This is a genomic window from Mesorhizobium sp. LNHC232B00 (assembly GCF_000502435.1).
GTDB classification, from domain to species: domain Bacteria; phylum Pseudomonadota; class Alphaproteobacteria; order Rhizobiales; family Rhizobiaceae; genus Mesorhizobium; species Mesorhizobium opportunistum.
Window position 1 is genome coordinate 320001 of the sequence record NZ_AYWP01000002.1, and the last position, 114108, is coordinate 434108.

The following is a 114108-nucleotide window of genomic DNA, read 5'->3' on the forward strand; positions in this document are numbered from 1 at the left end:
ATAGGGATAAAGTGGCGAACGCGGGGAACTGAAACATCTAAGTACCCGTAGGAAAGGACATCAACCGAGACTCCGGAAGTAGTGGCGAGCGAACCCGGACCAGGCCAGTGGCGATTGAGAGACAAGCGGAACCTTCTGGAAAGTAGGGCCATAGTGGGTGACAGCCCCGTACGCGTAATGCAATCAATCGTCCTCGAGTAAGGCGGGACACGTGAAATCCTGTCTGAAATTGGGGGGACCACCCTCCAAGCCTAAGTACTCGTGCATGACCGATAGCGAACTAGTACCGTGAGGGAAAGGTGAAAAGCACCCCGACAAGGGGAGTGAAAGAGTACCTGAAACCGATTGCCTACAAACAGTGGAAGCCCAAGGTTCGTCCTGGGTGACCACGTACCTTTTGTATAATGGGTCAGCGACTTAGTGTGACGAGCAAGCTTAAACCGCTAGGTGTAGGCGCAGCGAAAGCGAGTCTGAACAGGGCGTTCAGTTCGTCGCATTAGACCCGAAACCGAGTGATCTAGCCATGAGCAGGTTGAAGGTAAGGTAACACTTACTGGAGGACCGAACCCATAACTGTTGCAATAGTTCGGGATGACTTGTGGCTAGGGGTGAAAGGCCAATCAAACTCGGAAATAGCTGGTTCTCCGCGAAATCTATTTAGGTAGAGCGTCGACCGAATACCCCAGGGGGTAGAGCACTGGATGGGCTAGGGGTCCTCACCGGATTACCAAACCTAACCAAACTCCGAATACCTGGGAGTACTAGTCGGCAGACACACGGCGGGTGCTAACGTCCGTCGTGAAAAGGGAAACAACCCTGACCTACAGCTAAGGTCCCCAAGTTATGGCTAAGTGGGAAAGGATGTGAGGATCCCAAAACAACCAGGATGTTGGCTTAGAAGCAGCCATCATTTAAAGAAAGCGTAACAGCTCACTGGTCTAAATAAGGGTCTTTGCGCCGAAAATGTAACGGGGCTAAAGCCATACACCGAAGCTTAGGGTTTGGTCCGCAAGGGCCAAGCGGTAGCGGAGCGTTCTGTAAGCTGATGAAGCCATACCCGTGAGGGGTGGTGGAGGTATCAGAAGTGCGAATGCTGACATGAGTAACGTAAGGGGAGTGAGAGACTCCCCCGCCGAAAGACCAAGGGTTCCTGCTTAAAGCTAATCTGAGCAGGGTTAGCCGGCCCCTAAGACGAGGCGGAAACGCGTAGTCGATGGGAACCACGTTAATATTCGTGGGCTTGGAGGTAGTGACGGATCATTGAGGTAGTCCAATCTTATCGGATTGAACGGGCTGCTGCGTGGTTCCAGGAAATAGCTCCTCCTTATAAACCGTACCCGAAACCGACACTGGTGGTCTGGTAGAGTATACCAAGGCGCTTGAGAGAACTATGCTGAAGGAACTCGGCAAATTGCACGCGTAACTTCGGAAGAAGCGTGACCCTTTTCCACGCAAGTGGAGGAGGGTGGCACAGACCAGGGGGTAGCGACTGTTTATCAAAAACACAGGGCTCTGCGAAGTCGCAAGACGACGTATAGGGTCTGACGCCTGCCCGGTGCTGGAAGGTTAAGAGGAGGGGTGCAAGCTCTGAATCGAAGCCCCAGTAAACGGCGGCCGTAACTATAACGGTCCTAAGGTAGCGAAATTCCTTGTCGGGTAAGTTCCGACCTGCACGAATGGCGTAACGACTTCCCCGCTGTCTCCAGCATAGACTCAGTGAAATTGAATTCCCCGTGAAGATGCGGGGTTCCTGCGGTTAGACGGAAAGACCCCGTGCACCTTTACTATAGCTTTACATTGGCATTCGTAGTGGCATGTGTAGGATAGGTGGTAGGCTTTGAAACCTGGGCGCCAGCTCAGGTGGAGCCACCCTTGAAATACCACCCTTATTACTATGGATGTCTAACCGCGGCCCGTTATCCGGGTCCGGGACAATGTATGGTGGGTAGTTTGACTGGGGCGGTCGCCTCCTAAAGAGTAACGGAGGCGCGCGATGGTGGGCTCAGAACGGTCGGAAATCGTTCGCTGAGTGCAATGGCATAAGCCTGCCTGACTGCGAGACTGACAAGTCGAGCAGAGACGAAAGTCGGTCATAGTGATCCGGTGGTCCCGCGTGGAAGGGCCATCGCTCAACGGATAAAAGGTACGCCGGGGATAACAGGCTGATGACCCCCAAGAGTCCATATCGACGGGGTTGTTTGGCACCTCGATGTCGACTCATCGCATCCTGGGGCTGGAGCAGGTCCCAAGGGTATGGCTGTTCGCCATTTAAAGCGGTACGTGAGTTGGGTTCAGAACGTCGTGAGACAGTTCGGTCCCTATCTGCCGTGGGTGTAGGAATATTGAAAGGATCTGTCCCTAGTACGAGAGGACCGGGATGGACGGATCTCTGGTGGACCTGTTGTGGCGCCAGCCGCATAGCAGGGTAGCTATATCCGGACGGGATAACCGCTGAAGGCATCTAAGCGGGAAACCCACCTTAAAACGAGTATTCCCTGAGAACCGTGGAAGACGACCACGTTGATAGGCCGGGTGTGGAAGAGCGGCAACGCTTGAAGCTTACCGGTACTAATAGTTCGATCGGCTTGATCGTTCTCATTCCTTATGCTCATCGTGAACACGATGTTCTGGCCAGCGCTCACGCATGAGCGGCCCCTCTGGGGCCTGTGCTCCGCGAGGGCGCCGGAAAGCCGGCGACGCGCAGTCGCGCTTGCGGGCTTACGCCCGGGGCGCCCTGCAATGAACGTCGCCATTGGCACGGAAAGACGGGCAAACGGCACAAGCCAATAGCGAGCGGGTATCCCCTACTCACTATTCCCTGCTGCCTAATCCCTAACCCAGCTTCTCGAAAACAACGTGCGTTTTGCCGACCTGGTGGTTATGGCGGAGCGGCTGCACCCGATCCCATTCCGAACTCGGCCGTGAAACGCTCCAGCGCTGATGGTACTTCGTCTCAAGACGCGGGAGAGTAGGTCGCTGCCAGGTCTGCCAAACGCACGTTGAACTCACATCCAACCGGATGTCAGTGAAATCTTCTCTTTACGAACATGGCCCGCCAATCGGGAAACCACGGGCCGCGAAAGCGGCCCTTTCATTTGGTGAGCCAGCTATCTATTTGTAAGCCATCCTAGTCATAGGCATCGGCTTACGTCCAAAGCAGGCAAACGCTTGCTTAGATCAGCAAGCAAAACGCTTGCTGAGGGTTGACGCGGGGTGGAGCAGCCCGGTAGCTCGTCAGGCTCATAACCTGAAGGTCACAGGTTCAAATCCTGTCCCCGCAACCAAACCTAAAACGGCCCGCTCAAGCGGGCCGTTTGCATGTCTGGCGGCAAGTTCCAGACAATGAGGAGTGCCTCTCGCCGGCAATCGAACGGCACGGCTCCGCGCGCGAATGTAAGTTCTTGCTGACAATGTCGCGCGCCCGGCGGCATCATGCCGTTTCGAGGCGACGCGCGCGCTTTCTCTCGGCCGCCGCCAGCAAGTCGACGAAGGCGCGTACCTTGGCGGGCCGGAAGCGGGCGGGCGGGAAGACCGCGTGGATACCGCCGGTCGGCAAGGTCCAGCCGGCGAACACCGGCACCAGCCGTCCCTCGGCGATATCGTCATTGACACTGTAGTCCGGGAATATGCCCAGCCCGATGCCGGCAAGCACACAGGCCAGGGCGGCCGGGCTCTTGTCGCACATGATGACCGGATTGAGTTCGGTCAGCACCGTTTCCCCATCCCTGGAAAACAGCCATTGGCCGATGCCGCGCAGCTGCGCGTTGCCGACCCAGGCCAGCGATCTTGCCTGGTGCGGACCGACGTCGGATGGCAGGCTTGCGGCAAAGGCCGGGCTTGCCACCACGATCTGCCGTATCGTGCCCAGGCGCCGTGCCTGGTTGGAGGAATCGGCAAGCCAGCCGACGCGGATGCCGAGGTCGATCTGCTCGTCCACCAGATTGCTCACCGCGTCGTCGAAGATCGCCTCGACGCGCATCTGTGGATAGGTCTTCAGATAGGCGGCCATCACCGGCGCGACCACCTTAGCGCCATAGTCGAGCGGGGCAGTCAGCCTCAGCATTCCGGCGGGCTCGACCGCCCCGTGCGAGATCTCGCCATAGGCTGCCTCTGCCTCGCGCAGGATGATGATCGCGCGGTCATAGAAGAGGCGCCCCTCTTCTGTCGGCGTGACACGCCGCGTCGTACGCCGCATGAGCGTTGCGCCCAATTCTTCCTCAAGCTTGCCGATCTGGTGGCTGACCACGGCCTTGGCTACGCCCAGCCGGTCCCCCGCCACGGTGAACGAGCCGGTCTCCATGACCGTGGTGAAGTAGACGAGCCGATTGAGATTCAGAAGCTCGGCCATATGACCTGCCTTTGTCTGATTTGATCGGACAGTTTGTATTATTGGCTCTGGTTTATCGCAAGGTCGCCGTCTGCCACATATTGCCAGCACATTCCGGTGGGCCGCACCCGATGCCCACAGCAAGGACAGTATGATCGTGAGCAATCCGGACGTGACCTATCTTTTCGATCCGCTCTGCGGCTGGTGCTACGGCGCCTCCCCGATGCTTGACAGGCTGTCGGCCAGCGGCGTGCGCATCGAACTGCTGCCGACCGGCCTGTTCTCCGGCGCAGGGGCGCGGCCGATGGATGAAGCTTTCGCTGCCCACGCCTGGGCGAACGACCAGCGCATCGAGCGCCTGACCGGGCAGAAGTTCACGCAGGCCTATCGGCGCGATGTCCTCGATGTCCGTGGCACCTTGCTCGATTCCCATGCCGCCACGCTCGGCATCAGCGCTGCTGGCCTGGAACGTCCCGGCGGCCGGCTGACGGCGCTGAAGGCGATCCAGCGGGCGCGTTATGTCGATGGCAGGGATATCGTGACGATCGACGGTGTCGCAGAAGTGCTTGCCGCCGCCGGCATGGCGGATGCTGCCGGCCTGCTGCAGTCGCCGACGGAACGGCTGATGAAGGCGCACCGCGAACTCGTCGGCCAAGGCCGAACGCTGTTCGAGCGCCTTCATGCCGACGGCGTGCCTTCGCTCGCGGTCATCCGCAACGACGCGCCCCGGCTCATCGGTTCGAACGCACTGTTCGGCAGCTTCGACAATCTTGTCGCCCATATCGCGGCGGCGTGATCTCTCCCAACTAACCCCAGCAAGGAACGGAAAAAGACATGGCAAAAGTCGCTCTCATCGGTGCATCGGGCGCCGTCGGTTCGCGCATCCTCAAGGAACTCTCGGATCGTGGCCATACAGTCACCGGCATTGCGCGACACCCGGAAAAGATCGCTGCGCTGCCCGGCGTCACGGCCAGGAAGGGGGATGTCTTCGACAGCCAAGCTCTCGCCGACCTGATCCGCGGCCATGACGTGGTGATCAGCTCGGTGCATTTTCTGGACAGCGACGCCGACACGCTGATCGCGGCGGTGCGTGCTTCCGGTGTGAAGCGCTACCTCGTTGTCGGCGGCGCCGGCAGCCTCGAGGTCGCGCCAGGCAAGCGTCTGGTCGATACCCCCGAATTCCCTGCAATCTACAAGGCCGAGGCACAGAAGGGCGCCGACTTCCTCGACAAGTTGAAGACCGTCGGCGATCTCGACTGGACGTTCCTGTCGCCGTCCGCCATGTTCATCCCTGGCGAGCGCACCGGCAAATTCCGCCTCGGCAAGGACACGCTCCTCGCCTCGGACAAGGGCAGCAGCATCTCCTTCGAGGACTACGCCATCGTCATGGTCGACGAGATCGAGAAGCCTGCGCATGTCAGGCAGCGTTTTACGGTCGGCTATTGATCAAACTGACTGACGTCCTGGTTCAGCCAGGTACATCCAAGCGGGCGGCCATGACCGCTCGCAGCCATGCCGTGATGGCATCGAAGTCGATCGGTTTTGTCGTGTCGACGTCGAAGAGCGGTCCGCGCCGCAGCGGTTCGGCACGCTTGGCGAGCTCGATCAGTTCGGGGATATAGGCGGCACCGGGATGGCCAGCGGGGCGCTGGTCGAGCCGGGCGCCATAGCGCTCGGCAAGGACCTCGCCGGGCGCGTGGCACCAGATTTCGACGGTCTGTTCGACCCCAGCTTTTCGCAGATAGTCCTCAAGAACTTCACGCGGCTGAAAGCCGAACCAGGCATCGATGACAAAGGTGCTGCCTGCCGGAGCTTCGCCGACGGCCGACCAGATCGCCTGATAGCTGGCGCGGCCGAGCGTGCGGTTGAATTCGCGGTCGCCGCCGCCAAGCACTTCGAGGAACGGATTCTTGATCGTGTCGAGCGCGAGCAACGGCCATCCCATGCGGTCGGCGATGCCGCGCGAGACGGTGCTCTTGCCGCTTGCGGGAATGCCGTTGACGAGCACGGCACGCCTGGCGTGGCTGGACTGGGCCAAGCGCGGAACCGGACCTGTGCCCGGTTCCATGGCGAGTGCCTGGAGGCCAGCGCCGATCACGCCGGCGTCGTCGCCGAGCTGCGCGGGTTTCACCGGGCATTGATACCAGGGCGCCAGCGCCGGCGCTCGGCCGAGTGCTGTATGTGCTGCCCGGCCAAGGCCGCCGCCAAGCAGCACCATGTCGGGATCGAGCACGGCAACGGCCGTGTCGATGGCGGCACGCAACGGTCTCGCCCAGGCGTCGAGTATGCCGCGCGCCTGGATGTCGCCGGCCGCATCGCGGGCAAAAAGCTGATCGACAGAAATGTCGGCGCCGAGCCCGGCGCGCGCAATGTGGCGGCCGAGCGCGGTGCCTGAACTGGTGGTCTCGACGCAGCCGCGCCGGCCGCAGGCGCAAACCTCGCCGTCGACATCGACGGTGATGTGGCCAAGCTGGCCCGCCGTTGCCGAGCCACGCGTAATCAGGCGATCTTGAGCGATGGCGCCACCAATGCCGGTGCCTATGGTGAACATGACGATGTTGTCATGGCCGCGCCCGGCGCCGAGCGCCATCTCGGCGGCCAACGCCATGTTGCAGTCGTTGTCGATGATGACGGGCTTGCCTGTCATGTCTTCCAGGCGCTGCGCCAGCGCAACCGAAGCGAGGTTGACGTAGCCACCCGACAGGACGGCGCCGCGCCGCGCATCGACACGGCCGGGGACGCCGACGCCGATGGCCTTCACATCGGGCGTGTCGAGAAGGCGCACCATGTCGGCGATGCGGCCAAGCACCAGCTCCGGGTCGGGCGCGCTTTTTTCGGAAACGCGCTTGAGGATTTCACCGGTCCCGGAGACGCGGGCGGCACGCAGATTGGTGCCGCCTATATCGATCCCTATGCTGAGGGGCATGACGTCCTGCATCTGTTTTTCCGCAAATTCCGGACGCAAAACCGCTTCACACTTTTGCTGGAACAGCTCTAGTCCAAACGCAATTGTCAGGCAGCGGCTTTTTGCCGGTAGTGCCCGATCACGGCCTGGATCTCACGCAGTCGCGGCACTGCGATGGTCTTAAGCCTTTCTCGCTGGATGTCACGGTCGAGGGAGATGCAGTCTTTCCACAGCGAACGGCCGGCGATGACGCCCGAGGCGCCGTTCTGCATGGCGATCTCGACCTGGCCGAGGAATGTTGCGTGGTTGACGCCGGCCGAAAGCACCGCCCATGGCACCTCGCCGGCCATTCGGGTGATGTTGGCACAGGCTTCGGGCGTGCCGGGATAGGGAAGCTTCAGCACCTTGGCGCCGCATTCCAGCGAGATTCTGGTGCCTTCCTCGACAAGCCATGGCGTCCTGGCCGCATAGTCCTCGGGGCTTTCGCCTTCGAGCGGATAGGTCAGGAACTCGACGACCAGCAGCAGGTCCTCCTTGCCGAAATCGGCGATGCACTGGCGCAGGATGGCGATGTTGTGTTCGTTGGCTTGCGGCTTGTCGGCCCGCAGATACACCATGATTTTGCCGCCGGTGCCGCCCAGGGCGCGGACACGGCGCGCATCGATGCCTGGAACCAGGCGTGACAGCCGGTAGCCTTCGGGCGAGACGTCAAAACCGGAGGCGTCGAGGCCGATGAGCAGTGCCGTATCGCGGTTCAAGACGCCCTCGTCGACGATGCGCGGCACCGCGCAGAGCGGGTCGAGCAGCACGCAGGATGCAGCACTGGCGAGGTAGCGCGTGATGTCAGCCTTGGTGTCGCCGAGCATGTCGTTGGTGATCCTGGCCTGTTCTACCGGATCCGATGCCAGCAAGGTCCGCATGCCGCCGCGCTGGTCGCAGGCGATGGCCACCATGGCCCCGTCCTTGCCGCATATCTGCTGGTAGCCGCGCAGCTCCGCGGTGGTCATCTTCGTCATGATCTTCAGTCCGATGTTGGCGCCGTCTTACCGACGGCGCGGATCCCGTGGAAACAACAATGTTCAGTTCTGCCCGCCTTTGCCGGCGGGAGATTTTTTGCCGCGTGGTGCGCCGTCCGCTCTCGAAAACCGTGCCCGCCGGCATTGCCGCATGGAAACGGCCCCACGTTGCGAGTTGGCTGGATTTGCGCGATAACTCCCATCGGCGTATACGTGTGTAACACGTTGCTGAAAGGAATTGCAAGCTGTCTGTTCCCTCCATCCAGGATGCGACCGCGTCGCGGACATTGCTGCACACGGTCGCCAAGCTGCACTATTTGGAGGAGATGTCGCAGGTCGACATCGCGCGGCAGCTCGGTGTCTCCACCGCGACGATTTCGCGCCTGCTGCAGCGGGCGCGGACAGAAGGGATCGTGCGTATCGAGGTTCTCGATCTGGCGACGCCGGAGGACATCACCAGGCAGTTGATCGACGGGTTGAAACTGCGGGATGCCGCGGTGGTCGAGACGCCGGCGGCAGGCACGCTGGCGGCGCTGGCGGCACCGCTTGGCGGGCTGCTCAGGCAGGCGCAACTGGTGGCAGGCTCCGTGGTCGCCATCGGCTGGGGGCGCGCCGTGCGCGAAGTGATCCGGGCCGGCCTGCCGCGCATACCGGGCGTGCTCACCGTCGCCGCCACCGGCGGCATGCAGCAGCACGCGGCGCATTTTCAGGTCAATGAGTTCGTGCGGCTTGCCGCCGAGGAGTTCGGCGGCACGCCGCACTTCATCCATGCACCCTATCTGCCGTCCACGGAGTTGCGGGATGTCTTCCTGCGCGATGTCGCCATCCGCGACGCCGTCGCCTTGTGGGAGAAGACCGACATCGCGATCGTCGGTATTGGCCTGCCGCATGCCATCAATGCGCCGGAGGCAAGTGCCGCCACGCCGAGCGAGCAGGCGTTGGTCCATGCGGCCGGTGATGTGCTTCGGCATTATTTCGATGTCGAGGGGCAGCCGATCGCGTGGGAAGGGGAGAGCCGGATGATCGCCATGTCGCCGGCACAGCTTCGCGCCGTGCCGCAGGTGATCGGCCTTGCCGCATCGCCAGAGAAGGCGACGGCAATCATCGGCGCGGCTCGCGCAGGGCTGATCAACACGCTGGTCACCGATACGAAGACGGCGCAGGCCATACTCGCGGCGCTTGCGCAGCGATAGGATCGGCAGGACATTGGCGGCGGGATGGAGCCGGCTGCGAAAACAAGTTGTGTCGCCGAGAGGCGCGGGCAATAGTTTGCTGGGGCTCCACGGAGCAGTCGGATGTCGTACGGTGTGAAAAACCCGGCGCTGCAAGCTCGGAAAAACCGAGTTGCAATTTATTTCTGCAAAGTGTTACAAGTCAGGATGCCCGCCAGCAAGGCGCGGCGGGGGCATAGTTTGCCGGACCTCGCGGAGGCAGGGGAATGGGGCTGTGGCCAAGTGCGCCGGTCTGGCTGACCGGCTGACATATCGACTGGAGGGCGCTTGGGAGGAAAGCTGCCCGTGACGGCAAACAGGCGTTTAAGCCGCCTTGTCCCCTAGTGGACAGCGGCCATTCCAATGTCACTTGCAACGGCAGATCTGCCAACAATGAGGAGGATGTCATGAAGAAGATTGTTGCCGCGCTCGCGGCGCTTGCCGTCACTGCGACGGTGCTGATCGCGCCCGCGCAGGCGCAGGACAAGAAATACACCATTGCGCTCATTCCGGGCCTCACTACCGATGGTTTCTACATCACCATGCGCAAAGGCGCCCAGGCGGCTGCCGATGCGCTTGGCGTAAACCTGGTTTTCCAGGGCGCGCCGGAATTCAACCCAGTCACCCAGGTGCCGGTGCTCGATGCGGTCATCGCCAAGAAGCCTGACGCGATCCTGATCGCGCCGACCGACAAGGTTCAGCTGGTCGAGCCGCTGCGCAAGGCCAATGAAGCCGGCATTCCGGTCATCACCGTCGACACCTTCATCGGCAACGGCGCCTACCAGACCGGCGCGGGTGACGCGGATTTCCCGCTGTCCTACATCGCCTCGGACAATGTGCTCGGCGGCGAGATTGCCGCTCGCGCGCTGGCCACCGCCGTTGGCGACAAGGGCAAGGTCTATGTCTCGAACGTCAAGCCTGGCATCTCGACCACCGACCAGCGTGAAGAGGGCTTCAAGAAGGAGATGGCCAAGCATGCGGGCATCACCGTGCTGGAGACCCAGTTCAACGACGACGATGCCAACAAGGCGGCCTCGCAACTGCAGGCCGTGTTCGCGCGCAATCCGGACCTGGTCGGCGTGTTCGGCGCCAATTTGTTCTCGGCGCTGGGCGCGGCCAATGGCGTCAAGCAGGCCGGACAGACGGGAACCGTCAAGGTGGTCGCCTTCGATGCTCCGACCAGCATCGTCGACAACATCAACACCGGCCTGGTGGACGTGGCGATCGCCCAGCATCCCGCCGAGATCGGCTATTACGGAGTCGTTTCGGCCTATGCCCACCTGACCGGCCAGTCGATTCCGGTCACGATCGGCACCGGCTTCACGATCATGGACAAGTCCAACATCGCGGATCCGAACATCTCGAAGTATCTCTACTCCGAGTAGTCCAGACGAGCCCGGCTCTTCCCGGTCCGCCGGGAGGAGCCCGTGCCGGGTCCACGCCGGAGGCGGGACCTTTTTTGATGGCAGCCGCGGAGTATCCATGACCTCCACATCACCAGCCCAGCCGGCCGAGAAGCATGTCGCCCCTCAGGCCGATCACGGCGATCCGGCCAGGAACTGGATCGCACGCATAGCGGAGGCGCGCGCCTGGCTGTTCCTTGCCGGCCTGATCATCTGCTTTGAGATATGGTCGAGGACCGACTTCGGCGCGACCTTCGTGCTCAATCCGTTCAACCTGCAGTCCATCGCGATCTTCGCCGTGGCGCCGCTGCTCTTGGCGACAGGGCAGACCTTCGTCATCATCTCGGGCGGCATCGACCTGTCGCTCGGCTTCATCATGGGGCTGGCCGCCGTCATCGCCGCGCATGCCACCAACATGGCGGGCGCGGCCATTCCCTTGCCGCTGGCGATGCTGGCAGGCATCCTTGCCGCGGTCATTGTTGCCGGCGTGCCGGGCGTCATCAACGGCTTGCTGATCTCGCGCCTCAGGGTTCCGCCTTTCATCGGCACGCTTGGCATGTTCGGCGTCGCGCGCGGTGCCGCCTTCCTGCTCGCCGGGGGCACGACGGTGCCGGTGCAAAATTCGTGGTTCGCGCTGCTCGGCAACGGCAAGTTCCATGGCGTCCCCTATCTGGTGATGATCGCCGCCGTCTTCGTCGTCGTGATGCACTATCTGCTCAGCCAGACCCGGTTCGGCCAGCACAATTATGCCATCGGCGCCAACGTGCAGGCGGCGCGGCGCGCCGGCATCGACATCAGGGGCCACATCCTTCGGCTCTATGTGCTGTCGGCGATGTGCGCCGGCCTTGGCGGCGCGCTCTATGCCGCGCGGTTTACCGCGGGTGCCGCGCAAGCCGGCGAGCCTTTGCTGCTCGATAGCGTCGCGGCCGTGGTGATCGGCGGCGCCAGCCTGTTCGGCGGCTCCGGCACCATCTTCGGCACGGTCGCCGGCGCGCTGGTGATCGCGGTCATCCAGTACGGACTGGTCTTCGTCAATGTCGAGCCGTTCTGGCAATTCATCGCCGTCGGCATCGTCATCATCATTTCCGTTCTCATCGACCAGGCGCAGCGCCGGTTCAGTGGAGCCCGTCAGGATGAATAGCACCAACCAGAACGCACCCCTGCTGGAAGTCCGCAACCTGTCCAAGCACTTCGGTGCCGTGCGGGCGCTAAACGACTTCTCGATGGCCGTGCGGCCGGGTGAAGTGGTGGCGCTCGCCGGCGACAATGGCGCCGGCAAGACGACGTTGATCAAGGCGATATCGGGCGTGTTCCAGCCGACCGGCGGCGAAATCCTGCTCAGGGGTCAGCCGGTGACGTTCGCGACGCCGCAGGAGGCGCGCGAAAAGGGCATCGAGACGATCTACCAGGACCTCGCGCTTGCCGACAATCTGTCGATCGGCGCCAACATCTTCCTTGGCCGCGAACCGATGCGCAAGGCGTTCGGCTTCCTGCCGGTGCTCGACCGCAAGGCAATGGCCACGGCGGCCAAGGAGACGATGGGGCGGCTGGATTTCCACGTCAGCCGGCTAGAAGCCCCGGTCAGCAACTTCTCCGGCGGCCAACGCCAGGCCGTCGCCATCGGCCGCGCCGTCTACTGGGATGCGCAGATACTGATCATGGACGAGCCGACCGCAGCCCTTGGCGTGCCGGAGCAGCGCAAGGTGATTTCGCTCATCCACCAGCTCAAGGCGCAGGGGCGCGGGGTGATCTTCATCTCGCACAATCTGCAGGACATCTTTGCCGTCTCGGACCGCATCGTGGTGTTGCGACGCGGCATCCAGGCCGGCGAGCGCAAAATCTCCGAGACTAACCATGACGAAGTCGTCAGGCTGATGGTCGGCGGCTAGAGCATTTCACCGTTTCACGGAAACGGCGACCCGCTCTATCTCTTTGTTTTTACGCAATTCCCAAGGGAAAGCGCTACGCGCTTTTCCCGGGAAAACCATGTCACACTTTTCCTGGAATTGCTCTAGCCGGCATCGCGATTGGTCAGCGCGATGTGGCAGCAGCCTGGGCCGTGGCCCGGCGTCCAGGTGACATTGTCGAAACGCACGCCCGTCGCCTCGAACAGGCCGCGGTCGAAGGCGCCGGCGATGCGGCAGAGCGTGGCGAGCTTTTCGTCACCGACTCCGGCCTCGACCCAGGCGTCCTTGAGCGGGCAGCGCTTCACCTTGAAGGCGATGCGGTCATCGCCGCGCTCGACATCGGTCGGGTACATCAGGCCGCCATCCGGGCTGACCGCCAGGAAGGCCTCGCCGATGGCGCGCGCGTCGTTGGCGCCGAAGCTGGCGAAGGCGGCTGCAGCCACTTCCTTGCCGCGCTGCTCGATGGTTCGGATCATGACCGCCTCGGCCTTTTCGGCGCCGAGTTCTCCGGTCAGTTCGTCGAGGAACAGACGGTAGAGATCGGCGCGGTTGCGGAAGGCGGAATCGAGTTCGCGCGACAGTTTCTCGGCTCTGGCTACGGGGTCTGTCATGATGCGTCCTGTGCGGTTCTCTTGAGTTTTGGCGCGGCGGCCACCAGGGCCTTGCCGATGGCCGATTGCGGTGCGTCGATGACGGCACGGGCGTCGCCGCTCTCGGCAATTCGCCCAGCGTCGAGGAGGATGACGCGCTGAGCGATCGCGCGGACCACGCCGAGATCATGTGAAATGAAGAGAAAGGCGATCCGTTCCTGCCTTTGCAGGTCGAGCAAAAGATCAAGGATCTGCCCGCGCACGGAGACGTCGAGCGCCGACACCGCTTCGTCGAGCACGATCAGCGACGGTTTCGTGGCGATGGCGCGCGCGATGGCGACGCGCTGCCGCTGGCCGCCGGAGATTTCGTGGATGGCGCGCGCGGCAAGATCCGCTGCCAGCCCTACGCGTTCGAGCAAGGCGGCGATGCGGTAGGGCCGCTCGGCGCGCGAGGCAATGCGATGGATGCGCAAGGGATCGTCGAGCACCCGCGCCACCGTGGCGCGTGGATTGAAGGCGGCCAGCGGATCCTGGAACACCATTTGCAGGCGCGCGCGATGCGCTCGCAGCGCGGCGCCACCAAAAGCCAGGAAGTCATTGCCTTCGAATTCGATGCGGCCGGCATCCGGCTCGATCAACCGCAGCACCAGCCGCGCGATTGTCGACTTGCCGCTGCCGGAAGGGCCGGCGAGCGCCAGCGTTTCGCCCGGCTCGATGCGAAAAGAGACATCGTCCACGGCGGCAACTGTCTTGCCGCCGCGACGATAGTGTTTGGTGAGGCTGGATACCGTGAGCAGGCTCATGCGTGGCGCCCGCTTCGGTTCAACAATGGTTCGGCATCAAGTCCGATGTGGGCATCAAGGAGCGTGCGCGTATAGGCCTCGGCCCGGGCGTTGATAATCCGTGGCGTCGGGCCAAGTTCGACCAACTGGCCATGGCGGAACACGGCGATGCGCTCGGCAAGCTCCGCGGCAAGCGCGATGTCGTGGCTGATGAACAGCAGCGTCATGCCGTCCTCGGCCACCAGCCGGCGGATCAGGGCGACGATGTCGGCCTGCACGATGGTGTCGAGCGCGCTGGTCGCCTCGTCGGCGATCAGCAATTTCGGTCCCGCGGCGATGGCGGCGGCAATTGCCACGCGCTGCTTCTGGCCGCCGGAGAGCTGGTGCGGGAAGGCTCGCAGGGCCGAGTCAGGATCGGGCAGCCGGACGCGTTCGAGCAGGGTTTTTGCTTGCGTGTATGCCTGTGGCCAGGTGAGGCCGAGATGGGTGCGGGCGACTTCGGCGATTTGTTTGCCGATTGGCATAACGGGGTCGAGGCTGGCGGATGGGTCCTGGAAGACGAAGCCGATATCGCGGCCGCCGAGAGGAGGGTGACTTGATCTGGTGAAGAGCTTTTGCGGCCTGTGCTCTACGAGGCCCCCCTCTGTCCTGCCGGACATCTCCCCCTCTAGGGGGGAGATTGCGCTCTCATCTCTGCCTTCGCCAATCACCAGCGTTGCGGGAAATCTGCCGACAGCGAACCTGCCAATCTCCCCCCTTGAGGGGGAGATGTCCGGCAGGACAGAGGGGGGTGCCCTGGCGCCCAACGTCGACGGTAGGAACCAATCGATCTTTCCTTCAATCTTGGCAGACCCCGGCAACAACCCCGCAATAGCCAGCGCCAGTGTGCTCTTGCCGGATCCGCTTTCGCCGATGATGGCCAGGCGCTCGCCGGCGACGATATCGAGGCTGATGTGCTTCAACGCCGCGACCTCGCCGCCGTCGCGGCGGTAGGTGACCGTCAAGTCGCGGATCGCTGCGAGTGCGGTCACGACAGGCCTCTCCTGATTGCCGTCGTCTCGACGATGCCTTCACCGGCGAGATAGACCCCGAGTACCGTCAGCACCAGCGCTATGCCAGGAACGATGGACAGGAAGGGCGCGGTGCGCAAAACAGCGCGGCCTTCGGCGATCATGCCGCCCCAGGTGACCCGGTTGGGGTCGCCGAGGCCTAGAAACGACAAGGCTGCCTCGGTGAGGATGGCGGCGGCGACGATCACCGACGACATCGCCAGCACCGGCGGCAGGGCGTTGGGCAGCACTTCGCGAAAGGCGATTTCGAGCGGATGCATGCCGACAGCGCGGGCGCTGGCGACATAGTCGCGCTCGCGAATGGAGAGAACTTCCGCGCGGGCGATACGGGCAGGCCCGGTCCAGGTGCCGAGCGCGATGGCGATCACGACGACGCCGCGCGATGGCCCGACGACACTGACGAAGGCCAGAGCCAGCAGGAAGCCCGGCACGGTCTGGAAGGCGTCGGTGATGCGCATCAGCACCTCGTCGACGAGGCCGCCGGCAAAGCCGGCCAAAGTGCCGACCACTGCGCCGATGGCCAGTGCCGCCGTCGCCGCCGCAAGCCCGACGGCGAGCGAGGTGCGGGCGCCGTGGAAAAGCTCGGCCAGCACGTCGCGGCCGAGCCGGTCGGTGCCGAGCGGCAGCGACCAGTCCTGGAACGGCGGCAGCAGCGGCTGCCCGGCAATGGCTTNGCTTGCGGATCACCGGAAAACAGCAGCGGTGCCGACAGCGCCATGGCGATCAGCGCCGCCAGAAGGATGGCGCCGGCGACGGCCTCAGGCCTCCGCAGAAAGCGGCGAAGCGGGTTCACGCGCCGGCCTCGCTGGCGCCGACGCGCGGATCGAGGAAGGCATAGGCGATGTCGACGAGGAGGTTAATCAAGATGACCAGCACGGCGCTGACGAGGATGATGCCGAGCAGCAGGGGTGTGTCACGCGCGGCCACGGCTTCCTGCGCCAGCCGGCCGAGGCCGGGCACGGAGAAGACGCTCTCGATGACGACGCTGCCGCCGAGCATCTGCGCCGACTGCAGGCCGAGCATGGTGACCAGCGGCAGCAGCGCATTGCGGGCAATGTGGGCGAGCACGATGCGGCGGCGCGAAAGCCCCCTGGCGCGGGCGGCCAGGACAAAATCCTGCCGCCAGACTTCGGCCATGCCGGCACGCATCATGCGCAGATAGAGCGCGAGATAGATGAAGCCGAGAGCGGAAACCGGCAGGACGAGATGGACGGCGATGTCGGCGGCGCGGTCGAGGCCGGTCTTGTCCGAGGCCAGGGTTTCGATGCCGCCGATCGGCAGCCAGCGCAGGTCGACGGCAAAGACAACGATCAGCACCAGGCCGAGCCAGAAACCGGGCACGGCATAAAGTGCCAGCGAGCCGATCGACAGGAAGCGGTCGCGCAAACTCCCGGGTCTCGCGCCGGCATAGATGCCGAGCGCCGAGCCGAGCCCGAAGGAGAGCGCGGTGGCGCTGACCATCAGCAGCAGCGTGTTGGGCAGGCGCTCGAGGATGACGTCGCGGATCGGCCTGGAGAAGGTCAGCGACTGGCCGAGGTCGAGATGCAGCAACGCCCAGAGATAATTGGCCAGCCGCGTCAGCTCCGACTGGTCGAGACCCCAGCGATGACGCAGCAATTCGATCATGCCGGCGTCGCCGCCGGTCGAGACGATGTAGGCGTCGACGGCATCGCCGGGGGCGGCCTCGAGCAAAAGGAACGTGCCGATGACGACGATCAGCAGCACGAAGATGCTGCCGACGAGACGGCGGCGGAGGAGGGTAAGGGCGCGGGTCATGGGGGCGTCGATGGGTTGGCGATACGTTGGTTAGGACCGCGCCTAGGCACCCCCCTCTGTCCTGCCGGACATCTCCCCCTCAAGGGGGGAGATCGGCTGTCTCTTTTGGCTTCGCCAATCTCCAACGTTGAAGAATTCGCGGGGCAGACAAGCGGCCAATCTCCCCCCTTGAGGGGGAGATGTCCGGTAGGACAGAGGGGGGCCTCGTAGAACTCAACGTCTATGATGATTTCGCGAATTCTCATCCGCGCAAATGTGTCACGATTCCAGATACGTGTCCGCCCAGTTCGACACCGCCCAGCGCGGGTTGTTGGCGATGTTGCCAACGGTGTCGCGCGCGACGCTGATGAAACTCCATTCGGCGACGTTGATCAGCGGCAGGTCGGCGGCCACCTCCTTCTGGAACTCCTTGTAGAGGTCGGTGCGGGCCGTGGTGTCGAGCGTCTCGGATGCCTTGGCGATGAGCGCATCGAGCGCGTCGTTCTTGTAGCCGCCCTGGTTGGAGAACGGCACGCCGTCGGGAATGCCGCTCTGCACCAGGATGGTTGTCGAGATCGCCGGATCGCCGCGGAACACCGGCGGACCCACCGCAAGATCGAAGGCGTGGTCGGTGTAGACGGCCTTGATGTGCGCGGCGGAGTCGTTGTTGACGAGCTCCGCGTCGATGCCGATGGCGGCGAGCGCCTGGCGCAGGTAGTCGCCGAACTGCTTGGTCTCGTTGAAATACGGCGCGGGCAGGAGCTTGAGCGTAAAGCGCTTGCCGTCCGGGCCTTTCTTGTAGCCGGCCTCGTCGAGCAAGGCGTTGGCCTTGGCGACGTCGAAGGCATAGGTCGGCACGTCGGCGGTGTAGAACTGCGGGTCGTTCTTCGGCACCGGGCCGGTGGCGGTCGCGGCATAGCCAAGGAACACGGTCTTGACGACGAAATCCTTGTCGATGGCGTGCGCGATCGCCTGGCGCACTTTCACATCGGCCAGCTCCTTGCGGCGATGGTTGATCTCGACGACGAGCTGATAGGTCAGCCCTTCGTAACCCTTGATGATCACTTTCAGGCCCGGCACTTTGGAGATGCGGTCGAGGTCGGCCAGCGGCACGGCCGAGAAGGCGGCAAGCTGGATTTCCTCGGCTTCCAGTGCGCTTGCCGCCGACGTGCGGTCGGGCAGCACCTGGTAGATGATTTCGTCGAGGTAGGGCTCGTCCTTGCCCCAGTAATCCGTGTTCTTGATCAGCCGGTAATACTGGCCGGCCTTGTACTCGCCGAACTTGAACGGCCCAGTGCCGATGGGCGCGTTGTTGGCCGGGTTGTCCTCGATCTTGCCGACCTCGTAGACATGCTTCGGCACGACGCTGCTCAGCGCTGGCAGCGCGTTGCGGATCAGCTGGAACGGCGTCGGCTTGGCGAATTTGAAGACGGCGGTGAGATCGTCAGGTGTGTCGACGCCAGCCAGATCCTTGAACACGGTGCGCCCGAGATTTTGCAGCGGCTTCCAGATCTGCAGCGCCGAGAAGGCGACGTCGGCCGATGTGAACGGCTTGCCGTCATGCCATTTGACGCCCTCGCGCAGCTTGAACGTCACCGAGAGCCCGTCGGCGGCGCCTTCCCAGCTCAGAGCCAGGCGTGGCGCAAGCCCGTCCTTGCCGTCGAAGGAGGCTTCGGCCAGCGTTTCGACGATCTTGCTGGAGATGAAGAAGACGCCGTTTGACGCGACGATCGCCGGGTTGAGGTTGCGCGGCTCGGAATCGGCGGCGAGCACCAGCCGGCCCCCCTTCTTCGGTGTCTGCGCCCAGCCAAGTGTCGGCATGGCGGTGGAGGCGAGCAGTATCGCCGAGCCGGCAAGCATTTTGCGTCTGGAAATCGTGAAACCTGACATGATCGAACTCCGTCCTCTCCGCGACCCCACACGGCGCGCCATACCCCTCGGACGCCTGCGAGCCCGCCGGCATCCTTGCGGCGGCGATTATGAGCCTTGCCAAAGGTTTCGCCAGAGACGGAATTGGCGCATCCTTGCTTGGCTTTGAAATTTTCGTCCGCTGGACCAGTTTGCGGGAAATGGCTCAATTCAATCCATCTGGTAAGACCAGATTTGATGGATATACGGCCAATGACGACTTGGTGCCGGCGCAGTCACGATCTTCGTGCATTTCTGGCTGGACCAGTGTGGGAAAAATGGTGCAGATTTGATCGACAGCCAGCGGATCGGGACGCGAAGCGGCCAGTGATCCCAAGCAATCCAGGGAGAGAGAGATGAACATTGCGCCGGGCAAGAGTGCCGTCAGCAAGATCCCGTTCGACCAGGCTAGGGTCGATCGGCTGATGGAGGAGGCCGGCATCGATGTGCTGCTCGCGACCTCCAAGCACAACACGCAATATCTGCTTGGCGGCTACAAATTCATCTTCTTCGCCGCCATGGATGCGATCGGCCATAGCCGCTATCTGCCCATTGTCGTTTACGAGAAGGGCGGACCCGATCACGCCGCCTATATCGGCAACCGCATGGAAGGCGGCGAGCACCAGAACAACCCGTTCTGGACACCGACGCTGCACGCCGCCTGCTGGGGCACGCTCGATGCCGCGAACCTCGCCGTCGAACATCTGCAGAAGATCGGCAAGGCGGGCGCGCGCATCGGCATCGAGCCGGGTTTCCTGCCCTCGGACGCCTACACGCTGATCCGCAAGGCGCTGCCGGAGGCCAAGCTGATCGATGCGACCGACATGCTGGAGCGCATGCGTGCGATCAAGACCGATGCCGAGCTGGAGAAGCTGCGCACGGCTTCCGAACTGATCACCGATTCCATGCTGGCAACCATCCAATGGGCGCGCGAAGGCACGACCAAGGCCGAGATGATCGAGCAGTTGCGGCGCGAGGAAACCAATCGCGGGATCCATTTCGAATATTGCCTGCTGACGCTGGGCTCCAGCCACAACCGAGCCGCTTCACCGCAGGCGTGGAGGAAGGGCGAGGTGCTGTCGATCGATTCCGGCGGAAATTACCACGGCTATATCGGCGACCTCTGCCGGATGGGCATCTTGGGCGAACCGGATGCCGAGTTGGAGGATCTGCTGGCCGAGGTCGAGACGGTGCAGCAGGCTGCCTTCTCGAAGGTCAAAGCGGGCACGCTCGGCGGCGAGATGATTTCCCACGCCGAGGGCGTGCTGAAGAAATCGAAAGTCGCTGCCTATACGGATTTCTTCGCCCACGGCATGGGCCTGATCACGCATGAGGCGCCGTTCCTGATGACCAACCATCCGGTGACCTATGAAGGCACCTATGCGGCCAAGCCGCTGGAGAAGAACATGGTGCTGTCGGTCGAGACGACGATGCTCCACCCGACGCGTGGCTTCATCAAGCTTGAGGATACACTGGCGGTGACCGAGAGCGGCTATGTGATGTTCGGTGATCGGGGGCGGGGGTGGAACCGGGGCGGGACAGCCTAGCTCGGCGCGGGCCTCCTCACCCGGATTGCCAACCGAATTGCGAAGGGCAATTCGGGGCAATCCGACCTCTCCCCAAGGGGAGAGGAGTTCGCGCCGGCGCTGGCTTCTGTCTTCTCCCTCGGGGAGAAGGTGGCCGCGCGAAGCGGCCGGATGAGGGAGCCTCCCCGTAAACGCGGAAGCGCGAGGAGAGACTACTCGCCACCCGCCGGAATCAGCCTGAAATCCGGCAGTTCCCGCAAGCCCAGTTCCGGGCCAGCCGGCGAATAGACGACGAAGAGCTGCATCGGCCCGTCGCCTGTGTTCAATGTCGAATGAAAACGGCTTTCCGGCACATAGATGGTGCAGCCGGGGCCGACCTTCTCGACCACCGGATTGCCCTTTTCGTCCTCGACCATCTGCTCGCCATGGCCCGAAATGACGAAGATGATCTCTTCGGCGCCGGGATGGTTGTGGCGGGCGTGGCCCTTGCCGGAGGGCAGGTCGACCACGCCGCCGGAAAAGCGGACAGCGCCGTTCACTTCCGGAGCCACCGTCAGCGACAGCTTGCCCCAGTCGAAGCCGAAGGCGCTGACGTCCTTCGGGTAGACAAACACCTTGCTCTTGTCGATCATCTCTCATCATCCCTTCTTTTTCTTCGCGGCTTTCTCGCCGCCGAGCGCCTTGAAATCGGCAGTCTGCCTGGCGATCGCCGCTTCGGCCGGCAGCCGTTCCATCGAGCTTGCGCCATAGAAGCCGTGCAGGCCCTTGGCTCGCGAGAGAATGTAGCGCGCGTCGTCGGGCATCGAGATCGGGCCGCCATGGCAAAGCAGGATGACGTCCTTGCGAACCGAGCGGGCGGCTTCGGTGATGGCATCGATCTGGACCACGCAGTCGTCGAGCGACTTGGCCGAGGTGGCGCCGATCGAGCCGCCCGTCGTCACGCCCATATGGGCAACGACGATGTCGGCGCCGGCCTTGGTCATGGCGCGAGCTTCGTCGGGGTTGAAGACATAGGGCGTGGTCAAGAGGTCAAGCTTGTGCGCCTCGGCGATCATGTCGACCTCGAGCCCAAAGCCCATGCCGGTCTCCTCGAAGCTCTGCCGCATGGAGCCGTCGAACAGGCCGATGGTCGGAAAGTTCTGCACGCCGGAAAAGCCCATCGTCTTCAGCTCGGCCAGAAGCAGGGGCATGATGACGAAAGGATCGGTGCCGTTGACGCCGGCCAGAACCGGCGTCTTCTTCACCACCGGTAGCACCTCGTAGGCCATCTCCTTGACGATCTCGTTGGCATTGCCATAGGCGAGCAGGCCGGCGGCCGAGCCGCGCCCAGCCATGCGGTAGCGCCCGGAATTGTAGATGATGATGAGATCGATGCCGCCGGCCTCCTCGGCCTTGGCCGACAGGCCGGTGCCGGCGCCGCCGCCGACGATCGGCACGCCCTTGTCGATCATTCCCCGGAACTTCTTCAGTATGTCCTTGCGCGGTATGGCGGGCATATTTTTTTGAACCTCAGTGTCTGGCGATGTCGAGGAAGGCGGCGGTTGCCGCCTGGGCGAATTCGGGGTCGTTGATGTGCAGCGGCAGGCGGGTGATGCGGCGCATGCCGTTTGGCTGGATGGTGCGCTCGATGGCTTCGAACAGGACCGCATCGGCCTCCGGATCGAAGAAGGCGCCACCCTTGACGTCGAGCGCCGAGACACCCTTTTCAGGGAGCAGGAAATGCACCGGTCCTTCACAGCGGGCGAGCCTGGCGCCGATCCATTCGCCGATCTGGCGGCACTCGTCTGCCGTGGTGCGCATCAGCGTGACGTTCGGATTGTGCTCGTAGAACAGCCGGCCGCGATATCGTTCCGGAATGGTCGAAGGCGCCCAGAAATTGACCATGTCGAGCGCGCCGACCGAACCGACATAGGGCAGGCGGGTGCGCATGATCGCTCCGAAACGATCCTGCGTCGCCGGTAGCACGCCGCCGAGCAGAAGGTCGCAGACCTCGGTGGTGGTGATGTCGATCATGCCGGATAGCAGGCCGCTGTCGGCAAGCTTCTCCATGCTGCGGCCGCCGGTGCCGGTGGCGTGGAAAACCATGCAGTCATATCGGGAGCGAAGCTGGTCGGCGATGGCCGTCACGCACGCCGTGGTGACGCCGAACATGGTGAGGCCGATCGAAGTTTTGCCGTCGGGCAGCGGCGCAGGCCTCGCCGCCATGCCGGAGATCGCCTGGGCGGCATTGTGCAGGACGACGCGGGAGAGCCGGTTCAACCCCGCCATGTCGGTCACCGCAGGCATCATGATGATGTCGGAGACATCGACATAGGGCGCGGTGTCGCCCGATGCGAGCGTCGAGACCATGATCTTGGGCAGGCCGAGCGGCAGGGCGCGCATGCCCGAGGTGATGATCGATGTGCCGCCGCCGCCGCCAATACCGATAATCGCGGCAATGTCGTTTCGAGATTGGATGAAGCGGGCGAAGGCGAGGCCCATCGCGGCGACGGCGGCGCCGCGATCACTTCCGCCGAGCACGGCGTTGACGCCGTCGGGGTGATGGCCGGAAATTTCCTTGGCGGTGATGTCGACAGGCACGGTTGCGTTGCGCGTTCCGACATCGACACGGCAAACGGCGGCGCCGGTGACCGCATCGGCCAGGAAGGCGAGTTCCTCACCCTTGGTGTCGGCGGTGCCCACGACGTAGATGCGCTTCACGGGCCGTTCCCAGGTCATTGCAAATTTTTGAGACGCGCGTATCGTATTGATATGGATGTCTCACGTCAACAAGCCGCCGTGCAGGACGACGCCAGCGAGAGAGCCGAGCGCGGACCCCGGGCGCGCACGAAACGGCTGATGCTGGAGACGGCGACGCGGCTGATGCAGGCGGGCGTCACGCCTTCGGTCAGCGAAGTCGCGGAAGCAGCGCAGGTTTCCCGTGCCACCGCCTATCGTTATTTCCCAAGCCAGGCGGCGTTGGTGCAGGCGGTCGTCAATGAGGGGCTCGGCCCGATCCTGACCTGGCAATCGACCTCCACCGATGCCGGGCGCCGGGTCGCCGAGCTGTTCGCGACCGCCATGCCGCGTATCGAGGCCTTCGAGGCGACGTTCAAGGCGGCGCTGAAGCTGTCGCTCGACCAGTGGGCAAGGCGCCAGGCCGGCACGCTGGGCGGCGAGCCGGCCCTCACGCGCGGTCATCGCGTCGATCTTTTGAAGGAGGCGATCGCGCCGCTCAAAGGCCGCTTGCCGCCGCGCGACTTCAAACGCCTGGCGCAGGCACTGTCGCTGATCTTCGGCGTCGAGGTGCTGATCGTGCTGAAAGACATCTGGGGGCTGGATAGCCGCAAAACGATGGCGGTAGCGCAATGGGCGGCTGGAGCGCTGGTGCGTGCGGCGGTCGCGGAATCGATCGATGAAGGAGGCGGTGTCGGCTCAAGGACGGCCGTGAAATAGCACCAATCTGGTTCGACCAGATTTGCATGCCGACTATCGATATTAACTCCAGCCCGAGGTGGCAGGCAACACCTGTGCATATCACTGAGTAGGAAAATCATGCGAAAACAGGCAGATAATGTCTGAATCCGGGAGCGTCGAGGAAGTTGGGTTCCCAAGAAAGGGCTTGACGCCGACGCAGGATTGGTAATACCAGATTGGATCATAAAAGTGGGTTGAAAGTGAGGGTTGCGATCCATTTTTCCGGCAGGGCGAGGAGGCCGAAACCGGAAAGGTGCGATTACGGGAGGAACTACCAGGGTCGGCTGCGTCGCCGGCCCGCATGACAAGGTAGAACGCGCACAAGGGAGGAAATCATTATGCGCAAGTTAGTGACCAGCGTGCTTGCTGGTATCGGCTTAACGCTTGCCTGCGGAACGTCCGTCTACGCGCAGGAAAAGTCGCTCACCATCTTCTGGGCGGAATGGGATCCGGCCAACTATTTGCAGGAACTCGGCAACGAGTACGAGAAGGAAACGGGCGTCAAGATCACGGTGGAAACCACCCCGTGGTCCGACTTCCAGACCAAGGCCTTCACCGAGTTCAACGCCCATGGCGACGCCTACGACCTGGTCGTCGGCGACTCGCAGTGGCTTGGCGCCGGCTCGACCGGCGGCCACTATGTGGACCTGACCGATTTCTTCAAGAAGCATGACCTCGGCAATGTAATGGCGCCGGCGACGGTGAAATATTACTCCGAATATCCCGGCAACAGCGGCAAATACTGGGCCATCCCGCTCGAAGGCGATGCCGTCGGCTGGTCCTATCGCAAGGACTGGTTCGAGGATCCCAAGGAAAAGGAGGCCTTCAAAGCCAAGTATGGTTATGACCTCGACGTGCCGAAGGATTTCAAGGCGTTGCGCGACATCGCCGAATTCTTCTACCGGCCGGATCAGAAGAGATACGGCATCGCCATCTACACCGACAATTCCTACGACGCGATGGCGATGGGTTTCGAGAACGCGCTGTTTTCCTATGGCGGTGATCTGGGCGACTATTCGACCTACAAGGTCGACGGCCACATCAACTCCGAAAAGGCGGTGGCGGCGCTCGATGCCTACAAGGAACTCTACAAGTTCACGCCTCCGGGCTGGGCCAAGTCGTTCTTCGTCGAGGACAACCAGGCCATCACCGAAAACCTGGCCGCGATGAGCATGAACTTCTTCGCGTTCTTCCCCTCGCTGATCAACGAGGCGTCGAACCCGAATGCCAAGAACACTGGCTTCTTCGCCAACCCTCCAGGCCCGAACGGCGACCAGTTCGCCGCACTCGGCGGGCAGGGCATCTCCATCGTCTCCTACTCGCAGAAGCAGGAAGAGGCGACGAAGTTCCTGGAATGGTTCATCAAGGACGAGACCCAGAAGAAGTGGGCGGCCCTTGGCGGCTATACCTGCAGCGCGGCGGTGCTCAAGTCGCCGGAATTCCAGAACGCCACGCCCTACAACAAGGCCTTCTACGAGACCATGTTCAAGGTGAAGGATTTCTGGGCGGTGCCGGAATATGCCGAACTGCTGCAGCAGCTCAACCAGCGCGTCTATCCCTACATGATCGGCGGGGAAGGTACCGCTAAGGAAACGCTGGACGCTTTGGCGGCCGACTGGAACGCGACCTTCAAGAAGTACGGCCGCGGCCAATAACGATCATGCCTCGCGGAGGGGGCTTGAAGCCCCCTCCGTTTCTTTTCCGCAACCGGGAGCAGGGTCTTGGCGACCACGATGATCACCACGCTGGACAGGTCTTCAAGAGCGGCGGCGCGCGGCCTGAGCGACACTTCCATCCGCAATCTCTTCATCATCCCGACGGTCCTGTTCCTGATCGTCTTCAACATCTTTCCGCTGATCTATTCGCTCGGCTATTCCTTCACCGACTTTCGTGCGTCGACCAATGCGCCGGCGACTTTCGTCGGGCTGCAGAACTATCGCGACCTGCTCAACGACCCCTATGTCTGGTCCAATTTCGCCATCACCGCCAAATACGTCATCATCTCGGTCGCCGGCCAGTTGTTTGTCGGCTTCGGCGTGGCGATGCTGCTCAACCGGGATATCCCGCTCAAGGGCCTTATCACCACGCTCCTGCTGCTGCCGATGATGCTGTCGATGGCTGTTGTCGGCTTGTTTTGGAAGCTTCTCTACGATCCATCATGGGGCGTCATCAACTATGCGCTCGGGCTCGGCAATTTCGAGTGGCTGGCCGATCCCAAGATGGCGCTCTATGCGGTTGCGCTGACCGACATCTGGATGTGGTCACCCTTCGTCATGCTGTTGTCGTTGGCAGGCCTCTCGGCGGTGCCGAAACATCTCTACGAGGCCGCCGCGATCGACCGCGCCGGACCGTTCTACACCTTCTTCCGCATCACGCTGCCGCTGGTCGCGCCGATCCTGATGATCGCGGTCATCTTCCGCACCATGGAGGCGTTCAAGACCTTCGACCTCGCCTACATCCTGACCAGCCAGCCGACGGCCGAGCTGATCTCGATCCGGCTCTACAAGATGGCGTTCCAGGAGTGGCAGACCGGGCGTTCCTGCGCGATGGCCTACATCGTGCTGATCATGGTGCTGGCCATTACCAACATATATGTCAAATACCTCAACAAGGTGAAGGAGCGCTGAGATGGCCGCAGTCCGCACTTCTTCCGAGATCGGCTTCAACCGCATCGCCATCGTCGCCGTGCTGTTGGTGACGATCATCTTCCTCGCCCCGATCTACTGGATCGCCTCGACGGCGTTCAAGCCGCGCAACCTGGCCACCACCATCCCGCCGACGGTCGTCTTCCAGCCGGAAATTTCGCCTTTCGTGAAGCTGTTCACCAAGCGCTCGCAATTGCGCAGTCCGCCGACGCCCGAAGAGTACGCGGCCGCCCCGTGGTGGGAGCGCGTCGTTTTCGATGGCGGCGAGAAGATCGTGCGTGACGGTAAAGGTCAGGTGCAGTGGTCGGGCTATCCGAGCCGCTTCCTGAACTCGCTGATCATCGCCATCACCTCGACGGTGCTGGCGGTCGGCATGGGCACGTTCACCGCCTACGGCTTCTCGCGCTTCAAGGTGAAGGGGGAGGCGGATCTGCTCTTCTTCATCCTGTCCACGCGCATGCTGCCGCCGGTGGTGGTGGCGATCCCGATGTTCCTGATGTACCGAGCGGTCGGCCTCAACGACACCCATGTCGGGCTGATCATCCTCTACACCGCCTTCAACCTGTCCTTCTCGGTGTGGCTGATGAAGGGCTTCATGGACGAGATACCGAAAGAATATGAGGAGGCTGCACTCGTCGACGGCTACACGCGCATGGAAGCCTTCTTCAAGATCGTGCTGCCGGAGGCGGCCACCGGCATCGCCGCCACCGCCGTGTTCTGCTTCATCACCGCGTGGAACGAATATGCCTTCGCGCTGATCATGACCAATCGCCGTGCGCAGACGGCCCCGCCGTTCATCCCCAGCCAGGTCGGCTCCGGCCTGCCGGACTGGACGGTGATCGCCGCCGGTACCTTCCTGTTCCTGCTGCCGGTCGCCATCTTCACCTTCCTGCTGCGCAATCACCTGCTGCGTGGCATGTCCTTCGGAGCGATCCGCAAATGAGCTTTCGCGCCATCAATCAGAAATATCTGGAGCCAGGCAGCCAGGTGCTGATGGTGCTAGGCATCGTCGCGCTCTGCCAGCCGTGGAACATGCTGCTGCACACATACGGCCTGACCATCATCCTGATCGGGCTGATCGGCTTCAACGTCACCTCGAAGATCGCACCGGAAGACAAGGCCGGTACCGGGCATTCCGGGGACATGCAGGCGCGAAATCCGGGAGCACAGCATTGACCCAGATCGAGCTTCGCGGCGTCCAGAAATTTTTCGGCGCCGTCCAGGTCATCAAGGACCTCAACCTCCAGATCGCCGACAACGAGTTCATCGTTCTGCTCGGCCAGTCGGGCTGTGGCAAGACGACGACATTGCGCGCCATCGCCGGGCTGGAGACGATCGACGAAGGCGATATCCTCATCGATGGCAAACCGATCCAGCATCTGAAGGCGGCCGACCGCGACATCGCCATGGTCTTCCAGTCGTTTTCGCTCTACCCGCATATGAGCGTCTACGAGAACATCGCCTTTCCCCTGCGCGCCACGCGCAAGAGCAAGGCGGAGATCGACAGCGAGGTGCGCTCGGTCGCCAAGACGCTGCAAATAACGGACCTGCTGGCTAAAAAACCGTCTGCGCTGTCAGGCGGCGACATGCAGCGCGTCGCCATCGGCCGGGCACTGGTGCGGCGGCCGAAGGCCATGCTGATGGACGAGCCGATCGGCGCACTCGACGCCAAGCTGCGCGAAGAGATGCGGGCCGAGATCAAGCGGCTGCACATCAAGCAGGGCTCGACCACCATCTATGTCACGCACGACCAGATCGAGGCGATGAGCCTCGCCGACCGCATCGTCATCATGCATGAAGGCGTGCTGCAGCAGGTCGGTTCGCCGGACGAAGTCTATTCGCGCCCGGCCAATCTGTTCGTGGCGCAATTCGTCGGCAGTCCGGTGATGAATGTCGCCGACGCGGCGGTGGCCGAAAAAGCCTCGTCCGCATCGGTGACCGTGGGTGACGCGGCCACCGGCTTCGAGTTTCCGCGAGCTCTCCTGTCGAAGCTCAACGGCCATGCCGCGGGTGGACTGGCACTCGGCATCCGGCCGGAAGGCGTGCTCATCCGCCGTGACGCCGCCGAGGGGTTCATGGCTGTCGAAACACAGATCGTCGAACCGCTCGGCTCCTTCGACATCGTCGACCTGAAGGTCGGTTCCAAGATGCTGCGCGCGCGCACCAAGAGCGGCTTCGTCGCCGGACCGGGCGAGAAGGTGTTCGCCAGGATCGACCCGACCCAGGCGCATTTCTTCGACAAGGCAAGCGGCAAGTCGCTTGATGTGAGACTCTGATGGCGCATATCCAGCTCAAGAACATCTCCAAGACCTTCGGCAACCACACCGCCCTGGTCGGGCTCGATCTCGACATCGCCGATGGCGAGTTCTTCGTGCTGCTGGGCGAGACAGGTGCCGGCAAGACGACGACGCTGCGGCTAATCGCCGGCCTGGAAAAACCAAGCGAAGGCCAGGTCTTCATCGACGGCGTCGACGTCGCCGACTGGGGCGCGGCCGAGCGGGACGTGGCGCTGGTGCTGCAGCAATACTCGCTCTATCCACGCTACACGGTGCGCGAAAACCTCGAATTCCCGCTGAAGCCGAAGATCCGCCGGCTGCCGGACGCCGAGATCAAGGATCGCGTCGACCGCGCCGCGCGCACGCTCAGGATCAAGCATCTGCTCGACCGCAAGACCGACCGCCTGTCGGGCGGCGAGATGCAGCGCGTCTCCATCGGCCGCGCCATCGTGCGCAAGCCGCGCGTGTTCCTGATGGACGAGCCGCTGTCGGCGCTCGACGCCAAGCTGCGCGAGGCGCTGCGCACGGAACTGAAGAACCTGCAGATACAGCTCGGCGCCACCTTCCTGTTCGTCACCCATGACCAGATCGAGGCGATGTCGATGGGCGACAAGGTCGGCGTGCTCAATCATGGCCGCATCGTCCAGACCGGCACGCCGCACGAGATCTACAACAACCCGCGCGACACCTATGTGGCGAGCTTCGTTGGCTCGCCGCCGATGAACCTCATCGACGGCAAACTGGTCGACGGCCGCGCGGTGATGGTACCGCTGAATTTCGAACTGCCTTATGCGGGGGGCGCCAATACTTTGTCGGGACTAAAGGCGAGCGGCGCGACCGACGGCCGCCCGCTCGTCTTCGGCATCCGTCCGGAGGACGTCTATCTGGAAAGCGGCGCGCCGGTCGAGGCGCGCGTCCACGATGTCGAGAATCACGGCGTCGAAAAGATACTGACGCTCAGGGTCGGCGACACGACGCTGCGCGCGACGGTGCCGGCAAGGACCGATGTCGCGATCGAGCAGCCGGTGCGCTTTGCCTGGAACCCGGACAAGGTCGTGCTGTTCGACAAGGGCAGTGGCGTCAGCTTGCGGCACGCCGGATAGAGCGCCCGATCACTTTGCCATGTAGGTCTCGTAAGGTGTGTCGTTGATCAAAAGGATCACGCACTCGGTGTCGGAGAGGCAAGCGTCGTCGTGCATCTCGTTGGCCTTCTGGGTCCAGTAGGACCCGGGAGGCAGTTCGACCGTGGTTGCTTCGCCGTCGTCCATCTGCCAATGCGTCCACAGCCCCTTAATGACCACCGCCCGGTAGTCCGCGGTGTGCGCGTGAACGGGAGCACGCCAGTTGCCAGGGACCTTCAGCAACGTGCCCGCCGGGCCCTTGGCCCGCTCGCCCCACAATGGCCCGAGGCGCTGCGGCTGGTCGGGCACTTCGGCGACATAGGGAATCTTGTCCGCCCTCAAGCCGCAATCCACGCAGCATGTCGGTCAGCGGACCGCCGGATGCCGGAAGGATCCGCTCGGATGAACTGAAATCCATGCCGATTTTCTAACGCGGAATCATCAGCCAGTCACGGCCAAGCTGCGTTACCCGGCCTGGCGGATGTCGGCCTGTTCCTCGGCGCGCAGGTGGCTGGGCGCCGAACCGATGACGCGCTTGAAGGCACGGCTGAAGGCGGCGTCCGATTCATAACCGAGGCGGGCGGCAACGACCGATATCTTCATCCGGTCGCGGACCAGCCATTGCCGCGCCTGATGCATTCTGACCTGGGTGACATATTTTGCGGGCGTTTCGCCGACGATGGTGGCGAAGCGCTCGGCAAAGCCCGAGCGCGAGGCGCCCATCATCCGGGCCAGCGACTCGACCGTCCAGTCATGGTCCGGTTCGAGATGAATGGCGGCCAGCACGCGGCCGATGTCGCGGTCCCTGACCGCCGCGATCCAGCCGGAGGAGTCGCCGCAGCCACGCTCGACCCATGAGCGGATGACGGTGGCGGCAAGCACGTCGGCCAGCCGCGCCAGGATGCCGCCGGAGCCGACGCGCTCCATCGTCACTTCGCGCGCCATCGAATCCAGCAGGTGCGGAATGCCGGGTTCGTAGTCTTCGAGCTCGTGCGTGCGCATCACATCCGGCATCATCCCGAGCAGGGGATGCAGGCCATCGAGGTTGAAATACATGCTGGCGCAGAACAGCAGCGTGCCCGGCTGGCCATTCTTGTCACACATCTCCGCGTTCGACGTACAATAGACGTCCTTGCAGACCTCTTCGCGGCCGTAGCTGTGAATTGGCCAGGCCTGGGCGCCGGGTTCGCTGGCCAACACATGAGCCGCGCCCCGCGGCAGCAACACCGCATCGCCGGCATTGAGCTGCACCCACTCACCGGAAGGCTGCTTCAGCCAGCAGCCTTTGCGGCCGATGAAGTGAAACCGGGCCGCGGGCTGGGCCGGGAACTGGATCCCCCAGGGCTCTTTCATTGCGCAGCGGCCATACTCGACGCCATCGAGACGCAAGCCGCGCAATATGTCGGTCAGCGCGTCGCCAGTGACCGGAATTTTGGACGAACGGTCAAACATAATGGTGTTTCTAACATGGAAACTCCAGCCAGTCACTCCCTATGTTGCACTGCAGCCAAATGCTGCGCTGCAACTTCATCGGAGACTGACCATGGCCGAATCCGCAACGGGCGCCGTCGACGCCGCCCTATTGAACCCCACGGACCAGGAGGAGCGAACAGAGCCCGCGTGGGGTGCCGTGGTCTCGCTCGCGCTTGGGGTTTTCGGCCTCGTTACCGCTGAATTCCTGCCCGCCAGCCTGCTGACCCCGATGGCGCGCGATCTCGGCGTCACGGAGGGCGTGGCGGGACAAGCGGTGACGGCGACCGCAATCGTCGGCGCCATTGCCGCACCGACCATGGCGATCATCACAAGGCGCATGGACCGCAGGCTGGTGATGTGGATGCTGACGATGTTCCTGATCCTGTCCAATCTCCTGGCCACCTTTGCTTCATCCTTGCCCATGCTTCTGCTTGCCCGCGTCGTGCTTGGTGTCGCCCTGGGCGGCTTCTGGGCGATGTCGGCTGCCATGGCGCTGCGGCTGGTGCCGATGCGGCTGATGCCGCGCGCCATGTCGATCATCCTGACCGGCGTTTCGCTGGCCACCGTCACCGCAGCCCCCGTCGGCGCCTATGTCGGTGACATGTGGGGATGGCGCACCGCGTTCATGATCGCGACCATCGTCGGCGCGCTGGCGCTGCTGGTGCAGGTGGCGACCATCCCGAAGCTGCCGCCCCTGGGAGCGGCAAGCTTCCGCACCTTGCTCGAGGTGCTGGAGCGCCCGTCGATCAGGGTGGCGCTGCTGGTCGTGCTGCTGGTTGCATCAGGGCACTTTGCCGGTTTCACCTATGTGCGCCCTTTCCTCGAAAAGGTGCCCGTGCTTGACATCGAGACGATCTCGCTGGTGCTGCTGGCCTACGGCATAGGCGGCTTCTTCGGCAATGTCGCCGGCGGCATCCTGGCCGAGCGCAATCTCAAGGCAGCGGTCGCGCTGGCACCCCTGCTGATTGCACTGGCCGCCGCCTCGATGCTGGTTCTTGGCGCCTCGCCGACCATTGCCGCGGTTTCGGTCGCGGTCTGGGGCTTTGCCTTCGGCGCGGTGCCGGTCGGGCTGCAGAGCTGGCTGGTGCGAGCCGCGCCCGACCAGGCTGAAAGCGCCGGCGGCTTGATGGTGGCGACGTTCCAGGTGGCGATTGCATTGGGCGCCGTCTTTGGTGGTCTGCTGGTCGACCATGCCGGCGTCGCCAGCGCATTCGCCTATTGCGGCGCGGCGACATTGCTGGCGGCCATCGTGGTGTCCCTCCGCGGTCCGAAGCGCGTGGAATAGTGCCGCCGAATTCCTGATTTATGAGCGGACCGAGAACCGTCACGGTTCTCGGTCCGCTGCCATTGTGATGGCTCATGCGACGGTGTCAGGCCGAGCGCCCGTCGAAGTCGAAGATCGACAAGGTCGACGGGTCGAGACCGGCGACACAGTTGAGGTTGATGTAGGCGCTGCGCTCCCCGCCTTCGCGCACATCCTCGGCGAAAGGGTGGATGCCGCAGGTGCGGCAGAAGCGGTGCGCCATCGCGTGATTGCCGAATGTGTAGGTGCCCAAATCATCACCCCAGGCCAGCACGGCCAAGGTCGCGTGCGGAATGGCGCACAGAAGCGCGCCCTTGCGCGAGCAGATCGAACAATTGCACCGCACGGCCCCGGTCAGCTCCGCCTCGAATTCGAAGGCGACCTTGCCGCAGTGACAGCTGCCTTTGTAGAGCATCGTTTCTTCCTTGCGTCAGGCAGGGGTGCAAAACCACCTGCGCCGGGTTAAGTCTTGGCATACCATGCCACTTGCCCAAGGACGTTCGAGGCGTCCGGAGCCCGACACCGAAAATGCAATCAACCCGCGATCATCTGGAAATCATCCTGGCGCGGCTTGCCGCTCGTGCCGGTGAGGAACGCGTGTTCACCAGGCTCTACGCCGAAGTGGCGCGAGCGGCAGCCGATGCCAGTGATGCCCGCAGCCGCGCCGGCGTGACGTTGGGACCGCTCGACGGCACCATCGTCTCGGTGAAGGATCTGTTCGATGTCGCCGGCGAACCAACCACGGCCGGCTCGCTGATGCGCAAAACCGCCATGCCTGCTTCGCGCGACGCGGCCATCATCAGCCGGTTGCGGCAAGCCGGCGCGGTGATCATCGGCAAGACCAACATGACCGAATTCGCCTTCACCGCGATCGGCGACAACATGCACTACGGCACGCCAGGCAATGCCGTCGATGCCAGCCGCATTCCCGGCGGTTCGTCCTCAGGTGCCGGCGTTTCCGTCGGCGAGGCGACGAGCGAAATATCGATCGGCTCCGACACCGGCGGCTCGGTGCGCATACCAGCATCGCTCAACGGTGTCGTTGGCTTCAAGCAGACGGCGCGGCGCGTGCCGCTGACCGGTGCCTTCCCACTATCTGGCACACTGGATTCGATCGGGCCGCTCGCTCGAACGGTAGCCCAGTGTGCCGCTGCCGATGCCGTGATGGCCGGCAATGTGCCGGCCGAGCTGGCGCCGATCCCGCTTTCAGGCCTTCGCATCGGCATTCCGCGCGGCATTCTTTTTGGAGAAACGGAAAGCGGGGTGACCGCGGCGTTCGAGCATTGTCTCGGCACGATCGAACAGACCGGTGCGCGCCTGGCTGACATGTCGATAGACGATCTGCTTGGAGAAATGCGCGCGGCGACCAAACGTGGCTCGATCGCCGCGATGGAAGGGGCTGAAATCCATGCCGACTGGCTGGCGGCGGGAGCACCGGTGCCGGTCGATCCACATGTCAGCGGACCTTTGTCGCGGGCAGCCGCCATACCGACGCCGGTCTACATCAGGGCCTTGCGCCGTCGCGCCGCGCTGGCCGCCGCCATGGACGAGCGGCTGACATCGGTCGATGTGCTGGCCTTGCCGACGACGCCGGTGACGGCGCCGACCATCGTATCGATGGCCGAGAATGCCGAGCTGCGCGATCACATAGAGGGCCTGCTGCTGCGCAATACNGACCATCGTATCGATGGCCGAGAATGCCGAGCTGCGCGATCACATAGAGGGCCTGCTGCTGCGCAATACGCAGGTCGCCAACCAGTTCGACCTCTGTGCAATTTCGTTGCCGATGCCGGGCACGGCGCTACCCGCGGGGCTGATGCTGGTGGCACGCAATGGCTATGATCGCCGTCTGTTGCGGATTGCCGCTGAAATCGAATCGCTGCTCGGTGGTGGATGACTTAGTATAGTCCCCTTGATGAGCAGTGGTTGCGTTCCTTCATCGTCGCTTGCCGTTCGATAGCTTTGGCGACAATTACTTTCCGCATAGGCATGCCGTCTGTCGCTTTGTCTAGGCGGCTTTCGATCCTGCCCCGAACGACGATCGAGCCATAGAAGAGCAGATCGGAGAGGTCGGCCCGCGCCTTGTCGGCCTGCGGCAATCGGCTGGCGTCGATCGACACGCCCTTGATGATCGTGCCGGTGGCGAGGTCGAGCGCGCTGTTCGACGGGCAGGGCGCCTTGAAGCAGCGAAGCCCGTTGTCGCAATAGACGTAACTGCTTTCGCCTGCAGCAAGTACCGGCAGAGCGAAGATCGACGAAGCGACGACAGTCAGAAATACGAGGGGAAGATTGGACATGGCTCCCAGCGTCGCGGAGAATTGGGGCGAAACGGCGATGCCTTACAGGTCGAGCGGAAAGCGCCGGCGGTAGTGGTCGACCACTTCCGGATTGCGCAGGTTGACCGGCAGTTTGCCAGCCAGCACCAGCAGGGCCTCGCCCGCGGCGCCGACGCCCATGCGCATCATCGATTCCTCGGTAATGCCTGCCATATGTGGGGTGATGATGACGTTGTCGAAGCCGAAATAGGGATGATTTGACGGCAGCGGCTGCGTCGAGAAAACGTCGAGCGCGGCACCGCCGATACGGCGCTTCTGCAGGGCCTCGATCAATGCTTCGTCATCGACGACCGGGCCTCGCGACACGTTGATCAGCAGCGCATTGGATTTCATGCGGGCGATGCGCTCGCGGCTGATCAGGCCGCGCGTCTCCGGCGTTAGCGGGCAGCAGAGCACGATGATGTCGCTCTGCTCGACCAGTGCGTCGATCGACAGGAAGCCGACCTTTTCCGGCGCCGGCTGCATGCTGCGCGTCGTGGCCACCACTTTCAAGTCGAAGCCGTGCGCTGCGATATGGCCGACAGCCTGGCCGACGGCGCCAAGGCCGACGATGCCGATGGTCTTGCCGGCGAGTTCGATGTTGGTGTTGGCATGCTCGCGCCCGGCAAGCCAGCCTTTGGCGCGCAGGTCGCGGTCGACCCTGCGGAATTGCCGAAGCAGGCAAAGTGTGGTGAACATGACGTGTTCGGCAACCGAGCGCGCATTGACCGCCGGCACATTGGCCACCAGCACACCGGAGGCGGCCGCCGCCTCCATCGGGATCATGTCGAGCCCGGCGCCATGGCGGATCGCCGCCCTCAGCTTCCAGGCACCCTCGAACAGCGCCGGCGGCAGCGGGGCACGCACGATGACGATGTCGGCATCCCTGGCCTCCCTGATCAGGGTGTCGGCATCGAGCGCCGATGCAATCACAAGCTGGCCGGTGCCCGCCAGCTTGGCCGCGGCGCGCGGGTGCAGCGGATGGGTCGACAGGATCTTTGGCTGGGCCACGGTCAGGCCTTTTCGAGCGCCGGGTTCGGCGGAACAGCAGCCATGCCGCCTTCGATCAGGCCCTTCCAGTAGCTTTCAGCGCCCTGCAAATGCGCGCTCATCAGCGCCTGGGCGAGGTTGCCGTCGCGGCGCAGCAGCGCCTCGTAGATCTGCACGTGTTCGGCATGCGAGCGAACGCTGCGTTCGGGGTCGTTGAAATAGATCGGCAGGCGCTGCTCGCCCATCAGATAATAGACGCTGCAGATGTTGTGGAAGACGCTGTTCTTGGTGGCGCGCACAATCTCGAGATGGAATTCGCGGTCCTCCTTGGCAAGGCCCTCGCCGGCGGCGATGCGCTCCTCGGAAGCCCTGAGGATTTCGCGCAGCCGTTCGAAATTTTCCTCGGTGGCACGCGAACAGGCAAGTTCTGCGGCCTTGATCTCGTGGATCTTGCGCAACTCGACCGTCTCGTAAATCTGCAGCGGATCGAGCGGCAGCCCGGCACGGGCAAACAGCGCCAGCGCCTCGACGCTCGCCTGCTTGGTGTCGATGTAGATGCCGGACTTGGCACGGCGTTCGACGATCCGCATGGCTTCGAGGATGGCGAGCGCTTCGCGGATCTGGCCCCGGCTGACGCCGAAATGCTCCGCCAGCTCACGTTCCGACGGTGTCCGGCCGGTCTCCTTGTCCGAGTGGGAGAACAGATAGGCGGCGAGTTCCGCGAGGAGGTTCTTTTCTTTCATCGTCAATTGCGTTGCGCGTGCGCCTCCAGGAACCGCTCCGAAATGGTGAATCCCAGACCCGGCTTTTCGGGGATCGCTATCATACCGTCCCTTGCTTCGACAGTCTCTTCGATCAGATCGTGGATCATCGGGTTGGCGCCGAGCGAATATTCGACCGTGAAGCTCGCCGGCGACGCGGCGCAGACATGCAGCCCGGCAAAGAAGCAGGGGGCGCCGGCCCACAGATGCGGCGCAAAGCGCAGGTTGAAGGCGCTGGCGATGGTGCCGATCTTCATCGCCTCGCTGATGCCGCCGCAGAAGGCGGGATCCGGCTGGAAGATGTCGGCGGCCTTGAGCACGGCGAGGTCGCGGAAGGCATAGCGCGTCGCCTCGCTTTCGCCGGTGGCGATCGGGACGGCGCCCGAGGCGCGCACTTCAGCCATGCCCGGCTTGTCATCGGCAATGATCGGCTCTTCGAACCAGGCGAGATCGAGGTCGTTGACGAGATGGATGAAGCGCTTTGCTTCGGCGACCGTATAGGTGCCGTGGGCGTCGACCATCAGTTCGACATCGGGACCGAGCGCCTGGCGCGCGGCGCGGACACGCGCGGCGGAAATGTGCGCGGCGCCATCCATGGCGCCTACCCGCATCTTCAGCGCCTTGAAGCCGCCCCGGGCGATATAGGACTTCAATTGCTCGCCGATGGCATCGGCGGCAGCCCAACCGCCCGAGGCATAGGCCTGCATGCGGTCGGCCTTGCGGCCGCCCAGCAGCCGCCAGACCGGGACGCCCAGCGATTTGCCCAGAATATCCCAGAGCGCGATGTCGACGGCGCTGATGGCGGCGACACTCATGCCGCGCCGCGCCAGCTGCGGCATGGCATGGCCGGCGCGCATCGCGCTGTCGTGGCGCACGCCGTTGTAGAGCATTTCCCAAATGACGCCGATATCGGTCGGATCGCGGCCGATCAGTTGCGGCCCAACCTCATGGTTCAACATATGGACAAGGGCGCCGTAACTGCCGGCGCTGCCGGCGGCGTTCTTGCCTTCGCCCCAGCCGATCAGCCCATCATCGGTCTCGATGCGCAGGATGGCGGCGTCGAAGGTCGTGACCTGGCCGAAGTCGCTGCGGTGTTGCCGAGCGGCTTCGATCGGGATGCGGACCCACCAGGCATGGACGGTCTTGATGCGCATATTTTTCCCCAGCCCTGCCGCCGGCCAGGGGCGAAAGGGCAAATTTCCAAAGCAGTCGACTACTTGATCAGCGGCAGCAGCGTTTCGGCGGTGATACGCATCTGGTCGGTGTAGAATTTTTCGGTGAGCACGCTGGAGCCGTGGTCCTGGATGAACTTCAGCTGCTCAGGCGAGATATCGACCGGGTGGCGCTCGACCATTTCGGGATAGGGTGCCGCCGGCGTGCGGTCGACCGGAGCGACGAACTCGTTGGTCAGCGCGCCGTCGTAGCCGACTTCCTTCAAGGTGGCGACGATCCTGGGCCAGTCGATCTGGCCGAGGCCGGCGGCGAAACGGTTGTTGTCGGCGACGTGGAAGTCGAACAGGCGCTTTCCGACCTGGCGGATGGCGTCGTGGACGTTAAATTCCTCCATGTGGATGTGATAAGCGTCGAGGCAGACGCCGCATTCGGGGCTGACCGCGTCGGCCAGCGCCAGCGCCTGGGCGCCACGGTTGAACAGATAGGTCTCGAAGCGGTTCAGCGGCTCGACCGCGATCTTGACGCCGACCTTCTTGGCGTGGGTGAAGCATTCGCGGGTCGCGTCGACCACCCACTTCCATTCCTCTTCCTCGGTGCCGTCAGGCACCACCTTGCCGACGGTCGCGGGGACAAGCGTGATGATCTCGCCATCGAGTTCGCTGACCATGGTCAGCACGTCCTTGACATACTGCACCGAGCGCTCGCGCTGGCCCTGGTTCCTGGCGGCGAGGTTGCGTTCGCCCAGCATCAAGGTGACCGCGCCCCAGCAGCGGATGCCATGTTCCTTCAACAGCGCCCGCGTCTCCTTGGTCTTATACTGTTCGGGCTCGCCGGAAATCTCGATCGACTCGTAGCCGAATTTCTTGATGCGCTTGAGCGTCGTCTCCAGAGGTTCCGCGCGCATCCAGTTGTGCGTCGAAAGATGCATGGTCCGTCCTTCCCAAAATTCGTCCGTATGGTTTGCCTGCGACATGCATCGCCGAAAGGCGACGCAAGGGTTTCTCCCCAAGGCATCCCCAGCCTTTTCCTTGCAAACTGGTTCGACCAATTGGGCCTCAAATGAGGTCTACAGCAAATTCCCCGGAACGGCAAGAAGCGCAGCATCGCAACTTTTTGTGCGGATTACTCTATTGATTATATTGCGATATATGCCATCATTTTGAGTAACTGGAGGGCTTTGGCGGCGCATTGGGAGACTTGACCAAATTTGCTCATTTGGTAATACCAGAATGGCAGTGCCTGCAAAGCGCACGATGCGAGAAGACCAAAATGGCTGGTCCTGCTTCCAATCGGCGCTATGCTTGGTCGCGACAAATGAGGAGGATGCCGATGCCGACGACAATCAAGGGCCCTGGACTGTTTCTGGCGCAGTTCGCGGGCGATGCGGCGCCGTTCAATTCGCTGGCTTCGATTACCAAATGGGCCGCGGGTCTCGGTTACAAGGGCGTGCAGATCCCGACCTGGGACGCACGCTTGTTCGACCTCGAGAAAGCGGCGTCTTCCAAGGCCTATTGCGACGAGGTGAAGGGCATCTGCGCTGACGCCGGCGTCGAGATCACCGAACTGTCGACGCATCTGCAGGGACAGCTGGTCGCGGTTCATCCGGCCTATGACGCGCAGATGGATGGCTTTGCGCCGCCGTCGGTGCACAATAATCCCGCAGCCCGGCAGAAGTGGGCTGTCGAGCAGATGAAGTTCGGCGCCAAAGCATCGCGCAACCTAGGCCTGAATGCTTCAGTGTCGTTTACCGGCTCGCTGGCGTTCCCTTACCTCTATCCGTTCCCGCAGCGGCCGGCTGGACTCATTGAGGAAGCGTTTGGCGAGCTCGGCAAACGCTGGAAGCCGATCCTCGACGTCTACGAGGACAATGGCGTCGATGTCGGCTATGAAATTCACCCCTCTGAGGACGTGTTCGACGGCGCCACTTTCGAAATGTTCCTCGACGCGGTCGGCGGCCACAAGCGCTGCAACATCAACTACGACCCGTCGCACTTCCTGCTGCAGCAGCTCGATTATCTCGAATTCATCGACATCTATCACGAGCGCATCAAGGCCTTCCACGTCAAGGACGCCGAGTTCAACCCGACCGGCCGGCAAGGCGTCTATTCCGGCTATCAGAGCTGGACCAACCGTGCCGGCCGCTTCCGTTCGCTCGGCGACGGGCAGGTGGATTTCGGCGGCATCTTCTCCAAGCTGACGCAGTACAATTACGATTCCTGGGCCGTGCTGGAATGGGAGTGCTGCCTCAAGCATCCCGAAGACGGTGCTGCCGAAGGGGCGCCCTTCATCCAGCACCACATCATCCGGGTGACGGAGAAGGCATTCGACGATTTCGCCGCTGGCACCACCGACAAGAAGCTGTTGCGCGCCATGATGGGAATTTGACGCGGCTCCCTCCATCGAGGGAATGATATTTCAGACATGAGGGAGAAAGACATGGTCGGCGCATCGAAGTCGGAGATGGGAGGCGGCCCGATCCGCTACGGCATGGTCGGCGGCGGGCAGGGCGCCTTCATCGGCGCGGTGCACCGGATCGCGGCGCGCTTGGACAATGATTTCGTGTTGGTTGCCGGCGCGCTGTCGTCCGACCCGGCGCGCGCCAAGGCTTCGGCCGCCGAACTCGGGCTCGACCCGGACCGCAGCTATGCGTCCTATGCCGAAATGGCCAAGGCCGAGGCCAAACGTCCCGACGGCATCGAGGCGGTGGCCATCGTGACGCCGAACAATGTCCACGTGCCGGCGGCCAAGGCTTTCCTCGAGGCCGGTATCCACGTGATCTGCGACAAGCCGCTGGCGACGACGTTGGCCGAGGCGAAGAAGCTCGCGGCGATCGTCGAGAAGACCGGCAAGGTGTTCGTGCTCACCCACAATTACACCGCCTATCCGATGGTGCGGCAGGCACGCGAGATGGTGGCCAAGGGCGTGCTCGGCGACATCCGCATCGTGCAGTCCGAATATCCGCAGGACTGGCTGACCGAGGATCTCGCCGCCACCGGCCAGAAACAGGCATCATGGCGCGGCGATCCGAAGCAGGCGGGTGCGGGCGGTGCGCTGGGCGACATCGGCACGCATGCCTACAATCTCGCGCGCTTCGTCTCCGGATTGGAACTCGATTCGCTCTCGGCCGATCTCGATGCCTTCGTGCCGGGGCGGCTGCTCGACGACAATGTCAACGTCATGCTGCGCTTCAAGCCCTCCGGTAAGACGCATCCGGCCAAGGGCATGATCTGGGCAAGCCAGGTGGCGCCCGGGCATGAGAACGGCCTGAAGTTGCGCATCTATGGCTCGAAGGGCGGGCTGGAATGGGTGCAGGCCGATCCGAACTATCTCTGGTACACGCCGTTCGGGCAGCCGAAGCAATTGATCACCCGCAACGGTGCCGGCGCGCTGCCGGTGGCGGGCCGTGTCAGCCGAGTCCCATCGGGCCATCCCGAGGGCTATCTGGAAGGTTTCGCCAACATCTACCAGGAAGCCGCGCGCGCCATCCGGGCAGCGCGCAGGAAGGGCGGCAAGCCGGCAAAGGATGTCGTCTTCCCAACGATCGCCGACGGCGTCGAGGGCATGGCCTTCATCGAGGCCTGCGTGAAGTCGTCGAAGAAGAACGGGGCGTGGACCAAACTCTAAGACTGAGGGGATCTGGGGGGTCAAGGGGAGGGGCGTCGATGAAAATCGGCATGTGCATGTTCTTGTGGACGACGGCAGTGTCGAAGAAGCACGAGCCGCTGCTACGCGACATCAAGGCGACCGGCTTCGATGGCGTCGAGATACCGATCTTTTCCGGCACGCCGGACGACTACAGGAAATTGGGCGAACTGCTCGACAGCATCGGCTTGGAGCGGACCGCGGTCTCGGCAATGGGCGATCCGGCGATGAACCTGATCTCGGCCGATGCGGCCACGCGCAAGGCTGGGGTCGACTACATGAAGTGGGCTGTCGATTGCGCCGATGCGCTTGGGGCGAGGACGCTGAGCGGTCCGCTGCACTCGACGCTCGGCGCCTTTTCCGGTTCCGGGCCGACAGCCGCCGAGAAGAAACGCTCGATCGCCTCGCAACGCGCCATCGGCGACCATGCCGGCAAGCGGGGGGTCACCATCGGGCTCGAGGCGCTGAACCGCTTCGAATGCTATCTTCTCAACACGATCGCCGACCTGTCGGAGCATATCGACGCCATCGACCGGCCGCATATCAAGGCTATGTACGACACATTCCACGCCAATATCGAAGAGGCCGATCCGATCGGCGCCTACACGAAGCACCGCCGCAATATCGTGCACATCCATATTTCGGAGAATGATCGCGGCGTGCCGGGGCGCGGCAACATTCCGTGGAAAGAGACGTTCGCTGCGATCCGCAAGAGCGGCTATGACGACTGGCTGACGATCGAGGCTTTCGGGCGGTCGCTCAAGGAACTGGCGGCGGCGACCAAGGTGTGGCGCGATTTTTCGGAGAGCCCGGAAGCGGTTTATCGGGATGGGTATAAGCATATCAAGGATGGGTGGAGAGGGGCGGCTTAGGTAACAATGCCGCCGTCCAACGAACGCCGCGTTCCTTCACACCCCCCTCTGTCCTGCCGGACATCTCCCCCGCAAGGGGGGAGATCGGATGTTGTGCTGGCTTTCGCCAGTCTCCAGTGTTGCAATGGAGGCGCCACCTGTGAAACTGCCAATCTCCCTCCTTGCGGGGGAGATGGCCGGCAGGCCAGAGGGGGGTGCTGTCCCGCCGACATCTCGCCGCATTCTGGAAGATGCCTACCCCTGTTCAGCCTGGATCCTGTTGTAATCGTGGATCGTCCGGCTGAGCCTGCGGCGCAGGAAGTTGGAGATGTTGTCGAAGATGAAGACCACCACCAGCGTCAGCAGCACCATGTAGAAGACGTTGGCCCAATTGGAGTTGGTGCGCATCGCTTCCCATAATTTCAGGCCGATGCCGCCGGCGCCGACGGCGCCGATGATGGTGGCACCGCGGGTGTTGGATTCCCACTGGTAGAGCGTCTGGCTGATGAACACGGGCACCACTTCCGGTATCACGCCGTAGCGCTGCACCAGAAGGCCGTTGGCGCCGGTCGAGACGACGCCCTCGCGCGGCTTGTCGTCGATGTTCTCCAACGCCTCGGAATAGGTTTTGCCGAGCGTGCCGATCTCGGTGAAGAAGATCGCCGCGCTGCCGGCCAGTGGCCCTGGCCCGAAGGCGCGGGTGAAGAACAATGCCCAGATCAGCATGTCGACCGAGCGCATGAAGTCGAAGAAGCGCTTGAGCACTTGGCTCAGCAATCCGCTCGGCGTGATATTGCGGGCGGCGAAGAATGCCAGCGGAAAGGCGACGATGCCCCCGAGCAGCGTGCCCAGAAACGCCATGACGATGGTCTGCAGCAGCTTCGTCCAAACGTCGCCGTGCTGCCACTGGGCGTTGTTCCAGATGTTGTCGCCGGCAAGCGCGAGGTTCGAGGTGCCGGGTTTCAGCTGCGGCCCGGACACGATCAGCGAGAGCACGTCTCCCGCCGATTTGCCGAAGAAGGGCGAGCGGGTATCGAAGACGAAATTCGCCCAGCCGAGGAAGCGCTTGCGCACTTTGACGCGGTCGACGGTGACGCGCACCTCGCCGGCGAAGCCCATCTTGGCGACCACTTCGTCGTCATGCGCGGTGATCCAGTCCGGCACCGGGCCTGAGATAACCGGCTTGCCGCTGGTCAGCGTGACAGGCACGGTCTGGCCGTTGGCCATGATCGTCGCCTGCGCCTTGTCGAAAGTGACGGATTTAGCCGGCCCGTCGATCCGCACGGTGAATGTGCCGTCCGGGTTCCTGATCACCCAGTCGGGGTTCGGGTTCTCGCCAAGCGCGGAGAAGCGCGGATATTTTGGCGTGATCTCGGCTTGGTCGAGGCGAAACTCCGGCTGCAGATCGTAGCTGACCCACTGCGACAGGAACAGCGGCAGGCGCTCCCAGTGCGATTCCCGCAGCACCTGCGGCAGGCTGAAGAACCACATCGCATAGGCGAGGTAGAGCACCGTGCCCAGAAGCAGGAACAGCGGACCGAAGCGCTTGTAGGCCGGGCGCCGGAACACCTGCGGAAAGCGGTCCTCGATCGCGCTGATTTCATCCGCCGTCATGGTCGCCATGATTCGTCTTTTTGTTTGACCATGATCTCTTCCGAAAACCGGCCTCCACTTTTCGGGACCATGGTCTAAGCCCCCATCACGAAGGCCTGCTCGCCGACGAGCTTGCGGCGCAGCCAGGCTGAGAACTGGTCGACGATGAAGATGGTGGTGAAAAGGAGCAGCACCAGGGCCAGCGTCTTGGCGCCGAAGCCGCGCGAGATGGAGAGCTTGAGCTCCTCGCCAATGCCGCCGCCGCCGACCGCGCCCATGATGGTGGAGATGCGAACGTTGATCTCGATCCGCAGCAGCGTGTAGGACATGAAGTTCGGCAGAACCTGCGGCAGGCCGGCAAAGCGCACCCGCTCGAACCAGTTGGCGCCAACCGCCCGCAGGCCTTCCTCGGCCCGCATGTCGATGTTTTCATTGATCTCGTAGAAAAGCTTGCCCAGCGCGCCGATCGAATGCAGGCCGATGGCGATGATGGCGGCGACCGGGCCGATCGAGACGATGGCCGCGAACAGGCCGGCGATGACGATCTCGGGGAAGGCGCGCAGCAATTCCATGAAGCGCTTGACGACAAGCCGCAGCACAGGGTGCGGCGTCAGGTTGCGCGCGGCGATGAAGGAGAACGGCACGGCGAAGACGAAACCGATGAAGGTGGAGACCAGCGCCACGTTCACCGTGGTCAGCATCAGCTCGAAATATTCGGGGATGTAGAGGCCGCCCCAGACATAGACGCGGCCAAGCGGGAAGTTGAATTCCTGGGTGCCGGTATCATGCGGCGAGGCGATGTCGAACAAGGCCCGCCAGACGTCGTTCCAGTCCCTGGGGACCAGCCAGCTCAGGAAATCCAGGATGTGCGGCAGCCGGTCGAAGAAGTGGCCGGCATTGGCTTCGTCGGCAAACCACATGCTGGCGAGCATGGCGACAAGCAGCAGCGCGACGCCGAGGGCGGTATAGAACCGGCGCAACGACGTCTGTCGTCGCCAGGCATCGGCCATCTGATGGGTAGCGCCAGAAGAGGGGGCTGTCACGGAAAGGGTCATGATCGGAGATGCAAAAAGGGCGGCGTTTTCAGCGCCGCCCTTTCCGATTTCGCCGTTAGCCGCCGATGGCTGCCTTACGGGCTTCGACGATGACGTTGTAGAAGTCCGCCTTCACCGGAACGTAGCCGGTAAAATCGCCGCCTTCCACGCCTTCGAAGCAAGCCTTGTCCTTCTTGGGCAGGTCGGTGAAGAAGGCGGTCAGCTTGGCGGTCATGTCGTCGCCAAGCGCGGTGCGCACGACCAGCGGGCCGTTCGGAATCAGGCCCGAGCGCCAGACTTCGACGAAGTCGTTGGGGTCGACGGCGCCCTTGGCGACTTCCTTGTGGAAGGTGCCCGAAGTGTAGCCGTTCTTGAAGTCGCCGATGCCCGAGGAATCGTCCACGGCGACGTCGACCTTGCCGTCACGCACGGCCAGGACGTTGTTCTCGTGGCCGCCGTTGAACTGGGTCGAAGCGAAGAAGGTCTCGTTCGAAGCGCCGGTGTCCTTCGGGATCTGGGTCAGCGGGATCAGGTAGCCCGAGGTCGAATCCGGATCGGCGTAGCCGAGCTTCTTGCCCTTGGCCGATTTGATGTCGGTGATACCGGAGGACTTGAGTGCCAGGCCGATCGAATAATAGCCGGTGGCGCCGTCGGTCTGCTGGGTGGTGAGGATCGGGGTAACGGCCTTCGGGTCCTTCAGCGCGACGCTGGCGTAGCCGGAAGCGCCGAGTTCGGCGAAATCGAGCGTACCGCCGAGCAGGCCCTGGATGACGCCGTCATAGTCGGCGGCCGGGAACAGCGAGACCTTTTCGAAACCGAATTCGGCCTTCAAATGGTCGGCCAGGCACTGGTAGTTGCGCAGCCGGTCGGTTTCGTTCTCGCCACCGAGAATGCCGACTCGGAATTCCTTCATGTCGGCGGCGTGGGCCATGCTGGTGGCCATGGCGAGCACCGAAACGGCGCTGAGAACCATCTTCCTGAACATTGATATCTCTCCTGTAGGTTCCGGCCCCGCGCCGGCAGCGTTATTGATTTTGACAGGTGCCCTTGACGCGGGCGGACGATCCGAGCCGCTCTTTCTTGAACTCAGTAAGCTGGGAATGCAGGTTCGAGCGGTCCGGCGGATGCGGCGATCTTTCGCTTGAAGGCAACGCTGGTGGAGGTGATGGCCTCCGAAATCTCGCCACCATTGCTGTCGGCGCCGTAGACGAGACGGACGGCCTCGCGGTCAAGCTCTTCCGGCGCTCCATCGAAGACGACCTTGCCGGCGGCCATGCCGATGATGCGGTTGCAATAGGTGCGGGCGGTATCCAGGGTGTGGAGGTTGGTGACGACCGTGATGCCCTCGCGCAGATTGATGTCCTGCAGCGAATCCATCACCACCTTGGCATTGAGCGGGTCGAGCGAGGCGATCGGCTCGTCGGCGAGGATCACCCTGGGCTGCTGCATCATGGCGCGGGCGATGGCGACGCGCTGCTGCTGTCCGCCCGATAGCGTTCCGGCGGGCTGCAGTGCGGTGCGGGCCATGTCGAGCCGCTCAAGGGCGGCGACGGCCTCGGCGCATTCGGCGCGGGAGAACATGCCGAAAAGGTTCGATATCGTCGAACGGTGGTTCAGCTTGCCGAGCAGCACATTGGTCAGCACGTCGAGGCGCGGCACTAGGTTGAACTGCTGGAAGATCATGGCGCAGTCGCGCTGCCAGCGCCGCAGCGGCGAGCCGCGCAACTGGGAGACTTCGGCGCCGTCAAAAAAAATCGACCCCTGGCTGGGATCGATGAGACGGTTGATCATGCGAAGAAGGGTCGATTTGCCGGCGCCGGAACGGCCGATGACGCCGACCATCTGACCCTGCGGGATCGAGATGTTGATATCGCTGACAGCGGTGTTCTTGCCAAATCGTCGGGTGACGCCGCGGATTTCGAGCGTGGCTGAGGTTGCTGGCATGGGCAGGTTCCCGTCAGGACCATGTTGATCGTCAGGCTTCTCGCCTAACGCAGCCACATGAACCTGCCATGTCGCCTGGATGTCAGTTTTGTTACGCTCCACAGGCGCTGCGTCATGCGCCCGTTTCCGCGCGATCAGCCGAGGACCAGCAATTCCTCGAAATGCTCCATGTCGCGGAAGCTGCAGAAGGCGGGCGGCTTGATCTCGATCACCGGCGCCTGGCGCGCGAGAAGCGCCAGGCAATCGTCGAACAGCGTCTGCCACGCGGCCGCCCTGTCGTCGGCAAGACGCTGGATCTGATAGGCGAGGGTGATGTGGAAGACGTAAGCGTCGTGATCGGGGTGCCGGTACCCGAACGGCACCGCCAGCGCATCGCGCCATTGACCGCATGATGCGCACGTCGTCGTCGGTCGCGCCGGCAACGGTGAGGCCGGTCGGCACGATTTCGACCACCTTGATGTTGAACGGGCCGAAGCCCCGGAAATCCTTTAGCCGTTCCAGGTAAAGGCGGGTCATGGCCTCGATGCCGGTGTCGAGCGGGACATCCTGCGGCCAGTAGGGCAAGCGGCGGCGATTTTCGATGATGCCTTGGAACAGCGTCATGTGCAGGCTGGAGACGGGCGTGAAGGCCAGCCGATCAGCATCGGGCATCGCCCTCATCTTCTCGCGCACCGCAAGCACCACGGCCTGCGACGGCGAGCCGCCGACCAGGTGACTGACGACGGTGTTGCCGGGCTCGATCAGGAAGTTGCCCGACGTGTCGTAGCGCGTGCCAAGATGCGCCGGTGGCGTCGGGTTGGAGCCGGCAAAGAATCCAGCGAGCGAGGGGCTGATTGTGTCGGGCATGGCGATCTCCTTGGGGAGATGGCCTCGTGTCCGAGTCGTGTGTCAAGGGTATGAACGAGTTCCCATGACGACGATGTGAGGAGCTATCCCTCGTATTTCTCCAGGAAGGCTTCGGCAGACAGTTCCCGGAAATCGTCGAGTGAGGCACGCAGCCGAGCGTGATCCCAATCCCACCAGGCGAGTGCCTGATAGCGTTCGGCCGTTCGGCGGTCGAAGCGCTCGCGGATCGGTTTTGCCGGCACGCCGGCGACAATCGTGTAGGGGGCGACATCTTTCGATACGACGGCTCCAGCGCCAACCGCCGCGCCATCGCCGACCGTTATGCCGGGCAGGACGGTCGAGCCATGGCCGAGCCAGGTGTCGTGGCCGATGGTGACGCGCTTGGCGCGACGCTCCGCGAAGAATTCGCTCTCGTGCTCGGCGTCGTCCCAATAGTCCGAGGCGCGGTAGGTGAAGTGGTGCAGCGTCGGCCGCCACGTCGGGTGGTTGGTGGCATTGAGGCGCACGCTCGCGGCGATGTTGGCAAACTTGCCGATCGTAGCGCACCAGACGGCGCAATCCTGCATCATGTATGAATAGTCGCCGAGTTCGCTTTCCGAGACCCGGCTGCGGTCGGCGATCTCGGTCCAGCGGCCGAGCGTGGAATTGTGCACCTCCGCCGTCGGGTGAACCAGCGGCGTCTCCGACAATTTCCTGCTCATGCGGCGATTTTCCCGGGGGCAAACGCGGTGACGTCGATGATGCGGTCGGCAACCGCCTCGCGCACGTCGTGGTCGTGGAAGATGCCGAGCAGGGCGACGCCGTCCGCCTTCTTGGCGGCGATGAGTTCGATCACCACGTCGCGGTTCCTGGCATCGAGCGAGGCGGTCGGTTCATCGAGCAGCAGGATCGGGTGCTCGGTGATGAAGCCGCGCGCGATGTTGACACGCTGCTGCTCGCCGCCGGAGAAGGTCGCCGGCGGCAGCGCCCAGAGTTTCTCCGGCAGGTTGAGCTGCGCCAGCAGCGCGCGCGCCTTGCCTCTCGCCGCCTCGCGCTCCTCGCCACGCTCGAACAGCGGTTCGGCGACCACATCCAGCGCCGAGACGCGTGGCACGGCGCGCAAGAACTGGCTGACATAGCCGATCGTTTGCCGGCGCACGGCAAGAACGGTGCGCGGGCTGGCGTTGGCGAGATCGATCAGCGCGTCATCGTGCGTGACGATGATCTGGCCCTCGTCGACGGCATAATTGCCGTAGAGCATCTTCAGGATCGAACTCTTGCCGGCACCGGACGGGCCGCCGAGCACCGTGCATTCGCCGGCCTTGATGGAGAACGAGACTCCAGCGACGACAGGCAGCTTGATGCCATCGCGCAGGTGCATGGTGAAGCTCTTGGCGACGTCGGAAACAACGAGCGGGGTCGGCATCAGCAGGTTCTCCAGTCGTTCGTTTGCGGGCCAGCGCCCCCCTCTGGCCTGCCGGCCATCTCCCCCTCAAGGGGGGAGATCGAAAGCTTTTCGGCCTCGCACATTCTCCGACGTCGAAAATTGGCGAAAACGGAAGTGACAGCCAATCTCCCCCCTTGAGGGGGAGATGGCCGGCAGGCCAGAGGGGGGTGCCTTGGCGCCATCGTCACACCTGCAAAATCGAGGAAACAAGCAACTGGGTGTAGGGCGCGCGCGGATCGTCGAGCACGCGGTCGGTGAGGCCGCTTTCGACGACGCGGCCGTCCTTCATCACCATCATGCGCTGCGACAGGAGGCGCGCCACCGCGAGGTCGTGGGTGACGACGATGGCCGCGAGACCGAGATCGGTGACCAGCCCGCGCAGGAGGTCGAGCAGGCGTGCCTGGACCGAAACATCGAGGCCGCCGGTCGGCTCGTCCATGAACACCAGCCGTGGTCCGGTGACGAGATTGCGGGCGATCTGCAAGCGCTGGCGCATGCCGCCGGAAAAGGCGCGCGGCTCGTCGTCGATGCGGTCTTGCTCGATCTCGACGCGCGACAGCCAGTCGACGGCGGTGGCGCGGATCTTGCCATAGTGGCGGTCGCCGACCGCCATCAATCGTTCGCCGACATTGGCGCCGGCAGACACCGTCATGCGCAGGCCATCGGCGGGGTTCTGATGGACGAAGCCCCAGTCGGTGCGCATCAGGAAGCGGCGCTCGGCCTCGCTCATGCGGTAGAGCTCGCGGAACTGGCCGTCGCGCATGCGGTAGCTGGCGGTGCCGGACGAGGGCAGCAGCCGCGTCGACAGGCAGTTGAGCAGCGTCGTCTTGCCGGAGCCGGATTCGCCGACCACAGCCAGGACCTCGCCCGGCCACAGGTCGAAGGAAACATTGTCGCAGCCGACGCGCGAGCCGTAGAATTTGGAGAGCGCCGAGACGCGCAGCAGTGGTTCGTCGGTCATTGCGCTGGCTCCATTTTTTCCGAGACGGAATGGGTTTCCGGAGCAAGGTGGCCGCGATGGCCGTCGGCCCGCCGCTTCTCGCAATAATCGGTGTCGGAGCAGACGAACATGTGGCCGCCATGATCGTCGAGAATGACCTCGTCGAGATAGACATTCTCGGCCGCGCACAGCGCGCAGGGCTGGTCGAAGGTCTGGACTTCGAACGGATGATCCTCGAAGTCCAGGCTGACGACCTCGGTGAACGGCGGCACCGCGTAGATACGCTTCTCGCGGCCGGCGCCGAACAGTTGCAGGGCCGGCGAGCGGTGCATCTTGGGATTGTCGAATTTCGGCGTCGGCGACGGGTCCATCACATAACGGCCCTCGACCTTGACCGGATAGGCATAGGTGGTGGCGATGCGGCCGTGCTTGGCGATGTCCTCGTAGAGCTTCACATGCATGAGCCCGTATTCCTCCAGCGCATGCATTTTTCGCGTTTCGGTCTCACGCGGTTCCAGGAAACGCAGAGGTTCGGGGATCGGCACCTGATAGACCAGCACCTGGCCCGCCGTCAGCGGATGCTCGGGGATGCGGTGGCGGGTCTGGATGATGGTGGCGCTGGCGGTATCGGTGGTGACGGCGACATTGGCGACCTTTTTGAAGAAGGCGCGGATGGAGACCGCGTTGGTGGTGTCGTCGGCGCCCTGGTCGATGACCTTCAGGACATCGTCGGGGCCAATGATCGAGGCGGTGACCTGCACGCCGCCGGTGCCCCAGCCATAAGGCATCGGCATTTCGCGCGAGGCGAAGGGTACCTGGTAGCCGGGAATGGCGATGCCCTTGAGGATCGCCCGGCGGATCATCCTTTTGGTCTGTTCGTCGAGATAGGCGAAATTGTAGGTGGCGATGTCGGTCGATTGCGTCGTCATTCCGCCGCCTCCTTCTTCTCGTCCTTCGCCATCGGATTTTCGCGTGCCTCATACTCGGCGCGCATGCGGCGCACGAGGTCGAGTTCGGCCTGGAAGTCGACATAGTGCGGCAGCTTCAGATGCTCGACGAAGCCGGTCGCCTGGACATTGTCTGAATGCGAAATGACGAACTCCTCGTCCTGGGCGGCGGCAACGACGTCCTCGCCCAGTTCCGAGGCGCGCAGCGCGCGGTCGCAGAGCGCCATCGCCATCGCCTTGCGCTCGCTCTGGCCGAAGACCAGACCGTAGCCGCGGGTGAATTGCGGCGGCGCCTTGGCCGAGCCCTTGAACTGGTTGACCATCTGGCATTCGGTGACGCGCACGCAGCCGAGCGGCACCGCGAAGGGCAGTTCGGGCACGTCGAGCTCCAGTTCGACCTCGCCGATGCGGATTTCGCCGACAAAGGGGTGGTTGCGGGCATAGCCGCGCTGGGTGGAATAGCCGAGCGCCAGCAGGAAGCCCTCATCGCCGCGCGACAGCGCCTGCAAGCGGATGTCGCGCGCCATCGGGAATTCCAGCGGCTCGCGGGTGATGTCGCCGGGGACATGGTCCTGCGGCATCTCGCCATCCGGCTCGATCAGGCCTTCGCGGGCGAGGATCGCCGAGACGCGCGGCATCGCCTGCGCTTCCGTCTCGCGCTGCAGCGGCTCCGCGACATCGGCGCCGGCGGCAAGGTCCGGGTCGAGCAGCCGGTGGGTATAGTCGAAGGTCGGTCCGAGCAGCTGGCCGCCTGGCAGATCCTTGTAGGTCGCCGACACGCGCCGCTCGACCCGCATGGCGCCGGTGTCGATCGGCTTCGAGTAGCCGAAACGCGGCAGCGTGGTGCGATAGGCGCGCACCAGGAAGATCGCCTCGATCATGTCGCCGCGCGCCTGGACGATGGCGAGCGCGGCGAGTTCGCGGTCGTAGAGCGAACCCTCGCTCATCACCCGGTCGACGCCGAGCGCCAACTGCTCGACGATCTGGTCTAGGCGAAGCGCGGGCACCGAACGGTCGCCGCGCCGACGATCCGCAAGCAAGCTGTGGGCATTGGCAATTGCGGCCTCGCCGCCTTTTACCGCGACATACATCCTAGGCCTCCATCGTCTTGATGCGCGTCGTGCGCGGCAGGCAGGCCACGCCTTCCGATGTGGCGAGGATGAAGTCGACGCCGCGTGGAAAGCGCTGATTGTTTTGCTTCCACTGCTCGACAAAATGGCGCGGCATCTGCGCCGGTGCGATCGTCGCGCTGGTTTCGATGCCGGGGCCCTCAAGCAACAGCGGGGCGCCTGAAGCAAAATCGGCCACCTGCAGGATCAGGGTGGTCGAGCGGTCGGGATAGTCCTGCGTTCCCTGCGAAAAGCCGTCGATCGCCATCATCTCGGCGGGCGTGGCGATGAAGGCGAAATGCGCATCGGCTGGCGTGTTGGCCAGCGGTGCGCCGGTGTGGAAGCCGAGCCAGGAGCCGATCGCGGCGGAGGCGTGCAGGGCGGGGTCGAGCCAGAGCGGCGTGTCGTTGTCGCAGAGCGCCAGCGCGATGGCGCCGGCTGTTGCCGAGAGCGGTGCCGGCGGGCGGGCCAGGGCGGGCAAGGGCTGCACGCTGCCCGGCCGCGCCATGGCGTCCATGATCGCGCGGAACACCGCCTGGGCGTTGAAGACCGGATCGGCGAAACCGCCTTCGATCGATTGCGCTGCGATCTCCATCAATCTTCTCCGCGAACCATGGTGAAGAAATCCACCTTTGTTGCCGCCGTCTCGGCGCGGCGTTTCTCCTGGGCGGTGGCCAAGGCGGATTGCAGAGGCGCAATCAGCCGGGTCTCGACCTCGGCGCGGCGGGCAGGGTCCTGCCACAGCGCGTCGGCTATTGCCGCCAGCTTGGCCTTCTGCTTGTCGCGGCCAAGCGCGTAGCAATGGCCAACCTGTCCCGACGGCAGGCGGACGGTGGCGCGGGTGACCGTTGCCTCACCGACATTGAAGGGCGCGCCGCCACCGCCGATCCGGCCGCGCAACGTCACCAGCCCGGTCTCGGGGCCACGCAGCAATTCAGCCTCCGAAGGCAGCCCGGCCTCGTTCCAGAGCCGGACGATGTCATCACCGCTGGATTGCGCCAGCGTTGCCATGGCGGCTTTGCGCCCCGCCTGGTCCCGGGCTTCTTGTCCTCGCATCAGCAGCATTCCTCTTTGCTAAATTTGTCTATTGATATAGACAACTATACAAATTATACATATTACCTATCGCGAGTCCATGACGGGTGCGTGACAAGTCATGAAGGCTGGGGCGACAGAAGCTGGGTGGGGCAAGTCATGATTGGGCAGATGGCGGCTGACGGCATCGAGCGGCGCAGCGGCGTTTCGCTGTGGCGGCAGATCGCCGACAAGATCCTGCACGCGATCGCCATCGGCGATTTCGCCGAGAATACGGCTCTGCCGCCGGAGGTGGCGCTGGCCGAGCGCTATGGCGTCAACCGCCACACAGTGCGCAGCGCCATATCAGCCCTCGTCCAGGAAGGGGTTCTGCGGGCCGAGCAGGGACGCGGCACTTTCGTGCTGTCGCGCAAGCGGCTGTCCTATCCGATCGGCGCGCGCACCCGCTTCTCGACAGGCCTGCAAGGGCAGACGTCGGAGCGGCACACCGTGCTGCTGGCTTCCTCGGTCGAGCCGGCCAGCCAGCGCGTCGCCGAGGGTCTTGGCCTGGCCAGGGGTGCCGAGGTGATAAGGCTGGAGACGCGCGGCGAAGCAGATGGCCGGCCGGTGTCGCGCGCGGCCAGCTGGTTCGATGCCAGGCGCTTTGCCGGCATCGACAAGGCCATGGCGCAAACCGGCTCGATCACCGCGTCGCTGATGCGTTTCGGCATTGACGATTATCTCCGGCAATCGACCGTGCTGTCGGCGCGCCACGCCGATGCGGGCGATCTTGCCGATCTCGGCCTGCAGCCGGGCGCCATCGTGCTGGTCACGGTCGCCATCAACGTCACGCCTGACGGCCAGCCGATCCAGTTTTCCGAGACGCGTTTCTCGGCCGAGCGGGTGGAGCTGAAGCTGTCGGCGCTGTAGGGATTGCCGGCCTTGTACGAGATCGTGATTATCTGGCTCACACTGACATCAGCCCAACTCGGTCGCGGTCACTTGTCAGCGGCGGCGCATTTGAGGACCGCCTTCCCCCACTCCGTCTCGGCTTGGCCGAGCCACCTCTCCCCCCTCCGGAGGGAGAGGAAGGGAGTCCCGCTGGCAGAGGAGGGAGTCTGGTGGTTAAGGAGCTCTGGCTACAACAAGCTTGCGCCTTCCTCTACCCCGTCGATCGGGGGAGAGGTGGCTCGGCGAAGCCGAGACGGAGTGGGGGTCGACCTGCGCGGACGTGGTCAATTCGGGCCGGGCTCTGCCATGTTATGACCCCACCTCGATCACGGCCTTGATCAGGCCGGATTTCTCATGCGCCCAGCGGGCGAGATCGCGCGGCGTATCGTCGAGCGATGTGCGGTGGGTCACGAGCTTGGCCAGCGGCACCGCACCGTTGCGGATCGAGGCAGCGACATGGTCGAAGTCAGCACGCAAGGCATTGCGGCTGCCGACCAGCGTCATCTCGCGCTTGTGGAATTCCGGATCGGAAAAAGCGATGTCGTCCTTGACGACGCTGACCAGCACCAATGTGCCGCCATGGGCGACATGGGCGAAGGCCGACTGCACCGACCGGGTGTTGCCGGTGGCGTCGAAGACCACGTCGAAACCTTCGCCTGATGTCGCGTCCCTGACCAGATCGGGCGCTGCGCCGCGCGAGCCGTCGAGAGTCTTGTAGCCGAGTTCGGTTGCGGCGAAGGCAAGTCTCTCGTTGCTCATGTCGAGCAGCGTCACGTCGAGCCCGGCGATGCGGGCGAAGATGGCGGTGCCGAGCCCGATCGGGCCGGCGCCAATGACCAGCGTGCGGGCGCCGGGATCGGCGCGTGAGCGGCGCACGGCATGCGCGCCGATGGCCAGGAATTCGACGGCGGCGGCATCCGCCAGCGACAGGCCGTTCGCCGGGTAGAGATTTTGAGCCGGGACAAGAATGTTTTCGCACATGGCGCCGTCGCGATGGACGCCGAGCACCTCGATCCTGACGCAGCAATTCGGCTTGCCGTGCCGGCAGGCGATGCATTTGCCGCAGGACAGATAAGGGTTGATGACGACCGGCTCACCAAGGGCAAGCTCGACACCTTCGCCGGTCTCGACGATCGTTCCCGACACTTCGTGGCCCATGATGCGGGGATAGGCGAGGAACGGGTGCTTGCCTTCGAAGATGTGATAATCGGTGCCGCAGATGCCGACATGGCTGACCGCGACCAGCGCCCAGCCGGCAGGGGGGGCTCCTGGCGCCGGGCGATCTTCCAGGACAAGCTCGCCGGGCGAGCGGCAGACGACGGCTTTCATGCTTTCAATCCAGTCGGTCATGAAGTCGCCGGCCCATCATGCGGGCCGGCGATCGATTTAAATGGTGGTCACTTGCCCCCGCGGCGGCGCAGACCGTCGAAATAGACAATGACGATGATCAGAACGCCGGTGATGATGCGTTGCCAGAAGGCGTTGACGTTCAACAGGTTTGCGCCGTTGTTGATGGTGGCGAGTATGAAGGCGCCGAGCAGCGGGCCATGCACCGAGCCGACCGCGCCGAACAGCGAGGTGCCGCCGATCACAGAGGACGCGATCGCCTGCAGTTCCCAGCCCTCGGCCTGGGTCGGATTGCCGATGCCGATGCGCGAGGCCAAGAGCACGCCGACGAAGGCAGCGCACAGACCCGACAGCGTGTAGGCCATGTAGATGGTGCGCTGGACGTTGACGCCTGATAGGCGCGAGGCTTCGGCGTTGGAGCCGACCGAGAAGAGGTAACGTCCCCAGCGGCTGTGATGCAGGAAGACATAGGCGGGGATGCCGACCAGGATGACCATCCAGAACAGATTGGGGACACCGAGGAAGGAGTTGCGCGAGAATACCTGGAAGGCATCGTTGTTGATCGAGATCGAGTTGCCGTTGGTCATCAGAAGGCCGATGCCGCGCAAGGATGTCAGCGTAGCCAGCGTGATGATGAAGGGCGGCAGTCCCATCTTGACGATGCCAAAACCATGGAACAGGCCGATGGCGACGCCCACCAGCAGCGTGATCAGGATGGCGAGGAACACTGGTATGCCGGCATTGATCAGCATCGCCGCAATGACGGTGGCGAAGCCGACCACGGCGCCGACGGAGAGGTCGATGCCTCCGGTGATGATGACGAAGGTCTGGCCGACAGCCAGAATGGCGATCATCGAGCCCTGGCGCAGGAGGTTCGAGATGTTGTTCGCCGAGGCGAAGCTCGATGTCGATAGTGACAGGATGACCCACAGCAGCACCAGCAGCGCCAGCAGCGTCAGTCCGAATAAGGCGTTGTAGTTGCGCTTCGGTTTTTCAGCAGGAATCGCCTCGGTGCTCATATCTGTCCTCCCAGCTTTTCTTGTTTCTCGGCGAGCGCCTGAGTGAGAATTTCCTCGTGATCGGCGGTGCGGAACCCGTGTGTCGCCACCAGCTTGCCGCGGCGGAACACATGCAGCGTGTCGGCAAGCTCATAGACTTCCGGCAGATAGGAGGAGATCAGGATAATGCCGGCACCCTTCGACAAGAGCGCGCTGAACAGGCGATAGATCTCGGCCTTGGTGCCGACATCGACGCCGACCGTCGGCTCGTCGAAGATGAACAGCTTGGCGCCATGCGCCAGCCATTTGCCGATGACGATCTTCTGCTGGTTGCCGCCCGACAGGCTGGAGGCCAGTGCATTGCGCGTCGGCGTCTTGATCCTGAGATCGGCGATCTGGCGGTCGGCCTGGTTTTTTTCCTGCACGCCGGAGATCAGCAGATTGTTCGAGATGCGCTTGTAGATCGGCAGGTTGAGATTGAAGCCGACCGGCAGATTGAGACAGAGGCCCTGGTCGCGGCGGCTTTCAGGCGCTAGCGCCATGCCGAGCCTGATCGCGTCGTGCTCGGAATTGACCAGAACGTCCTTGCCTTCCCACAGGATATGGCCGCCCGATTTGCGATGGCGGCCGTAAAGGGTGGTGACGAATTCGCTGCGGCCGGCGCCGATCAGGCCGTAGAGTCCGACGATCTCGCCCGCGCGAACCGTCATCGAGATATTTTCAAACCCCTTGCCGGACAGGTTGCGTGCTTCGACGATCGCGGCACCCGGGGGGAAATGCTCCTTATGGTAGATCTGCTCGATCGAGCGGTTGATCATCAGCTTGACCAGTTCGGCGTCGTTGGTCTCGGCGATGTTCCTGGTGCCGACCAGCGTGCCGTCGCGCAGCACGGAGACGCGATCGGCGAGTTCGAACACTTCCTCCATGCGGTGGCTGATGTAGATGATGGTCACGCCTTCGGATTTCAGCCGGCGGATCAGGGTGAAAAGCTGGTCCGCCTCCTTGCGGGTCAGGTAGGCGGTCGGCTCGTCGAAGATGAGGAATTTGGTGCCGCGCACGGTGGCGCGGGCGGCGGCGATCAGTTGCTGCTGGCCGATGGTGAGGTCGCCGAGCACGACATGCGCCGGCAGATCGAAGCCGAGATCGTCGATGATCTTCTGTGCTTCCTTGACCATGGCGCGCTGCTGCAGGATGCCGAAGCGCGAATTCTCCTCGCCGAGGAACATGTTGGCGGCGACGGTCAGATGGCGGCAGAGCACGACTTCCTGGTGGACGGCATTGATGCCGAGCGCCATCGCCTCATGGGGGGTCGCGAGTGCAGCCGGTTTGCCTTCCCAGATGACCTCACCCGAGGTGCGCGGCATGACGCCGGTCAGAAGCTTGATCAGGGTGGATTTGCCGGCACCGTTCTCGCCGACGATGGCGTGAATCTCACCCGCCTTGAAAGCGAGGGTCACCGGCTTCAGCGCATGGGTGCCAGGATATTTCTTCTCCAGCCCCTGTAGTTCCAGGATCGTCCTGCCGGGCTCCAGAACGGGAGCAGGGTGCAGGTCTTGCGCCGTCGATGTCATGACAATCCTCCCAAAATGGGCCTCCCAAATGGGCCTCCGAGACTGGCTTCCCAGACCGGCCTCACGATTTGGCACGCCGCGAGGCTCTTGAACGCCCGCTGAGGCAGCCTAGCCCAGGCTGACGGATTTCCAAGCTATATGACTGTCGTTTCCGGGGCACGAGGCCCCGGAAACTGTGCGGCTGTACCGATGCTAGAGCTTCGGATTGAGCAGCGCGTCGATCTTGGGATCCTTCATGTTGGCCTTGGTGACGAGGTTGGCGCCGGTGTCGACATTGGCCTCGACCTTTTCGCCCTTCGAGGCGGCGAGCGCGGTCTTGATGCCATCATAGCCCATCCGGTACGGATCCTGGACAACGAGGCCGGAAATGACGCCGTCGTTCAAGAACTTGATCAGCTTCTCGTCGCTGTCGAAGCCGATCAGCCCGACCTTGCCGGCAAGGTTGTTCTCGGCGATCGCCTGGCCGACGCCCTGCGCCATGATCAGGTTGGACGCGAAGATGCCCTTCAGGTCTGGATTGGCGGTGATCAGGTCGGTCGCGATGTTGAGGCCGGTCGTGGCCTGGCCGTCGGCATATTTGTCGGCGACCAGTTCAAGGCCGGGATACTTCGCCTTGAGCTGTTCCTTGAAGCCCTGGGCGCGCTGCTCGAGCGAGCCGGCGCCGGGCAGTGCGGTGATCAAGGCAACCTTGCCTTCCACCTTGCCGCCATTGGCCGCGCCGATGGCCGCCGCAAGACCGTCCGCTGCGACGCGGCCGCCCTGGACGTTGTCGGTGGTCAGGAACGAGGTGAAGGCCTTGGAGTCGGCGCTGGAGTCGATGCCGATGATCTTGACCTTGCTCGCCGCCTCGTCGATCGGCTTGCCGAGCGCCTTGGCTTCGGTCGGCGCGATGACGACGGCGGCCGGGCTGCCGGCCACGGCGTTCTCGAGGATCGAGATCTGGCCGTTGACGTCGGTTTCAGCCTGGGCGCCGAGTTCCGGTACGTTGACGCCGAGATCCTTGCCGGCCTTGCGGGCGCCGGCAAGCACGATCTGCCAATAGAAGGACGTGGTGTCCTTGACGATGATCGGAATGGTCACGTCCGCCGCCGAAACCGGCGCCGAATGCATGACGCCGGCGAGCATGGACGCCGCGGCCAGCGCCATGACGGCGCGGCGGTTGAGAATGCTGGTCACGAATTTCATAGGATCCTCCCTAAGTCGCCCGGTGAACGTTACGGAAGCTCCGTTCGGATAGGCGTGGCCCAAACAGAACTTTATCAATAAAAAACATTTACGCTGTTTTGATAGTGCATCGATCCGGCTGATGCAAGCGGTGTTTCGCGCCTGGTCTCGGGCGAACATACATTCACACGCCGCTCCTCCCAAATGCAGCCTGAAGCTCCCGTTCCATTCTGGGAACACATGGAATATTAATTCCATGTGTCAGTCAATATGGAATATTCATTCTTCCTGCGAGGTCGCGGATTTGTGAAGCCGGGCCTGCCATTGACGGCATACCGAGACGGATACCGGCTTCACGTCAGATCCTGGACCACGGTGTAGGGACGATATCTGGCGTATTCCGTCCCCGGCACGTCGATGTCGAGCAGTTCGAGGTTTCGTGTCAGGTTCGCCAGCTTGGCGGTGCCGGTCAGCACGGTAGCGACCGCTGGCTCGTGCAGGGGAAACTGGAATGCGGCGGCGGCCAGCGGGTAGCCGCCTTCGCCGGCAATCTTCTCCATGGCGTCGACACGGTCGAGCATATCGCGGTTGGCGGGCCGGTAGTCGAAATGCGCGCCTTGTACGGGCCCGGTCGCCAATATGCCGGAGTTGAACACGCCGCCGATGACAAGGGATGTCTGCTGCGCCCGGCACAAGGGCAGCAGTTCGGCTTCCGCGCTGCGATCGAGCAGCGAATAGCGGCTGGCGAGCAGGATGCAGTCGAGCGGCGCCCGGCGCATCACGTCGAGGCAGATCTGGACTTCGTTGACGCCGAGCCCGTAGGCGGAAATCGTACCCGACCGCTTCAGCTCCTCGAGCGCCTTGAGGCCACCGTCCATCAACTGGCGAAAGTGCAGTTTGGTCTTCTCGACGCCGTGCGTGTAGGTGCCGATGTCATGCACATAGAGGATGTCGATCTTGTTCAGGCCAAGCCGGGCATAGCTGAAGTCGACCGACCGCATGATGCCGTCATAGGAATAGTCGTAGTCGAGCGCGAAGGGCAGCGGATCGACATAGGAATGGTCGGGAACCTGGTCCTCGGGCACCGGGCGGAACAGGCGGCCGACCTTGGTGGACAGCACGTAGGAATCGCGCGGCTTATAGCGCAGGAAATCGCCGAAGCGCCGTTCCGACAGGCCGAAACCATAGAAGGGTGCGGTGTCGAAATAGCGCAAGCCCGCCTCCCAGGCGCCTTGCAGCGTCTCCATCGCCGCCTCGCGCGAACAGGCGCGGTAAAGGCCGCCGATCGCGGCGCCGCCGAAGCTGATTTCGGTGACCTCCAGCGCTGTCTGGCCGATGCGGCGTTTTTCCATGCACAACCTCCCCGTTGCCGGCCGTTGTCCGGCCCGGCAAGTCTAGCAGATATTCAGTCGACGTTAGAGCGTCGCGCCGAGATGCCAGGGCACGAATTCGTTGTCGCCATAGCCAAAATCCTCGCTCTTGGTCTTGCGGCCCGAAGCCGTCTCGACGATCAGTTCGAAGATTTCGCGGCCCATGCCGGCGATGGTCTTTTCTCCCGAAGCGATGACGCCGCAATTGACGTCCATGTCCTCTTCCATCTGGTGATACATGGTCGAGTTGGTGGCGACCTTGATCGATGGTGTCGGCCGGCAGCCGAAGCAGGAACCGCGGCCAGTGGTAAAGACGATGACATTGGCGCCACCCGCGACCTGGCCGGTGGCCGAGACCGGGTCGTAACCAGGCGTGTCCATGAACACCAGTCCGTTGCCGGTGACTTTCTCGGCATAGCCGAAGACACCGTTGAGCGACGTCTGGCCGCCCTTGGCGACCGCGCCCAGCGACTTTTCCAGGATGGTGGTGAGGCCGCCGCGCTTGTTGCCGGGCGAGGGGTTGTTGTCGATCGAGGCGCCATGCTTGGCGACGTGGTCTTCCCACCACTTCACATAGCCGTCGAGTTTCTTGGCGATCTCGGGCGTCGCGGCGCGATAGGCGAGCAGATGCTCGGCGCCATAGATTTCCGTGGTCTCGGACAGGATGCCGATACCGCCGACGCCGGCCAATATGTCGACGGCAGCACCCAGTGCCGGATTGGCGGTGATGCCCGACATGCCGTCGGAGCCGCCGCATTGCAGGCCGACGACGATCTCGCTGACCGGGATCGGCTCACGCTTCAACTGGCCGACTTCCTCGGCGATCTCGGCCAGCACGCCCATCGCCTTCTCGACCGATTTGCGCGACCCGCCGGCATCCTGGATGTTGAAGTGGCGCTTTCCGGCGGCCGCACCCTTCTGGCCGTAGAGGGTGAGCTGGTTGACCTCGCAGCCGAGGCCGACCATCAGCACGCCGCCGAAATTGGGATGGCGAGCATAGCCGGCAAGCGTGCGGTGCAGCACCATCATGCCGTCGCCGGTGCCGCTCATGCCGCAGCCCTGGCCGTGGACGATGGGCACGAAGCCGTCGATGCCGGGATATTTCGGCAGCAAGGTGCGGTTGGCGGTGTCGGCGATGGAATGGCAGACGGTGGCCGAGCAATTGACGCTGGCGATGATGCCGATGAAGTTGCGCGTGCCGGCACGGCCGTCGGCGCGCCGATAGCCCATGAAGGTGCGGGCGCGATCGGCTTCGGTCGCGTGTTCGGCCTCGCTCGGCGGCACCACCGGCAGACGGCCGGCCTCGAATACCAGATTGTGCGAATGGACGTGCTCGCCCGGCGCGATGTCCTGCGTGGCGCGGCCGATCGCCTGGGCGTATTTGACCACCGCGGAACCGGCGGGAATGGGCTTGATCGCGACCTTGTGGCCGGGTTCGATGACGGAGCTGGCAAGCGCGCCGCCTGGCAGCACGGTGCCTGTTTCGATGCGGCCATTGGCAACCGCGACATTGTCGGCGGGGGACAGAAGAATGGTGTTTGAGGCGTTCACGAGCGTTTCCTGGGTGATCCTGGGATGCGCGGGCGGATTGACACGCGCCTGTTAAGAGTTAATGTCTTTTATCGGGAAAAAACAGTTTTGCGTCAATTGTTTTTTCGCGGCGGCTCTGCATGCCTTGGATGAGTGGTGCTGCAACCGTTGAGCGAGTCCTTGGCGAAAGCGATTCCGCTTTTCAGGGTCATGTGAACGTCATATTGCGCTTCAAGCCGGCAGCCGCAAGCGCCGGCATGATTGGGTCAGGGGATGTCGAAGAGCAATAACGTCTACAAGGATGCCTACAACAGGTGTCTCCGGCTGCTCGACGAGACGCGCAGCCTGCCGTCGGAGCCTGAGCTGGGCGCGCTGCTCGGCGTCAGCCGCACGACCGTGCGCAGCATCCTGACGCGCATGGAAGAAACCGGGCTGATCGCCTGGAACAAGCGTGCCAAGACGGTGCTGCGCGATCCGCGTCCCGATGATTTCTTCCCCGAGGAAGAGACCGACACGCTGGCCGAGATCATCGAGCGGTCCTTCATGCGGCGGCTGCTCGCCAGCGGCGCCGAGGCCGGCATGCAGATCAACGAACTCGAACTGGCGCGCGAGATCGGCGTCGGCACCACCAGCGTGCGCGAGTTCCTGATCCGCTTCTCCCGCTTCGGCCTGATCGAGAAGCGCCGCAACAGCCATTGGGTGCTGAAGGGCTTTACACGGGCCTTTGCACTTGAACTGACCGAAATCCGCGAGATGTTCGAAATGCGCTCGGCCGCCGCCTTCGCGGCGCTGCCGCAGGACAGCCCGGTCTGGGCCGATCTCGATCGACTGGACGGGGAGCATCGTCTCCTGGCAAGCGAGATCGCGACGCGCTTCAACGAGTTCTCCGAGTTGGACGAGCGCTTCCACCGGCTCATCCATCGTGCCTCGCACAACCGCTTCATCGTCGATTTCTACGACGTCATCGCCATGATCTTCCACTACCACTACCAATGGAACAAGGCGCAGGAACGCGAGCGCAATGAAGTCGCGGTCGGCGAGCATCTTGCCTATATCGAGGCGCTCAAGTCGCGCGATCTCGGCAAGGTCGACGCCGCCTGCCGCAAGCACCTGAAGTCGGCGCGCCGGACATTGCTGACCTCGATCCCCGAAAGCCGGCCGCAAAAATCCTGATCGTGCCGTGTTGCCGCAGTCTGGATTTGGCGATTTTCGACCTTCTGTGAGCGTGATAGGTATCTCTCCAGATGGTTTGAACAGGCAAGTCGTTTGAAACAGGCAAGTCGTTTGAACAAGAAGGGGAGACGGTGGAGCATGCCGGTCGCGCTTGTCGCGGCCTATCTGCTGCTGCTCCAGTCGACGCTCGGCGCATTCGCCTTCGGCATCGGGCCGAACGCCGCGCAGTTCGATGCCTTCGGCAACGTCATCTGTACCCACGATGGCGCCACGCAGCTTCCTGGCGAGGACCAGCACCCATCTCATTTGCCGGCCTGCTGCACGCTTGGCTGCAGCATGTTTTCGTCCGTTCATGCGCCGCCGCCCGACACCGGCCTGGGGTTGGCAGGCCTGGCCTTCGAAGCGGTCGCTTTCGTCTTTCCGGCAAGCATTCATCTCGACTTTGCGCGCGAGCGCTCGCCGTCGAACCCGCGCGCGCCGCCGCCGGCGGCCTGAGCTTGTTCGCCCGGTGGAACCTTTCGCGGGCGCACCCATCCAAAGATCAAACTGTTCGCGGCCGGCAACGGCGCGATCGTCAATTCATGGAGCAACCATGTCTCATTCCCTCCACATCGCGGCGGACACCATGTTCGGCCGCGTCGTCTCGCGCTTGCGGGAAAAACTCGGCATTGCCGCACTGGCCTTCGGGCTTGTGCTCCTGGGCGCCCAGGCCGTCCTGGCGCACGAGTTCAAGGTCGGCGACCTCGAGATCGGACATCCCTGGTCGCGCGCCACGCCGGCCGGCGCCAAGGTGGCCGGCGGCTATTTCACCATCACCAACAAGGGCAGCGCACCAGACCGGCTGCTGTCGATTTCCTCCGACGTCTCTGAAAAAGCCGAGTTGCATGAGATGGGCGTCAAGGATGGCATCATGACCATGCGGCCGGTTGCCGGCGGCCTGGAGATTCCGGCCGGCGGCAAGGTGGCGCTGGCGCCCGGCGGCTATCACCTGATGTTCATCGGCCTGAAGCGGCAACCCAAGCAGGGTGAAAAATTCTCCGCCACGCTGACTTTCGAGAAGGCCGGCGTCGTCAGCGTCGAGTTCGCGGTCGAGGGCATGGGCGGCGGCATGGACGACCACGCCAATTGATCCTGCCAGTTCTACGATTTGAGATCAGAGGGACCATGATGAACAAGTATCTTTTGGCGGCCGGCGCACTTCTGGTGCTGGGGACGAATGCCGCCTTCGCGCACATTACGCTCGAAACCCAGGAAGCGGCCGTCGGCTCGACCTACAAGGCAGTCCTGCGCGTACCGCATGGTTGCGAGGGCAAGGCGACGACCGCCGTGCGCGTGCAGATTCCGGAAGGGGTGATCGCGGTGAAGCCGATGCCGAAGCCCGGCTGGACGCTGCAGACCAAGAAGGGCAAATACGAAAAGTCCTACCAGCTCTACGGACAGGCGGTGACCGATGGGGTCAAGGAACTCGACTGGAGCGGCGGCAGCCTGCCGGATGAATTCTACGACGAGTTCGTCTTCCGCGCGACGCTGACGGCGGATCTGCCCGTCGGCCAGAAACTCTACTTTCCGGTGGTGCAGGAATGCGACGGCGCCGCTGTCCGCTGGATCGAGATCCCGGCAGCGGGGCAGGATGAAGACGCGCTGGAGAATCCGGCGCCCGGCATCAAGCTGTTGCCGAAGAAATGATCTCCTGGCGGCGCACTCTGTCCGCAAAGTGCGCCGCCGGTTCGATGGCGGTGGCATGAGCGCGATATTTCCACTTCAAAGGACCGCAATGACCGGCAAGCGCGTCGGCTGGACCGCCGGCGGGCTGCTCGCCGTGGTCATGGCGCTTATCGTCATGGCCTCGACAAGTCAGGCTTTTGCCCATGCAGCGCTGATCAAGACCGATCCGGCCGATGGCGCCGTGCTGGCGCAGGCTCCGGCGCGGTTCTCGCTGACCTTCAGCGAGCCGGTCTCGCCACTGGTGCTGACCTTGGTGAAGCCCGACGGCACGCCGGCTCCGTTGACCGATTTCCGCCTCAGCGACCAGACTGTCGAGATCGACAATCCGCAGGCACTCAAATCCGGCACGCATGTGCTGAGCTGGCGTGTCATTTCCGCCGATGGCCATCCGGTCGGCGGCTCACTGCTGTTTTCGATCGGCGCGCCAAGCGAGCCGCCGGTCGTGTCGGAAGCGGTCGACTGGCCGCTGCGGTCGGCGATCTGGATCGGCAAGATATTCCTCTACACGGGCCTTTCCCTCGGTGTTGGCGGAGCCTTCGCGCTTGCCTGGCTGGCCGGTGAAGCACGGGCCGGTCAGCGCTTCGTCACGGCCGCGGTCCTGTGCGGGCTGGTGGCGGCGCCGCTTTCGCTGGGCTTTCAGGGTCTCGATGCGCTCGGGGCGCCGCTCTCCCACCTGGGGCAGCCGGTCATCTGGCGAACCGGGCTTGGCACCAGCTTCGGCTGGACGGTGCTGATCGCCCTGATCGCACTGGGGCTTGGCCTGCTTTCGCTGGCCGGACCGCGCGTGGTCGCCAGGCCATTCGCCCTTGCGGGCCTCGTCGGTGTCGGCGTTGCGCTTGCCGCCAGCGGCCATGCCACTGCGGCCGAACCGCAATGGCTGACGCGGCCGCTGGTGTTCCTGCACGGCGTCGGCATTGCCTTCTGGGCCGGCGCCCTTGTGCCGCTCGGCCTGGCGCTGAAGGGGTCGTCCGCACATGCGGCGCCCTTCCTGCGCCGGTTTTCGCGCCTGATCATGCCGGTGGTGGCGGTGCTTGCCGTGGCCGGCGTCGCACTGGCGGTCATTCAGGTGCAGACGCCCGTGGCGCTGGTCGACACCGCCTATGGTCGGCTGCTGCTGGTCAAGCTCGCGCTTCTGGTCTTTCTGTTCACGCTGGCCGCCGTCAACCGTTGGAGGCTCACCGCCGCGGCCGAAGCGGGATCGACGGAGGTGCAGCGCAGGCTCACCCGTTCGATCGGCGTCGAAATTCTGATCGTGCTGGCGATCTTCGGCGTTGCTGCGGGCTGGCGCTTCACGCCGCCGCCAAGGGCGCTCGCGATCGCGGCGGCGCAGCCGGTCTCGGTTCACATCCACGCGCTGCAGGCGATGGCCGATCTCAGCATCACCCCCGGCCATGCCGGACCGGTTGCCGCCTCGATGATCATCATGAGCGGCGATTTCGGGCCGCTCGATGCCAAGGAAGTGACGCTGGTCCTGTCGAAACCCGATTCCGGCATCGAGCCGCTGAAGCGAGCGGCGACCAAGCCCGGCGACGGCAGCTGGCGTGTCGACAACCTGGTCATTCCGGTTCCCGGCCGCTGGACGGTGCGCCTCGACATCCTGGTCTCGGATTTCGACATGGTGAAGATCGAGGCGCCGGTGGATATCAGGCCGTAGGGCCGAGCACCCCGACCGGAGCTCGGCGCAACACAATTCGGCGAGGCGGTTGACGCGACCCGCAAGGCCCGTCAATCATCGTTCGCAAAACGCGGTCTCAACAAAATCCGAAGGCAGGGAAGAACGATGGAAAAAGCGGAAATCGGCCTGATCGGCCTTGGTACGATGGGCTCCAACCTGGCGCTCAACATCGCCGAGCGCGGGCACCGCATCGCCGTCTTCAATCGCACAAGGGCGCGCACCGACGCTTTCGTCGAGAATGCCGGCGCGCTCAGGGATATGGTTGTTCCCTGCTACAGCCTGGAAGAGCTCGCCGCCGCGATCCGGCCGCCGCGCCCGATCATCATCATGGTGCTGGCCGGCAAGCCGGTCGACGAACAGATCGAAGCCTTGCGCGGCGTGCTGTCGGCCAACGACATCGTCATCGACGCGGGTAACGCCAATTTCCGTGACACGATGCGGCGCTTCTCCGAGCTTTCGGGCTCGGGCCTGACCTTCATCGGCATGGGTGTGTCGGGCGGCGAGGAGGGCGCGCGCCACGGGCCGTCTATCATGGTCGGCGGCACCGAAGATAGCTGGAAGCGTGTCGAGAAGGTGCTGACGGCGATCTCCGCCAAGTTCAAGAACGAGCCGTGTGCCGCCTGGCTCGGCACCGACGGCGCCGGGCATTTCGTCAAGACCATCCACAATGGCATCGAATATGCCGACATGCAGATGATCGCCGAGATCTACGGCATCCTGCGCGACGGCCTGGGCATGGGGCCGAAGGACATCGGCACGGTGTTTGAAACCTGGAACAACGGCCGGCTCAATTCCTACCTGATCGAGATCACCGCCAAGGTGCTGGCCGCCGACGATCCGAAGACCGGCAAGCCGGTGGTCGACATAATTCTCGACCGCGCCGGCCAGAAGGGCACCGGCAAATGGTCGGTCATCGAGGCGCAGCAGCTCGGCATTCCGGCGACCGCGATCGAGGCGGCGGTGGCGGCGCGCGTTTTGTCGTCGATCAAGGACGAGCGGCAGGCGGCGCAAAAGGCCTATGGCAACATCGGCGTGACGAAGATTTCCGGGGACAAGGATGCGCTGCTGAAAGACCTCGAACTGGCGCTATTCGCCGGCAAGATATCCGCCTACGCGCAAGGCTTCGCTGTGATGAGCGGCGCCTCGAAGGAGTTCAACTGGAACCTGCCGATGCCGACCATCGCCAAGATCTGGCGGGCCGGCTGCATCATCCGCTCGCAGATGCTGGATACGATGGCCGAGGCTTTCGGCAGCGGCGGCGCTTCGACCAATCTTTTGATGGCGCCGGCCTTCATCACCATGATGCAGGAGGCGCACCCGTCGCTGCGGCGGGCCGTGGCCAGGGCTTCCGAGGCCGGCTCGCCGGTGCCGGCGCTGGCTTCGGCGCTTGCCTATTTCGACAGCTACCGCCAGGGCCGCGGCACCTCCAACCTGATCCAGGCGCAGCGTGACTTCTTCGGCGCGCACGGCTTCGAACGCATCGGCGAACAGGGCGCGTTCCACGGCCCGTGGGGCAGCGGCGCGGCGGGTTAGTCGCCCGAACGTCTGTAGGCCAGGACTTCACCCGGCACGCTGAGCGACTGCAGCGTGCCGGGCGCGGCGCCGCCGATCCAGCCGAGCACGGAGCGGGCGAGCTCGGAGCCCGCCAGCCGGAAGTTCTCGTTGACGATCAGCAGTTCCGGCCGGAACAAATGCAAAAGGTCCGACGACTGCTTGGAGACGATGTCGACGTCACGACCGAGCTTGAGGCCGGCATCCTCGATGCCGGCGACGAGCGCGAGCGTCGCGGCGGCGGCGCTGCTGACGAAGCCGTCCGGCCTAACGTCGCGGCGCATCAACTGCGCGGTCCTCGTCCTGATCTGCTCGATCGACTGATCGATCGACACGGTGCTGAACGGGATCTCGCTGGCACCGACCTCGCTCAGTGCGTCGGCAAAGCCGTTGACGGTGTGGCTGTGATAGGTCAGCCCGACCGGAGGCGCAAGCAAAGCGAGCCTGCGGCGGCCAATGCCGGCCAGGCGCCGCACGGCTTCCACCGCGAAGGCGTAGTTGTCGAAATCATGATAGGGGTGAACCAGCCCCATCTCGGTGCGTCCATGCGTGGCAAAGGGAATGCCGTGTTCCAGCATGTAGCGCGCCCTGGCGTCGTTCGGCTGGGTGCGTGAAATGATGACGCCGTCGGCGGAACCGGTCTCGACCAGATAGCGTATGGGGTCGAGCGGATCCTGCGAGCGCGAATAAGGCGTGACGATCAGGTGGTAGGGCGTGTCGGCAATGACCTCAGAGACGCCGTATATGATGTCGGAGACAAAACTCATGATCTCCTGCTCGGTGTTGAGCACGAGGCTGATGACATTGGTCTTGCCCGTGCGCAGTCGCACACCGGCGCGGTTCGGCCGGTAGCCGATCTGCTTGGCGACCAACTGGACGCGGCGCCTGGTCTCGGCGCCGATCTCCGGAGCATCCTTCAAGGCGCGCGAGACGGTGGTGACGCCGAGCCCGGTCATGAAGGCAAGCGTCTTCAACGTCGGCCGCCCTTGCGCCGACGCCTCGTCATTCTTGTCCGTACGCCGTCTGTCCATTCGTCCCGCCCGTCAGGCGCATAGCAGCCGCAGGCTGGGTCGGCAATCGCCGTCATTGCGATACGATATGCGCTCCAGCCAGAATTGGCTCAATATACTGAAACGTTACAGATTGCCAATGTCGCCTCGCCGAGCGTGTCCGAGAGGTGATGGCGCCTTTTGCGAAACCCCTTGGGATTCCAGAGGAAAATGCCTTGATCACGGATTTTTGCCGGCTTTAATGCACTGTTTGGTGTTTTTGCGTCGCAGCGATCTATGCTGCGGTGCACATCGACACGGGTTTTCGACAGAATTTGTTCATGGCTCGAAAAAATGTCGAAGCCCGTTTGCTCAAGGGGTTGCGCCATTCGCGCAATTGCCGTATCGAAAATCTGTAACGTTTCAGATTCTGGGAGGAACCGAAATGCGATACAAACTTTTGACCGCCGCGCTGGCGGCAACGGCCGCTCTGCAGTTCGCCGGCCAAGCCGCCGCGACGGACCTGGAAGTCACTCATTGGTGGACCTCCGGCGGCGAGGCGGCGGCGGTCGCGGAACTCGCCAAGGCTTTCGACGCCACCGGCAACCATTGGGTCGATGGCGCCATTGCCGGCTCCGGCGGCACGGCGCGGCCAATCATGATCAGCCGCATCACCGGCGGCGATCCGATGGGCGCCACCCAGTTCAATCACGGCCGGCAAGCGGAAGAGTTGGTGCAGGCCGGCCTGATGCGCGACCTCACCGATGTCGCCACCAAGGGCAAATGGACCGAGGTCGTGCGGCCGAAGAGCCTGCTCGACAGCTGCACCATCGACGGCAAGATCTATTGCGTGCCCGTCAACATCCACTCCTGGCAGTGGCTGTGGCTGTCGAACGCCGCGTTCGAGAAAGCCGGCGTGCCGGTGCCGAAGAACTGGAATGAATATGTCGCCGCCGCTCCGGCGCTGGAGAAGGCAGGCATCGTACCGCTCGCAGTCGGCGGGCAGGCCTGGCAGTCGTCCGGCGCCTTCGACGTGCTGCTCGCGGCGGTCGGCGGCACCGACACCTTCCTCAAGGTCTACAAGGACAAGGACGCCAAGTTCGCCGCCGGTCCCGAGGTCGCCAAGGTGTTCAAGGCGGCCGACGATGCGCGCAAGATGGCCAAGAATACCAATGTGCAGGACTGGAACCAGGCCACCAACATGGTCATCACCGGCAAGGCCGGCGGCCAGATCATGGGCGACTGGGCGCAAGGTGAATTCCAGGTGGCCGGCAAGACCGCCGGCAAGGACTATACCTGCCTTCCCGGCCTCGGCCTGAATGAGGTCATCGCCACCGGTGGCGATGCCTTCTATTTCCCGCTGCTCAAGGATGCCGACAAGTCCAAGGCGCAGGAAGTGCTGGCCGAGACATTGCTCGATCCCAAGACCCAGGTCGCCTTCAATCTCAAGAAGGGCTCCCTGCCGGTGCGTGGCGACGTCGACCTCAACGCGGCCAACGACTGCATGAAGAAGGGCCTCGCCATCCTGGCCAAGGGCGCCGTCATGCCGTGGACAGACCAGCTGCTTTCGCAGGACAGCCAGAAGCAGAAGGAGGACCTGTTCTCCGAGTTCTTCGCCAAGCCCGAGATGACGCTCGAAGAGGCACAGAAGCGCTTCGCCGACATCATCGCGACGGCGGACTGATATCGCAGGCAAATTCCCTTCCTCCCGGCTTGGTGCAAAACCAAGCCGGGAGCCCGCCGCCCTTACCCGATCCAGCATGGCTGTACCGATGAGCAAGAGCGAACGCCCCATTCGACTGTTTCGCAACTTGAATGCGAAGATCGCCTCGATCCCGATGATCCTCACCGCGCTGGTGGTGTTCGTGGGCGGCACGGCGTGGACTGTGCTCTATTCCTTCACCAATTCGAAGCTGCTGCCGCGGCTGAATTTCGTCGGCCTCGACCAATATCACCGGTTGTGGGCGACTCCGCGCTGGCTGATTTCGATCGAGAACCTTCTTATCTATGGCGTGATCTCGCTGGTGTTCTCGCTGGTGATCGGCTTCATTTTGGCCGCTCTGCTCGACCAGAAGATCCGTTTCGAGGACACGTTCCGCACGATCTTCCTCTATCCCTTCGCTCTCTCCTTCATCGTCACCGGTCTTGTATGGCAATGGCTGCTCAATCCGGATTTCGGTATCCAGGGCGTGATACGAGGCCTTGGCTGGACAAGCTTCAATTTCGATCCGCTCTACAATTCCAGCATCGTCATCTACGGCATATCCATCGCCGCGCTGTGGCAAGGCACCGGGCTGATCATGTGCCTGATGCTGGCCGGCCTGCGCGGCATCGACGAGGACATCTGGAAGGCGGCGCGGGTCGACGGGATACCGATGTGGAAGACCTATCTGTTCATCATCATCCCGATGATGCGACCGGTCTTCATCACCACCCTGGTCATCATCGCATCGGGCATCGTCAAGGTCTACGACCTGGTCGTCGCCCAGACCAGCGGCGGGCCTGGCATCGCGTCGGAAGTGCCGGCAAAGTATGTCTACGACTACATGTTCTTCGCCCAGAACCTCGGCCAGGGTTTTGCCGCCTCGACCATGATGCTGCTCTCGGTGATGATCGTCATCGTGCCTTGGGCCTATCTCGAATTCGGAGGCAGGAAGCGTGTCTGATCATGCCGTTTCCCTGTCCGCACCGCCCGGCACCATTCGAGCCGATGCCTCGGAACCCAATGGGCCGAAGCCGCGTCACATGTTCTCGCGCCGCAACATCTTCCTCTATGGCACGCTCATCCTGGTGGCGCTCTACTACCTCTTGCCGCTCTATGTGATGATCGTCACCTCGCTCAAGGGCATGCCGGAAATCCGCCTCGGCAACATCTTCTCGCCGCCGCTCGAGATCACCTTCGAGCCATGGGTCAAGGCGTGGTCGACGGCTTGCACCGGGCTCAATTGCGACGGGCTTTCGCGCGGCTTCTGGAACTCGGTTCGCATCACCGTGCCCTCGGTGATCCTGTCGATCGCGATAGCCTCCGTAAACGGCTATGCGCTGGCCAACTGGCGCTTCAAGGGCGCCGACACGTTCTTCATCATCCTCATCGTCGGTGCGTTCATTCCCTATCAGGTGATGATCTATCCGATCGTCATCATCCTGCGCGAGATCGGGCTCTATGGCAGCCTCAGCGGCCTGGTCATCGTCCATTCCATTTTCGGCATGCCGATCCTGACGCTTCTGTTCCGAAACTATTTCACCTCCATGCCGGAGGAACTGTTCCGGGCGGCGCGTGTCGATGGTGCCGGCTTCTGGGGCATCTACCTACGCATCATGGTGCCGATGTCGCTGCCGATCTTCGTCGTCGCCGTCATCCTGCAGGTGACCGGCATCTGGAACGACTTCCTGTTCGGCGTCGTCTACACCCGCCCCGACACCTATCCGATGACGGTGCAGCTCAACAATATCGTCAACTCGGTGCAAGGCGTGAAGGAATACAACGTCAATATGGCGGCTACGATCCTGACCGGGCTGGTCCCGCTCGTCATCTACTTCATTTCCGGCAGGCTTTTCGTGCGTGGCATTGCCGCCGGCGCGGTGAAAGGGTGATGATGGCAGAAATCGAAAATCCCAGCGTATCGATCCAGAACCTGTCGCTGAATTACGGCGCGGTGTCGGTTCTGCAGACGCTCAATCTCGATATCGCCGATGGCGAGTTCATCGTGCTGCTGGGCCCCTCCGGATGCGGCAAGTCGACCTTGCTCAACTGCATTGCCGGCCTGCTCGACATCTCGAAGGGCCGCATCTTCATCAAGGGCAAGAACGTCACCTGGGAAGAGCCCAAGGACCGTGGCATCGGCATGGTGTTCCAGTCCTACGCGCTCTATCCGCAAATGACGGTGGAGAAGAACCTGTCCTTCGGCCTGCGTGTCGCGGGCCTGCCCAGAGGCGAGATCGCCAAACGCATCGCGCGCGCCGCCGAGATCCTGCAGATCGAGCCGCTGCTGCAGCGCAAGCCCTCGGCGCTTTCCGGCGGCCAACGCCAGCGGGTAGCGATCGGGCGGGCGCTGGTGCGCGATGTCGACGTTTTCCTGTTCGACGAGCCGCTGTCCAACCTCGATGCCAAACTGCGCTCGGAACTGCGCGTCGAGATCAAGCTTTTGCATCGCAGGCTGCAGAACACCATGATCTACGTCACCCACGACCAGATCGAGGCAATGACCCTGGCCGACCGGATCGCGGTGATGAAGGGCGGTGTCATCCAGCAGCTCGATGCGCCGCAGACCATCTACAACCGCCCGGTCAATCGCTTCGTGGCGGGCTTCCTCGGTTCGCCGGCGATGAATTTCGTCGAGGGGCGGCTGGAGAAGCGCGGTGACGGCTGGTTCTTTGTGGCCGAAGATCTCAATATTCCACTCGGCACCTATCAGTTCGACGGGCAACCGGAAGCCGGCCCAGCGGTGTTCGGCATCAGGCCTGAGCATGTCAGTCTGAACAGCGGCACGGGCTGGCCGTTCTCGACAGCGGCCAATGTCGAGGTGGTCGAACCGATGGGCTCCGACACGCTGGTGTGGCTGAAGCTTGCCGAGCAGAAATTCAGCGTCCGGGTCACATCGGAACGCACGCCCAAGAACGACGAGGCGGTGACGGTGGGCTTCGACCCGATGCGAGCCTCGCTATTCAACGCCGAAACCGGCAGCCGCATCTAACGCCCGAATAACCATCTCCCAAGCAAAACAAGCAAAACGGACAAAGACGATGAACTGGTCATTCCAACTTTACAGCGCCCGCAATTTCCAGCCCTGGGAAGGCGTGCTCGAGACACTCGGCAAGCTCGGCTACACACAGGTCGAAGGCTTTGGCGGTGTCTATGACGATCCCAAGGCCTTCCGTGCCGAACTCGACAAGAACGGACTTGCCATGCCGACCGGGCATTTTTCCATCGATGCGCTGGAGAACGACTTCGGCGGCGTGCGCAAGATCGCCGATGCGTTCGGCATCAAGCTCTTGATCTGCCCCTATCTGATGGCCGAGGACAGGCCGTCCGACGGCGCCGGCTGGCGCGGCTTCGGCGAGCGCCTGGCCAAGGTCGGCGAGGTGGCGTCGAAGGCCGGCTACGGCTTTGCGTGGCACAACCATGATTTCGAGTTCAAGGCACTGGCCGACGGCTCGGTGCCGCAGGATCACATCCTTTCTTCCGCTCCTGATGTCGGCTGGGAGATGGACCTTGCCTGGGTGGTGCGCGGCGGCGCCGATCCGTTGCCCTGGATCGAAAAGCACGGCAAGCGCATCGTCGCCGTGCATGTGAAGGACATCGCCAAGCCGGGCGAGGGGCTGGACGAGGATGGCTGGTCGGATGTCGGCCACGGCACGATCGACTGGGCTGGCCTGATCAAGGTGCTGCGGGCCAAGAGCGCGGCAACATACTTCGTCATGGAACAGGACAATCCCAATGACGTCGAGCGCTTTGCCCGCCGCTCGATCGCAACCGTCAAGACGTACTAGGAACAATCATAATGGCAAAGAAATTGGGTATTGGCGTCATTGGCTGCGGCAACATCTCGAAGGCGTATTTTTCGCTGGCGCCGCTGTTTCGCGGCATCGAGATGCGCGCATGCGCCGACATAAACATGGATGTGGCCAAGGCGCGGGCGAAGGAGTTCAAGCTGCGCGCCGAGACCGTCGAGAACCTGCTCAAGGCCGATGACATCGACATTGTCGTCAACCTGACGATACCGGCCGTGCACTATGAGGTGTCGAAACAGGTGCTCGATGCCGGCAAGCACGTCTATTCGGAAAAGCCGTTCGTGCTGTCGCTTAAAGAGGGCCTGGACCTCAAGGCGCGGGCGGAAAAAAAGGGGCTGCGCATCGGCTCGGCACCCGACACTTTCCTCGGCGGCGCGCACCAGTTGGTGCGTGAACTGATCGACGGGGGAAAGCTTGGCAAGATCACCAGCGGCACCTGCCACGTCATGGGCCATGGCATGGAGCATTGGCACCCCAATCCGGATTTCTTCTTCCAGCCGGGTGCGGGGCCGGTGCTCGATATCGGGCCGTACTATATCACCAATCTGATCCAGTTGATCGGACCGGTGAAGCAGGTGGCGGCCTTCGCGATAACCCCGGCCAAGGAACGGACGATCAGCTCAAAGCCGCGCGCGGGCGAAAAAATCCCGGTCAATACGCCGACCACCATCCATGGCCTGCTGGAGTTCGAGAATGGCGCCGTGGTGACGCTGAACACCAGCTGGGACGTCTGGGCTCACGGCCACGCGCCGATGGAACTCTATGGCGAAGCGGGGACTGTGTTCGTACCGGATCCGAACTTTTTCGGCGGCGAGGTGCGCTTTACCGCCGAGGGCAAGCCGGTCAAGAAGCTGCCGAAGTGGAAGCATCCACTTGGCATTCCGAACGAAATGCACGGCCAGGGCCTGATGGCCAATTACCGCACCGCCGGCCTTGCCGACATGGCGTTGGCAATCGCCGAAGGGCGGCCGCATCGCTGCTCGATGGAACTGGCGCTGCATGCCGTCGATGTCATGACCGGCATGTTGCGCTCCGGCGAGACCGGCAAATTCGTCGCCATGCAGACCGCTTGTGAGCGGCCGGCCGCTCTTGGCGTCAAGGCAGCCAAGGAGTTGCTGGCGAAGACAAAGTAGGTGCAGGATTATCGATAATTTTGATTTACCCCCTCTCCCCGTTCGGCCGGGGAGAGCGTAAGGAGGGGGCGCGGGCACTGTTATCAGGCGACGATGACCGTGCTCCCTCCGTTCAAATTCGAGGATTCCCGTCATGCCCTACATCCCTGCCGAAAACCGCTATGAGAAAATGATCTACAACCGTTGCGGACGGTCCGGCCTCAAGCTGCCGGCGATCTCACTCGGGCTGTGGCACAATTTCGGCAATGACACGCCGCACAGGACCAAGCAGGCGATCGCCCGCAAGGCCTTCGATCTCGGCATCACCCATTTCGACCTCGCCAACAACTATGGCCCGCCGCCCGGCTCGGCCGAGACCGCTTTCGGCGAAATCCTGCGCACCGATTTCGCCGGTTATCGCGACGAGCTGATCATCTCGACCAAAGCCGGTTATGAAATGTGGGCCGGTCCCTACGGTGAATGGGGCGGGCGCAAATACATGCTGGCGAGCCTTGACCAGAGCCTGAAGCGGATGGGGCTCGACTATGTCGATATCTTCTATTCACATCGCTTCGATCCCGACACGCCGCTGGAAGAAACCATGGGTGCACTCGACCATGCGGTGCGTTCGGGCAAGGCGCTCTATGCCGGGATCTCGTCCTACAATTCGCAGCGCACCCGCGAAGCCGCCGACATATTGCGGCAGCTCGGCACGCCATGCGTCATCCACCAGCCGAGTTATTCGATGCTCAACCGCTGGGTCGAGGATGACGGCCTGCTCGACACGCTCGATGGGCTCGGCGTCGGCTCCATCGTGTTCTCGCCGCTGGCGCAAGGCATGCTGACCGACAAATATCTTGGCGGCATCCCCGAGGGCAGCCGCGCCTCCCAGGGCAAGTCGCTGAAGACAGCCTTCATCAACGACCGCACCATCGCCAACATCAAGGCGCTCAACGCGATCGCCGGCAAACGCGGCCAGACGTTGGCGCAGATGGCGCTCGCCTGGGTGCTGCGCAGGGGCAAGGTGACATCGGCGTTGATCGGCGCCAGCCGGCCGGAGCAGGTCGAGGACTGTGTCGGGGCGCTCAAGGTGCTCGACTTCAGCGATGCCGAATTGGCCGAGATCGATACTTACGCGCGTGAGTCCGACATCAACCTGTGGGCGGCCTCCGCCGAGCGCAAAGGACCGCCGAGGAAGTAAGCGCGCGCATGAAGCCGGCAATAAAATGGCGGGAGCCTCGCCGCCATTTTATGCGCGCTATCGCTGCGTCAGGGTGCTTTCGGCTTCTGGGCCGTGCCTAGCCCCGCCTTGGGTTTTTCCGGCGCCGGCGTCGAGGTCTTCATCTTGGCTTCGATCCAGCCGGTGTAGTTGGCCAGCCGCGTGTAGATGCCGTAGGCATCCTTATGGCCGCAGGCTGCACTTCCGTCCGCCGGGCCTTCACCCCAGCTGACGACGCCAACCTGGACCGGGCCGTCGGCGCCGACCATGAACAGCGGGCCGCCGCTGTCGCCATTGCAGGCGTCACGCACGCCGCTGGTCGTGCCGGCGCAGATCATGTTGCCAGTCAGCGGATCCGTCATGTCGGCGGCGATCGCGTTCGCGGCGGCGTCGATACCCTTTTCCGAATAGCGCATGCGATGGGACAGATCGCCAAGTGCAGCCTTCAGGTCATGCGCATAGATGGCCTTGATGCCGGTGTTGCAGGCGCTGTTGGGTTGCAAGTCGAGGTCGGCGACCATCAGCGTGGTCGGAAATGTCCCGTCCTGCATCTTGCCCCAGCCGGTGACCGTGGTCTTGCCGGCCTCGGGGGTCGCGTCATGGGTGACCTTGATGGCCGGCGCATCGGCCGGCTCGGCAAGCCGGAGCAGTCCGAGGTCGTTGTCGAGCGTCTGCTCGCTGTAGCCCTCGTTGACGATGACTTCAGCCACCTTGTGGCGCTTGCCTTCGCTGAGCTCGGTGGCGCCGGTCAGCACGGTAACGGAGCCAGGTGAGATCGGCTGGCCGTTATCGTTGAGACAGTGTGCCGCCGTCAGCACCCATTGCGGCGCGATCAGGCTGCCGCCGCAGAACTGTGCGTTGGCCTGCGAGGCCGGGTTCTCGTCCAGCCTCTCGGTGGTGAGCAACGCGACCTGGAACGGATAGGCGCCCTTCTCGGCCTGGTTGCCGCCGTAGACCCGGTCGGCGCCGTCCGGGTTCTCCGCCGCGGCCTTTGCCCTGGCATCGGTCACGCGCTTCATCGGCGAGACAGCCGCTTCGGGTCTTGCGTTGCCTTCGCCCGCCTGGCCGGTGTTGATGAATGTGACGGCAGCGGCGACGCCAAGCAGCGAAGCGGCAACGATCGACCCGAACCGATTTGTGATGTGCACCTGAACCCCTCCTAAGACAACTTCCCGCGCGGACCGGCGCCGGGCATTGTGCAAAGAGGCGGTGCCGGTTCGGACATCCGATCACTTGCCGCATTCAATCGGCGCGCGATCGGTCACAAAACCGAATCCCACTTTTGCTAACCGTGCCCGCGAGCAGAACCCGCACAAAATCCTATAGCCCCCCACGGGCTACGTGGAAGCGATTTATCATTGCCAATCTAGGATTATTTTAGGCAGTATATCGGGTAGGGTCATTTTGGCGGGGGCTTTTGATTGACCATGGCAAATAACGATCCGGCCTGCGCGCCGATAGGCTTGCTGATTTTTCGACGCCACCACGATCTCGACAATATTTCTGTATTTTGATCCAGTCCTTGCTGACTTTTGGGAGAGTCTCACCATGACAAAACTGACAAACGCTATGATTGCGTCCGTATTGCTGTCCACTGCAATATGGACGGTCCCCGCTTTCGCCGCCGACCCCGGCTCAGCCAGTGCCGGCAACGGCGAAAGCATGCGGGACGTGACTTCGGGCGATTTCACGCCTGGGCGGGCAAAGCCGATCGCACCGCCCAAGCTGACCGATGAAGACAGCCGCGCCGCGCCGCTCGCCGACGAGGCAACGGCTGTCAAATCCTATGGCATCGTCGGGCGTTCCGCCGATGGCAAGGAGATCAAGATCGAGCCAAGCGAGGCGCTGCGGGAGCTTATCATCAAGCAACTGAACGCGCCGGCGGATGGCGCGGACGGGGCCCAGCGCGAGACCGATGATCCGGACCTTGGCGAAGGCGAAGCCGGGCGGCAGGTTTTCGGCCCCGACGATCGGGTGCAGGTCAAGAACACCAAGACCTATCCGTTCTCGGCGATCGGCTATCTCGAAGCCAAGTCGAAGACCGGCTTCGGCAGCTGCTCGGCAACGCTGATCGGTCCGCGAACCGTTCTCACCGCGGCGCACTGCCTCTACAGCCATGAGGACAAGGACTGGTTGGCGGACTATCTGTTCGTGCCGGGCCTCAACGGCAGCACGGCAGACGACGCGCCGTTCGGCGCCTTCGCTTATGAAAGCGCCTATGTGCTGCAGGGCTTCATCGACAATTACCAGGGCTATTATGGTTCGGTCATCCCGTGGGATCTCGGCATCGTCACGCTGAAGCAGGATGTCGGCACCAATTTGGGCTGGCTGGGCTATGCCAATTATGACGATCTCGGCGACTTCACCGCCAACCTCGTCGGCTATCCCGGCGACAAGCCGATGGGCACGATGTGGAAGGCAAGCTGCGAAGTGCATGCCGAAAACATCGGTCCGGAATATTTCCAGTATGACTGCGATACGTTCCCGGGGTCGAGCGGCAGCTCGGTCTATGCCTATGACAACAACTCCAAGCAGCGCATCATCACCGGCGTCAACGTGGCGGAAAGTCCCGACGCGAACACCGCCGTGCGTCTGAACGCCGCCAACATCCAGTGGATCAACAGCCTGTATAAATAATCGCTGCACATTCACGACACGGGAAAAGGCGGCGGGTCGATCTCGCCGCCTTTTTCCTGGGTCGATGCGGCTTCGCTTGCACGGGGCCGGGTCGCCGACTACGCTTCGATCGGACAAGGGGTTGGGGCGTCCAGGGGGCTCAAGGGATGGCGCGGGCAAGGGCAGTGTTCGGGGTCGCGGCCGCATCGATGCTGGGCGCGCTGATGCTTTCACCGGCTTTCGCCGATCCGGCCGCCGCGCCTGCCGACGGCGCCTGGGCGGAACGGGTACAAATCCTCTATCAGGCCGATACCCGTTCGGTGTTGCGCAGGGCAGTGCGCGTTTGGGATTTCCATCCGGAGAAGAACCTCGATTTCGTCTGGGAGCCGGCTGCAGGCCAATCGCCGGATCGGACGATCGCCGAGGACGGCACCGTCAATGGCAAGGGCAGGCTGGTTTGGCGGGTGCGAGGCTCGGCGAGCTACGATCCCAAGACCATCTATTCCAGCTATCTCGGTGATGTCAGGAACGGCCGGCCCGACGGGCAAGGCCGGCTCGAACTGCGATCGGGCGAGGTTTTCGAAGGGCATTGGCTCGCCGGGAAGCTCAACGGCAAGGGCATGCATATCGACGCCGACGGCAACCGCTACGAGGGCCGGTTCGTCGACGGCATTGCGAATGGCGAGGGTCAACTGTCGTCAACGACCGGGGAGATTTTTGCTGGCTCGTTTGTCGACGGACTGAAAAACGGCAGGGGCCGGACCCGGCTCGCCGGGGGCACGGTCTACGCGTCGCAATGGGTGATGGGCAAGGAGGTCGGCGGGTCGCGCCCCGACGTTCTGGCCGACGCCAGGGTGGGCGGCCTCATTAAGGCGCAGGCCGGTGGCGGTGACGCCGACAAGGTCGAGATCGGTGTCGCGGTCGATCAGCGCATGACCCAGCAGTCCGACATGCAGTACCAGCACCTTGTACGCGACGAGGACATTGCGATCTATCCGCAGGCAGATGAGGACAATGACAGCTGGAACGGCAGCGGGCAGATCACGACCAGCAATGTCTTTGGCAGCAAGGACTGGGACGATGCGCCGGCCTTCGCCGAGGTCGACCTCAAGACGACAGGCAAATCCAAAGTCAAGCTCGACAGCCTGGAAATGAAAGTCGCGTCGAGCGATGCCTACCGCAAGCCGATGCTGTCGATATCGGAGCATTTCGGCTGTGTCGGCTTCCGGCCGGATTTCTCGATTATCAACAATGGCTGGGGCGATGCCAAGGACATGAAGATGTCGATCCAGTTCACAGCGGTGAACGAAGATGGCGACCCAACCGGCCAGCCAAGCCGCATGTTCACCAAGGACATCGGCGGTTTCGGCGAAGGTGTCGACGTGTCGGTCAAGAGTGTGCTCGCCGAGGCTGGCGTCGATACGGCGAGCCTCGAGATCGGACGCTTTCCCTGTCCTTCGGTCGACAGTCTCAATGTCTGCCGCAGCCAACTGACCAACAAGATCAAGTTCGGCGAGGTCGCCGACTATCTCGGCAACATGCAACAGGCGATGACGCTGAATGCTATCGGCAAGTTCGATTATTCCTGGGCGGATGACGAAGGTCACGTCCACCAGCAGAGCGAGCCGTTCCGCACCTCCGTGACCATGGCGGTTTTCGAGACTCCGGAATCGATGGCCGAATGTGGCGATGGCGGCGGCGGTACGCCGGAGGCGATGCGCTACCAGAATATCGAGTTTCCGATCGGCAAGCATGACTACACGATCGCCATGCCGGTGCGTGGCAACAAGAGCATCAGCGCTTACACGGCGCGGCTGAAGATGTGGTCGTCGATGTCGTCGATCCACAGCTTCAGCATCGCGGCGCATTTCGCCGATGGCAGCGTGCGCGAGAGCAAGCCGGTGACCTTCTTCTATTTCAAGCCGAAGCGGTCGCTGTTCGAGACCAAGACCGAGCCGGCGGCGTGCTATCTGCCGCGCGATATGGTCGGCTGCGGCTAAGATATGTCGATATTCAGGTGGGGCCGGCCTGACCTGAATCTCAACATAGCTTAATCGGGCAGGTGCTATTTCCTGCCCATCTCGAAATAATTCGGCAGCGGAATGAGCCTGGTGAAGATCGTGCCCTGGGCGAAGACGCGCAGTTCCAGCATCGATCCCGACGAGCGTTGCGCGCTCTGGTCGAACAGGAAGTTGCCGAGCGAATAAACCTCGGCGACATCGCCGCCGGCCAGCGGCACGATCGCCTCGCTCGACACATGCGGATGGCCGCCGACGATGGCCGACACGCCGCGCAGGCGCATCTCGTCGGCCAGCATGTCTTCGCGCGGCGACGGCTCGGTTTTGTACTCGCGGCCCCAGTGGACGAAGGCGACCACCGGCCGCTTTGCATTCTCATGCAGCAGCCGGTCGAGCAGGGCAGGGGTGAGCAGGTCGGTGTTCTTCGAGCCGTTGGTGTCGATATCGGTCAGGCCGACAAGATCGAGATCGGCGAGCGCCAGCGTTTCGCCCTGGCCGACATGAGGGATGCCGGCTTCGTCCAGGGCGCGCAGCGTCTCGGCATAGCCTGACGGGCCGAGATCGTAGGCGTGGTTGTTGGCGAGGCTGACAGCGGCGACATTGAGCCGCTTCATCATGTCGAGGGCGAGACCTCCCGGCATCGCCAGCGTCATGTCGTCGATCGCTTCCGGAACGTTGGGCAGGATGACGCCTTCGAGATTGACGATCAGCGGCCGCGATCCAGTCAGCGAAAGGACGCTGTCGACGACGCGGTCGGCGATGCCGTCACGGACCAAAATCTTCTTCATGGCGCGGCCGAAATTCACGTCGCCGGCAAGATAGTAGATCCTGTCCTTTGGCCGTGCCGGGTTGTTGAAGCCGGGGCCGAACGCGCCGAACAGCGCCACCACGTAGCTGGTGGTCCGCTCGACATAATCCGACGTGTGCTCCTGCGAATTCTCGTTGGCGATAACCAGCGGCTGGGCGCCGAACAATTCGCGCTGCAGCCTGGTCTGGATGTAGAGCGCACCGACGGAATCGGCGTGATCGGGCTGGCGCAGCGCCGCTATGCCGTCGAGCGAGCCGGCGGCCAGCATGTTCAGGGACTGCTGGTCGAAACGCCTGGAGTCGTGCTGCGGCAGGTAATGCGAAAAGTCGGTGGATTCGACGATCAGCGTGTCCTGGTCGACGATGGCTTTGAGCGCCTCCGCCAGCCGGTCCCAATCGCCACGCTTCGCCTTCACCGACATCGCTATCGGAACGATGCTCGCCTCGGGGAAATAATGGTGCAGGAAAGGCAGCATGGCCTGCACGCCATGTTCCTTGTCGAACAGGCAGGATTCCTCGACCATGTCGCTGTTTGCCTCCAGCCGGCGCACCGCCTCAGCGTCGGCTGCAACCGAGCCAAGCACGGTGTCGAAGCCGCGCACGGAGGTGGCGTAGAGCTTGTGCGTTTTGTGGAAGTGGTCCGGCGACAGGATGACGATGCGCTTGTAGCGGAAGCCGGAGGCTGCCCTGAAACCGAGCGCCACCAGATCGGCGGCGAGCAGATGATGCGGCACAGTGATGCCGGTCAGCCGCTGGTTGGATGGCTGGACATTGGCGACGTTGGCGATGGCATTTTTGAACAGTGTGGCGTCGTCATAGAAGGGCGGAAAGTTTTCGGCGCCGGGCGGGCAGACGACTGGTGCGGCGAAGGCGGGGAGGGGGAGCAGGGCTAGGAGCACGATTACGAAGATCGGCCTCATGGTTCAGCCAACACGATATTCTCCACGCCGCCGACATAATAGAACGGCTTCTGCTTCGACGCGGTCAGCCGCACCACCTCGCGCGAAATGAAATCGGCGAGGCCGAACAGCGTGACGCCGCCGTCCGACGTCCTCGCCTTGCCGCGCAGGCCCTCGAGGATCGAATAGGTGAAGACGCCATGGCCGAGTTCGGGCAGTTCGGCGGCGGTGTTGTTGGCGGCGGTGGCCGAGAACACGACGATGCGCGCATCCTGCGCGTCCTTCTCCAGGCGCGGGTTGAAGGCATTGGCAGCGTGACAGGTGTCGAGCAGCATGAAGCGCATGCCCTTGGCCCGTTCGACCGATTTCTGGATGTCGGACCAATCGACCAGCGAGGAGCGCTTCCAGCGCTCGGCATCCTGTTTGCGCCCGTCGGTCGGGATGAAATAATAGTCCTCGTCGATGTTGATGCCGTGGCCGGCAACGAAGATGATGGTGGTGTCGTGCTCGCCAGGCCTGTCGAGGAAATCGGCGAGCTGGTCGTCGATCGTGTCCGAATCGGGCTCCATGATGTTGTCGGCGCTGGCGACCGCATAGGCCTGCTTGGCTTTGTCGGGGGCTTCGTCGAGCGCTTCGCGGTTGACCAAAACCAGCGTCTCCATGGACGAGAACAGCGGCGCCGATTTCTGCGCAATGACCTTGAGGAATTCGGTGGCGTCATCGACGGGGTAGCGCAGGTCGCAGGCGTGGCCGGAGCAGGCGTCGGCCAGGAACGGATATTTGTCGACGCCGATCACCGCGACATAGAGCTTGCCCTTGGCTCCGGCCTTCTCGGTCTTCCTCGCCAGCGCCGTGACGCTGCGCTCGGTCAGATAGCCATATTCGTTGGTGCCGGTGATGCGGATAGTGTTTTTTCCGTCCTCGACCGGTATCTCGACGATGGTGCTGTTGCCGTCCACCGAGCGCGCGGTGAGGTCCCCGACATTGCGGCTGTTCGACAGGATCGAGAAGCCGGAGACATCGGTTCCGGCCTCCCTGGCGCCAGTGATCTCGACGGCGACATAGCCGTCGCGGACCTTGCTCTGGTCTTCGGCGAGGCGGATACCGAATTCCGGCGGCTTGCGCTGCAAAAGCTTTTGCAGCTCGTTATCGACGCCCGGCCGCATCTCCTCGACCGCCTGTCTGGCGCTGCGCAGGATGATGGCGCGGCGCACCATTTCGGGGCTCCAGAGGTATTTCTTCAACTGGCCGGCGCGGATGAAACGGCCTTCGTGGTCGCGGCCCTGGTTGACCTGCCAGCCGATCAGCTTGTCGCCCTCGTCGGAGGAGTAGTAATAGCCCTGCGGCATCCAGGCAATCCATTGCGAGCCGGCAAAGAACATCGACACGATCAGTTCGTGGGTCTTCAGGTTCCACAGCCTGAGCGTCTGGTCGGCGCTGCCGGTGACCAGCAGGCCGGCCTTCTGCGAAGCGACCATGGCGTTGATTTCGCCGGTGTGGCCGGTGAACTCGCCGGAGACCCTGGCGGTCGCGGCCTTGTATTCCAGCAGCGTGCCGTCATTGCCGCCGGTGATCAGGCCAAGCCCGTCATCGATCAGGGTAAAGGCGGAATGGACAAAGCCGTCGGTGGCATCGTTTTCGATCGAGCGCACAGCCTTGCCGTCATGGACGATCTCCAGCACCGCATTTTCCAGCGCGTCCTTGCCACCCGTGGCGGCACTTAGCGACCACTGGCCGTCGGCCAGCACGGCGCGGGCAAACGAGCCCGGTTCCGTCAGCGGCTGCGGAGCATCGAAAAACCGTTCGGTTGTGGGCAATATCAGCGTGTTGCTCAACGTGCCCTGCTTTTCCGGGCAGGCCACGCGATCGGGGCAGGGGTTGGCGTTGCCCCAGGCGATGACGCCGTTCACCGCATCGATGCCGACTGATGTCACCGGCTCGCCCAAGCCCTGCAGCAATGCCTTGTGTTCGCCCGTGGCCGGATCCCAGACCTGGATGGCGTTGCGCGTGCCGCCGGCGGTCGCCACCAGCGAGCCGTCTGCGTTGGCGGCGCTGGCGTAGACGGTGCCGTCATGACCGGAGTAGTCGAGCAGCTTCTGGCCGTTGTCGGTGTTCCAGACGGTGGAACGATGCTTGTCGGCGCAGCGATAGCCGCAGGAGACGACCAGCCGCGAACCCTTGGCGAAGGTCAGCGAACCGATCAGGAAATCCTGCTTCGGCATGGTGCGCGCCAGCGTGCCGTCGGCCGCGCGCCAGAGCTGGACCTGTCCGTCCTTGCTGCCGGTGGCAAACAGGCTGCCGTCCAGCGAGGCGGCCAGCGCCTGGACGCTGATGTCCCTCAATTGTTCCGCCTCGGCCGGCAAGGCGATCTCCTCGCCCTTGGCGACATCCCAGAGCCGGATGCCATTGTCGGTGGTGGCCGCCGCCAGGCGCGTTCCCTCGGCGGCGAAGGCCAGCTTGTCGATGTGCCAGGAATCGGCGTCGAGCTTCTTGTCCAGCGTCCAGCCGGTCACCGATGTATCGTCGGGCCGCCAGAGATAGACCATGCCGTCGCCACCACCGGCAGCCAGGGTCTTGCCGTCGGGGGAGAAGGCGAGATCATAGGTCGCGTAGTCGGCGGCCTTGAGCACGGCCTTCATCTTACCGGTGGCAAAGTCGAACAGCCTGACGTCGCCATAAGGCGGCTTGTCGCCGAGGCTGGCGCCGAAGTAGCCGCCGGCGGCGATCGTCTTGCCATCCGGCGAAACCGCGACCGCGAAGATCTTGCCATCGCTGCCATTGCCGAGATAGCCGCGGATGGTGCGCAGCGTCACGCCGCTGTGCCAGTCCCAGATGCGGATGGTCTTGTCGTCGGACGCCGAGACGATGTCTTCGCCGTCGGGCGTGAAGGCAAGGTCGGTGACTTGGGCGCTGTGCCCGCCAGTGTCGAGGTCAAGATGGAAGTCGGGAGCATCCTCGGCGCGGGCGACCGAGACAGAGACCAGGGCTCCAGCCACAGCCAGCCAGCGGCAGGCGCGCGTAAGGTTAGAACCCGCTTTTCCCTTCGTCATTTGGCTTCGGCAGTGGGCTGCCCATTGCGCACATAGGCTTCGATGGCCGTGGCGAAAGTCGGCGAACCCGCCTTGCGCTGCTTGTCGACATAGCCGGCAAAGTAACTCCAGAACGAGACGGCATAATCGTGGAAATAGGCATCGGTCACTTTGCGCGAACACAGGTCGCCGTCGACGCAGAAGGACAGGCGGTTGAGGAAATAGACGATGCGGTCGAAATTCTCGTTGAAATCGGCAAGCGGCATGTCACCCCCCGAAGCGCTCATCGCCTCGATGCCGATGCGCTGCCGGAACACCTGCTCCTCGGTCGGCGAGGGATTTGCACTGAGCAGATTGTCGTATTTGGCGTTGAGGGCAGCGAGACGATCCTTCAGCGCCCGCTGCGCCTGCTGGTAGTCCTTGGTTTCCCAGAGTTCGACCAGCGACATGGTCTGTTCGACGCGCTTCTGCTCCTGGTTGGCCAGGAACTGGTAGACCGAGAACGCCAAAGTGAAGATGATGGCAAAGCGCACCAGCATTCCCGACCAGGCATAAACCAGCATGCGCCAGTCGCGGTCGGTGAACGGATTGCTCTCCTTCTTGATCTCATGGCTGCTCGGCCAGGGGAAACCTTCGGTGGTTTCAGGCAGCGTCTGCGTCGCCGCCGTCGCCTTGGTGGTCGCGGCCACCTGTATCTGCTTTGTCGTGCCCCCCGGCTTTTTCATTTGCAGTTGTCCAATTCGATGGTGGCGGAGGGATCGAGCACCACGCCCGGCGCTTCAAGCTGCTTTTTCAGACATGCCAGCTGCGGGCGCGAAACCATGAACTGCACGTCGGGCTCCGCCGGCGCCTTGCTCGGCGAGGGCAACGCTTCGACCACGCCGCGCGAGGCGCAACTCGAGAGATCGACCACGACCGCGTCACTGCTGGTTTTGGCGAACTGGTCGTATTGATCGAGGAAGCAGGTTGCCAGTTCCGAATTGATGACCACCTGCTTGGCACAGAGGCCGCAAGTGTCCTGCGCCGAGGCATTGGCGATCATGAACAGGCCACCGGCAAGTCCGGCAACCGCTCCACGCCAGGAAAAAACACTGTTCCTCAAGACCGATCCTATCTGTTTCATCAGCCGCTCACCCTTTGGCTGGGGCCGGGAATGTTCTCATATCGCGCCAAGCGCGCAAGGGCCGGCGCGCAAGGGCTGGCGCAACAGGGCCGTGCGGCCCTGGCACCGGAGTTTCAGGCGCGCGGCACCGTCTCCATCGGGAAGATCATCACCGAGCCTTTCGGGCCGCTCTTGTCGGCAAGCCGCATCACCGAGCGGGTCGGCGGCGCCATGCCGATATCGGCGAGCATGTCGGAGAAGCTGGCGGCGCCCAGCCCGCGCGTCATCGACGCAACGCCGTCCTGCGCCAGGAAGCTCAGATCCTCCTTCTCGCTCTCCGGTGGCGCCTCGGTCAGCACCGCGATCATCCGCTCCATGCCGAAACTGGTGTCGGTGAAGGCCAGCAGTCCTTCCTCCAGCGTGGCCTGCGGCGCGAGGCGCTCGGCAACGATGTGGGTGATCGAATAGTCGCTGCCGACGTAAAGCACGTTGATGTCGACCAGCTGGTCCGAGCTGTTCCTGGCCAGCACATGCACCTCGTCGCCGGGTGAGACGCGGGGAACCACCGAAGCCTGCAACGGCTCGAGCCCGTCCTTGTCGCTGCGCTTGACCTGGAACTGGACGTCGACATCCTCTGGCCTGTAGTCGGAGGCCGCCGCCAGCCGCGAAAGCCCGGTGGCGCGGAAGATGGTGCGCAAATTCCTGACCGTCGCATCGACCAGTTTCTGGCGATCGTCCGGGTGGATCATGATCAGCGGCGGTTTGCCGCCGTCCTTCAGGGTCACATCGCCCGACGCCGGCAGGAACCACAGCGCCGGCTTGTCGGTCGCGTCCTTGGCGGAACCGGCAATGGCGTTCTCGCGCATCACCGCGAAACGCAGCTCGGCGCTTTTGCCCGGATCGACCAGCTCGATGTTGAAGCCGGTTTCCTTGGCGGTGGCCAACTCGTCGAGAACCGAATTGACGAGAGCGGTTTCCTTCTCAAGTCCCCTGGTCGCGGCAGGCCGCGCGATTGTGAGCTTGTAGTCGACGGCGATCTCCGCCACTCGCGCATAGGAATTCGCTGGAATGTCGGCCAGCTTCAGCGCCGGCTTCTTGTCGAACTCGACTGGCTTGACGCGGCTTTCCAGGTTCTTTGCCGACTGCACTTCGAGATAGCCAACCGCATCCGACAGCGACGACAGCGCCGAGGGCAGGATGGCGAGCTTGCTGCCGGGGGTCAGGCGGTGCAGCAGGCCGGCGCCGATCGTCGCCTCACCGTCCTTGACGGCGACTGGCCATTGCATGACCGCGTCCGTCTTGTCGGTGCCGAAGACGCGCGCGTCGAGTTCGCCCTCGAACAGCGGCGTCGGCCGGGTGCGGCTGTCGGCCGAATATTGCTGCAGCACGGCCTGGCCAAGCTGGCGATAGGTGATGTTGGGGTTCTCGGCCAGTTTCGACAGGATGGTGAAGGTGAACAGGCCGAAGCGCGGTGCATCCGCGGTGCCCTTGGGCAGCGGCATCTCCGGCGTCGTCTCCACCGTCTGCGCGGCGTAGAAGGCGACCAGCTTGCCCTTGGCGATGGGTCCGCCGCCAGTCGGCGTCAGGTTGAAGGCGGGCTTGCGCGCGCCATTTTCGTCGAGGCCGCGCGAGGCGCTTGCGACCGTGTCCTCATAGGTCTTGAGAGCTGCCACCCGGGCTGCTTCGTCGCCGCCGACCAGATCGGCGAACTCGACCTTGCGCTCCATCTCGTCGTCGACTTCGACGGCGCGTGTCGCAGTGCCGGAATGGCAGCAGTCGAACACCGCCCAGACAAAGGCGCCCTTGTCGCGGATGGCGTCCAGCGCGTCGCCGATCTCATTGTCGGCCAACGCATTGGGCACGCCGGCATCGCGGTTGATCCACTTGTCGATATCGACAGGCAGGAAGATCTCATCGAGCCCATCGGTCTCGTCGCCCTTGACCCTCGCAGGCTGCTGGGCGCCGTGACCGGACAAATGCAGATAGACGAAATCGTCGCGCTGCACTTTCTCGGCAAGATCGGCGAGCGCAGCCTTGATCGCCGCATGGGTCGGCAAGCCCTTGGCGCCGGGCACGTCCTTGGCGAGCAGCGTAATGTTTTCGGGCGCGAACCGCACCGGATCGGGCACGTTCTTGAGAAGATATTCGTGAACCAGGCCGGCATCGTTCTTCGGCCCGATCAGCCAGTTCCTCTGGGGCAGGGCAGGATATTCAGTGCATGCCACCAGCAGCGCATGATAGGTGCGCGATGCGGCGAGCGCCCGGAACGGCACCGTACCGGCAGCCATCAGCGCCGACGTGCCGACAAGCAGCGTCCGGCGTGTCAATTTGATCATATTGCTTCCCCAAGCCCGATCGAATTTCCCAAGCGAGGCCAACCTCGCCGAGGATCTTGTCAGTATTTTGAATGTCGCTTCGCCATCGATCCCGCCATCCCCAAACGTGCCGGCAGGTCATCGATCGGCCAGGACAGCAACAGAAGAGTAGCAAAGACCGCGGTTCGTCGCTATCTGAATGGGATCAGGCTGTGTGTTCGAACAAGCAGCCTGCAAACGGCGCAAGACAAGTTGGAACGGAACCATGGCGGCAAGGGATGTGCTGACGAAAAACCAACTGTGCGTGCTCGAGAAGCTCGAGACCGCCAGTGGGCCGCTCAGCGCCTATACCTTGCTCGACCAGTTGCGTGAGCGGGGCTTCCGCGCCCCGCTGCAGGTCTATCGTGCACTCGACACGCTGGTGAAATCCGGCTTCGTGCACCGGCTGGAAAGCATCAACTCCTTCGTTGCCTGTGCCGAACCGCACGACCACAGCCATTCGATGACCGCCTTCGCCATCTGCGACGCATGCGGGCAGGTGACCGAAATGTCCGATCACGATGTCGACCACCGGCTGAACGATTGGGTCAACTCGACCGGCTTCGCCGCCAAGAAGGCGGTGATCGAGTTTCGTGGGACGTGCGCCAAGTGCCGGGCTGAGGCGGCTTAAGCTACGTCTCGAACTCGTTCAAGAATGTCTCATAGATAACATATCGCGTGGCTCCGGGCGTGAGGCACTCCACAAGCAGGGGTCTGACTTCGTTCTGCCACGACAGCTTGCCCAACCCAGCTCCGATTTTTGGCAAGGCAACGGATTCTATCAAGTTCCTGTCAGCCCACTTGGCAAGCCCCCGAATCGCCTTGCGCAGAAAGGGGAGTGTGGCGTGATACATATCGGGCTGAGTTGCCAGATAGACAAAGCCGGGCTGATCGCCCTCCGGTTTCAGGGTCCAGAGTTGCCCTCCTGTAAATTTACCTGCCCGCGCGTGTTTCTTGAAAGCGGCTTGTACATTGGGCCACTTTTTCGAAATCTTCAGCGCGAGGCCCGTGCCAAGCCCCTCCTGATTGCCCTCGGCGACGCCCTGAGCGATGTAATCTTCTTTTGCTGCCAGCAGATCCCCCGCGACAAAGACAATCATAGGATTTTCAGTGCGCCTCGTCCCAGTTGTTGGCCGCTCGGGCGTCGACGTGCAGCGGGACCGACATCGATACAGCCGGCATCGCCGCGTTTTCCATGACATGGCGCACGACGGGAATGGTCGCCTCGACTTCCGCGTCGACGGTTTCGAAGATCAGTTCGTCATGCACTTGAAGAAGCATGCGGGCGGACAGCTTCGCCTTCTCCAGCGCCTCGTCCATGCGCACCATGGCGCGGCGGATGATGTCGGCGGCGGTGCCTTGCAGGCGGGCATTGATCGAGGCGCGCTCGTTGAATGCGCGGATCGAGGGGTTGGACGATCTTATATCCGGATAGTGGATGCGGCGGCCGAAGATCGTCTCGACGAAGCCATGCTCGCGGGCATAGGCCTTGGTCTCCTCGATATAGTCGCGGATGCCGGGGAAACGCTCGAAGTATTTCTTGATGTAGTTGCTTGCCTCCTCGCGCGGGATCGACAGCTGGTTGGCGAGGCCGAAGGCGGAGATTCCGTAGATAATGCCGAAATTGATCGCCTTGGCGCGGCGGCGGACTTCCGAAGGCATGCCCTCCACGGGCACGTTGAACATTTCCGAGGCGGTGATGGCGTGGATGTCGGCGCCGTCGGCGAAGGCCTGCCGCAGTTGCGGGATCTCGGCGACATGCGCGAGCACGCGGAGCTCGATTTGGCTGTAGTCGGCCGAGACCAGCCGGTTGCCCTTGTCGGCAATGAAGGCGGTCCTGATCTTGCGCCCCTCGGCGGTGCGCACGGGAATGTTCTGCAGGTTCGGGTCGGACGATGACAGCCGGCCGGTTGTCGTCGCGGCAAGCGCGTAGGAAGTGTGGACGCGTTTGGTGTCGGGATGGATGAAGCCGGGCAGCGCATCGGTATAGGTCGATTTCAGCTTGGTCAGCTGGCGCCAGTCGACGATCTTGCGCGGCAGTTCGTGACCCTCGGCGGCGAGGTCTTCCAGAAGTTGCGCCGAGGTCGACCACTGGCCAGTCTTCGTCTTGGAGCCACCGGGAAGGCCCATGCGGCCAAACAGGATGTCGCCGAGCTGCTTGGGCGAGCCGATGTTGATGCGTTCGCCGATGAGCCGGTAGATCTCCTCCTCCAGCCGGGCGGCACCTTGCGCCAGTTCGCCCGACAGCCTGGACAGGATCTGCCGGTCGACCGAAATGCCGCGCTGTTCCATGCGCGCCAGCACCGGCACCAGCGGCCGCTCCAGCCGCTCGTAGACCGACACCAGGCCCTTGGCGGCAAGCCGGGGCTTCAGCACCAGCCAGAGCCGAAGCGTGACGTCGGCGTCCTCGGCGGCGTGGGCGGTCGCCTTGTCGATGTCGACCTGATCGAAACCGACCGAGCTCTTGCCGGAGCCGGTCACGTCCTTGATCTGGAGAGGGGTATGGCCAAGCCATTTGTCGGCAAGCGCGTCCATGCCGTGGCCGTGCGGCGTGCCGGCATCGAGCACATAGGAGATCAGCATGGTGTCGTCGAACGGCGCGACATCGATGCCATAGCGGCTCATGATGACGAGATCGTATTTCAGGTTCTGCGCGATCTTGAGGACCGATTTGTCCTCCAGCAGTGGTTTCAGCACCGCTAGCGCCTCGCGAACAGGGATCTGGTTTTCGAGCGTACCGCCGCCGAGCAGGTCACCGTTGCCGCTCTTGTGGGAAAAGGGAATGTAGGCGGCGCGGCCAGGCGCGGTCGCCATTGCCATGCCGATCAGTTCGGCCTGCATCGGATCGGCCGCCGTCGCCCTGACGTCGAAGGCGGCGATGCCAGTCTCGCGCGCTTCGGCCACCCATGCTTTCAAGGTCGCGATGTCGCGAATGCATTGGTAGGCCGATATGTCGATCTTGCGGGTGGCCGCCCGCTCCAGCCGCAGCGCCGCGAGCAGCGAAGGGGTGTCGCCCTGCTTTGGTGTTTCGGTGGTTCCGTTGGACTCGCTTGGCTCGGCCCCGTTTCGGGCCATGACGGGTTCTCCGGCGCCGACATCCGGCCCATGCGCACTATCGGCGCGTTCGACGGTGACAGCGACGGCCTGGACGTCCCCGGCCTCGGTGCTGGTCGCTTCCGCCACACGGCGGGTCAGCGAGGTGAATTCCATGGTCTTGAGGAAACCGATCAGCTTCGGGCCATCCGGTGCGTGCAGGACGAAGTCGTCCAGGCCCTCGGCCACCGGCACGTCGTTCTTCAGCGTCACCAGCTGGCGCGAGATGCGCGCCTTGTCGGTGTTGGCGATGATCGATTCGCGCCTCTTGTCCTGCTTGATCTCGCCGGCCCGGGCCAGCAGCCCGTCGAGGTCGCCGAACTGCTCCAGCAGTTGTGCCGCCGTCTTCGGGCCGATGCCGGGCACGCCGGGAACGTTATCCACGGAGTCGCCGGTCAACGCCTGCAGATCGACCATCTTTTCCGGCGGCACGCCCCATTTCTCGATCACTTCGGGAACACCGATCTGGCGATCTTTCATCGGGTCATACATGCCGACCGTGGCACCGACCAGTTGCATAAGGTCCTTGTCGGAGGAGATGATGGTGGTGTCGCCGCCGGCCTCGCAGGCCAGCCGGCAATAGGTGGCGATGAGATCGTCGGCCTCGAAGCCTTCCATCTCGATGCAGGGCAGGTTGAACGCGCGGGTCGCCTGGCGGATCAGACCGAATTGCGGGATCAGATCCTCGGGCGGCGCCGAACGGTTGGCCTTGTATTCGGGGTAAAGGTCATTGCGGAAGGTTTTCGAGGAATAGTCGAAGATGACCGCGAAATGCGTCGGCACGATGCCTACATCGGTGTTGCGGGCATCCTGCATCAGCTTCCACAGCATGTTGCAGAAACCGGAAACGGCGCCGACCGGCAGGCCGTCGGACTTGCGTGTCAGCGGCGGCAGCGCGTGATAGGCCCGGAAGATGTAGCCGGAGCCGTCGACAAGGAAGAGATGATCGCCTTTTTTCATGCCGGCAGGGATAGCGCGGCGCGACGGCTTGGTCCATGCCAAAGACATCGCCAGATATCGGTTCCGGCAACACCCTGACAGAACCAGGTCGAGGCGGCCTGATCACGGCCACGTTACAAAAGTGTAATACTCGTGCCCTTGAATCGCCACGTTCACAGACCCAGATAGAAGTCATCGGCAATTTTCGCCGAAGTCCGGAGCAAGGCCCGTCCCCCGCCTATCCCGGACACTTGCGGCAGCCTATCCCCCCTCTCCGGGCTGCCGCATCGTTTCGAGTAAAGGCCGCCGTGGTTCCCCTCCACCACGGCGGCATTTTTTTGCCTTGCGACATAGCTGCGCGGCCGTGGTCCAATCGTCCCGGGCTTTTCGTTTTGCCGCTCTGCCTTTACGGTTCCGGCACTGAATCGAAAGGCTTAGCAAATGTCCGCAATTTCCCCCGTCCTCGACCGCCTCGACAAGAATCTCGACCAGAGCCTCGAACGGCTGTTCGGCCTGCTCAGGATCAGGTCGATCTCCACCGATCCGGCCTATGCCGCAGACTGCCGCAAAGCGGCGGAATGGCTGGTGGCGGAACTGAAGCTGATCGGCTTCGACGCCAGCGTGCGTGACACGCCCGGACATCCGATGGTCGTCGCGCATCATGACGGGCCGGCGGGTTCGCCGCATGTGCTGTTCTATGGCCACTACGACGTACAGCCGGTCGACCCGATTGAACTGTGGGAGAACGACCCGTTCGCGCCTGCCATCAAGGAGGTCGGGCCTGGCCACAAGGTGATCACCGGGCGTGGCTCGGCCGACGACAAGGGCCAGCTGATGACCTTCGTCGAGGCGTGCCGCGCCTGGAAGCAGGTGCATGGCAACCTGCCATGCAACATCACCATCCTGTTCGAGGGCGAGGAAGAGTCCGGCTCACCGTCGCTGAAGCCGTTCCTCGAAGCCAATGCCGGGGAGCTCAAGGCCGACTTCGCGCTGGTCTGCGATACCGGCATGTGGAACCGCGACACGCCGTCGATCTGCGTGGGACTTCGCGGACTGGTCGGCGAGGAGATCACGGTCAAGGCCGCCGACCGCGACCTGCATTCCGGCCTCTATGGCGGGGCCGCCGCCAACCCGATCCGCATCCTGGCCAAGGTGCTGGCCGACATCCACGACAAGGATGGCCATATCACCATCCCCGGCTTCTATGACGGCGTCGAGGAAACGCCGTCGCAGGTGCTGAAATCATGGGAGACGCTTGGCGAGACGGCCGAGACCTTCCTCGGGCCTGTCGGCCTGTCGATCCCTTCGGGGGAAAAAGGCCGTTCGGTGCTGGAACTCACCTGGGCGCGGCCGACCGCCGAGTTCAACGGCATCATCGGCGGCTATACCGGCAAGGGGTTCAAGACGGTGATCGCGGCGGAAGCCTCGGCGAAGGTGTCGTTCCGCCTCGTCCACAAGCAGGATCCCAAGAAGATCCGCGCAGCCTTCCAGAAATTCGTCAGCGAGCGCATTCCGGCCGACTGTTCGGTCGAGTTCCACCCGCATGGCGGCTCGCCGGCAATCCAGCTTTCCTATGACTCGCCATTCCTGGCCAAGGCCAAGAATGCGCTGTCCGATGAGTGGCCGAAGCCTGCGGTGACGACCGGCAGCGGCGGCTCCATTCCGGTGGTGGGCGACTTCCAGACCTATCTCGGCATGGAATCGCTGCTGGTCGGCTTCGGCCTCGACGACGACCGCATCCATTCGCCCAACGAGAAATATGAGCTCTCATCCTTCCACAAGGGCCAGCGCTCCTGGGCACGCATTCTCGATGCACTGACGCGCTGAGCGGCGGAAAACGAGATTTCTTGTTGATTTTTCACCGGATCGCGGCGAGGACGGGTAACGCCGCGACCGGAGAAGACAATGGCCGATATCCGTTTCCACAAGCATGATCTGCCTGACCTCACGCATTACAATGTCGGGGCGGTGGCCATCGACACGGAAACGCTGGGCCTCAACCCGCATCGCGACCGGCTGTGCGTGGTGCAGATCTCGCCCGGCGACGGCAGCGCCGACGTTATCCAGATCGCACCAGGGCAGAAGAAGGCGCCGAATCTCGTCAGCCTGCTCAGGAACCGCGGCATAGCCAAGCTGTTCCATTACGGGCGTTTCGACCTTGCCGTGCTCTACAATGCGTTTGGGGTGATGCCCGAGCCGGTGTTCTGCACCAAGATCGCCTCGCGGCTGACCCGTACCTATACCGACCGTCACGGGCTGAAGGACATCTGCTTCGAGCTTCTCGGCGTCGGCCTCTCCAAGGCGCAGCAATCGTCGGACTGGGCGGCGGAAACACTGTCGCCCGAACAGCTCGAATATGCCGCTTCCGATGTGCTCTATCTGCACCGGTTGCGCGATGTCCTTGCCGGGCGGCTGGCACGCGACGGGCGGACCAAGGAGGCCGATGCCTGTTTCCGCTTCCTGCCGACGCGGGCCAAGCTTGACCTGATGGGCTGGGGCGAAGAGGATATCTTCGCTCACAGCTGACCGGCCTCGCGCAACTTGCGTCGCCGGAGCAGTTTGGAACCACGTGCAAGCCGTCGCGTTCTGTCGGCTCAGTTAGTCGGTTCGAAGGGGATGACATGGTCGACCGAAAGCCCATTGCGACCGCGCCGACCGACGGCTCCAAGGTCAGCGTTACCTGGAAGGACAGCGACGGTGTGCTGAACGAATCCATCGCGCAATATCGCGACGACGGCTGGTGGGTCTACACCGACAGCCACACGCAAAGAAAGGTCGAGCCGACCAGTTGGCGGCCCGCCGCCAGCGACGATGACGATTAGGTTTTTGACGCAATCCCCAAGCCACAGCGCTACGCGCTTTTCCCGGGAAAACCGGCTCACAGCTTTCCTGGAATTGCTCTATCCCTTTGTTGGAGCACCATCTTTTCTGAAAAACTGGTTCCCACTTTTCGGGATCATGCTCCAGTGAGCGCGCCGCTGGCGAGGCCGGCTGCTTTCGCATAGCTTGAAGCCCTTGATATCGAGGCCGATTCGGAGCTTTCCGCTCCGCGTTCGCCCTCTTGCTCGGAGGAAATCGCTATGGGTGTCGAAAGCCTTCTCGTCTTCATCATCGTTGGTGCCATCGCCGGCTGGCTTGCCGGCCTCGTCGTCTCGGGTTTCGGCTTCGGCCTGATCGGCAACATCATCGTCGGCATCGTCGGCGCGTTCATCGCCGGCTGGCTTTTCCCGCGGATCGGCTTTTCCATCGGCGGCGGCGTCATCGCTTCCATCATCCATGCCACGATCGGCGCTATTATCCTGCTGGTGCTGGTGAAGGTGCTGAAACGAGCCTGAGGCTCGACATCGGAAAGAGCGCGGCATGAAACAGAATACGCTCTATCTCATCATTGGCGCGCTCGCCGTCGTGGTCATCGCGCTTGGCGTCTATGTCTACCGAGAGCAGACCAAGCCGAAAGGCGTCGAACTCAAGATCGACGACAAGGGCATTTCGATCCAGCAGAACTGAACCCGCCGTTGATTTGGCGGATGCAGGAGCGCGACATGGGGGCTTCCAACGCGCCGGAGGGCGACGATCCGCCCAGGATTAGCGTGGCGGAATGGGAGCGGCTGAACAGGCCGCCAAGGCGCGAAGCGCTGCTACGCTATCACTGGCGGACATTTCGCTTCCTGCGGACTGCCGCGCCGGTCAGCGAATTGCAGGGGCGACAACAGGCATTCCGCAACGCGGTCGTCGCCACCGTGGCCTTCAACCGGCCCGATGTGATCGAGTGGCAGATCCATCTCGTGCGCCGATACCTGGCCGAACATGAGAGCTACATCGTCTTCGACAACAGCAAGAAGGACGAGGCAAGGGAGGCGATCCGCGACCTCTGCCGTCGCCAGCAGGTCCCCTATGTCGCCTTGCCGAAGAACAGGCTTGTCGTCTCCAGATCGCACGGCCAGGCGCTGAACTGGATCGTGCGGAACTTCGTGACCGGTTTCGGCCCGAAGCTCTTCGGCTTCATCGACCATGATATCTTTCCCACGCAAGCCTTTTCCATCCGTGACCGGCTCGAGGGCAAGAGCGCCTACGGCAGCGTGCGGCGCGATACGCCGACGCTAGGCGGCTGGTTCCTGTGGCCCGCCTTCTGCTTCTTCGACGGGAGCCTGCTGCGGCGACCGCTGGATTTCGCCCCGAGCTACAAGTTTCACATGGATTCGGGCGGCGGCAACTGGCCGGTGCTTTACCGGTCGATGGATCCGGCGTCGATCCGGTTCACGCAGGACACCTTGGTCCGCTTCGGCGAGGGGGATGATCGGCATGAGGACTTTTTCATGTCTGTCGACGGCTGGCTGCACATAACGAATGCATCGAACTGGCGAAAACAGCCGGTCGACAGGCGCGAACACTTGGTTGCCTTGCTGCGGCAAGCCGGCGGCCCCGACCAGCCGGATGTGACGTTCGAGCCGATCTGAAAATGGGGGTCTTCATGCCGCTCGATGTGCAGATGGCGGACGGCCTTGACCGATAGGCACAAAGAGCATGGCTGGCGGCCTGAAATTCAAGGGCTATCTGGCAAAGGCAGCGGGTCTCTAGCATGACATCAAAACGGGTTGGAGATTCGCCGGCGGGTGCAAACCGAGTATTTCCCGCGTTCGATCTGGACGAAAAGCACATCATGACACCCCAGATCGGCTTCAAGGCCAGTGAAGCGGTGCGGGCGGCCCTTTCAGCAATCGGAAGAACCGAGGACCTGCGCTTTTCGCCGGACAATCGGCTGCTGGCGATCGCGGCCTTCGCGCGCAAGCGGTGCCTGGTCCTGCGTGTCGATGTCGGGATGGGGCCGGGTGGTCCCGATGTCACGATCCATGATTTCATGGAGCTGAGATCGGAGAGCATCGGCGAGGTGCATGGGCTGGACTTCATCGATGACCGGACCTTGGTGGTGGCCAACCGCGACGGGAAGCTTGCGGTGTTCGAACTGCCGGTGGAAAGCATGGCGGGGCAGCATCGGGAAATCACGGCCGTTCGCCGGATCAACGGCAAGCCCTTTTGCAAACTTAACACACCGGGCTCGGTCGTCGTCCGGCGTCAGTCCGGCGGCCGCATCAGCCTGCTGGTCTGCAACAATTACACGCATCTGGTCACCCGGCATGTGGCTGTCCGCTGGCTGGGCTACCGGACGATCAGGAACCGGCCATTGCTCAGGAATGGGCTGGACATTCCCGACGGCATCGCGCTCAACCATGACGGCCGGTGGATTGCCGTGAGCAGCCACGGTACCCGGGACGTCAAGCTTTACCGGATCTCGCCATCGCTTGGGCTCGACAGCGAGCCCACCGGCATCCTGCAGGACGCCGGCTTTCCGCATGGCCTGCGCTTTACCGATGACGACCGGCACATCCTCGTCGCCGACGCGGGCAGCCCGGCGGTGCATGTCTATGCCAGCAATGGCGATTGGACCGGGCATCGCCGCCCGTCGCGTTCGGTCGCCGTGCTCGATGAGGAAATTTTTCAGCGCGGCAGAGCCAGCATCGAGGAAGGCGGCCCGAAAGGCCTCGACATCGACCGGTCGAACAGCGTCGTGGCGGTGACCTGCGAGGAGCAGGCACTGGCCTTTTTCTCTCTCATAGCGGTGACGGGCGGTAACGAATTTAGAAAATCGTAAGGAATTTCAAAAGGGTGCATAAACCCTGCTTTAACCCGCCCTTAAATCGCCGCATCTACTCTTCAACCGGAGCGCCATAGGCACCGGGGACAGACAGCGCAGCGCATGGCGAACCGCAGGGACAACCGCATCGAACCGAGTTTCGAGGGACCGCGACAGGCGCGATCCCAGCCGGGTCTTTCGGTGAGCGAAGAGGATCGCGTCGTGCCGAGCAACCGCAAAGCCTCCGCAAAGCGCAAATCGTCGAAGGCGAAGTCGTCGCGCGGTGGGCGTGGCAGAAGCCGGCGCGGCCTGTTCGGCGTGTTTGGCCGGCTGTTTTATTGGTGCTTCGTGCTCGCCATCTGGGGCGGCATCGCGGTGGCGGGCGTCGTCGTCTATTACGGCGCCAAGATGCCGGCGGCCACCACCTGGTCGATCCCGGACCGCGCCCCCAACATCAAGATCGTCTCGGCCGACAGCCAGTTGCTCGCCAATCGCGGCATGAGCGGCGGCGAGGCGGTCGGCCTGCACGAAATGTCGCCCTATATTCCCGAGGCGGTGATCGCTATCGAGGATCGCCGTTTCTATTCGCATTTCGGCATCGACCCGATCGGCCTGTCGCGCGCCATGGTGACCAACGTCATCGGCGGGCATTTCTCGCAAGGCGGTTCGACGCTAACCCAGCAATTGGCCAAAAACCTGTTCCTGACGCCCGACCGAACGCTGGAGCGCAAGGTGCAGGAGGTGCTGCTGGCGCTGTGGCTGGAGCACAAGCACAGCAAGGACCAGATCCTCGAAATGTATCTCAACCGGGTCTATTTCGGTTCCGGCGCCTATGGCGTCGAAGCGGCTTCCCGGCGCTATTTCGGCAAGAGCGCGCGCGACGTCACCCTGTCGGAAGCGGCATTGCTTGCCGGCTTGCTGAAAGCCCCGTCGCGGCTGTCGCCGGCGCGCGATCCGAAGGCTGCCGAGGAGCGATCGCAGCTCGTGCTCGCCGCCATGCGCGAGGAGGGCAAGATCAGCGAGAAGGAGTTCAAGACCGCGCTGAGCGCGCCGGCGACGCGCTCGCCGTCCTATTGGACCGGGTCGGAAAACTACGTTGCCGACACCATCATGGAAGAACTGCCCGACCTGATCGGCGACGTGCGCGGCGACATCGTCATCGATAGCACTGTCGACCTGAACCTGCAGAAGCTGGCCGAACAGTCGATCCGCAGGCTGATCGACGGCAGCGGCAAGAAGCTCAACGTCACCCAGGGCGCGCTGGTGTCGATCGACGATTCCGGCGCGGTGCGCGCCATGGTCGGCGGCTACGATTACTCGACCAGCCAGTTCGACCGCGCCTCCGAGGCACGCCGCCAGCCGGGCTCGGCGTTCAAGCCGTTCGTCTATATGGCGGCGCTCGAAGCCGGCCGTACGCCCGACAGCGTACGCAACGATGCGCCAATCAAGATCGGCAACTGGACGCCCGACAATTACGGCGGCAAGTATTTTGGCAAGGTGACGCTGGCGACCGCCTTGGCGAAGTCGCTGAACTCCGTCGCCGCGCAATTGACCATGGAGGTCGGGCCGAACGCGGTGGTCGAGGCGGCGCACCGCATGGGCGTGCAATCCGATCTGCAGTCCAACACCTCGATCGCGCTCGGCACGTCGGAAGTGACGCCGCTGGAACTGACCTCGGCCTATGTGCCTTTCGCCAATGGTGGGTACAAGCCGGACATCCACTTCATCCGCCGCATCACAACCGCCGACGGCAAAGTGCTGTACGACAGCGGTGGCGGCAGCGCGCCGCGTGTCGTCAAGCCCGAGATCGTCGGCATGATGAATTCGATGATGACCGGCACCGTCGAGATCGGCACCGCGAAGAAGGCAGCCTTTGCCTGGCCGTCGGCCGGCAAGACCGGCACGAGCCAGAATTCACGCGACGCCTGGTTCGTCGGCTACACCGCCAATCTGACCACAGGTGTGTGGTTCGGCAATGATGACGGCAGCCCGATGAAGAAGGTCACCGGCGGTGCGCTTCCGGCGCAGGCATGGCACGAGTTTATGGTCGCCGCGCATGAGGGTGTGCCGGTGCGGCCGCTGCCCGGCACCTGGAAATCGACGCCGCCCGACACGATCGTACCCGACGAGATACCGTCGGCCGGCAACAACCAGCCGGCGCCGGTTCCTTCCGCGTCGGTCCAGCAGGCGCCTGCCGCACAAGCGGCCGCGCCGGTTCGCGCGGCGCGGCCTGCCCAGACTGTCGATGCGGATGGCTTCAGCATGCCGGCGGATGATGGCACCACGGCCTCGGTCGGACATCCCGTGCCGCCAGGCAGCGTCGGTGGTCCGTTGAAGAAGCGGCAGACCTCGATCCTCGACATCCTCGGCGGGGGTTGAGTTAGCTGCCGTTCGCCTTTGGCTTGGCGCTGCCAAGCTTCTTGCTGTCAAAGGTCAACTTGTCGCTATGGATCTTGCCGTCGCTGACGGTAAGATGTTTGGCGCAGGACAGCGCTCCGGATGACTTCGTCATCAGGTCGTACATGAGCAAAGCCTGGCGATCGTCGCCAAAGGCGGCAATCATGCGCACGCCGGTCACGTCTTGCGAGAGCTTCGTCAGGCCCTTCAGATAGGGTTCTTTGCCGGTCGACTTCTGCATCGGCCCATCGAAAACGACGTCCTCGGCGACATAGGATGCCGCCTTTTCGAGGTCATGGCTGGTCCACGCCGTGGTGAAGGCAGTGGCGATGTCGAGAGGTGCTGTCTGTTTCATGGCTTTATCTCATCGATTGGCTGGCATTGTCGAACCAACGAGGCGGCAGCTTCCCGGTTCCGGCGTTCTGGCGAATGGTGACATTTCGGCCTCTCGCCACCTCGCTGGCGTTCGGCTACATCTCCAGCCAGGAGACCCGACATGGCTGAACTCGACACCCGAAAAACCATCGTGCTGACCGGCGCCAGCCGGGGCATCGGCCATGCTACGGTCAAGCGCTTTTCGCGCGAGGGCTGGCGCGTCATCACCTGTTCGCGCCAGGCCTTTGCCGAGGATTGCCCTTGGCCGGCAGGTCCTGAAGACCACATCAAGGTCGATCTTGCCGACCAGGAAGATGTCGGCATCGCCGTTTCCGAAATTCGGCACCGGCTGGAAGCGCATGGCGGCCAGTTGCACGCGCTGGTCAACAATGCCGGCATTTCGCCGAAGCTCAGCGATGGCAACAGCCGCATGAACTCGATCGACACGCCGATGCATGTCTGGCGCGACGTGTTCCAGGTCAATTTCTTCGCGCCGATCATGCTGGCGCGCGGCCTGTTCAAGGAACTGGCGACGGCCAAGGGATCGATCGTCAATGTCACCTCGATCGCCGGCACGCGCGTACATCCCTTCGCCGGCACCGCCTATGCGACATCGAAGGCGGCGCTCGGCTCGCTGACGCGCGAAATGGCGCATGATTTCGGGCCGCACGGCATCCGCGTCAACGCCATCGCGCCGGGCGAGATCGACACGGCGATCCTGTCGCCGGGCACGGACAAGATCGTCGAGACGATCCCGCTTAGGCGCCTCGGCACTACGGCCGAGGTCGCCGACATCATCTTCTTCCTGTGCTCGCAGCAGGCGTCCTACGTGACCGGCTCGGAAATTCACATCAATGGCGGCCAGCACGTGTGAGGCTTCAGGCTAAGAATTGCCTCATCCGGTCATGGTGAGAACGGCCTTGCCGCTGAAGCTGCGCTGTCGCAGTGCGTCCAGGGCTTGGGCGATGTCCGTCCACGGCACTGTCATGGCGACGCGGGTCTCCAGCCGGCCGACCGCGGCCAGGGTGAGCAGCGAGGCGATGTCCGTGCCAATGTCAGGACCGGACGTGTAGTAGGCGAAAGTCTGGAGCTTCGCCCCCTCGTGGCCCGGAACGAACTGGCGGAACCCGACCGGCGTGAGTTCGCCACTGCTCGAACCGAACATGACGATGGTGCCGCCGGGTGCGACGCGTTCGATCGCGTGTGCCAGGCTTTCGCCGCCGACCGACTCTGTAATCAGTGAAAATAGCCCCTCGGCCTGCTCTATCGACCCGACAATCTGCTCGGCTCCGAGGCCGCGGAGATCCTCGGCATGCCGGGCGGCGGCGATTGCTGTCACGGAAGCGCCTTGCTCGCGGGCGATCTGGATCTGGAAACGGCCGACAGCGCCGCTCGCACCGGTGATCAAGACCCGCTGGCCGGCCAGGTCGCCGCCATGGCGCAAAGTCCGAAGCGCCGTGGTGCCCGCGACCGGAAGCGTGGCGGCGGAAACGAAGCTGACCTCATCCGGGATGACGGCGAGACGGTCGGTTGAAACGGCGACACGTTCGGCCCAGCCGGCCTGGTCGACCAATGCCGCAACCCGGGCGCCCACGGCTGGCCCGGAGCCATCGGCGGCAGCCCGTTCGACAATCCCGGCGATGTCCTGGCCAGGTATCCAACCGTTCGGACGTATGGTGAGCAGGCGCAGTTCACCGCGGTTCAACGAGGTTGTTCGGACCGAGATCAGCGCTTCATTCGGGAGAGGCTGGGGTTCGTCGACTTCGGCGAGCGTCAGCCCGGCCACACTAACGGAAGAAATGACTAGGGCGAGCATGGTCCACACCTCATTGCCGCGTGGCGGAACGAACAGCTCCTGGAGCAACCGAAGACGCTCCAGGGATGCTCATTCACCAGCGCACCCTATTGACCGCGGATGGTTGAGCACAGGGCTGGGCAGCCAGCCATTCGACCTGAAAATCGGGCTGCCCCAATGGCGATTGGCAGACTACCGATCAGGCGGCCCGCAGCAAGGCCTCGATCTCTGGTATGGCGTGATTGGTCAATGTCTTGGGGACTTCGGCGATAACCTTGTCCTCGACCTCCTTGTGCAATTTCTTGCGCATGGATCCGAGCACCATTGGCGGGGCGACGAGCACGATCTCCTTGAACTCGCCGCCATGCGCGAGCTTGTAGAGCCGGTCGGCGATCTCGTCGGCGAAGCGTTCCTTGCCGATGCGATGCCAGTCCGTATCCTCGACCGCGCTGCGGTGCACCGAGGGACCGTCACTGTAGCGACCCGGACTGTCGGTGCCTTGCTCGCGCGTTGGCGGGTTTTCCTGCTCCATCTCCTGTACGACCTGAAGGTCCGGAAATTTGTTGTCGCCTGCGTTCCGAAGGAAAAGCGCCTTTTCACCGTCAGCCACCACGACCCAGATACCATGCTTCAGCTTGATCATGTGGCGGGTTCCTTTCTTCGACATCATGGCTTTCCGAGCGCCCCGAGCGCCCCGAACAGTTCGACTTCGGCAGGAGGGGAACGCGTGGCGAACCGTTAATGTTCCAACCTCTGGAATCGGCCCCGAGGGCCGAGCGACGGCCGCCCAAAGGGCAGGCGCGCCCGAAGGCGACTTTAATCTACTGAATTGGTAGAAATTAGAAAAAACTGTTTTGCGAGATGCTGCGCCGATGGCTAAAAGACCTGAAATCAAGCTTTGCCCCGGTTGCTTGAATCCGCCCTTTGCGCGGATGTGGAATATTTTTCTCTTGCCCTTCGCAGTTGCGAAAAAGCGATTGCCTGCCATCACAGGATGCGCGAGTGCTTTGCTTCTGGTTTTCCGCGCCCGGGCGTAAAACTGCAGCCAGTTCAGGACTCTGCCCGTTTTCATGCCGCACACCGCCCCCAAGCTCAATGCCTTCCCCGTCTTCGTGCGGGTCGAGGGCGAAGCCGTGGCCATCGTCGGAGGCGGCGAGGAAGCGCTGGCCAAAGCGCGGCTGATCGGACAGTCGAGTGCGGTTTTGCGCATCATCGCCCAAAACGCCGAACCGGAGCTGTTGGCCTTCATCGCCCAGACGGGCGCGAACCATGTCGCGGCGGCTTACGACGCGGCGCAGCTCGAAGGCTCGGTCTTGGTGTTTGCCGCCAGCGGCGAAGAGGCGCTGGACCGCCGGGTCGCCGAGGACGCGCACATGCTGGGCATTCCAGTCAACGCCGTCGACCGGCCGGAACTTTGCGATTTCTTCACCCCGGCTCTGGTCAACCGTGCGCCGGTCGCCATCGCCATCGGCACCGAGGGTGCCGGCCCGGTGCTGGCCCAGATATTGCGCAGCCGCATCGACCGCATGCTGTCGCCGTCGCTCGGCGGGCTTGCGGCGCTTGCCGCTTCGTTCCGTGCCGCCGCCGAGAGACTGCCCAAGGGCAATATTCGCCGCCGCTTCTGGAGCGACTTCTTCGGCGGTGCGCCAGCGCGTGCCGTCGAGGCGGGTGAGCTTTCGCGGGCGCATGAAGCCGCGACCGACCTGTTGCTGTCGAACGCACCGGTTTCGGGCCACATCGCCCTGGTCGGCGCCGGTCCCGGTGCCGAGGATCTTCTGACGCTGCGGGCGCATCGCCTGCTGATGGAGGCCGACGTCATCGTCCATGACGCGCTAGTGCCGGAGGCGGTCGTTGCGATGGGCCGCCGCGACGCCGAGCGCCTGCCGGTCGGAAAGCGCAAAGGCTGCCATACCAAGAGCCAGGCCGAAATCAACGCGCTGCTGGTCGAACTCGGCCGCCAGGGCAAGCGCGTGGTGCGGCTGAAGTCGGGCGATCCGCTGGTGTTCGGCCGGGCCGGCGAGGAGATGGCGGCACTGCGCGATGCCGGCATCGCCTATGAGGTGGTTCCCGGCGTCACCGCGGCCTTCGCCGCCGCCGCCGATTTCGAACTGCCGCTCACTTTGCGCGGCGTTTCATCGTCTATGGTGTTCACCACCGGCCACGACCTCAAGGGCAATTCCCTGCCCGACTGGGCCAAGCTCGCCATTTCCGGCGCCACCGTCGCCGTCTATATGGGCCGCTCGGTCGCCGCCGAGGTTGCCGGCCGGCTGGTCGAGGCCGGCCTGTCGCCGGACACGGCGGTCGCCGTGGTCGAGAATGCCAGCCTCGCCAACCGCCGCCGCTTCCACGGCACGCTCGCCGACCTGCCGTCGCTGGAAGCGCGCGCCGATCTCTCTGGCCCGGTCATGACCATTATCGGCGACGCCGTTGCCGGTGCCAATTTCGAGCAGTCCGAGCCGCTCGCGGCACACATGCATGAAGGCGTGGCCAAGGCCACCTCTGAGAAAGTTCAGTCATGAAGATACTGACCGCCAACCGCCTAAGCGATGGCATCGCCGTTTGGTACGCCGATGGCGGCTGGGCCGAGACGGTGGACCACGCCGACCTTGCCCATGACAAGGCGGCCGAAGACCGCTTGGAGGCGATTGGCGCCAAGGCCTATGCCGACAATGAAGTGGTCGACGTCAATCTGATCGACGCTGAAGTCGTCGGCGGCGTGGTCGAGCCGGTGCGGTTGCGCGAGAAGATCCGCGCCGCGGGTCCTACCATCCGCAACGATCTCGGTAAGCAGGCTGCCAAGCAGTCGACTTGGGCGGCCTAACAGACACCAGACGCGGGCGGACGCGCCCTGAAAGACGAAGCATGTACCGTTACGATGAGTTCGACCACGATTTTGTCCAGGCCCGCGTCGCCGAGTTCAGCGACCAGGTCCAGCGCCGGCTGTCCGGCGAGATCACCGAGGACCAGTTCCGGCCGCTGCGGCTGATGAACGGCGTCTATCTGCAGCTGCATGCCTACATGCTGCGCATCGCGGTGCCCTATGGCACGCTGAACGGCAAGCAACTGCGCATGCTCGGCCACATCGCCCGCAAATACGACAAGGGCTACGGCCACTTCACCACGCGCCAGAACATCCAGTTCAACTGGCCGGCGCTGTCGGACATTCCGGCGATCCTGGCGGATCTCGCAAGCGTCGAGATGCACGCCATCCAGACCAGCGGCAATTGCATCCGCAACGTCACCGCCGACCATTTTGCCGGAGCCGCCGCCGACGAGGTCGCCGATCCGCGCCCCTATGCGGAAATCCTGCGCCAGTGGTCGTCGGTGCATCCGGAATTCTCGTTCCTGCCGCGCAAGTTCAAGATCGCGGTGACCGGTGCCGAGCGCGACCGCGCCGCCATCCAGACGCATGACATCGGCCTGCACCTGAAGAAGAATGCCGCCGGCGAACTGGGCTTTGCCGTCTATATCGGCGGCGGCCAGGGCCGCACGCCGATGGTGGCCCGCAAGATCCGCGACTTCCTGCCGGAAGCCGATCTTCTGTCCTACTGCACGGCGATCCTGCGCGTTTACAACCTCTATGGCCGCCGCGACAACAAGTACAAGGCACGCATCAAGATCCTGGTGCACGAGACCGGTGTCGAGGAAATCACCCGCCAGGTCGAGGCCGAGTGGCAAGAGTTGAAGGATGCGGAGCTGAAGCTGCCGGATGCCGACATTCGCGCCATCGAGGCCTATTTCGCGCCGCCGGCGCTGACGGATCGGCCGGACGGCGACGAGACGGTCAAACTGGCGCGTCTCGATTCCAGGGGCTTTTCGGAATGGCTCGACCAGAACGTGGTGACGCATCGCCATCCCGACTATGCGGCGGTGACGATCTCGCTCAAGGGCATCGGCGAAGTGCCGGGCGACGCTTCGGACAGCCAGATGGAAGCGGTCGCCGACATCGCCGAGAAATACGCTTTCGACGAGCTTCGCGTCAGCCATGAGCAGAACCTGATCCTGCCGCATGTGGCGCGCGCCGACCTCAAGGCCGTGTATGACGCGCTGGTCGACATCGGGTTGGCGACGGCCAATTCCAATTTGATATCGGACATCATCGCGTGCCCGGGCCTCGACTATTGCGCGCTGGCCACGGCGCGCTCGATCCCGATCGCGCAGGAAATCTCGCGCCGCTTCGCCTCGCTGGAGCGGCAGCGCGAGATCGGCGAGTTGAAGCTGAAGATTTCCGGCTGCATCAACGCCTGCGGCCACCACCATGTCGGCCATATCGGCATCCTCGGCGTCGAGAAGAAGGGCTCCGAGCTCTACCAGGTGACGCTGGGCGGCTCGGCCGACGAAAACACGTCGGTCGGCGAGATCATCGGCCGCGGCTTCTCGTCGGAAGAGATCACCGACGCCATCGAGCAGATCGTCGATACCTATCTCGGCCTTCGGCTCAACCCGCAGGAAAAATTCATCGACGCCTACCGCCGAGTCGGTCCCGCGCCGTTCAAGGAGGCGCTCTATGCTGGCGAAGCCAAGGCCGCTTGACCAAATAGCCGACGTCGATGACGGCGCCGCCGCCAAGGCGGCGGGGCTCGATGCGCTCTATGGTCACCTGAACGCGCTCGAGATCATCGAACGCTCGGCAAGCGATCTGTTTCATGACGAGATCGCGGCCGTGTCGTCCTTCGGGGCGGATTCGGCCGTGCTGCTGCACATGATCTCGGAGATCGACCGTACACTGCCTGTCATCTTCCTCGACACCGGCAAGCATTTCGAGGAGACGCTCGGCTACCGCGACGCGCTCGTCGCCGATTTCGGGCTGACCAACATAAGGGTGATCAAACCCGAGGAAGCGGCGCTCGAGCGGATCGACCCGACAGGCAATCTGCACCAGAGCAATACCGATGCCTGCTGCAACGTGCGCAAGGTCGAGCCGCTGGCGCGTGGCGTCGCACCGTTCCGTGCCTGGTTCACCGGGCGCAAGCGCTTCCAGGCCTCGACGCGCGCCGCACTGCCGGTGTTCGAGGCGGTCGGTCCGCGCATCCGCATCAATCCGCTGGCGCACTGGACGACATCGGATCAGGCGGACTACATGCGCGCGCACGCATTGCGCGAAAATCCGCTGGTCGCCTATGGCTATCTGTCGATCGGCTGTTTCCCGTGCACGCAGCCGGTGCAGCCGGGCGAGGACGCGCGCAGCGGCCGCTGGGCTGGCCATGCCAAGACCGAGTGCGGCATTCACCTGTCGGGGCTGGAAGTATCGCTGACCGACGCATCCCTGTAGGATATGCTGGTATTCAGGTGAGACTGGCCTGCAAATGCCAGCTTCCCGCGCTTCCGGCCTTCGCCGGCCGAAGCACTCTTGAATGGCCGTGGCGATTAAGGCTACGGTCGGCGTAGGCCGGTGCTCACGTACTTCAAATACGCTCCGCTCCGGTTCTCGGAAGCCGCCATTTTCGGCGCAGCCTGACCTGAATCTCAACACACCCTTGGCTCGTTTGGATATTTAGGAACTTTTTTGATGACTGAACCGACAACACCGGTCACCCGGCTCTGGACCCCGGATGGTTTTCGCGAGGATGAATGGACGCATGCCGAGAGCGCGGACGCGCTCACCGGCAATGGCCGCTTCATCCTGCCGCTGCAGGCATTCCTCGATCTCGATCCGGAGGTGCGCCGCTCCGCCAGGGAGCGGCTCGGCGTGGTGCTGCAGCCCGGCGATCAGCTCGAGAAGATAGCCGACCTGCTCGACCAGTTGTCGCTGGTGGCACTGGCGTTTCCTGCCTTCAGCGACGGCCGCTCCTTCTCCAAGGGAGAATTGCTGCGCGAGCGCTATGATTTCGAGGGCGCTGTCCGCGCTACCGGCCAGGTCCTCGTCGACCAACTGCCGCATATGCTGCGCCTCGGCTTCGACGAGTTCGAGATCTCCAACCCTGTGCTGTTGAAGCGCCTGGAGGAGGGCCGCACCGGCGGCCTGGGGCTCTACTACCAGCCGGCCGAAGCGCAGGAACCCAAGGGCCCGAAATATTCCTGGCGGCGCCTTCGCAACAGCTGACGCTGCGGTAATCGCCGACGTCTTTACATCAGCTCTGATCGGGCCTTCTCTGGGCTATCCGGACGGAAACATCCGCCGGGTGGGAGGAGGGAATCATGACTTTCGACTACGTCATCGCCGGCGGCGGATCCGCAGGCTGCACGCTTGCCGCGCGTCTCTCCGAGGATCCATCGAAGACGGTCTGCCTGGTCGAAGCCGGCGGCGAGGGCAAGAACCTGTTCATCCGCGCCCCGGCCGGCGTCATCGCGCTGTTGCCCGGCCGGCCGAAGATCCACAACTGGGCATTCGAGACGGTGCCGCAGCAAGGTCTCGGCGGCCGCAAGGGCTACCAGCCGCGCGGCAAGGCGCTTGGCGGCTCGAGCGCCATCAACGCCATGCTCTATGTCAGGGGCCATCGCAGCGACTATGACGAGTGGGCCAATTTCGGCTGCGACGGCTGGTCGTGGGACGAGGTGTTGCCGTATTTTCGGCGCGCGGAAGGCAACCAGCGCGGGAGCGACGCCCTGCACGGCGATGACGGGCCGCTGCGGGTTGCCGAGCAGCAGGAGCCGCGTGCGCTCTCCCGGGCCTTTGTCGAGGCTTGCGGCGAAAACCAGATCCGCCGCAATGAGGATTTCAATGGACCGGAACAGGAAGGAGCAGGACTCTATCAGGTTACGCAATTCTGGGGCGGAGACCGCAATGGCGAACGCTGTTCGGCGGCGGCGGCCTATCTGCATCCGGCGATCGGCCGGCCAAACCTGACCGTCATCACCGGAGCGCATGCCACCGGGATTGTCCTTGACGGCAAGCGGGCCACTGGCGTGCGCTATCGCAAGGGCAACAGCGAAGCCGTTGCGCGTGCCAGGCGCGAGGTCATCGTCTGCGGCGGCGCCTTTGGCTCGCCGCAACTGTTGTTGCTGTCTGGAGTAGGCCCAGCCGTCGAGCTCGCCGCCCACGGAATTCCGATGGTCCATGAATTGCCTGGCGTCGGCAAGAACCTGCAGGATCATCTGGATTTCATCATGGGCTGGACATCGAGGGATGCCGACATGATGGGCATCGGGCTGCGCGGTCTGCCTGGCTTGCTGCGGCATATGCTGCGCTGGCGCAAGGATGGCGGCGGCATGATCGCCACGCCCTATGCGGAGGGCGGCGCCTTCCTCAAATCCGACCCAGCGATCGACCGCCCTGACCTGCAACTCCATTTTTGCATCGCCATCGTCGATGATCATGGCCGCAAGCTGCACATGGGCTACGGCTTCTCCTGCCATGTCTGCGTGCTGCGGCCGCATTCGCGCGGCGAGGTCGGGCTGTCGACGCCGGATCCGTTGGCGCCACCGCGCATCGATCCGCGCTTCCTGTCCGACGAACGCGACGCCCATCTGCTCCTCAAGGGCGTCAGGACGATGCGCGGCATCCTGGAAGCGCCAGCGCTGGCCAGATACCGCGCCAAGGAGATCTACACCGCGGGGGCTTCGAGTGATGCCGAACTAATGGCCCATATCCGCGCTCGCGCCGACACCGTCTATCACCCCGTGGGCACCTGCAGGATGGGCGTCGACGATATGGCGGTAGTCGATCCGCAATTGCGTGTGCGCGGCATGCAAGCCTTGCGTGTCGTCGACGCTTCGGTGATGCCGACGCTGATCGGCGGCAACACCAACGCGCCGACCATCATGATCGCCGAAAAGGCCGCCGACATGATCAAGACGGCCGCCTGATTGTAGCTCTGGTCGAACCAGTGGCGCCGTTTTCCGCTGCCGCGAAGCGCTCGATGATCGGGGGAACAGGTATCGACGCCAACTGGTCGTACCAATTGTGCGATTTATGCTTTCCCTTTCGCGGTCCTGCCCTTAGGATATGGGTATTATTTCGTGATCCGAAATAAATATGGCCACAAGGGAGGAACCGGAAATGGCTGGCAAGAAGATATTGATGCTCGTTGGCGAGTTCAGCGAGGAGTACGAGATTTTCGTCTTTGAACAGGCCATGCATGCCGTCGGCCACACGGTGCATGTCGTCTGTCCGGACAAGAAGGCGGGCGACGTCCTGAAGACCTCGCTGCACGACTTCGAAGGCCACCAGACCTATACGGAAAAGCTCGGCCACGACTATATCCTCAACAAGACGTTTTCCGAGGTGGACCCGGCCAAATACGACGCCGTCTACGCGGCGGGCGGACGCGGGCCGGAATACATCCGCATCGACAAGCGCGTGCAGGCGCTGGTGCGCCATTTCCACGAGGCCGGCAAGCCGATCTTCACCATCTGTCACGGCGTGCAGATCCTGATCGCCGTCGACGGCGTGGTGCGCGGCAGGGAAGTCGCGGCACTCCACTATTGCGAGCCGGAAGTGACGCTGGCCGGCGGCATCTACATCGACGTCGCGCCGACCGGCGCCCATGTCGACGGCAATCTCGTGTCAGCCAAGGGCTGGCCGGGCCTGTCCAACTTCATCCGCGAATGCCTGAAGGTGCTGGGCACGGAAATCCGCCATGGCGAGATCCTGATGCGCGACGAACGCCAGGCGGCCTGATCCGGACGCTGCCAGCCGTCGCGCCCAAGGCGCGGCGGTTCTACTTCTTGTCTTGACGTAATTCCCGACGGGAAAGCGCTACGCGCTTTTCCCCGGGGAACCGTCATACTTTTCTTGGAATTGGTTAGGCCGCTGCCCGTGCCTCGCGGAACGACACCAGCTTGCGGCGGCTTTCATCCCATAATGCCAGTTTGACGCAGCGCAGGCTCTCGATCAGCGTGACGCGGCCGATGCCACGCAGCTCCGGATAGTCGCGCAGCACTTCCTGCAGCCGGTATCCGGGCACTTTGGCGGAGAGGTGGTGGACGTGGTGGACACCGATATTGCCGGTGAACCAGTTCAGCACCCGCGGCAGGTCGTAGTAGGATGATCCGTGCAAGGCGGCATGCTGGAATTCCCATTCGGAATCCTTCGCCCATTCCGTCTCCTCGAACTGATGCTGGACATAGAACAGCCAGATGCCGGCCGAACCGGCGAGGATGACGATCGGCAGATGGACCACCAGGAAGGCGCCGGGGCCGACGAACCAGATGAGGATGGCCGCGGCAAGCGCGATGCCGAGATTGGTGGTCATCGACGACACCCAGGGCGTCAGGCCGCCGCGCATCATGCCGACAGGCAGCCTTTGCTCGAAGATGAACAGCCAGATCGGCCCCAGGCCGAACATCACGAGGGGATGGCGATAGAGACGATAGGCCAGGCGGCCTCGCCATGACAGTTGCCGATATTCGGCAACGGTCAGCGTCCTGATGTCTCCCATGCCGCGCTCGTCGAGATTGCCGGCGCTGGCATGATGCACGGCGTGGGCGCGCCGCCAGCAGTCATAGGGCGTCAAGGTCAGAATGCCGAGCGCGCGGCCGATCCAGTCGTCGGCGTAGCGGTTGGCGAAGAAGGAGCCATGGCCGCAATCGTGCTGGATCATGAAGATCCGCACCAGGAACCCGGCCGCGGGAAGGATGAGGATCAGTCCCCACCAATGGCCATAGGCATAGGCGGCCGAAGAGAGCGCCCAGAGCGTGGCGAACGGAATGAGGGTGATGGCGAGTTCAAGTGTGCTGCGCCGCCGGTCGGGCTTCTTGTAGCGCGCCAGAATTTTGAGCCAGGCGCGCTTGCTGTTGGCCGCGGCCTCAGGGGAAATCATGTTCATCAGGAACCATAGGCGGCGCGTTCCGCCACCGCAAGACAAAGATCACGCGAAATTACTGTGCGTAATCGTCGCGCGATGGATCAATTCCGTGCCGTGGCGTTACACCAAGTTGAACCTTTTTTCGATGCCGAAACGGCAAGGCCGTGGACATTTGAGGAGTCAAATTCGTGAGCGTCGCGGCTGGAGGCCAGCGTCGCAGA

Annotated in this window: 102 protein-coding genes, 1 tRNA gene, 2 rRNA genes and 3 pseudogenes (1 of these 108 cut by a window edge); 56 read left to right on the plus strand and 52 right to left on the minus strand. The window is 63.3% G+C overall.

Features of this window, described 5'->3' with window-relative positions; genetic code table 11:
* The 3 genes from X743_RS164970 to X743_RS164960 all read left to right on the plus strand — a co-directional run.
* A 23S ribosomal RNA gene (locus tag X743_RS164970) occupies window positions 1-2593 on the plus strand (it extends 229 nt beyond the left edge of the window).
* A 277-nt stretch (window positions 2594-2870) separates the two neighbouring features.
* Window positions 2871-2985, plus strand: a 5S ribosomal RNA gene (gene rrf, locus X743_RS164965).
* Between the two features lie 222 nt (window positions 2986-3207).
* Window positions 3208-3284, plus strand: a tRNA-Met gene (locus X743_RS164960).
* Window positions 3285-3430: 146 nt separating this feature from the next.
* Here X743_RS164960 and X743_RS164955 read toward each other — a convergent pair.
* On the minus strand, window positions 3431-4348 hold the full coding sequence (locus X743_RS164955) for a LysR family transcriptional regulator (protein ID WP_023763943.1): 918 nt from the start codon (window positions 4346-4348) through the stop codon (window positions 3431-3433).
* A 136-nt stretch (window positions 4349-4484) separates the two neighbouring features.
* On the opposite strand from X743_RS164955, the gene X743_RS164950 reads away from it, so the two are divergent.
* Window positions 4485-5123: a DsbA family protein gene (locus X743_RS164950; protein ID WP_023763944.1), complete on the plus strand. Its 639-nt coding sequence runs from the start codon at window positions 4485-4487 to the stop codon at window positions 5121-5123.
* A 38-nt stretch (window positions 5124-5161) separates the two neighbouring features.
* Window positions 5162-5773 (plus strand): NAD(P)-dependent oxidoreductase, encoded by a 612-nt coding sequence (locus X743_RS164945; protein ID WP_023763945.1) that lies wholly within the window; start codon window positions 5162-5164, stop codon window positions 5771-5773.
* Window positions 5774-5795: 22 nt separating this feature from the next.
* On the opposite strand, the gene X743_RS164940 is transcribed toward X743_RS164945, so the two are convergent.
* The gene (locus tag X743_RS164940) at window positions 5796-7265 is read right to left on the minus strand and encodes an ROK family protein (protein ID WP_023763946.1); all 1470 of its coding nucleotides are present in this window, start codon (window positions 7263-7265) and stop codon (window positions 5796-5798) included.
* Window positions 7266-7339: 74 nt separating this feature from the next.
* A complete protein-coding gene (locus X743_RS164935; protein ID WP_023763947.1) occupies window positions 7340-8248 on the minus strand; it encodes a tagatose-bisphosphate aldolase in 909 nt (302 codons plus the stop codon).
* 287 nt (window positions 8249-8535) lie between these two features.
* Between X743_RS164935 and X743_RS164930 the strand changes: the two genes are divergently transcribed.
* The 4 genes from X743_RS164930 (at window position 8536) to X743_RS164915 (ending at window position 12751) form a co-directional block, all read left to right on the plus strand.
* Window positions 8536-9441 (plus strand): sugar-binding domain-containing protein, encoded by a 906-nt coding sequence (locus X743_RS164930; protein ID WP_023763948.1) that lies wholly within the window; start codon window positions 8536-8538, stop codon window positions 9439-9441.
* A gap of 425 nt (window positions 9442-9866) precedes the next feature.
* Window positions 9867-10844, plus strand: a complete 978-nt coding sequence (locus X743_RS164925) for an ABC transporter substrate-binding protein (RefSeq protein ID WP_023763949.1) — start codon at window positions 9867-9869, stop codon at window positions 10842-10844.
* Between the two features lie 97 nt (window positions 10845-10941).
* Complete coding sequence (locus X743_RS164920; RefSeq protein WP_023763950.1) at window positions 10942-12003, plus strand: ribose ABC transporter; 1062 nt, start codon at window positions 10942-10944, stop codon at window positions 12001-12003.
* A complete protein-coding gene (locus X743_RS164915; RefSeq protein WP_023763951.1) occupies window positions 11996-12751 on the plus strand; it encodes an ATP-binding cassette domain-containing protein in 756 nt (251 codons plus the stop codon). The genes X743_RS164920 and X743_RS164915 overlap by 8 nt, the downstream gene beginning before the upstream one ends.
* A 122-nt stretch (window positions 12752-12873) precedes the next feature.
* Here the strand turns inward: X743_RS164915 and X743_RS164910 are convergent, their stop codons facing one another.
* The 6 genes and pseudogenes from X743_RS164910 to X743_RS164890 form a co-directional block, all read right to left on the minus strand.
* The gene (locus X743_RS164910; protein ID WP_013892891.1) at window positions 12874-13380 is read right to left on the minus strand and encodes an L-2-amino-thiazoline-4-carboxylic acid hydrolase; all 507 of its coding nucleotides are present in this window, start codon (window positions 13378-13380) and stop codon (window positions 12874-12876) included.
* Window positions 13377-14162 carry a dipeptide/oligopeptide/nickel ABC transporter ATP-binding protein gene (locus tag X743_RS164905; protein WP_023763952.1) on the minus strand — a complete coding sequence of 262 codons (786 nt, stop codon included), beginning with the start codon at window positions 14160-14162 and terminating at the stop codon, window positions 13377-13379. The genes X743_RS164910 and X743_RS164905 overlap by 4 nt, the downstream gene beginning before the upstream one ends.
* Complete coding sequence (locus tag X743_RS164900; RefSeq protein WP_023763953.1) at window positions 14159-15172, minus strand: ABC transporter ATP-binding protein; 1014 nt, start codon at window positions 15170-15172, stop codon at window positions 14159-14161. The genes X743_RS164905 and X743_RS164900 overlap by 4 nt, the downstream gene beginning before the upstream one ends.
* A pseudogene (locus tag X743_RS01000000168595) lies at window positions 15169-16004 on the minus strand (ABC transporter permease). Before X743_RS01000000168595 ends, X743_RS164900 begins: the two are co-directional and overlap by 4 nt.
* Window positions 16001-16987: an ABC transporter permease gene (locus X743_RS164895; RefSeq protein WP_023763954.1), complete on the minus strand. Its 987-nt coding sequence runs from the start codon at window positions 16985-16987 to the stop codon at window positions 16001-16003. The pseudogene X743_RS01000000168595 and the gene X743_RS164895 overlap by 4 nt, the downstream one beginning before the upstream one ends.
* A gap of 258 nt (window positions 16988-17245) precedes the next feature.
* A complete protein-coding gene (locus tag X743_RS164890) occupies window positions 17246-18856 on the minus strand; it encodes an ABC transporter substrate-binding protein (protein ID WP_023763955.1) in 1611 nt (536 codons plus the stop codon).
* 89 nt (window positions 18857-18945) lie between these two features.
* On the opposite strand from X743_RS164890, the gene X743_RS1000000171900 reads away from it, so the two are divergent.
* Together X743_RS1000000171900 and X743_RS164885 are read left to right on the plus strand one after the other, a co-directional pair.
* Window positions 18946-19167, plus strand: a complete 222-nt coding sequence (locus X743_RS1000000171900) for a hypothetical protein (protein ID WP_156934379.1) — start codon at window positions 18946-18948, stop codon at window positions 19165-19167.
* A gap of 63 nt (window positions 19168-19230) precedes the next feature.
* The gene (locus tag X743_RS164885; RefSeq protein WP_023763956.1) at window positions 19231-20421 is read left to right on the plus strand and encodes a Xaa-Pro peptidase family protein; all 1191 of its coding nucleotides are present in this window, start codon (window positions 19231-19233) and stop codon (window positions 20419-20421) included.
* Window positions 20422-20612: 191 nt separating this feature from the next.
* Here the strand turns inward: X743_RS164885 and X743_RS164880 are convergent, their stop codons facing one another.
* The 3 genes from X743_RS164880 to X743_RS164870 are packed head-to-tail and all read right to left on the minus strand — an operon-like array spanning window position 20613 to window position 23100.
* On the minus strand, window positions 20613-21032 hold the full coding sequence (locus X743_RS164880; RefSeq protein ID WP_031257424.1) for a cupin domain-containing protein: 420 nt from the start codon (window positions 21030-21032) through the stop codon (window positions 20613-20615).
* 6 nt (window positions 21033-21038) lie between these two features.
* A complete protein-coding gene (locus X743_RS164875; RefSeq protein WP_023763958.1) occupies window positions 21039-21896 on the minus strand; it encodes a phosphoenolpyruvate hydrolase family protein in 858 nt (285 codons plus the stop codon).
* Between the two features lie 13 nt (window positions 21897-21909).
* The gene (locus tag X743_RS164870; protein WP_023763959.1) at window positions 21910-23100 is read right to left on the minus strand and encodes a Tm-1-like ATP-binding domain-containing protein; all 1191 of its coding nucleotides are present in this window, start codon (window positions 23098-23100) and stop codon (window positions 21910-21912) included.
* A gap of 51 nt (window positions 23101-23151) precedes the next feature.
* Here X743_RS164870 and X743_RS164865 point away from each other — a divergent pair, with 51 nt between their 5' ends.
* The 7 genes from X743_RS164865 to X743_RS164835 all read left to right on the plus strand — a co-directional run bounded on the left by X743_RS164865 (window position 23152) and on the right by X743_RS164835 (window position 29880).
* Window positions 23152-23835, plus strand: coding sequence for a TetR/AcrR family transcriptional regulator (locus X743_RS164865; protein ID WP_023763960.1), 684 nt, complete (start codon window positions 23152-23154; stop codon window positions 23833-23835).
* A 359-nt stretch (window positions 23836-24194) separates the two neighbouring features.
* Window positions 24195-25511, plus strand: a complete 1317-nt coding sequence (locus tag X743_RS164860; protein WP_013892902.1) for an ABC transporter substrate-binding protein — start codon at window positions 24195-24197, stop codon at window positions 25509-25511.
* A gap of 66 nt (window positions 25512-25577) precedes the next feature.
* Window positions 25578-26483, plus strand: coding sequence for a sugar ABC transporter permease (locus X743_RS164855; protein WP_023763961.1), 906 nt, complete (start codon window positions 25578-25580; stop codon window positions 26481-26483).
* A gap of 1 nt (window position 26484) precedes the next feature.
* Entirely contained in the window at window positions 26485-27444 is a 960-nt protein-coding gene (locus X743_RS164850; protein WP_023763962.1) for a carbohydrate ABC transporter permease, read from the plus strand.
* A complete protein-coding gene (locus X743_RS164845) occupies window positions 27441-27677 on the plus strand; it encodes a hypothetical protein (protein WP_013892905.1) in 237 nt (78 codons plus the stop codon). Before X743_RS164850 ends, X743_RS164845 begins: the two co-directional genes overlap by 4 nt.
* A complete protein-coding gene (locus X743_RS164840; protein ID WP_023763963.1) occupies window positions 27674-28777 on the plus strand; it encodes an ABC transporter ATP-binding protein in 1104 nt (367 codons plus the stop codon). The genes X743_RS164845 and X743_RS164840 overlap by 4 nt, the downstream gene beginning before the upstream one ends.
* A complete protein-coding gene (locus X743_RS164835; protein WP_023763964.1) occupies window positions 28777-29880 on the plus strand; it encodes an ABC transporter ATP-binding protein in 1104 nt (367 codons plus the stop codon). The genes X743_RS164840 and X743_RS164835 overlap by 1 nt, the downstream gene beginning before the upstream one ends.
* Window positions 29881-29889: 9 nt before the next feature.
* Here the strand turns inward: X743_RS164835 and X743_RS164830 are convergent, their stop codons facing one another.
* Together X743_RS164830 and X743_RS164825 are read right to left on the minus strand one after the other, a co-directional pair.
* Window positions 29890-30240: a DUF4437 domain-containing protein gene (locus X743_RS164830; protein WP_023763965.1), complete on the minus strand. Its 351-nt coding sequence runs from the start codon at window positions 30238-30240 to the stop codon at window positions 29890-29892.
* A gap of 123 nt (window positions 30241-30363) precedes the next feature.
* On the minus strand, window positions 30364-31350 hold the full coding sequence (locus tag X743_RS164825; protein WP_023763966.1) for an AraC family transcriptional regulator: 987 nt from the start codon (window positions 31348-31350) through the stop codon (window positions 30364-30366).
* Between the two features lie 91 nt (window positions 31351-31441).
* Here X743_RS164825 and X743_RS164820 point away from each other — a divergent pair, with 91 nt between their 5' ends.
* Complete coding sequence (locus X743_RS164820) at window positions 31442-32656, plus strand: MFS transporter (protein ID WP_023763967.1); 1215 nt, start codon at window positions 31442-31444, stop codon at window positions 32654-32656.
* 85 nt (window positions 32657-32741) lie between these two features.
* On the opposite strand, the gene X743_RS164815 is transcribed toward X743_RS164820, so the two are convergent.
* Entirely contained in the window at window positions 32742-33089 is a 348-nt protein-coding gene (locus tag X743_RS164815; protein ID WP_023763968.1) for a GFA family protein, read from the minus strand.
* A gap of 113 nt (window positions 33090-33202) precedes the next feature.
* Between X743_RS164815 and X743_RS01000000168600 the strand changes: the two are divergent.
* Window positions 33203-34571, plus strand: a pseudogene (locus tag X743_RS01000000168600) (amidase).
* 1 nt (window position 34572) lies between these two features.
* On the opposite strand, the gene X743_RS164810 reads toward X743_RS01000000168600, so the two are convergent.
* The 5 genes from X743_RS164810 to X743_RS164790 are packed head-to-tail and all read right to left on the minus strand — an operon-like array spanning window position 34573 to window position 38841.
* Window positions 34573-34971, minus strand: coding sequence for a hypothetical protein (locus tag X743_RS164810; protein ID WP_023763969.1), 399 nt, complete (start codon window positions 34969-34971; stop codon window positions 34573-34575).
* 42 nt (window positions 34972-35013) lie between these two features.
* Window positions 35014-36000 (minus strand): hydroxyacid dehydrogenase, encoded by a 987-nt coding sequence (locus X743_RS164805; RefSeq protein WP_032922856.1) that lies wholly within the window; start codon window positions 35998-36000, stop codon window positions 35014-35016.
* Window positions 36001-36002: 2 nt separating this feature from the next.
* Window positions 36003-36722, minus strand: coding sequence for a FadR/GntR family transcriptional regulator (locus X743_RS164800; protein WP_023763971.1), 720 nt, complete (start codon window positions 36720-36722; stop codon window positions 36003-36005).
* A 2-nt stretch (window positions 36723-36724) separates the two neighbouring features.
* Window positions 36725-37894, minus strand: a complete 1170-nt coding sequence (locus tag X743_RS164795) for a mandelate racemase/muconate lactonizing enzyme family protein (protein WP_023763972.1) — start codon at window positions 37892-37894, stop codon at window positions 36725-36727.
* Between the two features lie 59 nt (window positions 37895-37953).
* Window positions 37954-38841, minus strand: coding sequence for a sugar phosphate isomerase/epimerase (locus X743_RS164790; RefSeq protein WP_013892917.1), 888 nt, complete (start codon window positions 38839-38841; stop codon window positions 37954-37956).
* A gap of 401 nt (window positions 38842-39242) precedes the next feature.
* On the opposite strand from X743_RS164790, the gene X743_RS164785 reads away from it, so the two are divergent.
* The 3 genes from X743_RS164785 to X743_RS164775 are packed head-to-tail and all read left to right on the plus strand — an operon-like array spanning window position 39243 to window position 42427.
* Complete coding sequence (locus X743_RS164785) at window positions 39243-40298, plus strand: sugar phosphate isomerase/epimerase (protein ID WP_023763973.1); 1056 nt, start codon at window positions 39243-39245, stop codon at window positions 40296-40298.
* A 51-nt stretch (window positions 40299-40349) separates the two neighbouring features.
* Entirely contained in the window at window positions 40350-41537 is a 1188-nt protein-coding gene (locus tag X743_RS164780) for a Gfo/Idh/MocA family oxidoreductase (protein WP_023763974.1), read from the plus strand.
* A 38-nt stretch (window positions 41538-41575) separates the two neighbouring features.
* A complete protein-coding gene (locus X743_RS164775) occupies window positions 41576-42427 on the plus strand; it encodes a sugar phosphate isomerase/epimerase (RefSeq protein WP_023763975.1) in 852 nt (283 codons plus the stop codon).
* 234 nt (window positions 42428-42661) lie between these two features.
* On the opposite strand, the gene phnE (X743_RS164770) is transcribed toward X743_RS164775, so the two are convergent.
* The 12 genes and pseudogenes from phnE (X743_RS164770) to phnG form a co-directional block, all read right to left on the minus strand.
* Window positions 42662-44029: a phosphonate ABC transporter, permease protein PhnE gene (gene phnE, locus X743_RS164770; protein WP_023763976.1), complete on the minus strand. Its 1368-nt coding sequence runs from the start codon at window positions 44027-44029 to the stop codon at window positions 42662-42664.
* Between the two features lie 65 nt (window positions 44030-44094).
* Complete coding sequence (gene phnE / locus X743_RS164765; protein ID WP_023763977.1) at window positions 44095-45054, minus strand: phosphonate ABC transporter, permease protein PhnE; 960 nt, start codon at window positions 45052-45054, stop codon at window positions 44095-44097.
* Between the two features lie 55 nt (window positions 45055-45109).
* Window positions 45110-46018 (minus strand): phosphonate ABC transporter substrate-binding protein, encoded by a 909-nt coding sequence (gene phnD / locus X743_RS164760; protein WP_023763978.1) that lies wholly within the window; start codon window positions 46016-46018, stop codon window positions 45110-45112.
* A gap of 101 nt (window positions 46019-46119) precedes the next feature.
* Window positions 46120-46977, minus strand: a complete 858-nt coding sequence (gene phnC, locus X743_RS164755; protein WP_023763979.1) for a phosphonate ABC transporter ATP-binding protein — start codon at window positions 46975-46977, stop codon at window positions 46120-46122.
* Between the two features lie 134 nt (window positions 46978-47111).
* Window positions 47112-47823 (minus strand): annotated as a pseudogene (locus X743_RS01000000168605) (DUF1868 domain-containing protein).
* 83 nt (window positions 47824-47906) lie between these two features.
* Window positions 47907-48524 (minus strand): DapH/DapD/GlmU-related protein, encoded by a 618-nt coding sequence (locus X743_RS164750; RefSeq protein ID WP_023763982.1) that lies wholly within the window; start codon window positions 48522-48524, stop codon window positions 47907-47909.
* The gene (gene phnL / locus X743_RS164745) at window positions 48521-49228 is read right to left on the minus strand and encodes a phosphonate C-P lyase system protein PhnL (RefSeq protein ID WP_023763983.1); all 708 of its coding nucleotides are present in this window, start codon (window positions 49226-49228) and stop codon (window positions 48521-48523) included. The genes X743_RS164750 and phnL overlap by 4 nt, the downstream gene beginning before the upstream one ends.
* Before the next feature lie 205 nt (window positions 49229-49433).
* Window positions 49434-50210, minus strand: coding sequence for a phosphonate C-P lyase system protein PhnK (phnK, locus tag X743_RS164740; protein WP_013892928.1), 777 nt, complete (start codon window positions 50208-50210; stop codon window positions 49434-49436).
* Window positions 50207-51118, minus strand: coding sequence for an alpha-D-ribose 1-methylphosphonate 5-phosphate C-P-lyase PhnJ (locus X743_RS164735; RefSeq protein WP_023763984.1), 912 nt, complete (start codon window positions 51116-51118; stop codon window positions 50207-50209). The genes phnK and X743_RS164735 overlap by 4 nt, the downstream gene beginning before the upstream one ends.
* Window positions 51115-52227, minus strand: coding sequence for a carbon-phosphorus lyase complex subunit PhnI (locus tag X743_RS164730; RefSeq protein WP_023763985.1), 1113 nt, complete (start codon window positions 52225-52227; stop codon window positions 51115-51117). The genes X743_RS164735 and X743_RS164730 overlap by 4 nt, the downstream gene beginning before the upstream one ends.
* A 1-nt stretch (window position 52228) precedes the next feature.
* On the minus strand, window positions 52229-52840 hold the full coding sequence (gene phnH / locus X743_RS164725; RefSeq protein WP_023763986.1) for a phosphonate C-P lyase system protein PhnH: 612 nt from the start codon (window positions 52838-52840) through the stop codon (window positions 52229-52231).
* A complete protein-coding gene (gene phnG, locus X743_RS164720; protein WP_023763987.1) occupies window positions 52840-53301 on the minus strand; it encodes a phosphonate C-P lyase system protein PhnG in 462 nt (153 codons plus the stop codon). The genes phnH and phnG overlap by 1 nt, the downstream gene beginning before the upstream one ends.
* A 138-nt stretch (window positions 53302-53439) precedes the next feature.
* On the opposite strand from phnG, the gene phnF reads away from it, so the two are divergent.
* A complete protein-coding gene (gene phnF, locus X743_RS164715) occupies window positions 53440-54189 on the plus strand; it encodes a phosphonate metabolism transcriptional regulator PhnF (RefSeq protein WP_023763988.1) in 750 nt (249 codons plus the stop codon).
* A gap of 330 nt (window positions 54190-54519) precedes the next feature.
* On the opposite strand, the gene X743_RS164710 is transcribed toward phnF, so the two are convergent.
* From X743_RS164710 to X743_RS164685, 6 genes are all read right to left on the minus strand, one after another.
* Entirely contained in the window at window positions 54520-55539 is a 1020-nt protein-coding gene (locus X743_RS164710) for a zinc-binding alcohol dehydrogenase family protein (RefSeq protein WP_023763989.1), read from the minus strand.
* 68 nt (window positions 55540-55607) lie between these two features.
* Window positions 55608-56576 carry an ABC transporter permease gene (locus X743_RS164705; protein WP_013892935.1) on the minus strand — a complete coding sequence of 323 codons (969 nt, stop codon included), beginning with the start codon at window positions 56574-56576 and terminating at the stop codon, window positions 55608-55610.
* The gene (locus tag X743_RS164700) at window positions 56573-58126 is read right to left on the minus strand and encodes a sugar ABC transporter ATP-binding protein (RefSeq protein WP_023763990.1); all 1554 of its coding nucleotides are present in this window, start codon (window positions 58124-58126) and stop codon (window positions 56573-56575) included. The genes X743_RS164705 and X743_RS164700 overlap by 4 nt, the downstream gene beginning before the upstream one ends.
* A 192-nt stretch (window positions 58127-58318) precedes the next feature.
* Window positions 58319-59311, minus strand: a complete 993-nt coding sequence (locus X743_RS164695; RefSeq protein WP_013892937.1) for an ABC transporter substrate-binding protein — start codon at window positions 59309-59311, stop codon at window positions 58319-58321.
* Between the two features lie 332 nt (window positions 59312-59643).
* Window positions 59644-60642 carry an aldo/keto reductase gene (locus X743_RS164690; RefSeq protein ID WP_023763991.1) on the minus strand — a complete coding sequence of 333 codons (999 nt, stop codon included), beginning with the start codon at window positions 60640-60642 and terminating at the stop codon, window positions 59644-59646.
* A gap of 63 nt (window positions 60643-60705) precedes the next feature.
* Window positions 60706-62211 (minus strand): altronate dehydratase family protein, encoded by a 1506-nt coding sequence (locus X743_RS164685; RefSeq protein WP_023763992.1) that lies wholly within the window; start codon window positions 62209-62211, stop codon window positions 60706-60708.
* A gap of 252 nt (window positions 62212-62463) precedes the next feature.
* On the opposite strand from X743_RS164685, the gene X743_RS164680 reads away from it, so the two are divergent.
* The 6 genes from X743_RS164680 (at window position 62464) to gndA (ending at window position 68296) form a co-directional block, all read left to right on the plus strand.
* A complete protein-coding gene (locus X743_RS164680; RefSeq protein ID WP_023763993.1) occupies window positions 62464-63363 on the plus strand; it encodes a GntR family transcriptional regulator in 900 nt (299 codons plus the stop codon).
* A 138-nt stretch (window positions 63364-63501) separates the two neighbouring features.
* Window positions 63502-63858 carry a DUF2946 family protein gene (locus tag X743_RS164675; RefSeq protein ID WP_023763994.1) on the plus strand — a complete coding sequence of 119 codons (357 nt, stop codon included), beginning with the start codon at window positions 63502-63504 and terminating at the stop codon, window positions 63856-63858.
* 97 nt (window positions 63859-63955) lie between these two features.
* Window positions 63956-64492, plus strand: a complete 537-nt coding sequence (locus tag X743_RS164670; RefSeq protein WP_023763995.1) for a copper chaperone PCu(A)C — start codon at window positions 63956-63958, stop codon at window positions 64490-64492.
* Window positions 64493-64530: 38 nt separating this feature from the next.
* Entirely contained in the window at window positions 64531-65049 is a 519-nt protein-coding gene (locus X743_RS164665) for a YcnI family protein (protein ID WP_023763996.1), read from the plus strand.
* Window positions 65050-65137: 88 nt separating this feature from the next.
* Entirely contained in the window at window positions 65138-66742 is a 1605-nt protein-coding gene (locus tag X743_RS164660; RefSeq protein WP_198028408.1) for a copper resistance CopC/CopD family protein, read from the plus strand.
* A gap of 126 nt (window positions 66743-66868) precedes the next feature.
* On the plus strand, window positions 66869-68296 hold the full coding sequence (gene gndA, locus X743_RS164655) for an NADP-dependent phosphogluconate dehydrogenase (RefSeq protein ID WP_023763998.1): 1428 nt from the start codon (window positions 66869-66871) through the stop codon (window positions 68294-68296).
* On the opposite strand, the gene X743_RS164650 is transcribed toward gndA, so the two are convergent.
* Window positions 68293-69345, minus strand: a complete 1053-nt coding sequence (locus X743_RS164650) for a LacI family transcriptional regulator (RefSeq protein ID WP_023763999.1) — start codon at window positions 69343-69345, stop codon at window positions 68293-68295. The two genes, gndA and X743_RS164650, sit on opposite strands and share 4 nt — an antisense overlap.
* Window positions 69346-69434: 89 nt before the next feature.
* Complete coding sequence (locus tag X743_RS1000000171905) at window positions 69435-69692, minus strand: hypothetical protein (RefSeq protein ID WP_156934380.1); 258 nt, start codon at window positions 69690-69692, stop codon at window positions 69435-69437.
* A 56-nt stretch (window positions 69693-69748) separates the two neighbouring features.
* On the opposite strand from X743_RS1000000171905, the gene X743_RS164645 reads away from it, so the two are divergent.
* From X743_RS164645 to mgrA, 7 genes are all read left to right on the plus strand, one after another.
* Entirely contained in the window at window positions 69749-70987 is a 1239-nt protein-coding gene (locus tag X743_RS164645; RefSeq protein ID WP_023764000.1) for an ABC transporter substrate-binding protein, read from the plus strand.
* 88 nt (window positions 70988-71075) lie between these two features.
* Entirely contained in the window at window positions 71076-71969 is an 894-nt protein-coding gene (locus X743_RS164640; RefSeq protein WP_023764001.1) for a sugar ABC transporter permease, read from the plus strand.
* A 34-nt stretch (window positions 71970-72003) separates the two neighbouring features.
* Entirely contained in the window at window positions 72004-72897 is an 894-nt protein-coding gene (locus tag X743_RS164635) for a carbohydrate ABC transporter permease (protein ID WP_224687468.1), read from the plus strand.
* 2 nt (window positions 72898-72899) lie between these two features.
* A complete protein-coding gene (ugpC, locus tag X743_RS164630; RefSeq protein WP_023764003.1) occupies window positions 72900-73997 on the plus strand; it encodes a sn-glycerol-3-phosphate ABC transporter ATP-binding protein UgpC in 1098 nt (365 codons plus the stop codon).
* A 49-nt stretch (window positions 73998-74046) separates the two neighbouring features.
* Window positions 74047-74793, plus strand: a complete 747-nt coding sequence (locus tag X743_RS164625; RefSeq protein ID WP_023764004.1) for a sugar phosphate isomerase/epimerase — start codon at window positions 74047-74049, stop codon at window positions 74791-74793.
* Between the two features lie 11 nt (window positions 74794-74804).
* A complete protein-coding gene (locus X743_RS164620; protein WP_023764005.1) occupies window positions 74805-75947 on the plus strand; it encodes a Gfo/Idh/MocA family oxidoreductase in 1143 nt (380 codons plus the stop codon).
* 133 nt (window positions 75948-76080) lie between these two features.
* Complete coding sequence (gene mgrA, locus X743_RS164615; RefSeq protein WP_023764006.1) at window positions 76081-77127, plus strand: L-glyceraldehyde 3-phosphate reductase; 1047 nt, start codon at window positions 76081-76083, stop codon at window positions 77125-77127.
* Window positions 77128-77195: 68 nt separating this feature from the next.
* Here the strand turns inward: mgrA and X743_RS164610 are convergent, their stop codons facing one another.
* On the minus strand, window positions 77196-78293 hold the full coding sequence (locus X743_RS164610; protein WP_023764007.1) for a trypsin-like serine protease: 1098 nt from the start codon (window positions 78291-78293) through the stop codon (window positions 77196-77198).
* Window positions 78294-78693: 400 nt separating this feature from the next.
* Between X743_RS164610 and X743_RS164605 the strand changes: the two genes are divergently transcribed.
* A complete protein-coding gene (locus X743_RS164605) occupies window positions 78694-79782 on the plus strand; it encodes a serine protease (protein WP_023764008.1) in 1089 nt (362 codons plus the stop codon).
* Between the two features lie 146 nt (window positions 79783-79928).
* Window positions 79929-81761, plus strand: coding sequence for a hypothetical protein (locus X743_RS164600; protein ID WP_023764009.1), 1833 nt, complete (start codon window positions 79929-79931; stop codon window positions 81759-81761).
* A gap of 65 nt (window positions 81762-81826) precedes the next feature.
* On the opposite strand, the gene amrB is transcribed toward X743_RS164600, so the two are convergent.
* The 5 genes from amrB to X743_RS164575 all read right to left on the minus strand — a co-directional run bounded on the left by amrB (window position 81827) and on the right by X743_RS164575 (window position 89952).
* Entirely contained in the window at window positions 81827-83506 is a 1680-nt protein-coding gene (gene amrB / locus X743_RS164595; protein ID WP_023764010.1) for an AmmeMemoRadiSam system protein B, read from the minus strand.
* Window positions 83503-86535, minus strand: coding sequence for a caspase family protein (locus tag X743_RS164590; protein ID WP_023764011.1), 3033 nt, complete (start codon window positions 86533-86535; stop codon window positions 83503-83505). The genes amrB and X743_RS164590 overlap by 4 nt, the downstream gene beginning before the upstream one ends.
* Complete coding sequence (locus tag X743_RS164585) at window positions 86532-87239, minus strand: hypothetical protein (RefSeq protein WP_023764012.1); 708 nt, start codon at window positions 87237-87239, stop codon at window positions 86532-86534. The genes X743_RS164590 and X743_RS164585 overlap by 4 nt, the downstream gene beginning before the upstream one ends.
* Window positions 87236-87556, minus strand: coding sequence for a hypothetical protein (locus tag X743_RS164580; protein WP_013892960.1), 321 nt, complete (start codon window positions 87554-87556; stop codon window positions 87236-87238). Before X743_RS164580 ends, X743_RS164585 begins: the two co-directional genes overlap by 4 nt.
* 194 nt (window positions 87557-87750) lie before the next feature.
* Window positions 87751-89952 carry a caspase family protein gene (locus tag X743_RS164575; protein WP_198028409.1) on the minus strand — a complete coding sequence of 734 codons (2202 nt, stop codon included), beginning with the start codon at window positions 89950-89952 and terminating at the stop codon, window positions 87751-87753.
* Window positions 89953-90196: 244 nt separating this feature from the next.
* Between X743_RS164575 and X743_RS164570 the strand changes: the two genes are divergently transcribed.
* Window positions 90197-90601, plus strand: a complete 405-nt coding sequence (locus X743_RS164570) for a Fur family transcriptional regulator (RefSeq protein ID WP_023764015.1) — start codon at window positions 90197-90199, stop codon at window positions 90599-90601.
* A gap of 1 nt (window position 90602) precedes the next feature.
* On the opposite strand, the gene X743_RS164565 is transcribed toward X743_RS164570, so the two are convergent.
* The gene (locus tag X743_RS164565) at window positions 90603-91070 is read right to left on the minus strand and encodes a macro domain-containing protein (protein ID WP_031257428.1); all 468 of its coding nucleotides are present in this window, start codon (window positions 91068-91070) and stop codon (window positions 90603-90605) included.
* 7 nt (window positions 91071-91077) lie between these two features.
* The gene (polA, locus tag X743_RS164560; RefSeq protein ID WP_023764017.1) at window positions 91078-94023 is read right to left on the minus strand and encodes a DNA polymerase I; all 2946 of its coding nucleotides are present in this window, start codon (window positions 94021-94023) and stop codon (window positions 91078-91080) included.
* Window positions 94024-94443: 420 nt separating this feature from the next.
* Here polA and X743_RS164555 point away from each other — a divergent pair, with 420 nt between their 5' ends.
* The 8 genes from X743_RS164555 to X743_RS164520 all read left to right on the plus strand — a co-directional run bounded on the left by X743_RS164555 (window position 94444) and on the right by X743_RS164520 (window position 102013).
* Window positions 94444-95829: a M20/M25/M40 family metallo-hydrolase gene (locus X743_RS164555; protein ID WP_023764018.1), complete on the plus strand. Its 1386-nt coding sequence runs from the start codon at window positions 94444-94446 to the stop codon at window positions 95827-95829.
* A 78-nt stretch (window positions 95830-95907) separates the two neighbouring features.
* Complete coding sequence (locus X743_RS164550) at window positions 95908-96528, plus strand: ribonuclease D (protein WP_023764019.1); 621 nt, start codon at window positions 95908-95910, stop codon at window positions 96526-96528.
* Window positions 96529-96623: 95 nt separating this feature from the next.
* Window positions 96624-96824 (plus strand): hypothetical protein, encoded by a 201-nt coding sequence (locus X743_RS164545; protein ID WP_023764020.1) that lies wholly within the window; start codon window positions 96624-96626, stop codon window positions 96822-96824.
* Window positions 96825-97082: 258 nt separating this feature from the next.
* On the plus strand, window positions 97083-97337 hold the full coding sequence (locus X743_RS164540) for a GlsB/YeaQ/YmgE family stress response membrane protein (protein WP_023764021.1): 255 nt from the start codon (window positions 97083-97085) through the stop codon (window positions 97335-97337).
* A gap of 25 nt (window positions 97338-97362) precedes the next feature.
* Window positions 97363-97509, plus strand: coding sequence for a hypothetical protein (locus X743_RS1000000170325; RefSeq protein WP_013892968.1), 147 nt, complete (start codon window positions 97363-97365; stop codon window positions 97507-97509).
* A 35-nt stretch (window positions 97510-97544) separates the two neighbouring features.
* Entirely contained in the window at window positions 97545-98459 is a 915-nt protein-coding gene (locus X743_RS164530) for a hypothetical protein (RefSeq protein WP_023764022.1), read from the plus strand.
* Between the two features lie 203 nt (window positions 98460-98662).
* Window positions 98663-99652: a hypothetical protein gene (locus X743_RS164525; protein ID WP_032922870.1), complete on the plus strand. Its 990-nt coding sequence runs from the start codon at window positions 98663-98665 to the stop codon at window positions 99650-99652.
* Window positions 99653-99757: 105 nt separating this feature from the next.
* Window positions 99758-102013, plus strand: coding sequence for a transglycosylase domain-containing protein (locus tag X743_RS164520; protein WP_023764024.1), 2256 nt, complete (start codon window positions 99758-99760; stop codon window positions 102011-102013).
* A gap of 1 nt (window position 102014) precedes the next feature.
* Here X743_RS164520 and X743_RS164515 read toward each other — a convergent pair whose 3' ends face one another.
* Window positions 102015-102386: a nuclear transport factor 2 family protein gene (locus X743_RS164515; protein ID WP_023764025.1), complete on the minus strand. Its 372-nt coding sequence runs from the start codon at window positions 102384-102386 to the stop codon at window positions 102015-102017.
* Window positions 102387-102527: 141 nt separating this feature from the next.
* Here X743_RS164515 and X743_RS164510 point away from each other — a divergent pair, with 141 nt between their 5' ends.
* Entirely contained in the window at window positions 102528-103280 is a 753-nt protein-coding gene (locus X743_RS164510; RefSeq protein ID WP_023764026.1) for an SDR family oxidoreductase, read from the plus strand.
* A 21-nt stretch (window positions 103281-103301) separates the two neighbouring features.
* On the opposite strand, the gene X743_RS164505 is transcribed toward X743_RS164510, so the two are convergent.
* Complete coding sequence (locus tag X743_RS164505; RefSeq protein ID WP_023764027.1) at window positions 103302-104222, minus strand: zinc-binding dehydrogenase; 921 nt, start codon at window positions 104220-104222, stop codon at window positions 103302-103304.
* 178 nt (window positions 104223-104400) lie between these two features.
* Complete coding sequence (locus X743_RS164500) at window positions 104401-104868, minus strand: host attachment family protein (protein ID WP_084555430.1); 468 nt, start codon at window positions 104866-104868, stop codon at window positions 104401-104403.
* Between the two features lie 403 nt (window positions 104869-105271).
* Here X743_RS164500 and cysG point away from each other — a divergent pair, with 403 nt between their 5' ends.
* The 7 genes from cysG (at window position 105272) to X743_RS164465 (ending at window position 112761) form a co-directional block, all read left to right on the plus strand.
* Window positions 105272-106720 (plus strand): siroheme synthase CysG, encoded by a 1449-nt coding sequence (gene cysG / locus X743_RS164495; RefSeq protein ID WP_023764029.1) that lies wholly within the window; start codon window positions 105272-105274, stop codon window positions 106718-106720.
* Window positions 106717-107022, plus strand: a complete 306-nt coding sequence (locus X743_RS164490) for a DUF2849 domain-containing protein (protein ID WP_023764030.1) — start codon at window positions 106717-106719, stop codon at window positions 107020-107022. The genes cysG and X743_RS164490 overlap by 4 nt, the downstream gene beginning before the upstream one ends.
* A 41-nt stretch (window positions 107023-107063) precedes the next feature.
* A complete protein-coding gene (locus X743_RS164485; RefSeq protein WP_013892980.1) occupies window positions 107064-108734 on the plus strand; it encodes a nitrite/sulfite reductase in 1671 nt (556 codons plus the stop codon).
* The gene (locus X743_RS164480) at window positions 108709-109473 is read left to right on the plus strand and encodes a phosphoadenylyl-sulfate reductase (protein WP_023764031.1); all 765 of its coding nucleotides are present in this window, start codon (window positions 108709-108711) and stop codon (window positions 109471-109473) included. The genes X743_RS164485 and X743_RS164480 overlap by 26 nt, the downstream gene beginning before the upstream one ends.
* 237 nt (window positions 109474-109710) lie before the next feature.
* Window positions 109711-110244, plus strand: coding sequence for a DUF934 domain-containing protein (locus X743_RS164475; protein ID WP_023764032.1), 534 nt, complete (start codon window positions 109711-109713; stop codon window positions 110242-110244).
* A gap of 95 nt (window positions 110245-110339) precedes the next feature.
* A complete protein-coding gene (locus X743_RS164470; protein ID WP_023764033.1) occupies window positions 110340-111947 on the plus strand; it encodes a GMC family oxidoreductase N-terminal domain-containing protein in 1608 nt (535 codons plus the stop codon).
* Window positions 111948-112140: 193 nt separating this feature from the next.
* On the plus strand, window positions 112141-112761 hold the full coding sequence (locus tag X743_RS164465) for a DJ-1/PfpI family protein (RefSeq protein WP_013892983.1): 621 nt from the start codon (window positions 112141-112143) through the stop codon (window positions 112759-112761).
* A gap of 124 nt (window positions 112762-112885) precedes the next feature.
* Here X743_RS164465 and X743_RS164460 read toward each other — a convergent pair whose 3' ends face one another.
* Window positions 112886-113908, minus strand: coding sequence for a fatty acid desaturase (locus tag X743_RS164460; RefSeq protein WP_023764034.1), 1023 nt, complete (start codon window positions 113906-113908; stop codon window positions 112886-112888).
* Window positions 113909-114108: the final 200 nt, after the last annotated feature.

Excerpts from the sequence above, each read along its gene's own strand:
- X743_RS164545 (WP_023764020.1), top strand. The coding sequence starts at position 96,624 with ATGGTCGACCGAAAGCCCATTGCGACCGCGCCGACCGACGGCTCCAAG.
- X743_RS164550 (WP_023764019.1), top strand. The coding sequence starts at position 95,908 with ATGGCCGATATCCGTTTCCACAAGCATGATCTGCCTGACCTCACGCAT.
- X743_RS1000000170325 (WP_013892968.1), top strand. The coding sequence starts at position 97,363 with ATGAAACAGAATACGCTCTATCTCATCATTGGCGCGCTCGCCGTCGTG.
- X743_RS164460 (WP_023764034.1), bottom strand. The coding sequence starts at position 113,908 with ATGAACATGATTTCCCCTGAGGCCGCGGCCAACAGCAAGCGCGCCTGG.
- X743_RS164500 (WP_084555430.1), bottom strand. The coding sequence starts at position 104,868 with ATGTCGAAGAAAGGAACCCGCCACATGATCAAGCTGAAGCATGGTATC.
- phnE (WP_023763977.1), bottom strand. The coding sequence starts at position 45,054 with ATGACCCTTTCCGTGACAGCCCCCTCTTCTGGCGCTACCCATCAGATG.
- ugpC (WP_023764003.1), top strand. The coding sequence starts at position 72,900 with ATGGCAGAAATCGAAAATCCCAGCGTATCGATCCAGAACCTGTCGCTG.
- X743_RS164905 (WP_023763952.1), bottom strand. The coding sequence starts at position 14,162 with ATGAGCCTGCTCACGGTATCCAGCCTCACCAAACACTATCGTCGCGGC.
- X743_RS164565 (WP_031257428.1), bottom strand. The coding sequence starts at position 91,070 with ATGATTGTCTTTGTCGCGGGGGATCTGCTGGCAGCAAAAGAAGATTAC.
- X743_RS164925 (WP_023763949.1), top strand. The coding sequence starts at position 9,867 with ATGAAGAAGATTGTTGCCGCGCTCGCGGCGCTTGCCGTCACTGCGACG.
- X743_RS164810 (WP_023763969.1), bottom strand. The coding sequence starts at position 34,971 with ATGTCCAATCTTCCCCTCGTATTTCTGACTGTCGTCGCTTCGTCGATC.
- phnK (WP_013892928.1), bottom strand. The coding sequence starts at position 50,210 with ATGACCGACGAACCACTGCTGCGCGTCTCGGCGCTCTCCAAATTCTAC.
- X743_RS164935 (WP_023763947.1), bottom strand. The coding sequence starts at position 8,248 with ATGACGAAGATGACCACCGCGGAGCTGCGCGGCTACCAGCAGATATGC.
- X743_RS164920 (WP_023763950.1), top strand. The coding sequence starts at position 10,942 with ATGACCTCCACATCACCAGCCCAGCCGGCCGAGAAGCATGTCGCCCCT.
- X743_RS164850 (WP_023763962.1), top strand. The coding sequence starts at position 26,485 with ATGGCCGCAGTCCGCACTTCTTCCGAGATCGGCTTCAACCGCATCGCC.
- X743_RS1000000171900 (WP_156934379.1), top strand. The coding sequence starts at position 18,946 with ATGAGCCTTGCCAAAGGTTTCGCCAGAGACGGAATTGGCGCATCCTTG.
- X743_RS164785 (WP_023763973.1), top strand. The coding sequence starts at position 39,243 with ATGCCGACGACAATCAAGGGCCCTGGACTGTTTCTGGCGCAGTTCGCG.
- X743_RS164620 (WP_023764005.1), top strand. The coding sequence starts at position 74,805 with ATGGCAAAGAAATTGGGTATTGGCGTCATTGGCTGCGGCAACATCTCG.
- mgrA (WP_023764006.1), top strand. The coding sequence starts at position 76,081 with ATGCCCTACATCCCTGCCGAAAACCGCTATGAGAAAATGATCTACAAC.
- X743_RS164815 (WP_023763968.1), bottom strand. The coding sequence starts at position 33,089 with ATGCTCTACAAAGGCAGCTGTCACTGCGGCAAGGTCGCCTTCGAATTC.
- X743_RS164705 (WP_013892935.1), bottom strand. The coding sequence starts at position 56,576 with ATGAGCACCGAGGCGATTCCTGCTGAAAAACCGAAGCGCAACTACAAC.
- X743_RS164600 (WP_023764009.1), top strand. The coding sequence starts at position 79,929 with ATGGCGCGGGCAAGGGCAGTGTTCGGGGTCGCGGCCGCATCGATGCTG.
- X743_RS164505 (WP_023764027.1), bottom strand. The coding sequence starts at position 104,222 with ATGCTCGCCCTAGTCATTTCTTCCGTTAGTGTGGCCGGGCTGACGCTC.
- X743_RS164730 (WP_023763985.1), bottom strand. The coding sequence starts at position 52,227 with ATGTATGTCGCGGTAAAAGGCGGCGAGGCCGCAATTGCCAATGCCCAC.
- X743_RS164640 (WP_023764001.1), top strand. The coding sequence starts at position 71,076 with ATGAGCAAGAGCGAACGCCCCATTCGACTGTTTCGCAACTTGAATGCG.
- X743_RS164530 (WP_023764022.1), top strand. The coding sequence starts at position 97,545 with ATGGGGGCTTCCAACGCGCCGGAGGGCGACGATCCGCCCAGGATTAGC.
- X743_RS164835 (WP_023763964.1), top strand. The coding sequence starts at position 28,777 with ATGGCGCATATCCAGCTCAAGAACATCTCCAAGACCTTCGGCAACCAC.
- X743_RS164525 (WP_032922870.1), top strand. The coding sequence starts at position 98,663 with ATGACACCCCAGATCGGCTTCAAGGCCAGTGAAGCGGTGCGGGCGGCC.
- phnF (WP_023763988.1), top strand. The coding sequence starts at position 53,440 with ATGATTGGGCAGATGGCGGCTGACGGCATCGAGCGGCGCAGCGGCGTT.
- X743_RS164735 (WP_023763984.1), bottom strand. The coding sequence starts at position 51,118 with ATGACGACGCAATCGACCGACATCGCCACCTACAATTTCGCCTATCTC.
- X743_RS164670 (WP_023763995.1), top strand. The coding sequence starts at position 63,956 with ATGTCTCATTCCCTCCACATCGCGGCGGACACCATGTTCGGCCGCGTC.
- X743_RS164485 (WP_013892980.1), top strand. The coding sequence starts at position 107,064 with ATGTACCGTTACGATGAGTTCGACCACGATTTTGTCCAGGCCCGCGTC.
- X743_RS164795 (WP_023763972.1), bottom strand. The coding sequence starts at position 37,894 with ATGCGCATCAAGACCGTCCATGCCTGGTGGGTCCGCATCCCGATCGAA.
- X743_RS164890 (WP_023763955.1), bottom strand. The coding sequence starts at position 18,856 with ATGTCAGGTTTCACGATTTCCAGACGCAAAATGCTTGCCGGCTCGGCG.
- X743_RS164825 (WP_023763966.1), bottom strand. The coding sequence starts at position 31,350 with ATGTTTGACCGTTCGTCCAAAATTCCGGTCACTGGCGACGCGCTGACC.
- X743_RS164470 (WP_023764033.1), top strand. The coding sequence starts at position 110,340 with ATGACTTTCGACTACGTCATCGCCGGCGGCGGATCCGCAGGCTGCACG.
- X743_RS164895 (WP_023763954.1), bottom strand. The coding sequence starts at position 16,987 with ATGACCCGCGCCCTTACCCTCCTCCGCCGCCGTCTCGTCGGCAGCATC.
- X743_RS164790 (WP_013892917.1), bottom strand. The coding sequence starts at position 38,841 with ATGCATCTTTCGACGCACAACTGGATGCGCGCGGAACCTCTGGAGACG.
- X743_RS164665 (WP_023763996.1), top strand. The coding sequence starts at position 64,531 with ATGAACAAGTATCTTTTGGCGGCCGGCGCACTTCTGGTGCTGGGGACG.
- phnD (WP_023763978.1), bottom strand. The coding sequence starts at position 46,018 with ATGTTCAGGAAGATGGTTCTCAGCGCCGTTTCGGTGCTCGCCATGGCC.
- polA (WP_023764017.1), bottom strand. The coding sequence starts at position 94,023 with ATGAAAAAAGGCGATCATCTCTTCCTTGTCGACGGCTCCGGCTACATC.
- X743_RS164750 (WP_023763982.1), bottom strand. The coding sequence starts at position 48,524 with ATGAGCAGGAAATTGTCGGAGACGCCGCTGGTTCACCCGACGGCGGAG.
- X743_RS164480 (WP_023764031.1), top strand. The coding sequence starts at position 108,709 with ATGCTGGCGAAGCCAAGGCCGCTTGACCAAATAGCCGACGTCGATGAC.
- X743_RS164780 (WP_023763974.1), top strand. The coding sequence starts at position 40,350 with ATGGTCGGCGCATCGAAGTCGGAGATGGGAGGCGGCCCGATCCGCTAC.
- X743_RS164940 (WP_023763946.1), bottom strand. The coding sequence starts at position 7,265 with ATGCAGGACGTCATGCCCCTCAGCATAGGGATCGATATAGGCGGCACC.
- X743_RS164910 (WP_013892891.1), bottom strand. The coding sequence starts at position 13,380 with ATGACAGACCCCGTAGCCAGAGCCGAGAAACTGTCGCGCGAACTCGAT.
- X743_RS164945 (WP_023763945.1), top strand. The coding sequence starts at position 5,162 with ATGGCAAAAGTCGCTCTCATCGGTGCATCGGGCGCCGTCGGTTCGCGC.
- phnC (WP_023763979.1), bottom strand. The coding sequence starts at position 46,977 with ATGCCAGCAACCTCAGCCACGCTCGAAATCCGCGGCGTCACCCGACGA.
- X743_RS164465 (WP_013892983.1), top strand. The coding sequence starts at position 112,141 with ATGGCTGGCAAGAAGATATTGATGCTCGTTGGCGAGTTCAGCGAGGAG.
- X743_RS164475 (WP_023764032.1), top strand. The coding sequence starts at position 109,711 with ATGACTGAACCGACAACACCGGTCACCCGGCTCTGGACCCCGGATGGT.
- X743_RS164800 (WP_023763971.1), bottom strand. The coding sequence starts at position 36,722 with ATGAAAGAAAAGAACCTCCTCGCGGAACTCGCCGCCTATCTGTTCTCC.
- X743_RS164700 (WP_023763990.1), bottom strand. The coding sequence starts at position 58,126 with ATGACATCGACGGCGCAAGACCTGCACCCTGCTCCCGTTCTGGAGCCC.
- amrB (WP_023764010.1), bottom strand. The coding sequence starts at position 83,506 with ATGAGGCCGATCTTCGTAATCGTGCTCCTAGCCCTGCTCCCCCTCCCC.
- X743_RS164915 (WP_023763951.1), top strand. The coding sequence starts at position 11,996 with ATGAATAGCACCAACCAGAACGCACCCCTGCTGGAAGTCCGCAACCTG.
- X743_RS164775 (WP_023763975.1), top strand. The coding sequence starts at position 41,576 with ATGAAAATCGGCATGTGCATGTTCTTGTGGACGACGGCAGTGTCGAAG.
- phnE (WP_023763976.1), bottom strand. The coding sequence starts at position 44,029 with ATGGCGACCATGACGGCGGATGAAATCAGCGCGATCGAGGACCGCTTT.
- X743_RS164680 (WP_023763993.1), top strand. The coding sequence starts at position 62,464 with ATGTCGAAGAGCAATAACGTCTACAAGGATGCCTACAACAGGTGTCTC.
- X743_RS164520 (WP_023764024.1), top strand. The coding sequence starts at position 99,758 with ATGGCGAACCGCAGGGACAACCGCATCGAACCGAGTTTCGAGGGACCG.
- X743_RS164880 (WP_031257424.1), bottom strand. The coding sequence starts at position 21,032 with ATGATCGACAAGAGCAAGGTGTTTGTCTACCCGAAGGACGTCAGCGCC.
- X743_RS164885 (WP_023763956.1), top strand. The coding sequence starts at position 19,231 with ATGAACATTGCGCCGGGCAAGAGTGCCGTCAGCAAGATCCCGTTCGAC.
- X743_RS164645 (WP_023764000.1), top strand. The coding sequence starts at position 69,749 with ATGCGATACAAACTTTTGACCGCCGCGCTGGCGGCAACGGCCGCTCTG.
- X743_RS164675 (WP_023763994.1), top strand. The coding sequence starts at position 63,502 with ATGCCGGTCGCGCTTGTCGCGGCCTATCTGCTGCTGCTCCAGTCGACG.
- X743_RS164710 (WP_023763989.1), bottom strand. The coding sequence starts at position 55,539 with ATGAAAGCCGTCGTCTGCCGCTCGCCCGGCGAGCTTGTCCTGGAAGAT.
- X743_RS164820 (WP_023763967.1), top strand. The coding sequence starts at position 31,442 with ATGGCCGAATCCGCAACGGGCGCCGTCGACGCCGCCCTATTGAACCCC.
- X743_RS164515 (WP_023764025.1), bottom strand. The coding sequence starts at position 102,386 with ATGAAACAGACAGCACCTCTCGACATCGCCACTGCCTTCACCACGGCG.
- X743_RS164575 (WP_198028409.1), bottom strand. The coding sequence starts at position 89,952 with ATGATCAAATTGACACGCCGGACGCTGCTTGTCGGCACGTCGGCGCTG.
- X743_RS164580 (WP_013892960.1), bottom strand. The coding sequence starts at position 87,556 with ATGATCGCCAATGCCTCGGCGCAGGACACTTGCGGCCTCTGTGCCAAG.
- X743_RS164540 (WP_023764021.1), top strand. The coding sequence starts at position 97,083 with ATGGGTGTCGAAAGCCTTCTCGTCTTCATCATCGTTGGTGCCATCGCC.
- phnG (WP_023763987.1), bottom strand. The coding sequence starts at position 53,301 with ATGCGAGGACAAGAAGCCCGGGACCAGGCGGGGCGCAAAGCCGCCATG.
- X743_RS164510 (WP_023764026.1), top strand. The coding sequence starts at position 102,528 with ATGGCTGAACTCGACACCCGAAAAACCATCGTGCTGACCGGCGCCAGC.
- X743_RS164660 (WP_198028408.1), top strand. The coding sequence starts at position 65,138 with ATGACCGGCAAGCGCGTCGGCTGGACCGCCGGCGGGCTGCTCGCCGTG.
- X743_RS164570 (WP_023764015.1), top strand. The coding sequence starts at position 90,197 with ATGGCGGCAAGGGATGTGCTGACGAAAAACCAACTGTGCGTGCTCGAG.
- X743_RS164650 (WP_023763999.1), bottom strand. The coding sequence starts at position 69,345 with ATGGACAGACGGCGTACGGACAAGAATGACGAGGCGTCGGCGCAAGGG.
- X743_RS164865 (WP_023763960.1), top strand. The coding sequence starts at position 23,152 with ATGGATGTCTCACGTCAACAAGCCGCCGTGCAGGACGACGCCAGCGAG.
- X743_RS1000000171905 (WP_156934380.1), bottom strand. The coding sequence starts at position 69,692 with ATGGCGCAACCCCTTGAGCAAACGGGCTTCGACATTTTTTCGAGCCAT.
- X743_RS164875 (WP_023763958.1), bottom strand. The coding sequence starts at position 21,896 with ATGCCCGCCATACCGCGCAAGGACATACTGAAGAAGTTCCGGGGAATG.
- X743_RS164490 (WP_023764030.1), top strand. The coding sequence starts at position 106,717 with ATGAAGATACTGACCGCCAACCGCCTAAGCGATGGCATCGCCGTTTGG.
- phnL (WP_023763983.1), bottom strand. The coding sequence starts at position 49,228 with ATGCCGACCCCGCTCGTTGTTTCCGACGTCGCCAAGAGCTTCACCATG.
- phnH (WP_023763986.1), bottom strand. The coding sequence starts at position 52,840 with ATGGAGATCGCAGCGCAATCGATCGAAGGCGGTTTCGCCGATCCGGTC.
- X743_RS164625 (WP_023764004.1), top strand. The coding sequence starts at position 74,047 with ATGAACTGGTCATTCCAACTTTACAGCGCCCGCAATTTCCAGCCCTGG.
- X743_RS164955 (WP_023763943.1), bottom strand. The coding sequence starts at position 4,348 with ATGGCCGAGCTTCTGAATCTCAATCGGCTCGTCTACTTCACCACGGTC.
- X743_RS164690 (WP_023763991.1), bottom strand. The coding sequence starts at position 60,642 with ATGGAAAAACGCCGCATCGGCCAGACAGCGCTGGAGGTCACCGAAATC.
- X743_RS164860 (WP_013892902.1), top strand. The coding sequence starts at position 24,195 with ATGCGCAAGTTAGTGACCAGCGTGCTTGCTGGTATCGGCTTAACGCTT.
- cysG (WP_023764029.1), top strand. The coding sequence starts at position 105,272 with ATGCCGCACACCGCCCCCAAGCTCAATGCCTTCCCCGTCTTCGTGCGG.
- X743_RS164845 (WP_013892905.1), top strand. The coding sequence starts at position 27,441 with ATGAGCTTTCGCGCCATCAATCAGAAATATCTGGAGCCAGGCAGCCAG.
- X743_RS164590 (WP_023764011.1), bottom strand. The coding sequence starts at position 86,535 with ATGACGAAGGGAAAAGCGGGTTCTAACCTTACGCGCGCCTGCCGCTGG.
- X743_RS164605 (WP_023764008.1), top strand. The coding sequence starts at position 78,694 with ATGACAAAACTGACAAACGCTATGATTGCGTCCGTATTGCTGTCCACT.
- gndA (WP_023763998.1), top strand. The coding sequence starts at position 66,869 with ATGGAAAAAGCGGAAATCGGCCTGATCGGCCTTGGTACGATGGGCTCC.
- X743_RS164695 (WP_013892937.1), bottom strand. The coding sequence starts at position 59,311 with ATGAAATTCGTGACCAGCATTCTCAACCGCCGCGCCGTCATGGCGCTG.
- X743_RS164555 (WP_023764018.1), top strand. The coding sequence starts at position 94,444 with ATGTCCGCAATTTCCCCCGTCCTCGACCGCCTCGACAAGAATCTCGAC.
- X743_RS164585 (WP_023764012.1), bottom strand. The coding sequence starts at position 87,239 with ATGAAAAAGCCGGGGGGCACGACAAAGCAGATACAGGTGGCCGCGACC.